Genomic DNA, 115,343 nt, shown 5'->3' with positions numbered 1-115,343 from the left:
ATGTTTGCCGAGGCGGGAGTCGGCACCGGCAAAACGATTGTCTATCTGCTTTATGCGATCTGTTATGCCCGCTATATGAGAAAGCCGGCAATCATTGCCTGTGCGGATGAATCCCTGATTGAACAGCTTGTCAAAAAAGACGGAGACATTGATAAGCTGTCAAATTTGCTCGGCCTCTCCATTGATGTCCGGCTTGCTAAATCGAGGGAGCAGTATCTTTGCCTTGAAAAGCTCGAAGCAGAACGGTCAAGAGAGGACTATCCGGACCACTATGATATGGTTTACGATCGGCTTCCTTCCTTTGTTCACACGAATCAAACGATGCAGGCCTTTACGCCTTATGGCGATCGCAAACAATATCCTGAACTGGATGATGAAGCGTGGAGCAGAATCAATTGGGACACTTTTCAAGATTGCTTTGTCTGCAAAAAACGTCATCGCTGTGGTCAGACGCTTTCGCGTGAGGATTACCGTCAGGCGACTGATCTGATTATTTGCTCCCATGATTTTTATATGGAGCATGTTTGGACGTATGAAGCGCGAAAACGGGAAGGACAGCTGCCTTTTCTACCTGAAGCGAGTTCGGTCGTCTTTGATGAAGGCCATTTATTGGAAGTTGCCGCGCAAAACGCGCTCACCTATAAATATCGGCATAACAGTTTAGAAGAGCTGTTAACAAGGCTCTTGCAAAATGATGTGCGTGAACCATTTGCCGTTTTAATTGAAGAATTGCTTTCACAAAGCTTGTATGTCTCACAGCTGATCGAGCAGCACGCCCGTCCTGTGCCCGGGACAGTGCGCCATGAGCTGAAAACGGCTGCAGTGCTAACTGAGCTGCAACGGCTTGTCAGCTATATCGGCCAGCTTGAAGAAGAAATGGTGTTCGAGAGTGAGCTGTTTACGATTGATGACTATCAGCTGCGGATTGTCGAGGAGCATCTGGAAACGATCAAGCATGCGCTGACGCTCTATTTGCAGCAGGAAAATGTGATTTCCTGGGTGGAGCGTGAGGATGGACTGGTAACGCTTGTGATCATGCCGGAAATGGTGGAAGAAGTGTTGAAGGAACAGGTTTTCTCAAAGAATATTCCTTTCATCTTTTCCTCTGCGACACTTTCTGTCGACGGTTCTTTTGACTATATTGCGAGCAGTCTCGGGATTGAAGAGTACGTATCGTTTTCTGTCGACTCGCCATTTGATTATGCTGCGCAAATGAAGCTGTTTACGCCGCGATTGTTTACCGAGGACGTGTGGGAAGCAAAGCTTGAGTATGCTGTCAACCTGCTTGAAAAGACAGATGGCAGCGCCTTGCTGCTGTTTACGAACCACGAGGAATTGCAACGGTTTAAGCTGGCGGTCAAAAGCGAGCCGCGTCTGCAAAAGTGGCCGTTCCTCTTTGAAGGGGAGCAGGAAATCAGCCGGCTGATTTCGCTCTTCCAAGCTGATGTTCAGACGGTTCTTTGTGCCGTCAGCCTATGGGAAGGACTCGATATTCCGGGACCTTCATTATCAAATGTTATCATTTGGTCCTTGCCTTTTCCCCCGGCTGATCCGGTATTTACAGCAAAACGACACCGTGCGCGGAACCCTTACGCGGAGGTTGATCTGCCTTATATGCTATTGCGTTTACGCCAAGGCATCGGCCGTTTGATTCGCACTCATCACGATCAGGGAGTGGTTACGATCCTTTCACCTGAGCTCTGCCAGCAGCAGGAGCTTCAGTCGGCAATCAGAGCGATTTTGCCGAACGGTGTGCAGATGAAGATGGAAGGATTGGATGCTGAAATGCCGGATTTGCCTACTGTCGAGGCGAAGAACATGATAGAATAAAAGAGTAAGGTAGAAGCAAAGCTAGAGACGGAGGCAATAGGCAATGATTAAAGCGATTTTCTTTGATTTGGATGACACCCTGCTTTGGGATCAAAAAAGCGTGCAGTCTGCATTTGACGCGACATGTCAAGTGGCGGCCGAGAAGTACGACATTGATCCGAAGGCACTTGAGAAAGCGGTGAGAGAAGAGGCGAGAAAGCTGTATGCTTCCTACGAAACCTATTCCTTTACGCAAATGATCGGAATCAACCCGTTTGAAGGATTATGGGGGAATTTTCTTGACGAGGATGAAAACTTCAAAAAGATGAAAGAGGTCGTACCCGGCTATCGTAAGGACGCTTGGACAAATGGCTTAAAAGCGCTTGGCATTGAGGATGAAGCACTCGGCTATGAACTGGCTGAACGGTTTCCGCAAGAGCGCCGCAAGCACCCTTATGTCTACGAAGAGTCGTTTCAAGTATTGGACAAGCTGAAGAAGGATTACCGACTGTTGTTGCTCACGAATGGTTCTCCTGACCTTCAGCAGACGAAGCTTGCGATCACCCCCGAGCTTGTCCCTTACTTTGATCATATTGTCATATCCGGTGCATTCGGCAAAGGCAAGCCAGATCCGTCCATTTTCACACACGCCCTGGAAAAAATGGGGATCGAAAAGGACGAAGCAATGATGGTCGGCGATAATTTAATGACCGATATCCTCGGTGCTTCACGGGCCGGGATGAAGTCTGTCTGGATTAACCGCCACGACAAGCCAAAAAGTGATGATGTCATTCCTGATTATGAAATCAAGCATTTGGAGGAGCTTTACCCGATTTTGGAGCAAGCGTGACAGGCTCAATAATAAAGTACAGGTTGTTCAAATGGTTAATGTACCGTTTGAACAACTTTTTTATACTTGTTTTCAGCAAAATCATAAATGACGGCGAACGGCTATATGCTAAGAAAGAGAGAAGGAATGAAAAGGCGCCTTTACGGGTATAGAACGGGAAAGGAGGTTGCGGGATGGAGGATATTGTTGAAGTCATCATAGCCGAAATGATGAAATACGATTTATTATTGAAAATCAGTCTTGCCGCATTAGGCGGTCTTATTATTGGGCTGGAACGAGAGCTGAAAGGAAAGCCGCTTGGCTTGAAGACTTGTTTAATTGTCTCCGTGACGGCCTGTCTGCTGACGATTGTCTCTTATGAGTCAGCTTTTTTGTTTTCGGAAGCCTATTCGCGCCCGATGGACCCTGGCCGAATTCCGTCCTATGTGATCAGCGGGATCGGTTTTCTTGGTGCGGGAGTGATCTTAAGAAGAAATAATGATGCGATTTCCGGCTTGACAACCGCTGCTCTTGTTCTTGCTTCAGCCGGTCTCGGGATTACGTTTGGTGTCGGTTTTTATACCGAGGGAATTCTTGGTCTTATTTTTATGTTTCTTGGTGTCCGAATTATTCCTGATCTGTTTGAATGGATTGGGCCAAAGAAGCTGCACGAAATTGAAATCCGCGCGAAATTATACGTTGAAAAAGAGACGGACTTGACTGAGCTGCTGAAAGATATGAAACATCTCGGTTTTGGGATCAGGCGGGTCAAAGTCAAAGAGGAAGTGAATGATATCGTCATCAATTGCTTAATTGTCACCGATAAAAAAACGTACACGACCGATGTCTTTTACGCTTTAAAATCGTTGAAAACCGTTCTTCAGGTTGAAGTTGAGAATTTACAGTAAAAACAGGCACGTATATTCTGATCCCTTTCTCAAGATACTAACAAAAAACAAATGAGTAAGGGATGATGATATGAAAGCCGTCACGTATCAAGGAAAATATGTCGTGCAAGTAAAAGAAGTGAAAACACCCGATATTCAAGACCCGGAAGATGTCATTGTCAAAATTACTTCGACGGCAATATGCGGCTCCGATCTTCACTTATACCAGGGAAACTTCCCGCTGCCGATCGGATATGTGATCGGCCATGAGCCAATGGGAATCGTTGAAGAGGTGGGCCCCGCGGTAACAAGTGTCAAAAAAGGGGACCGGGTCGTCATTCCGTTTACTGTTGCGTGCGGACGCTGTATCTATTGCGATCATAAGCTGGAGAGCCAATGTGATAATGCCAATCCTCATTATGATTCTGGCGGTTATTTTGGTTATTCCGAAAAATTCGGCAATCATCCAGGCGGGCAGGCTGAATATTTACGGGTGCCGTTTGGCAATTTTACGCCTTTCCGTGTACCAGATGATTGTGAGCTTGAAGATGAGCAGTTGTTGTTTTTATCCGATGTCCTGCCGACGGCCTACTGGAGCGTCGTCAATGCCGGCGTGAAAAAAGGAGACACGGTAATCGTATTAGGCTGCGGGCCGGTCGGGATGTTTGCCCAGCAGTTTGCCTGGCTTCAAGGAGCAAAGCGGGTAATTGCAGTCGATTATATTCCGTACCGGCTTGAGTTCGCCAGAAAAGTCAACAAGGTCGAGGTTTTTGATTTTACGAAGCATGAAGACATGGGGGAAGTGTTAAAGGAAACGACGAAAGGCGGCGCGGATGTTGTCATCGACTGTGTCGGAATGGATGGCAAGAAGTCACCGCTGGAATTCATTGAACAGAAGATGAAGCTGCAAGGGGGAACACTCGGTCCGATCCAAATATCGACAAAAGCAGTCCGCAAAGGCGGAACGGTCCAAATTACCGGCGTTTATGGCGGACTGTATAACATGTTCCCCTTAGGTCCATTTTTCACAAGAAACATTACGCTGAAAATGGGACAGGCACCGGCCCGTCATTTTATGCCGGACATTTACAACCTGATTACGAAAAACCAGCTCAACCCTTCCTCGATCATTACCCATTCCCTCCCGCTTGAACGGGCCGCGGAAGGCTATGAGAAATTTAATAACCGGACCGATGATTGTCTGAAGGTTGTGTTGAAGCCTTAGATCGCTTTGCCGGCCAGCCAGCCCGGAGAGAGGAGCGTAAATCGCTCCCCGGGCTTTTGTGGTATAATAGAGGGTACTTGAGCAAGGAGGGAAGCAATTGACGAATAAAAAAGTGATGCTCGTCGACGGAATGGCGTTACTGTTCCGTTCTTTTTATGCCACGGCGATGAGCGGCTATTATATGGTAAACAGCAAGGGGATACCGACGAATGCGATTCACGGCTTTGTCAAGCATTTGTTCTCGGCGACGAACAGATTTGAACCGACCCATGTGATTTGCTGCTGGGATATGGGCAGTCAAACCTTCCGCAATGACATTTACCCTGCTTATAAAGCGAACCGGGGCGAGCCGCCGGTTGAGCTTATTCCGCAGTTTGATTTAGCAAAAGAAGTAGTTGAAGAGCTTTCGATTCCGAACGTCGGCCTGCCGAATTATGAAGCAGATGATTGCATCGGCACATTGGCGCAAAAGTACGCGGAAGAGGCGGAAGTCATGATTTTAACCGGCGATCAGGATATTCTGCAATTAATCGCAGACAACATTTCGGTGATTTTGTTAAAAAAAGGGATTGGCCATTATCAGGTTTATAATCGAGAAAGTTTTTTCGCGGAAAAAGCGATCCACCCCCATCAGATGGTCGATTTAAAAGCATTTATGGGTGATAGCAGCGATAACTATCCCGGAGTAAAAGGAATTGGGGAAAAAACAGCACTGAAGCTGCTGCAAACCTATCAATCTATTGAAGGTGTGCTGGCCAACGTCGAGGCGTTAACGCCGGCTCAGCAACGTAAAATCCAGGAAGAGAAGGAGATGCTTCACCTTTGCCGCAAACTGGCCCAAATCCATTGTCAAGTTGAGGTGGACTGCTCCTTGGAGGATGCCCTTTATCAAATTGATCATGAACGAATGCGGGCAAAATTCGCTGAGTTGGAGCTGAAAAATCTCGAGCGGCTTATTACCGGCTAGCGAGATGGAAGAAGCTGCTGAAAAAGGACGATGTTCACTTTTTCAGCAGCCTCTTTTTATTCTTTTTCCGGCCGATAAAGAGGGATTTTGACCGAAAATTTACTGCCGATTCCGTCAGCCGTTTGAAAGCTGATCGAACCTCCCATCTCAGTCAGCAATTGTTGAACGAGTGTGAGTCCGATTCCGGAGCCTTCAACATGAGAAGCATGCGCCGGAGAACGGTAAAACGCCTTAAACATCTGCGCCTGATCTTCCTGTGAAAGTCCAAAACCAGTATCAGCAATCGTAATTGTGAGATGATCGGATTGAACTGAATAGCTGATGCTCACCTGTCCCTCTTCATAATTGTATTTAATCGCATTTGAAAGCAGGTTAAGAATGACCTGATTAAACCTTATTTTATCTGCTTTGATGGCGGGAACCTGTTTTGCCGTAGCGTAATGATGGATAAGGATATACTTGCTTTCGGCAAATGGTGCTAGTAACTTGATACAGCTTGTGACGGCTTCATGGGCGCTTATTTTTTCAAGCGTCATCGCCGGTTTTCCCGCTTCGATCCGGACAAGCTCTAAAATCTGGTTAATTAAAGTGAGTAAGTGTCGACTGGCATGAACAATCTTTGTAAGGCTCGTAACCTGGTGTTCTGTCAGCTCCTGTTTTTTGTCGAGTAACAAAATTTGTGAAAAGCCAAGAATGGAGTTCAATGGAGTGCGCAGTTCATGGCTCATCATCGAGAGAAAATCAGTCTTCGCTTTGTGCGCTTTCTCAGCTTCCTGCTTCGCTTGAAGCAACAGTTCGTTACTGCTGACAAGCTCATTGTTTTTTTCTTTCAGCTCGATTATGAAAAAAAGCCGTTCCATCATTGCTGCAACCTGTCTGCACACTTTATCAATCAGCAGCAGCTCACTTTCGGTAAATGTCGAGCGCCGCTTTGAGCCGAACGAAAGAGTGCCGAGCAGACGATTATTCGAAATGAGCGGATGACAGACATAGGCTTTTATGCCGAGCGAGCGAATCAGTTTTGTACTTGGATCGTCGTTTGTTATGATATGTTCGGCTATCCGCTTTTGCTTGTCCGCTGCCACTTTCCCACAGATCGCTTCTCCAAGCTGAAGGGAATGAAGTCGGGCGGCGATATCGGCGGAAATACCGGTATAATTCATTAAATGAAGCTCTTTTCCGCTCTCGCTGTATCGGTAATTAAAATAAACATCAAGGTCTAAATAACGGGAAAGGTGCGCAAATAACGTATCGAACAGCTGCTGTGGTTTTTCCTGCAAAATTAAATCATGACTCGTTTCCGTGAGCACGGTCAATTCCTTAATATGGGCGTCTAACGCTTCTTCTATTTCAATCTCACATGTTTTATCTTTTAACAGAATAATAGTATGATTTATACAGAAGGACATTTCAACATGAAGCAAGCTCTTTTCGTCCTCCAGCTTTTCAACAAAGTGGAACGGCTGCTTTCTTTGAGCAACGGTCCAAAGCTTTTTCTGCAATTGTTCTGAAAAAGCCGGGGGAAGGGTATCCCAGAAGCTGTCTCCGATCGTCGCTTTTTTGAGGGCAGTGCTGCTAAATCTGGTTTCCGATGGACTGAGATCCGTAATCTGCCAATTGTGATCGACGATCATGTATACGTGTTCAGAGTGGAGCGGGGAAAGTGTCGTAGGGGGCATCATCATTGAGTCCACCTCCATTGTGCCCCTATTCTACAATATAAATATTAAGGATCATAGTTGTTTTTTCTACCAGTAATGTTACATTATTGAGAGTAAAGGCTATAAGCACAGTAGTAAACTGGTTAACCTGTTTCATCATGGCAGTCTTCTGAGAAATATAATGAAAAGAAGGGGTAAGATGGAGAATTTAAAGGTAATTGTAGCTGATGATCATGCGGATTCACGCGAAATCCTTATTGAGTTTATCAATCATTTGCCTGATGTTACGGTTGTAGCAGAAGCAGTTGATGGAAAAGAAGTAGTGGAACAGGTTTTATCTCATAGAGATGTGGACGCCGTTTTGATCGATATTCGGATGCCGAAGCTTAATGGGATGGAAGCAATAAAGATTTGTCTTGAATACGTTCCGCAGCTGAGATTTATTTTTATTACAGGCTATGATGATTACGCGGTGGAAGCGTTTACGATTTCTGCGACGGATTATATTGTGAAGCCGGTCGAGGCCGGACGTCTGTATAAAGCACTGGCAAAAGTAAGAGAGAGGAAAGAGTTGGCCAATAACAATAGAAATGATTCACAGCGAATGATTATAAAAAATAAAAAGCTGACTTATTATGTTCCTATTAACGACATTTTATTTATTGAAAAAAATGGCAAAGAAGCACTTGTTCATACGAAAGACAAAACCTATGTCACATTGGAGACATTGGATTCACTGGAAAAAAAGCTTACTTCCTCCTTTTATCAATCTCATCGTTCCTATATTATCAATATAAATAAAATCTCGCATATCGAATCCTCAGGAAGAACGTACTTAGCCTATTTTCTCGATTATGATAAAGCGGCTCACATCTCAAAGCACCGGATTCATACGACTCATCAAAAATTACTTCGCTAACGTTGCAGGGAACGGGACAAAGGTTGTTTTTCACCTTTTGCCCAGCCCCTTGGTCATGGTCAGTCTTGTCTCACCCTTTGTTTCCTGAAAGGTTGTGAAAGGGTTCAATCACTTACTAACTACTTCCTTTGTTTTCGTATGGGGTACATAAAACGGACTACTTGGGTGCTGTATCTATTAGACAGGAAAGGGTCCGAAAAGGTAAAATTTTCAACATACGCATTTTAGTCAAAAAGGGAGTTAAGGACTGGGTGATAACGGAAGAAGCACTATATACGAAAACGATTTTAATCTATCAGGAGTACAACGGTTATAAGCTCCTGTTTGAAACCGTGTTGAGAGATTGGGGATTTACAAACCTGGATGTCGTTGAAAGTCATGAACAGGTCATAACGAAACTGAAAAGCAAACCGGTTGAACTGTTAATTTATGATTTTATTAATCATGAAAGCGTCCATACGTTTTCAAAGGTGCATAAGCAACTTTGTCTGCCTTTTACGATTTGCACCGCTTTTCAAAACTTGAATATCCGCGAACAATTACGTGATTTTCCACATGTTGATTTTGTCGACAAGCCTCTTGATATTCATCTGCTTCGAGAAGTCGTATACCACTGTCTAAAAGAGCGAATAACGCAAAAAAACGGATATTTTTCATGAAAGTGAGAAGAGATGAACGAGATTTTTTTTGTGCTTATTTTAGTTAGTTTCGCGTGGTTACTGGGCTATTTATATCAGGGGTTCAAAAAGTGGAACAGGGTGGATGTACTCGTCTATATCGTCATCATTGTTTTACTTGGCGCCTTTGCGTTCTCAGGTCTGGCACGATCGTTGTCCACATCACCGGCTCTGTACACGGGTTTTGTTTTTCAGTATGCGTTGCTCGCCGGCGTGATGCTTCTGCTTGGCTATTGGCTGAATGGGAAAGCGCCACAGACGGACCAGTCGCGGAAAAAGCGGGAGAACTCTGGTGAACAGGATGATTCATTTTGGATTTTTGTTTGTGATGAGAATGAAACGATTCTGATGGCCAATCGCGTCCTTCTTACTTTTTCAGCCGTTCCGATTAAGCGACTCACCAGTCATACATTAGCGGCTTTTGTTGCTCCTTCATCGCGTGAGAAAGCGAGCGCACTGATAGACGAAAGTCAGAAACATCAATGGGCGGAAGCGGTGCTCACTTTACAAAACAGGCAAGGGGATACATATGAGATCTTTTTTACGGTTTATTGCTTAAAAGGGAAAGGGGAAGGAAGCTTTTTGTTTATCGGCAAGAGCATCCAGCAGCACAAAGCGCTGACGTTGGCAAAGGCGAGGGCGGCTTTTGAGAAAGAGTTTGAATACGCGTCGCTCTTGTCCGTTCAATTGGCACATGAATTAAAAATCCCGCTAAACAGCATTCTCGGTTATGCTCAACTGATGCAGCTTGAAGCCGATCGTAACAATCGGAAGCAGCAGGAACGTCTCGAGAAAATTATCAAATCCGGAAAGCATATGCTTTTTCTACTCAATGCGATGAGCAGGAAAAGAGGGAAAACAGGACAGCTTCAAAAGAGGGAGAAGGTGAATGTTTTTCAGGTGATTGATGACAGTATCATGTTTGTCTATCCGTTCGCGTTGGAAAAAAATATTGAAATCATACGGCAAATGGACGAAGAGCATGAGCTGTTTTTACAGGTCGACCGGACGAAATTCATGCAGATCCTGCTGAACCTGCTGACAAATGGGATTAAGTTTAATAAGAAGAATGGAACATTAACGATTCAGACGGAACGAAAAGAGGATCAGTTTCGGCTGATGATCACAGATAGTGGTTTTGGCATTGCCGAGGAGAAACTGGAAGACATCTTTCATCTTACCGGCCGCGCTGATCATGATGAGAAAGAAGGGCAGGGGATGGGCCTTGCTTTGACGAAAGGGCTAGTAGAAGAAATGGGGGGAGAGATCACCGTGGAGAGCAGGCTCAACCAGGGAAGTACATTTTCTGTCAGTCTTCCTTTACACGGGAGTAAGCATAAAATGGACTGATGTGCATATGGTAATTCCAAAGGCGAGGAAGGTGGGATGACCTACATGCACAAGCATATTGTCAAACCGGGGGAAACGCTTTTTTCGATTGCGGAGGATTACCGTATTGCCTTCAATACCCTCCTGCAGGCAAATCAGCTTGCTGATCCAAATACGCTATATGTCGGTCAGACGCTCGTTATTCCGGGGTTGCCCGCCCCTGATCAATTGCCTTATTCTATTTCAGTCTCGTTGTTAAACAGAACACTGACCTTATTTCAGCATGGTGCTGAGGTTAAAACCTATCCGATTGCGGTTGGCAGAATGCTGAATGAAACGCCGACGGGAGATTATGTCATTATTAATAAAGCGCCGAATCCGGGAGGTCCCTTTGGAGCGATGTGGATGTCATTATCGAAAAAACATTACGGTATTCACGGCACTAACGATCCTTCTTCAATCGGGAAAGCCGTGTCAAAAGGCTGTATTCGGATGTTCAACGAGGATGTGATTGAACTGTCCCAAATGATTCCAATCGGAACAAAGGTTTTGATCAGGCCATAGCATAATGGGCGAAAAGTTGAAGGGCTGACTAGCATAAAGCAAGCAGGAAAGAATCTGTTTCCCTGCTTGCTTTATAGCTATGTGCAAAATTTCCTCTCCACAGGATTGCTCCAGTAGGATCGTCTTACTGCTCAGGAGAAGTATGCTCAGAAATATTCGACAGCGCTTCGCCGGCTTCATTTTGATAAATCGCTTCTGTTGCCAGGTCTCCCAGCGCGACCATACCGACTAATTGGCCGTTATCGACGACAGGAAGACGGCGAATTTGATGCTGAGCCATTAAAGCCGAGGCTTCATGCGCATCCATCGAAGGAGAGGCAACGGTTAAGTTTGTTGACATACATTCGCGCACCGGCACATTTGTTGCATTGCCTTCCGCTGTAGAACGCAACGTAATATCGCGGTCGGTGATCACTCCTTGCAGCTGACCATTTTCCACTACAGGAACAGAACCGATATTGTATTGTTTCATTAAGGCCGCTGCTTCCTGGATCGTTTGATCTCCGGTGACTGAAACAACATTTTTTGACATGAGCTGATCTAGATTTGGCATCCTGGTCACTCCATTCAAGTTAGATTTATGAACAAGTATTAGGATTTTCCAAAGGTCAAAAATTATGCATCATTCTGTCAGCTTGTTCATGAAAAATGTCAGCTTCCGCGGGAGCAGGGCGACTGCAGCCGGGGATGTCTGATAAATTTCACCGTCCATATCAATCTCCATTTTCTCCGCAGTCGTCAAGGAAAAGGAGGAGGTGCGAATCAGCTCGATTCCTTCCGCTTCTTTCGTCCAATCTGCGGTGAATGTTTTGTAATACATATTTTTCAGTAGTTTCAGTCCCGATTCCTGAATGATATAGAGCTCCATTAAGCTGTCATCGAGCTTGGAGTCAGGAAGGTGGAAATTGGCTGTGCCTAACGAATAGCCATTCATCGCCAGAATCATCACCGCTTCCCCGCTTCGTTCCACTTTTTCGGCTGTTTGCAAAGCAAAGGAAAAGGGTTCGGCTTTTTTTAACGATTGAAGCGCGCTAATAAAATAGCTCAGCTTACCGACTGAATTTTTCAACGTAGAATTTGTTTCTTCCGAGACGGTCGTAATTAAGCCGAGTCCGACAAAATTCGTGAAATACCGCTTGTTGCAGCTTCCGATGTCACATGTCAGCGTTTGACCGGCTTTGATCACTTCAGCTGCTTCGGCAATCGTTTGCGGAATCCCGAGAGTACGGGAGAAATCATTGCAAGTACCGGCAGGGAAAATTCCGACAACAGGCGGTTTTGTAACGTCCATTAAGCCGTTGATACATTCGTGCACCGTTCCGTCTCCTCCGACAATAAAGAGCTGGTCATAATCACTGGCGCGCTCTCTGCAAATCCGCTCACCGTCGCCTTTCTGAAAGGTTTGCACCATCGTCAGCTCCCGATATTCCGCAGCAAGTACGTCCGTAATATCTTTTAAAATGTCGTTGATTTTCGCTTGTCCCGCCTGCGCATTATAGACGAGCAACGCTTTTTTCCTGTCCATTCACAGCTTCCTTTCAAGGGGATATTTTTCATCCTATTCCCTGAGAGCGAGGTCTTTACTCAATTTTTTCCTTGCCATTTAAGTCGGACAGAAGGCGCTTTGCCTCGCGGAGGTCCTCCGGATAGTTGATATTCATAAAATCTGCCTGATTGCCCGCGAAGGCAACTCGTTTCAGCCTCGCTTCCCGTAACAAAGGCTTAAAGCTCCGATAACCTTTGGCAAGCAACTGTTTTATCATCGAGAGACAGTCGCGGTGATAGAGAGCGAGCAATGGCTGAAGGCGCGTTCCGCTCTCGGGGATGATGATTTGGTTTGCGGAATCAATTTCTTTTATCAAGTCGGCGACCAAAGAAGCGCGTACAAAGGGAATATCAGCTGCAAGCACAAAGAACCAATCCGTTCTGGGAAGCTGTTCCATCGCAAAGGCCAGGGCAGCGAGCGGCCCCTGGTGGGCTGTTTCCTCAACAAGAATCGCAGCATCGGCAGAAGAAAAAGAAGGAGCGAGCCCGCTGTTTGTCACGATGTAGACAGAACGGCAGCCGCCTTCTGATAATGCGGTGATGCTATGCTGATAAAATGCTTTTCCGTTGTATTGTTCAAACATTTTCGCCTTCCCATAGCGGGACGATTGCCCGCCTGCCAATACAAGTCCATCAATCATCATCCGATCAGCTCCCTTTTTCAAAAGAATTAGTAGTTTCAGTATACGAAAACGGGGCAAGAAAGAATAGACAAGGTTACGCAATCTGAGAGCTGTCGTAAAAAACAAACCGATTGAATTGAATGATAGAAAACGCTAAAATAAGAGGTAAACTTATCCAACTATCATAATCTCTCACAAGTAGGTGTGACAATATTGCAGCATAAATCATCGACATTCCTTTTACGTTGCAGCGGCGTTTTGCTCATGCTTTTTCTATTTCTGACCTATGGGGTTGTCACGGGCGCAACACTCGCTCTTGATGAAGCGTTGATCCAGCGGGTTTCAATGCTTGAGCATCCATTTTTAACAGCTATGCTGATCGCGCTCAGCTTTATCGGTTCAACGATCCCGGTTGTCGTTCTTTCAGCAGTCATGCTACTTATTCTGTACCTATTTACGAAGAAAAAGCGTGACGTCATTTTTTTCGTTGCTGTTTCTTTGTGCTCGGTCACGCTGAATGTGCTTTTAAAGTCGTATTTTGAACGGGAGCGGCCGTCGATCATTGAGATGATTGAAGAGACAGGATTCAGCTATCCGAGCGCCCATGCGATGGCGGCTTTTACGCTTTATGGAGCGGTAACGTTTTTACTTTGGCGTCATCTGAAAAAGCGGAAATCGCGCCGTTTTCTCGTAGGGGCGGCCGCCAGCATCATTCTGTTGATGGGGTTCAGCCGGATTTATTTAGGGGTCCATTATCCGAGTGACGTCATCGGCGGATATTTAGTAAGCGGAGCATTATTAACCATTTCCATCTTTATTTATCAATTCATTGAACATAATATTCCATAGTAAAGGGCGTGGAACGGATGAAAGCATTGGTTCATCAAGGGAAAAGAGGGTTGGCCGGGCTTGCCTATCAGGAGATCGAGGAAGTGAAGCCGGCAGCAGGGGAAGTAAAGGTGAAACTGCTTTATGCCGGTCTTAATCACCGGGATCTTTTCGTGCTGGAACGCCATCCGGAAGAGGCGCCGGGTCTGATCATCGGTTCGGATGGCGCCGGAATTATAGAAGAAGTTGGAGAAGGCGTGACGGATGTTGCGGCTGGCGACGAAGTCATTATTAACCCGAGCCTCGGCTGGGTCACAAAAAGTGCCGCGCCGCCGGACGGATTCGAAATCGTCGGCTTGCCTGATCACGGGACTTTCGCGGAATCTATTGTTATTTCCGCGTTCAATGTGGAAAAAAAGCCGGAGCACTTATCATGGGAGGAAGCAGGCGTGCTGTCTCTTGCGGCGCTTACTGCCTACAGGGCGCTGATTACGAGAGCGCATGCCAAGCCGAAGGATACGATTTTGCTGCCTGGGGTCGGCAGCGGCGCTGTTACTTTTCTTTTGTTATTCGCGAAAGCGATTGGAGCGCGTGTCATTGTGACGTCGCGCTCGCAGGCAAAGCGGGAAAAAGCGCTCGAACTTGGCGCGGACGTGGCGATTGCCAGTGAACATGACTGGAATGCTGAGCTGAATGGAGAGAAAGCAGATATCGTAATTGAAACAGTCGGGGCGGCCACTTTCAATAAATCACTCGGTCAATTACGCAAAGGCGGGACACTCGTAACGTTTGGCGCCTCGGCCGGCGATGAGGTCAAGCTTGACATTCGCAGCTTTTTTTACGGACAATTTACGATGCTCGGGACGACGATGGGAAGCCGAGATGAGTTTAAAGAAATGCTTCATTTTATTAAAAGATATCAAATAAAGCCGGTGATCGATCAGGTTTTTCCATTATCGCAAGGAATAGAAGCATTGAAAAGAATGGAAGACGCCGAGCAATTTGGAAAAATCGCGCTGAAAATAACGGAATAGGGATTGGCTAAAATCCCTCTGGTTGAAGCTGCTGAAAAAGGACGATTTTCACTTTTTCAGCAGCTTTTTTGCCATGAGCGTAGGCGTAAGCAAGGCGCGCAACTCGTTGCTTTCCGTCTTGAATAGCTCTCTCTATTTATCATCAAGCATCCCTCCTCTTTCTCACTAGAAAAAAAATGCCCCGATCCCGGTAGCGAGGTCGAAGAGCGTTTTTGCATCGTTTCTCATTCACAGATTGACAATCTATCACTCGTTCTCTATTATATAAATAGTAATGATTACGATTTATGAGGAGGATAAGATGAAAACAGTGATTCCCGTAACGGTATTAAGCGGCTATCTTGGCTCTGGGAAAACAACTTTACTAAATCATATTCTAAAAAACCGGCAAGGGTTGAAGGTAGCGGTCATCGTCAATGATATGAGTGAGGTAAACATCGATGCTGAATTAGTGAAGCAAGGTGGAGAGCTGTCGCGAACAGAAGAAAAATTAGTCGAAATGTCGAATGGATGCATTTGCTGTACGTTAAGAGAAGATTTATTAATTGAAGTGGAGAAGTTAGCAAAAGCAGGAAATATTGATTACATCGTCATTGAATCGACGGGGATTAGTGAACCGATCCCGGTGGCGCAAACATTCTCGTATATTGATGAAGAGCTTAACATTGATTTAACAAAATTTTGCCGGTTGGATACAATGGTTACGGTCGTCGATGCAAATCGTTTTTGGCATGATTTTCGCTCAGGGGACAGCTTGCTTGATCGTAAGGAAGCACTTGGAGAGGATGATGCACGAGAAATTGCCGATTTGCTGATCGATCAGATCGAATTTTGCGATGTGCTTATTTTGAATAAGTGTGATCTTGTATCGGAAGAGGAACTGGAGAAATTGGAAGTCGTGTTGAAAACATTGCAACCAAAAGCGAAAATCATTCGCTCTGTTAAGGCCGAAGTCGATCCGATGGAAATATTGGATACGAAGCTGTTTAATTTTGAAGAAGCAAGCAGTTCGGCAGGATGGATTCGCGAGTTGACAGCAGGACATGCCGAGCATACTCCGGAAACAGAAGAGTACGGAATCTCTTCTTTCGTCTATTACCGGCGGGAGCCTTTTCACACGATGCGTTTTTACAATTGGCTTCAATCCATGCCGGATAATGTGGTCAGAGCGAAAGGAATCGTCTGGTGCGCGAGCAGAAATAATTTGGCACTGCTTATGTCGCAGGCCGGGCCATCTGTCTCAGTCGAGCCCATCTCTTATTGGGTCGCCGGTTTACCACTTCATGAGCAACAGCAAATTTTAAAAGATAATCCTGATCTTCTGCAGGAGTGGAACGATCAATATGGTGATCGGCATACGAAGCTGGTGTTGATCGGCACAGAACTGGACAAAGAAACAGTAACTAAAGAATTGGACGATTGTTTATTAACAGATACGGAAATGATGCAGGATTGGCAAACGCTCGATGATCCATTTCAATGGAATGTCCAAAGGCCAAGCTGAAAGTAGGGACAAAGGTGATTTTAACCGGTAAATCAATTTTTGAAAAAATCAAGCAAAATGAAATAACGATTGCGCCAATCAATGATAAGCAAATTCAGCCTGCTTCGATTGATTTAAGGCTGAGCGATCATTTTCTGACAATTGACGGGCATAAAGAAAGCCTGATTACGTTGGACACACCGATTTCCTATCGCGAAATCACAGCGGATAATGGAACACTCATACTCCCGGCTCACTCGTTTATTTTAGCAACAACGATCGAAACAATAACACTTCCTCCTTATTTAACGGCCTTTGTCGAAGGAAGAAGTTCAATTGGCCGTCTCGGGCTGTTTATTCAAAATGCCGGCTGGGTTGATCCGGGATTTTCCGGGCAGATCACCCTGGAGCTTTTCAATGCGAGCGAACTCCCGATTAAGCTGTCTGTCGGCCGGAGAATTTGTCAAATCGTCATTGCCGAAGTAAACGGGCAAGCAGATCCGTACAAAGGAAAGTACCTTGGGCAAACAGGAGCGACGGGAAGTGCGATCTATCGCGATCAATAAATCAAGCAGGAAGCCGGCCCTGTTTTTAACAGGCATTTCCAGAGTTTATAGTTGTCAGTAGGCGGAGTAGCTGATATAATTCGTAATAATTACGTTTTAAGAGATGGGGTGAAGAAATACTTGGCAGAATTGAATGAGATAGAGTAAGAAATTTTTTTGAGTTGTAAATCGTAATGCTTTCGAAAAAAGAGAGGGGTTTTTAGGTTGAAAAAGTTTTTCATGGTAGCAGCAACGGCATTGCTTTTATTAAATGCGTGCTCAAACACAGAGACAGATACTGCGGATGAAGTGGAAGAAAGTCAAGAAACAGAGGAACAGCTGACGATCATGACCTCGATTTTTCCGTTGGAGGATTGGACGAAGAAAATTGGCGGGGATTTCGTTGAGGTGACAAATATCGTACCGGTCGGCGCCGACGCCCATACATACGAGCCTACCCCTAATGAAATGGTTGCCGTCGCCGAAGCAGATGCCTTTATTTACAATGGCGCAGGGATTGAGGCTTTTGCCGACCGGATTGTCGAGGCTGTCGCAAATGAAGGAGTAGCGGTTCTCGAAGCGAGTGCAGGTGTTGAGTTAATCGAAGATAACCATCATCATGATCATGATCACGGACACGGGGAAGAGGACGGACATGCGCATGAACATGAGGACGACCATGACCATGAGCACGGTGTAGAAGAGGAGCACGACCATGACCATGGTGCAGAAGAGGAGCACGCGCATGAGCATAATCACGACGATGGGGAAGTCGAGAGTGGCACTATGCGCATTGAAGGGGTAAAAGACCATTATCATACAGGCGATCATGTTCATTTAACCGCCCATGAAATTGAGGAAAGTGGTCACGATCATTGGCATTGGTATACACTGGCGCCAGGTGAAGATCCAGAGAGTGACGATGCGTGGGAAGTGGTACCTGACAATGGAACGAACACGTACGAAGGAGTAGCGGAAGATGGGCAGTTGATTCAAGTAAAGCTTTTCGGTGACGATCATGAGGTCGTGGCGCAAAGTGAGCCTATTGCAATTGCCATTCATGATCATCATGATGATCACGATCATGAGCATGGGGAAGAGCACGACCACGGTCATGAGCATGATGATCACGGACATGTTCATGGCGATCATGATCCGCATGTCTGGCTTGATCCGGTTCTTTCCATCGAGATGGCTGAGCAAATTAAACATTTACTCGTTGAGCTAATGCCTGAGCAGGAAGAGTACTTTGAAGCGAACTTTGAAGAGCTTCGCGGGCAATTTGAAGAGCTCGACCAACAATTTCAAGAAGTTGCTGCAAATGCGCAAATTGATACGTTTATCGTTTCTCATGCCGGATACGGCTATTGGGAAGCGCGTTATGGCATCAAGCAAATCGGGATTGCCGGGCTTTCTCCGACAAATGAGCCTACACAGCAGCAGCTGATTGAAACGATTGAGCAGGCAGAGGAGCTGGGGCTTGAATATGTTTTGTTTGAGCCGAATATTTCTCCGGCGGTGGCGCAAACCGTTCAGGATTATTTAGAAGCGGAGTCACTTTATCTTCACCCGCTTGAAGCATTAACAACGGAAAATGTAGAAGCCGGCGCGGATTATTTTTCGCTTATGGAAGAAAACATTGAAACATTGCGTACGGTGTTAAAGGCTGAGTAATCGCGCGATAAAAAATGAGGAATGAGCAAGGCTGTTCAAATCAGCACTGCTCATTCCTTTTATGGAGGTTTTACAAAATGATTCACCATCAGAAAATCATCATCGTTGGGGCCGGACCTGCCGGGATTGGCCTTGCCATTCTCCTGAAAAAGCTGGGATTTACCTCTTATCTCATGTTAGAAGGTGATGAAATCGGCTCTACGTTTAGAAGATGGCCGAGGGAAATGAGATTTATTACCCCTTCATTTACGGGACAAGGCTTTGGTGCCCTCGACCTGAACGCAGTCACTCCGGGTACATCGCCCGCTTATACCTTTCGGAAAGAGCATCTAAATGGGGATGAATATGCCGACTATCTTGAATTGCTTGCTGATCACTTCGACTTGAAGGTGAAAGAAAAGACGATGGTGACCGCTGTTTCAAAAAAAGGCCGCTTGTTTACTGTCGAAACTGATTCTGATACATGGACGTGTGAAGCGCTGTTCTGGGCGACCGGCGAATTTCAGTTTCCTCGGGCAACGGGAATAGAAGGAGCTCATCATGGGCTTCATGTAGGGCACGTTGATTCCTATGAAGCGCTGGCGAAAGCTCACTATGTTGTTGTTGGCGGCGGGGAAAGTGGCGCAGATGCCGCTTTTCATCTTGCCCGAAATGGTAGTCAAGTAACCGTTGTTACGGAAACGTCAATGAATGACAAGGTCGCTGATCCGAGCTTGACCCTTTCTCCGTACACATATGAAAGAATGGAGGTTGCGATTCAATCAGGACGGGTCTCTTTTAAGGAGAACAGAAAAGTAACCAAAATCGCGCAACATCATGCAGGCTACGATGTCGAGCTTGATAATGGCGAGGTGCTGCAAACAACGGGACAGCCTATTTTAGCGACAGGATTTGCTTCAGGAGCGACGCAAATTGCTTCGCTGTTTGAATGGCAGGAAAATGGCAAGCCGCTCGTAACGGAGGAGGCTGATGAATCTACGGTAACGGAAGGACTCTTTTTAATAGGTCCGAGTGTTCAGCACCGTTCCGCCGTATTTTGCTTCATTTACAAATTTCGGGCACGGTATGCGGCGGTCGTCAAGCAGCTGTTTACAAGATGGGGCTATGACATGAAGGAAGAGGTACTTGCAGAGTATGAAAATAACCAAATGCTGCTTGAGGATTTAGCGTGCTGCGAGGTTAATTGTGAATGCTAAGGAGTTGACTGTCGCTAAGGAACGGATTGTTTTGGTCGGCCTGGAATCCGTTGGCAAAACGAGCGTGTTTGCCTGCCTAACGAATCAGCGCGCGGGAAGGGAATTAAATGCAAAGGGGTCAACGATCTTTGTTAAAGAACGGCATAGTGGGTCGGCCGTATTTGTTGATACACCAGGATTGCGCAGGAAGGATAGTGAAGCGTTCTGTGCTGCGAGAATCGAGCTGGAGCGCGCAGCTCATTTGCTGTTTGTCGTTAGAGGCACCCATTTTAGTGAAGAAATCAGACAGTTAGCTTCGCTCATCCCAAAGAACGGCGTGGAAGCGACTGTCCTTGTTACGTTTGCCGATAAAATGGAGCCGGCTTTTTTGACAGCTCTTCAAGCTCATGCAAGGGCTGGCGACTGGCCACTAATTATGGTTGATGCAAGACGTCATGATGAGCGAAGCCGTTCGACCATCATCAATCAGTTGAAAAAAACAAAACGAATTACGCAAACGATGTGGGAGGAAATGGCTCAAGTCCGTCACAAAGAAGTTGATCCTAAACCATTATGGTTTGATCATCCCGTTTGCGGTATTCCGCTTGCGCTGATCATGATGTTTCTCTTATTTGCCCTACCGGTGATGCTTGCTTATCGCCTTTCAAGCGTGCTCGAACCATTGCTTTACCGGATAATCGAACCGCTTGAGCTGTGGACAGCGAATTTTCCCGATTTGTTTCAGGCCGTCTTAACAGGAAGTTACGGGCTTTTTACATTAGGAATTTATTCCTTCGTCTGGGCGTTTCCTGTTGTCCTGTTTATTTCCATTGCCAGCGCGGTTGCTGATGACTCTGGGTTAAAAGACCGGATCGTCGATACACTTGATCCGCTGATGAGCAAAATCGGTTTGAACGGTCAGGATCTCGTTCCGTTTATTTCCGGCTTTGGCTGTAATGTTGTCGCTGTTCAGCAAACGAGAAGCTGCATCCTGACTACGAGAACGTCATGTGTATCGCTGATCTCATTCGGTTCGGCCTGCAGCTATCAAATCGGAGCGACGTTGTCCGTTTTTCACGTCGCCGGACTGCCGTGGCTTTTCCTGCCGTACATGCTCACGTTGACTTTCGTTGCCGCCATTCATAACCGTCTGTGGTATCCGATCAAAGAAAAGAAATGGCTTCGTTATTTTCAGGCACGGAAAACATTTTTACAGTGGCCATCGACCGCACGCGTAGCCTTCCGCGTAAAAGGTGTCTTCCTTCAATTTCTCACTCAGGCTATGCCGATCTTTTTTTTCATATGCCTGATTGCTTCACTGTTCGAGTACGTGGGGATTCTGGCAATCTTAACGAGGGCCGCCGCGCCTCTCGTCCAGCTGATCGGGGCCCCTGCGGAAGCGGCTGCCGGGATCGTTTTTTCAATGATCAGAAAGGATGGGATCCTGTTATTTAATGAAGGAGGCGGTACGTTCATGTCAGCCCTTGCTCCTGGCACTGTTTTTCTGCTTGTGTATATCGCTTCAACGCTGTCGTCCTGCTTAGTGACGATCTGGACAATAGCGAAGGAATTGCGTTGGAAAGCAGCATCCGCTCTCTATATAAAGCAATTGATAACGTCAGTTGTTTCCGCCGTCGTCCTGCTTGCGATCATCCGTTTTTTCGAATAACGCGACAGCAGGCATGGCCAATTTACTTATTTTCACAAGCGCCCAAACGTTTTTTGTGCACCTGCATACGATGAATCGTGAGGATGATGCTTCATCCTACTTTCAAGAAGGAGTGATATAAATGGGTGCAGAAGCAGGATATGGATATGGCGGAGGATTTGCTTTAATTGTCGTGCTTTTTATTTTGTTAATTATCGTCGGCGCATGTTGGTGCGGCGGTGGTTTCGGCGGAGGCTTTGGATACTAAGCCGAAAGCTGACATTTCGCTGCACGTCATCCGCTCTTAGCAGATTGTCGGCGTTGCAGCAACTTAGTACATGCAAGAAAAAGATGTGCCAAGATTTCTCGACGGCACATCTTTTTCTTGATCAAGAGCGCCATCTGTTTTTCTTAGGTATTAACGAGCCCCTCACCTGAATACAATGGTACAAGCATCAGGCTAGTACATTGGTTTTTGGATGAGGAGGGGCAAATGAGTATTCTTCTTGGTTATGTGTTATTAGGGCTGTCATTGGCGGCTCCAATCGGCCCTGTCAATGCTGCCCAGCTGGACAGGGGCATTAAAAGCGGTTTTCTCCACGCCTGGCTAGTCGGCCTCGGAGCGACCGTCGCAGATGGCATTTATATGCTGCTCGTTTTTTTCGGCGTCGTTCATTTGATTGAACTGCCTTTTGTGCAAACCTTTTTATGGCTGTTCGGTTTTTTCGTTCTCGTCTACACAGGAATTGAAAGCTTAATGGGCGCGAAGAATGTCGGCCTGACAGCTTCACGATCAGCTAAACAGTCTTATTCCGCTTCCTTTTTTTCCGGCTTTTTCATGTCGCTGTTCAACCCGCTGACCATTCTGTTTTGGCTCGGCATTTTTGGTTCGATTTTAGCGAAAACGCTGACGCAAGCAGAGCCTGGGCAAGTGTGGCTGTACAGTGCGGCGATTTTTGCCGGAATTGTCGTCTGGGATGTGACGATGGCCGGACTGGCGAGCACATTGCGACGCTTCCTTACGACGAGGCTTCTCGTTGCGATTTCTGTCTTATCAGGTCTCTCTTTAATCGGGTTTGGGCTTTATTTCGGCATGCATGCGTTTAGCGTGTTGTTTTTGTAAAAAGGGTCAGTGATGGCTTGTTGCCGTCACCTTTTTTCTTCCACAGATGATTCATAATAAGCGTGACAATGGCAATTAAAAACAGAAAGAGCAAGCTGACAAAAAAGCCGGGCCGGCTTGTGGCGTGGAAAACGGTGCCGATCACTCCCAAAAGAATAAAGAGAAAGCCGATCAGCCGCTTAATCTGCTCTTTTTTCGTTAAGTTGAGCAGACGGCCGTACGAGCCGAGGATAAAGATCCAATTATAAAGCAGCATCAAGCCGGCGGCGGTCGTGACATATTCATACATTTGATCCGGCATGAAGATCGACAGCACGATCGATACAATAATGCCGAGCGTTGTCAGCAGGATGGCAGGCAGCTCCCATTTATGATGGATCTTTTTTGCGAATAATCGCGGCGCATCCTGGTCTTCGGCCAATGTCACGAGAATCCGAATGACAGCGAACATCGAGGCGACCATCGTTGAGAAGCCGGCGATAATAAAAACACCGTTGAACACATGGTTCACATAAGGGATCGCATAAGCGGTCAAAGCAGTCACAAACGGGCTTTCTTCATGCGAAAAATCCGCTTGCGCCACCATAATCAAGGCCAGGCCGATCGAGAATACATAAATTAGTCCGAGCGTGAGCAGCATCACTTTTCCTGATTTCGGCGCGTCCTTCATTTGTTTTAACCGCACAGCGAGAAGCCCCATAATTTCAATCCCGCCAAAGCCGTAAAATCCGTAGATGGAGGCCGGCAGCAGCCCTTTTAAGCCGTGTGGGAAAACGTCTTCTACCGTCCGCGGGATATGGGTGCCATCCGGGTCTGTTCCGATCAGGCCAAACAAGGCCAGGGACGCCAGAATGATAAACATGAAAATCGCCGAAATTTTCAACACCGCCAGCAAATTTTCCGTTCGGTCAAAGCTTTTACTGCCGGCGATAATGACGAGCAGGCCGAGAGCGGCATAGATGCTGGCTAACAGCCATAAAGGAAGATCAGGAAACCATAGCTGGGAGAAAATGGACAAAGCGGTCATCTGGCTGCCGATAATGAGCATTTCCGAGGCCCAGTAAACCCAGCCGCTGCTGAAGCCGGCCCAGCGCCCGTATGCTTTTTTTGCATACGAACGAAAAGAGCCTTTTTGCGGGTCGTAAATGGTCATCTTCGCCAAAGCCTCAAATACGAAATATGTTCCGAAAGCCGCGATGATATAGACGAGCAGCACCGAAGGCCCGGCCATCGTAATCGCGATGCTTGAACCGAGAAAAAAGCCGGTTCCGATCGTACAAGCGACTCCCAATAATGACAGCTGCCACCATTGCAGCGGCTTTTCGCTGTCTTGCTTTGAATGTGCCATAGACTTCATCCTCTCCGTAGTCCTTTCTATTGTTTCCTGGGCAAACAGTGGAGTATGTACATGAATTTCGCAAAGCAGCTGGACAATTTTACCGCTTATGCTTTCAAAAGGAGGATAGACACTAAAGGAAAAGGAGGGATGGAAAATGAATGAAAAGCAAAAGCAAGCCAATCAAGTAGCGACCAATCAGTATCAGTCAGGTGATGAACAAAGCGAACAGTCGGTCGACCGAGGCTTGGCGATGACGCATGAACAGGTGCTGGATGCGTACGTGGAAGGCACGATTGATGGTGAAATCGATGAGGTTCATGGTGAGGATCAAGAAGTAAGAAGAGAACCGTTTAAAGAATTTCAGGAATAAAACAGCTTCCTTTCCCTGAAGCTGCTGAAAAAGTACGATTTTCACTTTTTCAACAGCTTTTTCGTAATGAGCGTAGCCGTTGCCTGATTTTGAAAGCCTTGCTACGATTGATCTTCTCGCAGCAAGGCGCGCAACGTGTGGAGCCATTACTCTTCTTCGAGTTACGGAAAAAGAGGTTTTTCAGTGGCCTCCTTTCCCTGAGGCGGATTATGCTCCTCAGGTTTTTTTATTGGGAAAAGCAGGAACGTCATGATTGCACTGCCGGCGATGTATCAGTATACTTTAGCTACAATATACATAGAAGCAAGCAATGGAAAAGGGGGCTAATGATGAAGAGCTATTCGTCAAGGAAAGACGTGCCGGAACATGAAAAATGGAATCTTTCCGATATTTTTCCGACGGCGGCGGAATGGGAGGAAACCTATAAGGTGCTGGAGAGTAAGATTGAGAAGCTCGCCCAATATAATGGACGGCTGGCTGATGCTGACAGCTTGCATGCGTTTCTCGTCCTCTCGGAAGAAATCGATTACGACTTTAAAAAGGTATACGTCTATGCGATGCTGCAGGCTGATATTGATACGCGGGTAACCACCAGCCAATCTTTGCTTGACCGCGCCAAAAAGCTCGCGGTTTCCTTAGGAGCGGCAAAGTCGTTCTTTATGCCGTTTTTACTCGAGCTGAAGCCGGAAACGCTAAAGCAATATATCGCGGAGAAGAAAGAGTTAGCTTATTTTGAAGAAGATTTGTATGACAGCTATCGCTATAAAAAGCATATTTTGAGTGAAGAAAAAGAAGAAACGCTTTCCCAGCTTGGGGAAGCCCTGCAGGTGCCGAGTCACACATTTGGCATGATCAACAATGCTGACATCGTATTTGGAGAGGTAACCGACGAAAATGGCGAGAAAGTCCCGTTAACAAGAGGGATGTATGCAAAGCGGATGGAAGATGAGGATAGAGAAAAGCGTGCAGAAGCGTATCAGGCCTATTATAAGCCGTATAAACAGATGAAAAACACGATTGCCTCGACGCTGTCAGCGGCGATTAAAAACAATGTAACGATTTCAAGGATGCGTCACTATCCCTCCGCGCTTGAAAAAGGGTTATTTTCAGACGAAGTCCCGAAAGAAGTGTATGAGACGTTAATTGAAACGACGAAAGCGAATATTGAGCCGATGCATGAGTATATCCGGCTGCGGAAAAAGCTGCTTGAAGTCGAGCAGTTAAAACCATACGATCTTTCGGTTCCGCTCGTTCCCGGCGTGAAGGAAGAGATATCGTTTGATGAGGCCTTTGACACGATGATCGACAGCCTTGAGCCACTTGGCGCCGATTACCAGCAGACGTTGCGAAGCTTTAAGGAAAAGCGTTATTTTGATGTTCGCGAAACGCCGGGAAAACGCTCAGGAGCATACAACATCGGGATTTACGGTGTCCATCCGTATGTGTTGCTGAATCACCGCGATGATCTTGACAGCCTGTTTACGTTAACGCATGAATCGGGGCATGCGATGCACTCCTGGTATTCAAGCCGGCATCAGCCGCAAATTAGTGCGGGCTATTCGATTTTTGTCGCCGAAGTCGCTTCGACCGTCAATGAAATGTTACTGATTCGCTATTTACTGGCGGAAAGCAAAGAGGCTAACCGAAAAAAATATTTGCTGAACCATTTCATCGACAGCTTTAAAGGGACATTTTTCACGCAGGTGATGTTTGCTGAATTTGAAAAGCTGACGCATGAGAAGGCCGAGAAGGGAGAGCCGCTTCACGCTGATGCGTTCAATGAGATGTATGAAGAGCTTTATCGAACGTATAACGGCAGTGCGCTTGAATGTGATGAAGAAGTGAAATTCGGCTGGACGCGGATTCCCCATTTTTACCGTCCGTTTTATGTGTACAAATATGCTACGGGGTATGCGGCGGCCAATGCGATCGCCGAACGGCTGCTGCAGGGCGATGCGGCAACAAAGACCAGCTATCTGCAATTTTTAAAAAGCGGCAGCTCCAAGCCGCCGCTTGAATTACTGAAAGACACCGGCGTTGATTTAACGAAGCCGGATACGATTGAAGATGCTCTTGCAGTCTTTGGTGATTTGGTCAATCAATTCGCCGAGCTGTAAAAAGAAGTGGTCTAGAACCCACTCGTAGCAAATCAGGCAACGGCTACGCTCCATACGAAAACGAGCTTGAGACAAAACTAGCTTTGGACCTACTGGCAATGGCTTCACACGCCACAAGCCCGTTGTGAGAAACCCACTCACAACGGGCTTTAAAAGATCGTGGCGGTTCCGCTCATTGCTTAGAGCGGCTGGGAAAAAGGTAAAAAAACAGCCTTTTGCCCCAGCCTCTTCCTTCGAGCTATAGACAAAAGGAAAACTACCTAGTGTCTATAGCTCTTTCGGTTCTTCACGAATGACGGGCAGCGTGCAGCAGCGAAAGGAGCCGCCTGATTTAATGATTTCAGTAATATCAACTTCAATTACTTCATATCCGCGCTGCTGCAGCTGCTTGTTGACCTGTTGGTTGACGGGTAAGGAAAGAACCTTTTTATCGCCGATTGAAAGGACATTCGTACCGAGGGTAAACTGCTCGTCCTTTGTGACTTCAATCAGTTCATAGCGGGTTTCCAGATAATCCCTTTCCTTTTTGTTAAACGCATCTGGATAAAAGAGTGCTTCTTTAGGAGAAAGCACGTTAAAGACACAGTCGAGATGTAAAAACTTCTCATGAAATGGAACGGTGATAACCTCAAACTGGGACAATAATTGCTGCAAATGGTCGATTGCTTTTTGATTGGTGCGGTTGCTTAAACCGATGTAAATCGTATCGCGGTCGATAATAATATCGCCGCCTTCGATTTTATCGCCTATCAAATTGTAGTAGGAGATTTTTTCCTGCTTCAGCCATTCCTTTAAATAATTCTCCTCTCCTTGACGGATGTCATGTGCCATTTCTGCAACGAAAATCGTCTGGCCAAGTGTAAAGCCGATATCCCGTGTGAAAACCTGTTCCGGAAATTGCTCGTTCGCCGGCAGCAGAACGACATCAATATGATGAGCGCGCAATGTATTGACGAACTGCTCATGCTGCTCCATCGCTTTCAAAATATGAATGCCTTCATTTTTAAATTTCTTTTGCGTTTCATTGATGATATCGCGAATGGTCATGTACTGAGGCTGACACATAATCACTAGCTCGAGACGGTCGTATTCGCTTGTCGCGAAAGCGGTTTTCTTGCTTCGTGTAAACAGACCCATCGTATTCCTCCCTTTTCTATCCGTTTGTTTAGTATGCCCTTGGTCAAGACTTATTTGACGGAGGTGAGACTTGTCAGCTGCTCAAGAAGTAAGTCCAGCGGCTGATTGGCTTTTGCCTGCTGAAAAAAACGAAACGGATTTCCGTTTGCAAGCAGCCGTGCCCGAATCGTGGCGATTGTAAAAGATGCCGGATCAAGCCGAGCATTAACCTCGCTCCAGTCAAGCGGAGTCGCTATCCGTCCGTCGGTATTTCCTCTTGGCGAAAAAGGCGCGATGATTGTTTTTTCCTTATCGTGCTGCAAATAGTCGACATATAATTTGCGGCCGCGCTTCTTTTTCAGGCGCTCCGTCGTAAACCAATCCGGCTCCTGTTCACAAAGAAACGCACTTACGAATTCGGTAAACCGTCGAGTGTCCTCATAAGAATAGGTTTCCTCTGGCAGTGGAAGATAAACCTGTAATCCCTTTCCACCCGACGTTTTGACAAAGGATTGCAGCTGAAATTGATCGAATATCGCTTTCAGTCGCAAGGCCGCCTCGACAGCAAGAGGAAATTCTGACACCGACGGGGGATCAAGATCAAAAACAATTTCCGACGGATACGCGGAATGGAACGGTTCAAATGGAATATGGAATTCCAGCGCAAGCTGATTGCCAAGCCAAAGCAATGTTTCGACATCATTGCAGAGAATGTAGCGAATGTTATGGTGCAGGTCAGTCTGAACGAATTCCGGTGCATAGTCAGGACAGTTTTTTTGGAAAAAACGTTCATCATCGGCGCCGTGCGGGTAACGGATAACGGTTAAATGCCGGTCATGAAGAAACGGCAAAAGATAATCGCCGAGATGCAGCAGCTCCGTTAAATAGTCATCCTTATGAATGTTTAAAGCAGGCCAGATCGGCTTGTCGGGATGGGTAACGGCAACCGAGGCCGGCGGCGGGCGGAGCGCTTTTTCAGCTTCGTTGCTCGTGCACTGCTCAGGCTCCTGCGCAAGCAAAAAAGAATGAAAATGAGGTTCTCGCAGCTGCTTGCCATCAAAGTCAATACAGGCAATCGCGGCACAGATTGCCGGTGGCATCCTGTAGAGCGATCCGTTCCTAGTCCCGTTTTTTTGAAAGAGCGAGACTAACGTCTGCCATTCCGTCTCTGCTAAACCATGCTTGAAAATGACAATATCAAGGAGTTCTGATTCCTTAAAGACGCTGCCATAGAAATAGCCGTTGGCTTCGTCATATTTCGTAACGATCACGGGAACAAGGCGCCAGTTCTTGCTCTTTTGCCATTGACGTGTCCGTGCTGCCGGCTTCCAGGTACTCGTAGCCTGTTTGGCGACGATCCCTTCGCCGTTATGAAGATCGATCGCCGCTGAGAGCCGGGACAGATCCGCTGTTTCCTCGATCAGCTGGAGCTTTTGCGCCGAATAAGGATCGATTTGCCGTGACCAGCCGAGCTTATTAAAGAGCTGGTTCAGCTGCTTCTTGCGCTTGGCGAGCGGCAGATCGATCAGGCTGTCACCTTTGAGCTGCAACAGGTCAAAGCCGAGATAGTGACACGGAAAAGCCGCGGCATGAGCTGAAATACGATCTGCATTTTTCATCCGTCCTCTAAGCTGTACAGCGGAAAAATAGCTTTTAAAGGCGTTAAGCAAATGGACAAGCTCACCGTCGAGTAGCAGCGGAAGAAACGGCTCAATCTCCTGCTGGTGATCAGAGCAAAATTGGATGATCTCAGGGAATTGACCGTTCAGCTCTTTGCCGTTGCGGCTGACAAGAAGCGGTTTGTCGCTAGACCAGTAAAGTAGACAGCGGAAGCCGTCGTATTTAGGCTCATAAAGCCAGCCTTTGCCAACGGGCGGCTCAGAAGCCGCTGTTAGCAGCATTGGCTTATCCATCGTCCATCCTCCTTGAAAATGATTTCCTCGTTAGGATGTTAGTTTCGATTTCACTTCATACATAATTGCCGGCAAAAGCAAGCACATTATAAAGAAAAAAGAAGGTGTCTTTGATGCACACAGTTTGGAAGGGCAGTATCAGCTTCGGGCTTGTCAACATTCCGATTAAGCTGCACGCGGCAACGGAAAATAAGGATATTAAGCTGAGGCAGCTTCATAAGGAATGCCACACGCCGATTCAATATCAGAAAATATGTCCAGGCTGCCAGCAGGAAGTGAAAAATGAAGATATTGTCAAAGCATACGAATATGAAAAAAACAAATTCGTCATCCTTGATGAGGAAGATTTGGAAAAGCTGAAAAAAGAAAATGAAGCAAAAGCGGTCGAAATTATTGATTTCGTCCAGCTTGAAGAAATTGATCCGATTTATTTTGAGCGCAGTTATTTTATCGCACCGGGAGATGGCGGCGCAAAAGCATATGCGCTGCTTCGTGAAGCGTTGCTGAAATCCGGCAAGATCGGTGTTGCCAAAATCATTATCCGCTCAAAGGAGCAGCTCGCGGTCGTCCGTGTTTATAAAAACACGTTGCTGATGGAAACGATTCATTTTCCGGATGAAGTGCGCAAAGTGGAAGACGTGCCGAATACGCCGAGTGACCAGGAACTATCTAAAAAGGAAGTCGATACGGCGCTGCTTTTGATTGATCAGCTAACAACAAGCTTTGATCCGACAAAATACAAGGACGATTATCGCACAGCCTTGATGGAATTAATTGAAGAGAAGCGAACGGGCAAGCAAACGGTTCATCCGAAGGAGCAGGAGGCGCCGGCCTCGAATGTAACCGATTTAATGTCAGCCCTTCAGGCGTCGATCGACAAGACGAAAAAGAAAAAGCCGGCCGCGCGCAAAAAGCCGGCAACGAAAGCAAAAAAGAATGCCTGAGCCGTCTTTGGCAAAACTCCAGCAGCCCAACATGTAGTCGGGGCGCTGGAGTTTTTGCTTTTCTTGATCGGAAGCGGGGAAGGTCTCGTTCTTGACAGGCAGTAGCCTTCACTCTATCATTTTCAACGTAGACTGCAAGAGAAGAGAGGTACATGAATGAAACTAGTGTCCTGGAACGTCAATGGCTTGCGAGCCTGTGTAAAAAAAGGATTTCTTACTTATTTTCAAGCGGTGGATGCCGATATTTTCTGCATCCAAGAAACAAAATTGCAGGAAGGTCAGCTTGAATTAGAGCTGCCCGGCTATCAACAATTTTTTCATTCCGCTCAACGCAAAGGCTACTCGGGAACCGCTGTTTTCACGAAAAAGGAGCCATTAGCGGTTCATTACGGATTTGAAGGAGAAATCGCGGCAGATGAAGGACGGGTGCTCACGTTGGAATTCGACCGCTTTTACCTCGTCAATGTGTACACCGTGAACGCGAAAAGAGACTTATCCCGTTTACGGGAGCGCCTTGAATGGGAGGACGCGCTGTTTTCGTATGTGACAAGGCTTGATCAAGCAAAGCCGGTCATTCTAACCGGTGATATGAATGTTGCTCACACGGAAATTGATTTGAAGAACGCGCGGGCAAACCGTAACAATTCAGGCTTTACGATCGAGGAACGCGAAAAGCTGTCGCGCTTGCTTGACGCCGGATTTATTGATACCTATCGTTATTTTTATCCCGAGAAAGAAGGGGCTTACACGTGGTGGTCCTATATGAGCAAAGTACGGGAGCGCAACATCGGCTGGCGGATTGATTATTTTCTCGCTTCAGAGCGGCTCCGTTCGGCGTTAGTAGAAGCCGGAATTGATTCTGACGTGCTCGGCAGCGATCACTGCCCGATCCGGCTAACGGTTGATCTTGGAAGATAAAATAGAGTGGAAGAAGGGAAGTTCCGAAGGAGTGGCGCTGCTTCGTCAGCTATCCTGGAATTCCCTCTGAATGAAGGGGTTACTGTAGAGGTTCGCCTGGCGAAAGGGAAGAATAACCTTCTTGTCACTCCTTTCATTCATAGGCGACAAGAACGTGGGCGCGGATCGTCAGCTGCCCTGGCTGGATTGGAGTGGCGGCGCTGGCGCTCAACAGTCGAGGGGAAGGGAAATCCGGCGAAGTCGGCTGTTGCTCAACCTTGCTTGGATAGGGCGGCAGCAAGATGCCAAGCGTTGTCGCAATGGCCTGCGCGCTGCTGATCCCATTTTCAACAGCGAGCTGAAGGGCTTGCTGCCGGTAGATATCCGCCCGCTGCAAGGTGAATTGAATCGTTCTCACCGTATTTGCGCCTTTTTCCACCGCCGCATCGACAATTGTGCCGACCATATTGATTTCCTCGATCGTAATTTGAAACAGATGGGTGATCTCATATCCGGCAAACGTGCTGACCCCGTCTTCATAATGGTACCTGCTGTCAATTTGATAAAGCGCGGTTTCAATCTGGTCCTCCCCGATACCCAGTCTTCTTACTTCATCGAGAATAGCGGTCATTGCTGCCGAATTTTCACTCTGGCCTTGACGTAGCTCGAGCGTCTCTGTTGTTACGCCGAGCGTCACAACGGCTTGATCTGGCACCACAGTCAGTTCTGCTTCTCCAATGACACTGATTTGAGGCAATTCCTTCTCCCGGTTTGCTGGATCGATCATCGTCTTCTCTCCTACTGTTTGTCATTGTAATGAGCGCTTCCTTTTATAGATTATTTTCTTTGCGAAGCGAGTATGTCTTTTTAGCTATCTTTTCCGGCAATCGTCAAAAGAGGTTTACGAGCTGATCAGGCGGGTACAACATAAACAATTACAAAAAAGGAGGCGATGAAGTTGATCTTAAAAGCGAAAAATCTGAAGCGGTTTACAATGAGAGCAACAGACGGCGACATTGGTTCGATTGATGATTTTTATTTTGACGATGAATCCTTTGTGGTTCGTTACTTCATCGGGGATACGCGGACTTGGTTTTTTGGAGGGAAGGTACTGTTAAGTCCAGAGGCGTTTACAGATGTTCATATTGCGGATGAATCGATTTCGGTCAATGCGACGAAAGAGCAGATTAAGGACAGCCCGAAGCCGGATGAGAAGGAGCCGATTTCAAGACAGTATGAAAGAGAGCTCGGCCAATATTATGGCTGGGGCGCTGCTCCGCTGACGCAGCCTAGGCGATCGTTGTTCGGTGAGGAAGCCGTTGAGCCGCATGAAAGAGCGGCAGTTGATCTTGAGACGCGTGAGGAAAGCCATCTGCAAAGTGTCAACGATGTACGAAATTACAGAGTGCATGCGATAAATGGCGAGGTTGGCAGAGTGTCTGACTTCCTGCTGGAAAGCGACACATGGAACATTCGTTATCTTGAAGTCGATGTCGGCGGCTTTCTGTCAAAGGAATTGGTGCTCGTCTCCACCGACTGGATTTCGGAAATCAATTGGCGTGACCGGACGATTACGGTCAATGTCGACAAGGAACGAATTGAAGCGGCGCCGGATTATTTTGAAGAAACGCCGTTGACGAGAGAAGATGAGATGAGGTTGTACCGCCATTATGACCAGCCGCCATACTGGGAAGCTAGAAGACCATATTAAGAATGAATAAAAATGCGCGCCGATTGATTGGGCCGATCTGTCAAGAGGCTGGACAAAAGGTTGTCAATTCCCTTTGTCCAGCCTCTAAGCTCTTTTGAGAAATTACGCCTGTTTTGCGATTTCGTCACGGACTACTTCAGCAAGCTCCGGCTGGTCATAAAGGGAAAGGACCCCTAATACGGTGTCATCGGCGATTTCGCCGGCTTCTTCCTTCGGGACAGTCAAGGAGAGTGCCTGCTCCAGGGATGGCGGAATGCCCTGGCCCGGGAAAGCCCGCTGATAAAGGGCGCGCGGATCGAGCTCATGATTGATGCACCATTGAGCAAAGACGAGAATCATCATTTGCTCATCAAATAGAAAATGTTGTTTCATCCTTTATCCTCCTTGATTAACGCTGACAATTCCTCATAAAAGTCTTCGTTGTACTTCGTAATGATATGAACCCGGGCTTTATCCAACGGAATCGCTTGCCTGCATGAAGCCGTCTGGCACTCCACTTCTTCCTGCTTTGTACCGACAAGGTATTTGTGACGTTTTTTACACACCGGACAGGTCGCATGAATGAGGGAAGCTGCGGCATTGCTGGCAAATTTCCCGCCGGTCACATCTTTCGTTTCCTTTGACAGCTCCTGAAAAAGAACCGCATTTGTGGCGGCGCGACCGGTGCGCTTTAGCAGCGTTTCCAGCGTCATGATCCGTTTCGGGTTTTTCGTTGGCTTCTTTTTGACGGTGATATTGTCATAGTCATCAACCTCAAGCAGCCCATAGCGGGCCGGCAGCTCCTCGACAGTAAGCAGGTCCTCCGGTGTCATGATATACGTATAATCAGAAACAGCATGATAGCCGTACGAGGAATGGAGTACCTCATCGCGCAGGAAATCAGAGCGGGAGGACTTCACTTCAATAATTCTTGCTTCCTGCCGCTTCAGATTGATCCCTAGCGCATCGGCCTGGATTTTCTTGCGGCGCACGAATAATTTCACTTCATTGGCGCATAAATCAGTCATTTTTGCTTTTAGCCAGTACAACGACAGTTTTTTTAAATGCTTATGTAACGTACTTTCCATAGATGATGTCCTCTCTTGTTAAATGAAATGAAGCAAATATAAGCTGTATACCGCTGTCACGAGGACGACGGTCAGCACGGCGACATAGGCGACATTTTGCCTCATGATCGTTTTCGCCGGTTGATTCATCAGCTTAGCCGCCATCAGCATCTGTCCGGAAAAAGGGGAGAGCTGGGTAGCCATCGACCAGGCGACGAGCAAAAGCAGTGCTAAATAGTGGGCGCTGACGCCAAAGTTTTCTGGAGAGAGCGCGCTACCAATGCCGATTACGATAATCACCGGGTGAATGCCGATTTGTGCCAGGAAGATCGTCAACAGTACAAGTAAATAGCTAAGTATATAGACCGAGCCAAAGGAAGCTTGAAATAACCAGGATGAAATATAAGCGCCGATTTCTGTACTGGCCATTGCCTTTCCAAAAAAGCCCGCACTAATAAAGATAGCAATCTCGTTTTTTAATTGGAAGAATGAATGCTGAACTTGAACCGATAGATCCTGCGTAAATGTTTGCAACGTTTTTGTCGCCAGCGACCAAATTAGCGGCAGTACAATCGAGAGCAGGCAAACGATGATGATCATGTTGACATGCCACAAAAATTCAAGGAAAAACGATAAGCCGACCAATGTTCCACAAAAAAAGAAAAACGGCGTCAGCGAAGGCGTTGAAGCCGCTGTCCGCTTGACAGGCTGACGCTCGATCAGCGGATCATCCGGAAACGAAATACGAGAAAACATGAAGACGCAGACGAGTAAATAAAGCGCCGCCAGCAACAGACCGTAGCCACCGATTTCGATCCACGACAGATCAAACAAAACGAGAATAAGCCCGACATTGACGAAATACGGTGACCACAACATGCAAAAAGCAAAAGCGCGCATGATCGTCAAAGTCAGCTTTTGATCGCGATAGCTGGAGAAGCTTTCTTCGGCAATCCGTTTCACAATTGCCATGGAGCCGAAGTTTAAAATAATCCCGATCGTTGCCGTCAATAGAAAGCTGAGTCGGTAAGGGTGCTGGCCGCTGCGCTGCTCTCGTTCCTGAACGGCTTTTTTCAAGGCCGATAAATAACCGGCCGAAGACATAAAGGTACCAATAATCGGGATGAGCAGAAAGAGCGACAGAAGATTTATATTTTCCCCGAAGCCGCTAATGACTTCCCCGATTTCGATTTGTTCTACATAAAAGCAGATAGTTCCCGCGATGAGCAAAAGGGCAACGATCAGCCTGCTGACCATTGATAAGAAAAAGAAAGCGCAGACGAGCAGAAAGGCCCCAAGTATGCTGTACGTCAGGACAAAAAGGTGATGATGATAAAAATGCTCAACGAGATAAAGAATCGATGTGACGTAACAAAGCACACCTAATGCTTTCGTGAATGGATGAAGGTTCGTGTTAACCATCTCCTTTCCCTCCCCCTATTATAACGCTTTTGCAGCGTGGGGGCACGCACCGAAAGCAAAGGTGTGCCAATTCGTCGTTATTGATATAAGTCCGTCATCCACTCGACGATGCCTTGATTCCGTTCGTCGCGCAGCTTTTCAACATTGTGATGACCGACAATCGCGCCGTCTTTAATCGCGATGACTTCATCGAGCAGCATTTCGATTTCTTTAATTTCATGCGTCGTGATCAACAGGAGCTGTCTTTCAAGATCAATAAAAGAAATTAATCCTTTGACAATGGAATCCCTGACCATCGGATCCAGCCCGGAAAGCGGCTCATCCATCAGGACGACCGGAACTTCACGCGCCAGGGAAAGAACGATTTTCAGGCGGCCGCGGTTTCCTTTTGACAGATGCTTCAGCTTCGCGTCCCTCTCCAAATTCATAAACGTGCGAATTTCTTCGGCTTTTTCCAGGTTGAAGTCGGGGAACTGTGTCGCATGGAAATCGATCGTCTGACCGACGTTGTAAAAGCCATAATATTCATCAAGCTCCGACAAATAAGAAACCTCCTTTGCAATAGTCCGGCTTCCCTTTTTTCCGTTAATCATAATTTGTCCGCTTGATGGCTGGGTTAAGCCGGCGATCAGCTTTAACGTCGTTGATTTTCCACTTCCATTTTCCCCGACGAGCCCGATTATTTTTCCCCGTGTCAATGTAAGATCAATCCCGTCCAGCGCCGTCTTTGTCATGAATTTTTTCGTGACATTTTTAAAGATAATCATTGGTTCATTCCTCCATTTTCCCCGTGTAGAAACGTATGCAACCCATTCTCAATTTCCGTATAGGAATAGCCCATCTCCTGCATCCCTTTGACAAACTGGGAAATTTCCCGTTCCTTCAGTTCTTCTCTCATCTCTGTCAGAACGTTTTCGTCCTCTGTCACAAATGTTCCCTGTCCACGTCTTGTTTCCACAATGCTCATCCCTTCCAGTTCGCGATAGGTGCGGCTCACAGTATTTGGATTAACGTTTGCTTGTATGCCCATTTCCCGGACAGACGGCAGCTTATCTCCCGGCGCTAATTCGCCTCTGAGAATTTGTCGTTTGATCCGATCCGCCAATTGCGTATAAATCGGCTGTGAGGATTGAAACAAATCAGTCATCAGTTTACACCTCCACTTTGCGGTCAAGCAGCCAGCAGGAGGCGGCGAATAAAACAATCGCAACGAGCGCTTCACTGACGTACGTACCGAGATAAATACTGCCGGCTCCTTCGTTAGTCAGGAAGAATTGAATTCCTTCCGATGCATCAGCCGAGAAATGGAAACGTTGCGCGACTTGCAAGAGATTAATTTCTCCCCATTCGGACAAAAAGCGGAAAAACGGTGTTTCTGATAGCCAGGCCCAGCCGCTGACGAAACAAATAAAGAGAATAAACGTCAAAATAATACTGAAAAAGCTCCCGATATAACGGCTGATTAAAAGGAAAATCATCCAGAAAAACAAGAAATAAATCGCAAAATTAAGCGCAAGTAAAAACAGATGAACGCCGCCAATGATCCCAAGGTTGAGGACATCGCCTAAAACCAGGGCGGGGAACAGGTCGTCAAATGTTCCGGCAAAAAAATAGGTAAGAGCGGTAACCGCGCCGATGATAAGCAGGGAACCGACCATCGAAATCAGCCCTGCTGTCAGCTTAGCGCTCAGTAACCCATAGCCGGGCAGTGGATTATGAAGCCAGAGGTGCATCCGTTTTCGCTCAGCTTGCAGGCTGTAATAGAAGTAATAAACGAGATAAAACAAATGGAGCACAATCGCGACGACTGAAATGATCATGACCATCTCCCAGTTCATATTCTGACGTGAGCCGATATAAAACATAATACTTGCGAGAAGGGCGTACGCAATAAGCGGGAGCAGAAAGGCCGGTAATCCTAGACGCAGTTCCTTTTTCGTTAAATTCCACCAGGCAGTCATATTGTAAAACCTCCATTGTCATAATGTATTAGTGTATTAATTAGATAGTACACTAGTACGATTAGACTGTCAATACAATTGTTAAAAAATAGGCTGTCTTGCAGTTTAGCGCCTAAATCTAGCACGAATCGATAAAGCCGGAAGACTGGAAGAGCTGCAAAAGGGGAACTGAAGCCGATTCCTTTTCTTCAGCGGCTGTTTTGCTATAAAATAGAGGTGGAGGTGAAGAAATGGCAAAAATTTATTTTACCGTTGAGGAAGCGAACGAATGGCTGCCGACACTCGAACAGGAACTCCATGAACTCCAGAAGCTGCAAAAACAGGCACATGAGATGTCTACAACTTTACAGCGACTGAAAAGCGCCCGCTACAAAAAGCTTCAGACGGAGACGGAGAGCACCTTCTTATTGGAAAGCAAGCTTGAGTTTATTGATATGCAGTTTAGGCTTCATCTTCAAAATATTCAAGCATCGGGAGCGCAGCTAAAAGATGTTGATCGCGGCTTAGTTGATTTTCCGGCTTTTATAGGAGAGAAAGAAGTGCTTCTATGCTGGAAGCAAGGGGAAAAAGAAATTAGTCACTACCATGGACTCGATGAAGGATATGCCGGTCGAAAACCGCTCGAATCGTAGTTTCCTATAGAAAGAAAAGCGAATTGAACATAAAGCCCAAACCGGAGAAAGCAGCAGCGGTTTGGGCTTTTTTCTGTCTCGTTGTAATCGGGCATTGTCTCCTCGTTCAGAACAAAACGATAGCCTGGATGTAGGCTTGGGTGCATATGTAAAAAAGGAGCGCGAATTTCCATTGACTGAACAGGCTGTTTTTTAAAGGTGACCTGCCGTTTTCACCACTGAGCACGATCGCCGGTACGATCATTGGCGACAATAATACCGCGAATACACTGCCTGTCGTTAAAGCGAGAACGATCAATTCAGGCGGATAGGGAAGCGGAATATGCTGCAAAATACCGCCGACAAGCACCATCACGGTCGAAGGCATAAGCCCGCCCATCGCCAGCAGCGGCACAGTAAACGGGAGAAACCAGAGCAGGTTTAACCAGGCGACTTGCTTTGTAATGGAATAAACCCCTTCCACGACAACATAGCCCCAGCCTGAGCCGTTTAGCGAATAAATGAAAAAGCCGGCCGCAAGGAAAATACTAAACTCTCTCGCCCGCATGGGAAGGCCGTTTTCCGGCGAAAAGTATTGCCTGAATTCCTTATAAAGCTGAACCGTTTTTCGTTTGAGCAGAAAATAGAGCAGTGTCCAGCTGAAAATCACGATCGGCAATATCGTTAAAATATCAAAAGGCAAGAGTGAATTCATTAAAAAGATTGCCGCGAGCAAGGAGAGAAACAGCCCGCAAAATTCGAGCACAAGCGCTGTTTGCTGTTTGTCATTCTTATAATCGGAAAAAATCTGTTTAAGTTCCTCGGTTATGTTCAGTGAATAGGCCTTTTCGTCAAAATGAAAGAGCAGCACCGCCAGAACAACGCCAAGTAGGGCGATCAGCGTTCCTTGAATGACGATCAGAACGATATCGGCTTTCATAATTGTTACGACATAGGCAAGACTCGGCGTGCTGATCACCCACAATGTGCTGAGCGAGAAGCCTCTTAGCAGAGCCGAGGCTTTGAAGCTTTCCCAGTCGTCTTCCTTTTTCGCGCCTACTATGTTTTGCAAAAGCTGAAACATGACTGGAATCGAACCAAACAAAAGAAAGTAAGCACTTATTTGCGTAGTCGTTAGGATCCCGAAATAAAATCGTTTGCTCGTCTGCAGCTGCTTTTGAAAAAAGCCGGTTAAAGCCACGATATAGTTTTCTTGCTTCAACACCCAGCCGACCATCGGAATAAGCAGAAGCATGACGAGCAGGGCCCGCATTTGCCTTGCCCCTTCGGAGAAAAATAGAGCCGGTTGGACCTCGGCGCTCGTGATCATAATCAAAAGCGCCGCCGTCAGCATAAACAGCGGTGGCAGCATCGCCCGCCAAGGCAAAAGAATCAGGGTGAAAAGGAGCGAACAGATGCCGAAACAGGAAAGGGCAGCTGTAATGAAAACGGATGAATAAGTCAGTTCGATAAAATGAAAGAGGGCAAATAAGGACAAAGATACTATAAAACCAATGGAAGCTAGTTTGCGCATAATGTTCTCCTTACCTTTCTCTATATTATCTCTAGTTTACCGTATTTCTTTCAGAAAGTAAGGGCAATTCAAAAAATGAACATCCACGAAGAGGGTGCGTCTTGTTATTTTATGTCTGTGCGCAAATAAAAATGTTCCTCTCGTGATCCGCTGATGAGCGGTGCTTGAAAAGAAAGTGAGAATCTCTTACGTTTATTTTTAAATAGAACGGGAATGGCATGTACTGTTACCGAAATTCATCTGAAAATTGATAAGGAGTGATAGGTATGGTAGCAGATTTGTATCCTTCAAGAATCGGGGAGAAGGCAAGCATTTTGAGGAGACAAGATGATGTCATCCACAAGAACTCCAACTTAATGGGAGGGCCGTTAAGCAAAGAAGAGCTGGCGCGCTATGAAGAAAACGGTTATCTCCTTTTCCAGGATTTATTTAGCAAGGAGGACATAGACGTTTTACAGCAGGAACTAAAGCGGGTACTCAATGAAAATAAAGGGAAACAGAGCGATGACGTCATCTTGGAGCCGGACAGCGACGAAGTACGCTCCGTATTTGAAATTCATAAAAACAGTGAATTTTTTAAACGGCTGTCAAAAAATAAAAAGCTCGTTTCCATCGCCCAGCAGCTGCTTGGAAGCCAAGTATATATCACGCAGTCGCGTATTAATTTTAAGCCAGGCTTCAAAGGGAAGGAATTTTATTGGCATTCCGACTTCGAAACCTGGCATGTGGAAGATGGAATGCCGAATATGAGAGCGGTAAGCTGCTCGATTATTCTTACCGACAACCATGAGTTTAACGGACCGCTGATGCTGATTCCGGGCTCTCATAAATGGTACGTCTCTTGCCCTGGAGCGACCCCGGATGATAATTACAAGCAGTCGCTCAAGAAACAGGAGCTCGGCGTGCCGGATCACGAAAGCCTGAAGTGGCTCGTTGACAAGGCTGATGGTCAGATTGATCGGGCGACAGGTCCGGCCGGTTCCGTCCTTTTCTTTGAATGTAATATTATGCATGGCTCCAGCGGTAATATTTCGCCTTTCTCAAGAAGTAATGTCTTCTTCGTTTTCAACAGCATTGAAAATAAACTGGTAGAGCCATTCTCCGGCGGAAAACCGAGACCGGAATTTCTCGCAAACCGGATGAATATCGAACCGATTGAGCCAATCGATGAATCAATCGCGAATACGAAAGTTCTAATGGAAAGTAAATAAGCGGATAGACGGGGTGTGCCGAATACGGGCACACCCTGAATCTATGTTGACGGGCGGCACGAGAAGAAAATTCTGAATTGACAATCAATAATCCTTGGATTAAAATACCTTTTTAGCAAACACGGGGAGTGACAGGGATGAGAGATTATTCAATCAGAGAGTTTATCGAAAAGACAAAGCAAAATGAAGCGGCACGAGATTATTTCGAGCTTGAAACGGAGCGGATTCTTGAAGTCAATCTGGCCGGGGATGTATGGGCGAAAGCGGGTTCGATGATTTCATACAACGGCAAGATTAAATTTGAACGAGAAGGGATTCTTGAACACGGAGTCGGGAAAATGTTTAAAAAAGCTTTTTCCGGAGAGGGTACAGCGTTGATGAAGGCATCTGGACGCGGCGTACTCTACCTGGCGGATCAGGGAAAAAAGGTAACCGTGCTCGATTTGAACGGGGAGTCGATTACGGTCAATGGCAATGACTTATTGGCCTTTGAGCCTTCGGTTAGATGGGATATTCACCTGATGCGAAAAATGGCCGGCGTCGTTTCGGGCGGATTATTTAATGTCACGCTTGAAGGGCAGGGAAGAGTGGCGATTACGTCCCATTATGAGCCGCTCACTTTACTCGTTGAGCCGGGGAAACCGGTGGTGACCGACCCGAATGCGACCGTTGCCTGGTCAGGTCATCTGAAGCCGGAGTTTCGCACCGATATCAGCTATCGGACTTTTCTCGGACGGGGAAGCGGCGAATCGATTCAGATGGAGTTTTCCGGCGAAGGATTTGTGATTGTTCAGCCTTATGAGGAAAAGAGCGGCTCAGATCGGTCCGGTTAAAGAAAATTTTTCTGGAAGTTTGTCACCTTTCCGAGCGTGCTGTCGTTACACAGATAAATGCTTTAAAGAGGGAGAGATGAATGATGAAAAAAATGATGAAAGTAATCGCCGCATCTGCGCTCATTAGCGGTGCGACGGTGGCAAGTCTATCGACTGTCGCCGCTGAGGAGACTCCAGAGGTTATTGAAGGTGAGGAAGTCACCCAGGTAGAGCGCTATCAGCCGGTGATCGGTAAGGTTGTAGAGACGGAAACGACTGAAGAAGGCCTTACGATCACGGTGGAAAATGAGGAAAATTCGCTAATTACGATTTTTCCATTAACGGATGATGTAGTGATCGGCAGCAACACGGGCGAGCGTCTTGATACTGATAGCATCGAAGAAGGGACAGAGCTCTATGTCTTTTACGACCGGACGAAACCGATGCTGATGATTTATCCGGCTGTCATTTATCCTGAGGTCGTCATCATTCCTGACGAAGAGTCAGTCGATCAAGTAAAGGTTGGTCGCTTTGATGAGAATTACTTAAGCGAGGACAAGAAGCTGCAAGTCTTTATTAATGAAGAAACGGTATTGGAAAACAAAGCCGGCGAAGCGATTGAAGAAGCGGATTTAGCCGGACGGGAATGGGCTGTTTTCTATGATATCGAGACGAAAAGTCTGCCTGCACAAACGACCGCCACGAAAATCATCGCGTTAGATCCGATTGAAGAGGACGAGGAACTCGTTTGGTATCCGATCGAAGAGGACAGCTATGCTGAAAACGGCACGACGATGATCGCTTTACGGGCGGCCGCCGAAAGCTTCGGCTATGAAGTGAAGTGGGAGCGCGGTACCGTAAAAATCAGCGGTGCGGACAAAAGCGCAGCACTGACGATCGGAGAAGCCGCATATCAGCTCAACGGCGAAACAGTCGAGCTTGCGCAGGCACCGGTTTTAAAAGAAGGAAAAACATATGTGCCGCAAGCTTTACTTGAGGAGTTAATGAAGTAAATAAAAGATCACTTCTATAGAGGGACTGGGCAAAAGGGAAAAAACCTTTTGTCCAGTCCTTTTTCGCTAAGTCCCGTATCTTTCAGCGAATTTTCCATTACGCGCTGCTCTTTCATTTTCAAATAACGGAATGAATTTAATAAGGGTATCCATCATTCCAGGGGCTGGTCATCCTAATCGTATGTTTACGCTCTTCCCATTTCAGCGGTCTAAAGTGAGCATCGGGTAATACAATCAATTATAGAGGAAAGAAGAGAGGGGATTGTATTGAACCGCCTTCGCTTAGCAGCTGAATCGGATCAGGTTATGATCCGGCTCCATGAAGACAACGATTATGAGAACTGGTATTATCATTATCAAACGAGACACCCGTCCAAGCATAAGTTTGATGAAGGGCCGCTTGATCTGTCACGCTGCACGAGGGAGTGGTTTCAAGCGATCGTCCACCAGCATCAGCAGCTTGCTTTTCAGGATATTTCTTATGTGTTCGGCGTTTTTCGCCGGAGTGACGGGGCCCATCTTGGTGTCGTCGATCTTTCGACGCTAATGCGGGATCATTTTCAATGGGGAAGGCTTGGCTACACGATTCATAATCAATTTTGGCGGCGCGGGTATGCGAAGGAAAGTGCGCGGCTGCTGCTAAAGCTCGCTTTTCATCACCTGCATTTTCATCGGATCGAAGCCCATATCGATACGGAGAACCTGCCATCCGTCAAAGTCGCTCAAAGCCTCGGGATGACGCTTGAGTGCGTGCGCGAAGCGTTTTTGTTTGATTTCAATGAATGGCGAAACTGTTATATTTATTATCAAAATCAGGAAAGCTGCGATGAAAAGTAGGGCAGCGGAAAGCCGATACCGAAGCGGGACTCTTCGATATCGGCTTTTTCACGTCTGACACTTATGATAAAGCGGGATCTTTGTAATATTTCGCCAATTCGATGATCATCGCCCCCATCCGCTCCTTTTCCGGGGTGACAATCCGTGTGACACCTTCCTCTTTTAACGCTTCGGCTGTTACTTTACCAACGGCTACCGCAACAACCCGGCTTTTGAGCAGCGCCAATGTCTGGGCATAGTCGCCTGTCTGCTTTACATAATCGAATAACTCGCGTACTTGGATCGCGGTCGTGAAGCAAACCGCATCGAGCTCGCCGCTGTGCAGCGCCTGATAAAGCTGCTCAACAACCTTTGCTTCAGGGGCAATATGCTGATAAGGAAGAATCGTCGTCACCTTCGCACCCTGCTGTTCGAGATAGTCGGTCAGGCGGGGCAACGTGATGCCATGCAGCTGGACAACGATATGCTTTCCGTTGAAATCAATCTCCTTTTTCTTAAGCGCAGCGATAAGTCCAGCGGTCGTCCCGTCCTCGTCGACGACTTCCGGCGTGATGCCTTGCTTCTTTAACACAGCGAGCGTTTTGTAGCCGCGTAAAGCGATGGGGGTGCGCTGCAGCAGTCCAAGCAATTCTTCTTTCAGACCAATTTCATCGGCTGCCTGAATCAGCGCGTCCGTGCCAATTCCGGTTGTGAACACAAACCAATCCGGCGCACCGTTAATAATTGACCGCCATTCAGGGGCAATATCCTCGACCGCGAGGAAGACTGTCCCCTGTAATGGGTAAGATCGGCACACGCCGCCTTGCTTTTCAATTAACGTCTGCATTTCGTCAACCTTGCGCGACGCGGCAAGTGCTATTGTTTTACCTGCTAATCCTTTTCCCATCCGTTTTCCATCCTCTCCAATAGCTGTCTAATCTCTGTTCATTATAACATGAGCGGTGGGATGCGGTGAGCGAGAAGAGAAATTACAGCAAGATGTGTTGGATGATGCTAACGTTTAACCAATGGAAAAAAGCGGGAAGCAGGTCGGAGCGGTCAGGGAGGAAGGAGTGACAGTGATGTATTTGTACAAAAAAGACGAATTCTAGTAAGCTTAGAATTCGTCTTTTTTTAGCTGGAATTCCGACAGTGCATCTTCAGCTAAAAAGCATCATGCTCCTTACGTAATCGCGCCGTCGTGTTGGAATTTCTTTGCGCGGCCGTTTCGGCGTCGGTGAGGGAGCGCATCGTTTCTTCATGGGCCTGTTCATTTGTCATAGCCTGAGCGCGCTCGTCAAATTCGCGCTGGGCCTCAATCGTCCGTTTGGCGTAAGGGGTCGCGGCCAGCCGTTCAAAAGGAATCGGCTCTCCGGTATCGATGCAAATGCCGTAGCTTCCATCCTCGATTTGTTTGAGAGAGGCGCGCACTTCCTCCAGCCGTTGCTGATCGGCAAGCTGGAACGTTTGCTGCATGACCTCTTCTTCATATTCGCTCGCACGGTCGGCGGGATGATTGTCAATTCCGCTCGCCTGTTGATTGTCGGCACGCGCATGCTGTTGCTGCTTTTTTTCCAGGTCGGCTTTCATCTCAAGCAGTTCGCTTCGCAGCTGCTCGATTTGCTGTGATGAGAGTTTCACTTGTACCACCTCCATACAATGTTACTTCCCCTCCGGTTCACGTTTTAAACGAATCGGCTATCGTCTGGGCTTGTTGATCCTTTTTGTCAAAGGATAGATCAGAATGCTTTGCAGGCAAAGCGAAACAAGTATCGTCCCGAAGGTGAGGGAAATGATATGATGATGCTCTCCCCCGAGGTCGGCTTCGAGCGAGAGCAGGAGCGCGACAGACATCGCTCCTTTAATCCCGGCCATCGTCAGTACGGCTTTCTTTTGGCGGGTCATTTGATGGCGCCATGATCGTTTCATAAGAGACGTCCAGGCCACGACCAAATAGCGGATAAGCAAGGTGGCGACAAAGATAAGCACAATCAGTCCACTGTCCTCGAAGCTGAGATACTTCGTCGCGACAATTCCGATGACGAGAAAGAGCAGCGCTAAAATACTCGGTTCAACTGCATCCCAAAAGCCGTCGAGACTTTGGCGGAAATGCTCCTCTTTCTCGGATTTTTCGAACGTTCTTGAGAGCATGAGCCCGGCAGTGACGGAGGCGAGCACACCTGAAACGCCGAGATGCTCCGCGCAGTAAAAGCTGCCGTAAGCGAGAATAATGCTGAGCATAATCTGATATTGGCGATGATGGGTCAGATGAACCGCTTTGGTAACCATCCAGCCGAAGAGGGCGCCGATAAGCACTCCTGCGACCGAGACGATAAAAAATTCCGAGAAAAAAGAAAGGAGCCTGAAGCTCTCGCCGGTGGCCAGCACGCCCGCCACGACAGTAAACAAAACGATGCTTGTCCCATCGTTTACCATTGATTCCCCCTCGACGATATAGGCAAGATCGGCTTCCCCGCTTGATTGCTTTAAAATTGAAATGACCGTAACCGGGTCAGAGGGTGTCAAAATACTGGCCATGACGAGCGCTTGAAGAAAGGAAAGCGCAACAAACGGCTGGGCCAAGAGATAGATTGACGCGGCGAGCAATAAGGCCATCACAAGCAGACCGGCCGTACTTAAGGACAGGATCATCAAGATCCGCTTTTTAAATTGTGAAAAAGGAAAATGATAGGCGGAGATAAATAATAACGCCGGCAAAAACCAGTCAAAGATCATATCCTTCGTTAATTCAATCGACTGAAAAAAAGGGATAAACGACAGGCATACACCAAGCAGTACTAATACAACTGGAACAGGAAACGCTTCTTTCTTTTTATCAATCGTAAAGACAATATATCCGATAAAAAGTAGCAGGATGACATGAAAGGATTGCACCGGCTTCACCTCTTTTATTCACGTGAGATTCCTTTTTATCTTCCCACCTTTGCTGTTCTTCAATCCTTTTTAGCAAGATCGTAATCGCGCTATGCTCGGCGCCCGCATTCTAGTATAATAAGACAGGAGCGAAAATAGGAAAGATAGTTTCGAACTATTGTGCAACACCGATTCATCGTGAGGAGTGACGATCGATTTGTCTAATAAACAGTTAAAGCGCTTTGGGGTATCAATGGAGGAAGGACTGCTACAGAAATTTGATCAGCTGATCAAAAAAAAAGGGTACGAAAATCGGTCAGAAGCCGTTCGTGATCTTGTCCGGGATGCCCTTGTCAAGCAGACTTGGGAAGATGATGAGCAAATGGTCGCCGGAAGTGTATTGATTTTTTACGATCATCATCAGTCTGATTTACTGCAGGAATTAACCGTTATTCAGCATGAAATGCACGACCAGGTGCTGGCGACGACGCATTTTCATATTGATCACAGCAATTGCCTGGAGATTATTGTCGTCAAAGGAAAGGCGAAGGACATTCGAAGCTTCAGTGATCAGCTTATTAGTTTAAAAGGAGTTAAATACGGAAAGTTCACTGTTTCACCGCTTCAGTCTATGGACTAGGCATCTTTGAATGACAGTCTCCATCATAAGCAGCAGAGTGTTTTTTCGTGAACGGATTCAGTTAGAAATATATGATTAGGAGGCTGCGATGAAGAATAGGGCAGTGGCTTCGAGCTTGAGACAAAAGGTTGTCTTTTACCTTTGTCTCAAGCTCTTCTTTTTGCAAATGGAAAACACGAGCAAAGCTGAAGATTTTTATTTGACCGATTAACATATAGGTCGAGTGGTATATCTGTAGTACCATCCTTTGGCAAAGCCAGCAGATTTGAATTTATATCGATATTTAATAAGGTCGGAAATAATAATTTCGGAGCTTAGAAAAAAGGGGATATTTTACAAATAAAAGTGAAAGTGCAAATCTTCATTAGATCTTCAGAAAATGTAACCTCATTGCTTCATTTTTACATAATAGACTAATGATATGCATCAAGCCAGTTGAATCAGGCATTCATGCGAGTGACCTTCTGGATAATATACTGAATGACTAAATTTGAGAAGGAGGGTTAGAGTGGAGCGAATTTTACTTATTGAGGATGATGCGGCTATAGCTCGATATTTGGAGCTAGAGTTAAAGCATGAAGGATTTGAATTAATTATAGAAAATGATGGAGAAAACGGATTGAATAGGGCTTTGGGGGAAAGGTTTGATGTAATTCTTTTAGATGTGATGCTCCCGAAAATTAGTGGGATAGAAGTTCTTCGTAGACTTCGGAAGGCGAAAGAAACTCCTGTTATATTGCTGACTGCAAAGGGAGAGGTGTCAGATAAGGTTACAGGATTGGATAGTGGAGCAAATGATTATATTACAAAACCCTTTTTTATCGAAGAATTACTTGCTCGTATAAGAGTCGTATTAAGAGGAAAAGTGATAAATAATAGCCTTCAGTGGGGTGAACTGACCATTAACCCTGATACGTATCAGGTAATGGTCAGTGATCAAGAAATTGGTTTTACAAAAAAAGAATATGACTTGCTTTATTATTTATTAGTAAATCGAAATATTGCCTTATCACGTGAGAATATAATAGAGAATGTCTGGGGATATGAGTATTATGGCGATACCAATATTGTAGATGTGTTCATAAAAAATATAAGACGAAAGCTGGAAGCTATTATGCACGTGAGGATGATCCAGACGATTAGAGGAATTGGCTATGTCATTAAAGATAATTAATCTCTGGGAAGAGGTCAATAAGCGCTTTAAGTTTTCTATCGGACTGAAATCAATGTTAACAAATTTGGGACTTTTCACTATTTTGTTTGCTGTAATTGGATTTGTGTTAGTTTTTTCCATTTCCAGAATAATGCTTGCGGGGGCTTCATTGATCTTAGAAGACCATGAAAGAGTCATTCGAAGTATCGTTTCTAAAGGAGAAATAGATCAGATTCAATCCTATTCAGCAAATACGAATATCACAGTATTGCTAAAGGAAATGGATCCAGTAGAGACAACCGGAATAACAAATGAGATTAATGGGATGAAGATCATCAATCAATTTAACGCTGATCTGAATGGAAAGAACGTTGTTATTACTGTTTCAAAATCACTTGAACAAGAGTGGGAGAGTGTTAGGGCAATCATACTTGTTCTAATATTTGTATTCATTATTATTGGGATATTTGTCTTAATTATTAGTGGTTGGACCATTAAAAATATGTTGCGACCTATTCAAGAGATGGTTAAGACGATTAGAGTGGGAAAGTTGAATCTCAGATTAGACGTGAAAACATCTCATGATGAATTACGTGATTTAGCGGAAACTTTTAATGAATTAATGGATAAAGTATGGGACACCTATCGTCGACAAGATCGTTTTGTTTCAGATGCCTCCCATGAACTTCGAACGCCTTTATTAGTTATTCAGGGTTATTCTGATTTATTAGAGAGGTGGGGTGGAGAAGATTTTACTGTCCGGCAAGAAGCGATAGATTCTATAAAGAAAGAAGCAGCATATATGAATAAATTGGTTGAGAGACTTCTGCTTCTTGCTAAGTCAGAACAACAAATACTAGAGGTAAGAACGATTAATTTGCCTGAATTACTTGAAGAAGTGATAAGAGATTCCGTGGTAATGAATACAGGACATACATTTATGTTTGAAAAGAAACAGGAAATCCTTGTAGAAGGGGATCTTTCTCTTATTAAACAAGTTATCAGAATTATTTTAGATAATAGCATTAAATATTCACCCCCTCCTGGAAAAATAGCATTTACTAGTGAAGTAGAAGAAAACAATGCTGTTATAACGATTAAAGATGATGGGATTGGAATTTCAAAAGAAGACTTTCCGAATATTTTTGAACGGTTTTACAAGGCAGATAAATCTCGCAGCAGAGTTGCCGGGAGTACAGGATTAGGTTTATCCATTGCTCAGTATATTGTACAAAAGCATGCTGGAACGATAAGTGTTTATAGTGAGGGGTTAGGAAAAGGAACGAAAGTCATCATTAAATTGCCTATAAAAAGAATGGTGACTCAGTAATCTGATATCTGCTTCAAACAGTTAAAGTATATGCTGCTTGTTCAACCTGGATTAATAAATAGCAATTGGGGTGTAAAATAAAATGAAATCAAGATTAGTGTATCTGGATAATATTAAAGTAGCATTAATATTGTTAGTCGTAGCTCATCACGCAGGTCAATCATATGGACCTATAGATGATTGGCCACTTGCAAGCACTGAGAAATCAATGATTTTAGGGCCTTTCTTTGATGTTAACGGGGCGTTTTTTATGGGGTTGTTCTTTCTAATATCTGCTTATTTTATTCCTGCATCCATAGATAAAAGAGGAGTTTATTCCTTTTTAAAAAGTAGATTCATTCGCTTAGTTATTCCGTTTACTTTTGTAGTTATTGTAATATTTGGACCAATTACTTATTTTGTTGATGGGATTAGCGGATCATTTTGGAAATATATGATCTATGATTATATTGGGAAACTTGATTTTGAAGTCGGTCATCTTTGGTTTATTTCATTATTATTCTTTTTTTCCGTGTGTTATGTGTTAAAACGAGTAATAATTAGAACACCAAGTAAACATGAACTTTCAGTCGAAAAAACATTAGGCCATAAAGAATTATTTTTGTTTTCCATTCTATTAATATTTTCTAATTTTATTATTCGAATTTGGTTTCCTGTTGGGGAATGGGTTAGTATCTTTCCTTTTATGCCAGTGGAAGTTGGACGCTTGCCTCAGTATATCAGTTTTTTTGCCTTTGGGATTCTTGCATATCGTTATAATTGGTTGGGAAATATTTCAATCAGTACAGGTGTAATCTGGATGGTAATAGGGATTTTAGCAGCATTAATGCAATTTGTAAATGTATTAACGGGTATACAGTCTCTATTTATTTGGACAATCATTGAAGGATTTATTGGTGTAGGCTTAATAATAGGGATACTTGTAATTGGTAGAGAATATTGGAACAATCGTCGGAAACTACTTGCTTTTATGGCGGGAAATGTTTTTACAGTTTATATCATTCATATTTTTATAGTTTATGCTTTGCAAGGGGTTATGGAAGAAATCTCGTCTGGAGCTTTAACAAAATTTTTTATTGTGACCATTTTAAGTATTATATTAAGTTTCTTATTTAGTTATTTAATTAAGAAGATTGCATTTCTAGAGAAAATTTTGTGATGTTAGACGATGTGAAACAAGCTGAAAGTATAAATAGACAGTGGTTAGGATAAAATTAAACGAGTATTGCTTCCTTTTTTCATATCCCGGGTTTGTTCCAATACGAATCCGGGCTTTTTTTCTGGCCTATTTCAATCAAAAATGAGTGGTTGGTGAGAGGGAATCGGTTCTTTTTGGTTTTAAATCCGTGTAATAAACAGTTGAAAGAGGGGGAAAAGAGGAGTAAAGTAAAAAATGATGATCCGTAGAGAGGCGAAATAGTTCGTCCGTCACAAATGAAAAGGGGAAGGCCATGTTTCCATTTCTATTCCGTCATTTGTACATTTTTTATTCTGCTATTCTCATTTTGTATGTCGGTAATACATTTATTTCCAGCTCGCTAGTAGACTATGTCATCGGTGTCTTGGCGATCCCGATGCTGCTTTTATCCTTTAAAGGCGCAAGCAGGCTGTTTCGCACGCTTGGCTGTATTTTTTTAAGCATAGGAATGCTTTTTTATTTTTATTCAGGACTGCCGATCCTTGATCTCCCGCTTTATATGACGTCGACGATGCAGCTGCTCGCTTTTTTAACCGTATTGCCATGGATGAACAGTGTCGTTCACGCCGGGCGTTTTGACCGCCGCATGAATGAAGTAATGAAGGCAAATGTTTCAAGTCTCGGCAAGCTTTATGTTAGAAGCTCGTTCACTACATATATGCTATGTACCTTTGTCAATTTATCCTCGATTCCATTAACGCAGGAGGTACTGCTTGAAAATCTCGCGAAGGCGAAGAAAAAGTTGCGCGATACGTTTATCAGCCAGACGACATTACGCGGCTTCTCTCTCGCATTGGCGTGGAGCCCGATGGAGATCATCGTCGCGCTCACCGTCGATGCGACAGGGGTCAGCTACATGACTTACTTGCCGTGGCTGATTATTTGTTCGGTAACAGTGCTGCTCGCCGACTGGCTGTGGGGCCGTAAAAAATATCAGTCGATCAGCTATGAGCCGAGCGGTACAGGCGCTGCCCGCTCTCTGCAACCACGGCGGCTTGTTGGCCAAATTGTCAAATTATTTCTTGCTTTATCGGTTTTTTTAGTCGCTGTCGTGACGATTGGAAACGTCTTTCAGCTGAACTTTATTTTATCGGTTACCCTTGTCATCCTGCCCTTTTCCTTTATCTGGTCGATTTTGTTGAAAAGATGGAACAGCTTTATTACGATTGGCTGGCGGACGTGGAAGGTACGGACGAATCATATGCAAAATTTCGTCGTGCTTTTCCTCTCGCTGGCGTTCTTTTCCAGCGCGCTGAATGAGACGCCTTTTTTGCACTATATTCAACAGCCGTTTTTTGCCGCTTCCGAATATCCGCTCTTGATCCTGATTTTGATTCAGCTCACTTATTTGGTCTTGAGCATGATCGGCGTTCATCCGATTGCGACAATCGGCATCCTGGTCGAAGTGCTGCAGCCGCTCTATGACATTATGAATCCATTAAGCATCGGAATGGTATTGATTACGGGTGCCCTGCCTACTGCCGCGGTCGGCGTATACGGCGTTACAGTCACAATGACGTCGATGATCACGAAGCAAAACCCGTACCGCGTAACATGGGCGAATTTGCCTTTTGCCCTTGTATATGGGGGGATGGGCGTCTTGCTCGGGTATCTGCTCTTGTAAAAGCGACAGGGCCGGAGGGGAGCTGTCAGCTCCTTTCCGGGCGAATCGCCGAATGAAGAGAGATTGTGCATTGAGAAGCACTCATGTATGATAGAAAGAGGGCTTTTGTCGTTCGTTGGGAGAACGCGAGAACGCTTACTTTCGAAGATTCCCTGTTTCATAGCAGGGGGTGAGGCAAACGAAGGGAGGTCATAATGACTCTGATCACGAAGAAAGAAGTGCTAACTTTCTGACATTGTAAGGTGGCGATAGGTATGCAGGCTCACGTGAAAGCAGAATCTCAAGTAACACCAAGAGCACTGACGCTGAAGTCAGGGCTGCTGCTGAGCATGTGCTTTTTCTATCTTGTCCATTTCTTTGTGCCGATTCTTGTTTTACAGTATGGAATGACATTGCTGACAATGGCTGCTTTCTTTCTATGTCTGCCAAAGGCAAGCCCGTTTCCACGCTATTTTGCTTCGATGATGTTTGCCGTCGGTTTTTTTCTTGCCTTTATGCGGGGAGAGGATCTTCGTTCGATGTCCGATGGCGTGCTGATGAACTTGCCGCTTTTAACATTAGTGCTGCTCGTTCCCCTGCTCTCCATTCCGTTTAAGCTTGGAGGGTATTTTCAGGCGATTCACTATTATTTACAGAAGATGGTCGCTGATTCAAAGAAGCTGTTTGCCAGCATCTCGCTTTTTTTGTTTTGTTTTGGCCCGATTTTAAATCTCGGCTCGATCCGCGTTGTCCATGATATGGTCAACGATTTGAAATTACATCCCGTGTTACTCGGCAAAGCTTATTTAGTCGGGTTTTCAACGGTGATTCTCTGGTCTCCGTATTTTGCCTCAGTGGCTCTTGTGCTTTATTATTTGGAGCTAAATGTTACCGATTACATGTTGCTCGGGATAAGCTTTGCGCTGATTCAATTAGTCGTCGGCAATCTTCTATATGCTCTTTATTATAAAAAATGGCAGCGCTACACGCCAAAAGAAGAGCCCGAGTCGGAACAAGCAACAATTGCAAATAGCGGTTCAGCCGCCTACTATCTCCGGAAAATGCTCCGTCTTGTCGGGCTGCTCGTGCTGCTAATGACGATTATTTTCCTGCTTGAATATATGACGAGATGGCCGATGATGCTGCTCGTCAGTCTTGTGGCGATTTTGTTTCCGGTCGTCTGGAGCATCCTGAACCGGAAATGGAAGGCACTGAATCAACCGTTTGCCGAGTATCGCCGGAACATGGAGCGCTCGATGAATAATGAAGTCGTAATGTTTATCAGTGCAGGCGTCTTTGCCACGGCATTATCTGATACCGCATTTGCGGCATCCATTAATCAGTGGTTAAATCTGATCGCATCTGAATCCTTTCTGCTATTTTCGGTTACGGTTGTTCTGATGATTTTGTTGCTGACGTTTATCGGCATTCATACGATTGTTGTCGTGACCGTCCTGATCATCCAGATGGACCCAGCTGTTATCGGGACGTCACCAGCCGTTCTCGCGCTGCTTTTTATGATGAGCTGGTCGATGTCGGCGGCGCTCAGTCCCGTTAATCCATTTAATTTGCTTGTCAGCAGCTCGGTAGGAAAACCGGGTGTGATCGTTGGGCTGCGCTGGAATGGTATTTATATCGCTTCAATGTTTGTAATCGGAATAGTGTTTGTTTACTTGATTCATTAACAATATAAGGAAGAAAAGAGGAGAAGAACATGATTAAAAAAATTGAACACACGGCGATTATCGTCAAAAATTTAGAGGAATCCATTCACTATTATACGACGATTTTCGGGATGTCCCTACGAACGAAGGGAGATAATAAGCAGCGATCAATGGCATTTTTATATTTTGAAACGGACCCGGCTCATGAAATTGAGCTGATCGAGGATTTGCAGCCCGAGGCAGAGTATGCGGCAGCGGGGATCGTCAATCATTTAGCATTTACGGTTGAAAATATGGAGGAAGCGGTTCGTTTTTATGAAGGGAAAGGAATCGAGTTTCATACGGACAAACCGAATGTGGCGATTGACGGAGCGAAAACAAGCTTTTTCACCGGACCAAACGGTGAGCTCCTACAGCTGGTGGAGCCAGTGCGTTAACCATAACATGGAAGCCGGGACCAAAGGTGAATAGCCTAACAAATGATAGCGGATGTGCAAGTATCGCTTTTGAAAAAGTTTGCGCCGTGGGATGATTTTGTTTGATGTTTAGCTATGTCCCGGCCTCTTCAAGGTTATAGTTTGGTCGTTAATTTTTGAATGATTTCTTCATAGGTCTCTAAAGTTTTGTATTTGTATATCGTAAAACCTAACGTTGTTGTGATGCAATTTCCTCTTACGTCTACGATTAACAAGGTATTAATCAGTATTTTTTCTTTTGACTTCTTATCCGTTACCTCGATAAATGAATTCATATAACTCCTCCTCAAGTTGATTCGCAGTTTGTGTCTATTATGATTTTTTATCTCCTGTGTTGTACCGAGAAATCGTGAAGAAGTGGTAAGAAGGAGAGGCGAGACCGCTCCTTCTTAGTTCGTCATCCGCTGTTCTGCTTCCTGCTTGGAGCTGAAGTACCATTTTAAAAAAGGGGGCACAAAGAGGATAATCACAACAATGCGCGTCAGCTGAAAGGCGCTGACAACCGCCGGGTCTCCGCCGACGGCAGAAGCCGTCAGAGCCATCTCCACTAAACCGCCCGGTGCAATGCTCAATAGAGCGGTCGGCAAGGTGAGGGGAGTGAAATAGGCAAGGGTCGCGCCTAAGCCGAAGGAAACCAAAATGAGCAGGAGTGAGGTAATAAAATAAACGAAGCAGTATTTTCCGCCGATTTTTAAATCAGCAAATGAAATATTTTTGCCAATCCCGATTCCGACTGCCAGCTGGGCAGCCATCAGCAGCTGTGGAGGCATTGCCGCTAATTCAACCGGACTGATATTCAAGGTTGCGGTGACGACAAGGGCACCAATGACGATCCCGGCCGGAATTCTGTCGCGCAACCAAATTCCGGCGACGATCGGCAGCGCAAACCATAAATATGTCCATCCTTCAAAGGTGAAAGCCTGAAAGGGAGTCACCGTGTTGGCGGCGCCACGTTCGGTGAAATAAAATAAAATAGATGTCGGCACGACAAACAAAACGGTAACGAGACGTACCGTTTGAAAAATCGCAACGAGCGACGAGCGGGCATGGACAGACTCGCTCGCGATCACCATTTCACTTAATCCCCCAGGAATGGAGCCGAATACACTCGTCATTTTGTCGACATCAATCCAATGGGTCACTAACGTACTGATGAAAATACTGGCACTGATCAAAACAATCGTGACAACTAAATATGGTAAAAAATATGGCCCGACGCTCAAAAAAGTTTCCGCGGTGAAATAAAGCCCGAAATAAATTCCAAGTACAACCAAACCACTATCACGTAAGGTGGACGGCCAGTGAGCCTCCCGCTTTGTTACCCCTTGCCACACCATCACAAAAACGAGAGCTCCCATCATCCACGGAAGGGGAAGATGGAGCGATGAGAACACCAGGCCGCCTAAAAAACCAATAAGTAATGTTTCTGTTAATCGTATTCCTGTTGCGTTCATAGGCGAACTCCCTTATCACTAACTAATTTCTAATCTTCTTAATTGTATCACAACTTATATCATTTCGCCTTACGAAATAGTGAAATTATCATTTCACATACTAAGTTGTTTTAAAATAAAAGAGTTGACTAGATAAGCCGAAGCCTATAAAGTCAACCCTTTCTCGGTTCTATTTGCGGTTTTTTAACGCTTCTTTTCCAGCTTCAAGTGTTTCAATAATCCGGTCAACATCATAGACGCTGCCTTTCCACGTGCCGCCACTCGCCGCCTGGAGCGCAGCCCAGAGCCGGGTATCATCCGGAAGATCGGCATCAGGCGCCAGATCGGGGTGAGAGTCACGGGCTGCCAATACTTTTTCTGCTTCTTCATAAGAGAGAGGAGCATCTGGATCTTCGCCGATAAAGTTGAGACTTCCGTTTAATTCATTGCGGTCAACGATAATTTCGACAACATCACCGTCGCGCAGCTTGCCAATCGGTCCGTCAGCAAGCGCTTCCGGTCCGATATGGCCGATACACGCCCCGGTTGAAACGCCGGAAAAACGCGCGTCGGTAATTAATGAAACATATTTCCCGTAAGACAAATGCTTCAGGGCGGACGTCAGCTGATACGTTTCTTCCATTCCTGTTCCGGAAGGGCCGCGGCCGATGACAGCCATGATGTCGCCTTTTTCAATCCCGCCTGTTTTAATCGCGTTAATCGCTGATTTTTCCGTCGTAAACACTTTCACTTTTCCTGTATGGCGGTAAACACCGTCTTCATCGACGACAGAAGGGTCGATCGACGTTGATTTAATGACCGAGCCTTCCGGGGCGAGGTTGCCGACAGGGAAGGTGAACGTGGACGTTAATCCACGGGCCTTTGCCTGTTCAGGACTCATAATCACATCTTCCGGTTGAATGCCGTCGGCATCAATCAGGCGCTGCTTAATCGCTTTCCGTCTTTCGGATGTCTCCCACCAATCAAGAACAGCACCAAGCGTCTCCCCGGTAACGGTAAGCGCATTTTCTTTCAGCAATCCGAGCTTCCGAAGGTGAAGCATGACTTCCGGCACGCCACCCGCCAGGAAAGCACGTACGGTTGGATGATGCTCCGGACCGTTTGGCAGAACGCTGACGATCCGCGGCACCTTGCGATTAATTTGATTCCAGTCTTCCACTGTAGGGATGCGGCATTTTGCCGCATGGGCGATGGCCGGAATATGCAGCAGCAGATTCGTCGAGCCGCCAAACGCCGCATGAACGACCATCGCATTATAGATCGAATCATCGGTGATAATATCCTTCGTTGTCAGCTTCAACTTCTCCATCGTAATCGCCGCTCTTGCTGATTGGCGCGCCATCTCTTCCCAAATTGGCTGACCGGACGGGGCGAGCGCCGAGTGGGGGAGAGACATGCCCAATGCTTCAGCGACAACCTGTGATGTGGCCGCTGTTCCGAGGAACTGACAGCCTCCTCCAGGTGTGGCACAGGCACGGCAGCCAAGGTCGGCCGCTTCTTCAAGCGTTAATTCATCATTGGCATAACGGGCGCCGATTGTTTGCACTTTACCGGCATCCTCGCCGGAAGTCGGTGGAAGCGTCACGCCTCCAGGAACGATGATCGTCGGCAAATCATGCATCGCCGCCAAGGCGATCATCGTAGCCGGCAAGCCTTTGTCACAGGTCGCAATCCCGATCACCGCTTTTCTTGTCGGTAACGAGCGGATCAGTCTCCGGTAGACAAGAGCCGCATCGTTGCGGTAAGGGAAGGAATCAAACATACCGGTCGTTCCTTGAGAACGACCGTCACACGGGTCGCTGACATAGCCGGCAAACGGAACGCCGCCCTTCGCTTTAATTTCCTCTGCGGCCGCTTTCATAAGCAGTCCGACTTCCCAATGCCCGGTATGGTAGCCGAGCGCAATCGGCTTTCCGTCTTCACCGCGCATCCCGCCTTGTGTGCTTAGCAGGAGAAATTGCTTGCCGTTTAATTCGCTCGGATTCCAGCCCATCCCGACATTTTGCGAGAGACCGAACAAATCCCCGCTCGGTGAATGCAGGAGCATATCAGGAGTAAGAGGGAGAGACCCCTCCGGCCCCGCCGCATTTGTCTGCACCTCATAAAGATCTTCATTTGAACCGATAATGTACTCTAAATGTTTGCTCATTGTGTTAGACCCCTTTTGTTCGATAATATAAAACTTAGTTTTTAAGTGAAAGGTTGAAAGCGCTTTGAAATTACGAATCTAGTGTACCATAAAAATAGATTTCATTCACGTCATACTACGGCTTCTTTCAATATTTTTCCGGTTCTAAAAGGACAAATCGCCACTTGTCTTTTCATCTTGCTGTTAGTGGCTGATGCTTTCAGGGATGTTTCGCATCTTTCATTCCTGTTATAATAAAAGCATTATAGAGGAAAGGTTGGATCGATGTGAAGACCATTCAATTAGCTGAAAAAATGGCTCGTTTTCAAAAAAGCATTTTCACCGAATTAGCGGTTTACAAGCGGAAGAAAGTAGAAGCAGGTCAGCGGATGATTGACTTGAGTATCGGCAGCCCGGATCTGCCACCGCCTGATTACGTGATGGAAGAGCTGAGCCGCTCTGTTCAAGATCCTTCGTTGTACCGGTATTCGTTAGAAGGGACACCTGAGCTGCTTCAGGCGATTGCCGCTTATTATGAGCGGAGATATGGCGTCACGCTTTCCGCTCATAAGCAAGTGCTGATGACAATGGGCTCCCAGGATGGTCTCGTTCATTTGCCATTAGTTGTGACAAATCCCGGCGATGTAGTTTTAGTCCCTGATCCGGGCTATACAGCGTACGCTGCCGGTATTTCTCTTGCTGAGGCAACCCTTTATCCGATGGCTTTGCAGGAAGAAAATCATTTTCTGCCGGATCTGGAGCAAATTCCTGAAGAAATTTGCCAAAAGGCAAAGCTGCTGATTCTTAATTTTCCTGGCAACCCTGTTCCTGCCCTTGCTACACACGAGTTCTTTGCACAGGTGGTCGCTTTTGCACGGAAGCATCAAATTATTGTCCTGCATGATTTTGCCTATTCTGAACTATATTATGAGCAGAAGCCGATCAGCTTCTTATCTGTTGACGGCGCAGAGGAAGTAGGAATTGAATTTAATTCCTTATCAAAAAGCTTTAACCTGGCGGGTTGCCGGATTGGTTACGTCGTTGGCAATGAAACAGTGATAGAGGGCTTACAGCGGCTCAAAACGAATCTCGATTACGGTGTGTTTTTGCCGATTCAAAAAGCAGCGATTCGCGCCTTGACGGAGACATCCAGCTTTAGCGATGATTTGCGGGCGATCTATAAGGAACGGCGGGACTGCTTAGTCCAAGGATTTCGTTCGATCGGCTGGGATGTCAACGAGCCTCCCGCTTCGATGTTTTTATGGGCCCGTGTTCCCGAAGGCTTTCAGTCGACGGATTTCACCTATGCCATGATGGACGAAGCGGGAATCGTCGTCACCCCAGGCGTTGCTTTTGGCGCGGGCGGGGAAGGCTATGTCCGAATTTCGCTCGCCCAGGAAAAGAAGCTTTTAGAAAAAGCGGTTCTCAATCTGAAAGAAAGCGATTTGCTTGAAAGGGGGAAACAGTCTTTATGAGCTCTCAAGTGCTCGTCTATACTACAGATGACTGCATTGAATGCGAGTACGTCAAACGATTTCTTGAATCGGAAGGAATTGCGTTTCTGACGAAAAATATTAAAGACAACCCCGAATATGAGCAGGAAGTTCAGGCCTACGGCTATTTAGGCGTACCAGTGACCGTCTTCAAGGAGCAGGCGATTAAAGGTTTGACCCCCGATTTGCAAAAATTAGTGAAAGCTGTACGTGATCAAGGCTGATCAGGAGGAGAGAAAAGAGATGAAGACATTAGCTGTTTTTTGTGGTTCAAGTAACGGAGCATCTGAAGTGTACCGTCAAGGGGCGATCGCCCTTGGCCAGGAGCTCGCTAAACGAAATATTACGCTCGTCTACGGCGGGGCAAGCGTTGGCTTAATGGGAGCTGTCGCTGATGCGGTGCTAAAGGCCGGAGGAAAAGCGATCGGCGTACTGCCGCGCTTTATGGAGCCGCGTGAAGTTTCCCATCTTGGCTTGACAGAGCTTATTTATGTAGAGTCGATGCATGAGAGAAAAGCGAAGATGGAGCAATTAGCCGAAGGGTTTATTGTTTTGCCGGGGGGCGCCGGGACGATGGAGGAGTTTTTTGAAATTTTCACCTGGGCGCAGCTCGGTCTGCATCAAAAGCCATTTGGCCTGTTGAATATCGCTAATTATTATGATCCGCTTGTCGCGTTCTTTAATCATATGGCCGATCAGCAATTTTTGCAGGAGAAATTCCGTTCGATGACGATGGTCGATACGACAGCGGCAGGACTCATTGATCAGCTTCATACATATCAGCCTCCGTCAGTAAAAACATTTCTGACCGAGCAGCAAACGTAGGAAGGGCAGAGAAATGAGCGGGTACTATCTCCACCTGCGAGACTGAGACAAAAGGGAAAAAAGCTACCCTTTTGTCTTTTCATTTTTGCGCGCGAAAAACACCGTAGCCGAGATTGTCGAGGTGCGTTAGCGTAAGCTGATAATGCTTTTCGATGATCGCAGCCATTGCAGGAGACGCGGAAAAGTCGTGCGGGGAAGCAGTCATTTCCTCATCGGTGGCCTGCTGCAAATATTCAGCAATCGAGAGGGAGAGAAGTGTTTTTACTTCGCGAAATCCGGCCTGTTGGAAAACATCCAGCCATTGCGTTTCGTTTAGAAGCTGTTTGATGCCGTAAAAGCCGGTCACCTCTTCAAGCTCTGTTGGCGAGATTGGTTGCTTTTGCAGCATATCAATTGATAGGACGATGCCGCCCGGCTTAAGCACTCTTTTGTATTCTGTCAATGCTGCTTCATAATCGGCGAACGCGGTCACCGATTCGGCAATAACGAAATCAAACGTATTCTCCGGGAAAGGTAACGCTTCGATTGAGGCGTGGCAAAGGCTGACCTCAGCAGCCGCTTGACGGCAGGCTTCCTCTGTCAGCCGCAGCATCTCGTGGTTAAGGTCAAGAGCGGTCACCTCGGCCTCGTATGTGTTTGCCAGGTAGATTGATGTCGTTCCAAGTCCGCATCCGGCATCAAGAATCCGGGTAGTAGCTGGAATTGTTTCCTTGTCAAGCAGTTGCTTCGTTAAAGCCATCCCCCCGGGATGAGCTGCGGGAATGCGGTAAAAAGCCAGAGCATCATGATATGTCGGCACGTGTATCTCTCCTTCAAGCCAATTTATATGTTATCCTATGCCTTTCCAACGAAAATGTCCGATCCTTTCTTTCACATTTCCACATGCGCCTTGTGCTCTTGTCCATTCAAAAAAGGATTCATTACATATGCTGAAATGGAGTGAAACTCTTATTTTATGAATGGAGAGGATTGCATGAGTTCAGCAAATTACTATCGCATGTGCCAACAGGGGATCGGCAGAGCGGTCCACATTCAAACAAAGGACGGAGGAGTGCATCGCGGAATTATTGAACGGGTTACCCGCGACCATGTTTATCTTCGCCCATTAGGGGGAGGAAGTCGATTTGGCGGCTACAGCTATGGCTATGGCTGGGGTGGTTACGGCTGGGGCGGCGGATATGGCTGGGGCGGCTTTGCGACCGGACTCGCTCTTGGCGCGATTGCTTCACTATTTTTTATTCCGTTTTTCTGGTAAGTACCATTCCAATTTTCTTGCCTGAAACACAGAAGGCGGGCAGAAAAGCACGTTTTTTCCTGCCTGCTTTTATCTACTCATGTAAAGAGTTGCGACAAAACCCGAGGATGATTCCATAACTTGGGACAAGCTCATTTTGTGATATACTGGAGATAGCTGAAGGTGAAAAGTGAGGAATACATATATGGCAGAAAAGAAACCGCTTTGGAAAAAATGGTGGATCTGGCTGATTGTTGTTTCGTTTATTATCTTGAACATTCTGATCACAAACGGTCAGGAAAGCGGTGACAGCCATGAGGATGAACCGCCAAGGCTAACCGACAGCCCGATTTCAACACACTAATCAACTGGCAGAACTTACGAAAAAAATGGAGGGGATCAGAGATATGGCAAAGGACAGTTCATTTGATATTGTATCTCAGGTTGACACGGCGGAGATTACAAATGCCGTGACGATGGCGACGAAAGAAATTCAAAACCGTTATGATTTTAAAGGGAGCAAAAGCAGCCTGGCGCTTGAAAAGGAAGAAATTGTGCTCGTATCTGACGATGAATATAAGCTTGAACAGCTGAAGGACGTTCTTTTATCTAAGCTGATTAAGCGCGGTATCTCCGTCAAAAGCCTGGATTACGGCAAGATCTCGAAAACGCTTCCGGGGGAACGGTTCGTCAACGCGCCAAGCTCATTCAAGGCATTGACAAGGAAACAGCGAAGAAAATTACAGCCCTTATTAAAAATAGCGGTTTAAAAGTTAAGAGCCAGGTTCAGGATGATCAAATCCGGGTAACCGGCAAAAACCGCGATGATCTCCAGGCCGTGATTACAGCTGTGAAGGAAGCTGATCTGGCGATTGATGTCCAGTTTATCAATTATCGCTAATGGCAGGCCAAGCAGATCAGGAAGATCCTGGCTATTGAGGTAACGAGAAAGGAAAACGGGAGAGATGAGAAAATTATCGAAATATAAAAGCTGGCAGAAATGGGTCCTCTTTATTTTGGGGACGTTCCTGCTGGCGCTGGGCTGTGCCTGTATGATTCAGGCTGAGCTGGGGGTATCAACGTGGGATGTGCTTCACACGGGGTTAGCTGCTAAATTTCCAATTTCCATTGGGCTCGGTGTCATTATTATCGGTATGCTTTTAATTGGGATGAAGTATCAATTGGACAGAGAATGGCCGCAAATTGGAACCTTTTTAAATGCGATCCTGGTCGGAGTCTTTCTCAACCTGATTTTGGCCAGTGGCCTTCTCCCAGATGGCGGGCAGCTGTGGCTCCATATTTTGCTGCTTGTAGTCGGAATTTTATTGATGGGGTTTGGCTCAGGGATGTATGTCGGTTCAGGAATCGGCGCCGGCCCGCGGGACGGCTTTACATTGGCGCTCGCGGCCAGACTGAACTGGTCGATTCGTTTGACGAGAACGGTGATTGAAGCGACAGCGCTGGGCTGTGGCTGGCTTCTTGGGGGCGGCCCGGTCTTTGTAGGAACCTTCCTGGCAGTCGTGCTGATTGGACCTTTGATCCAATCCTCGCTATTTTTCTGGCGAGCGCAGGTCGCGAAGCTCGATGAGAAAGCAACCGCAGCTGCGGCAAAGACGCCGATGTCATCGTAAATGTGATAGTTTCTGCATGGAAAGCGGCGAGTTGAATTTTGGGCATGTGAAAATGCGCAGAGCTCGCTCGCCGCTTTTTGGGCCTGTCAGACAGCTCATAATCCTAAAATATCTGTATTTCTTAGTGTGTAACCGAGCAAACGGATCATTGTCACAACCTGTCCTTGTAATGGAATGAGTGACTAATGGATAAAGCTGCTGAAAAAGGTCGTTTTCCACTTTTTCAGCAGCTTTTTCGTAATAAGTGTAGCCGTTGCCTGATTTTGAAAGGTCCGTTCAATTGGCGTTTGTCAGTATTCAGCTCCTTCGCCAAAATCTCCTTGTTTTCATTACTCGCTTCTATTCCATTTTTTCCTTACTGGGTCACCTCATTGACGAGTTTCCGTTAAGCGATAAACGGCTATCCGGTTTCCGTTGCCGCTTTCTGAAAAAGCTCCCGGTAGAGTCCGTCCTGTTGCAGGAGGGCTTGATGGGTTCCTTGCTGAACGATCCGTCCATGTTGGAGAACGAGGATCCGGTCAGCTTTTTCAATCGTTTGCAGCCGGTGGGCAATGATAAAGCTCGTGCGTCCTTTCATTAGAGTAGCGAGCGCTTGCTGAATGTTGATTTCCGTCAACGTGTCGATGCTGCTTGTCGCTTCATCAAGCACTAAAATCGCCGGATTGGCCAGAATCACCCGCGCAATTGCCAGAAGCTGCTTTTGACCTTCACTGATTCCGCGGCCGCCTTCCTTGAGCAAGGTGTCATACTGGTCCGGCAGCTGCGAAATAAAGGAATGGGCATTGGCGAGACGCGCCGCTTCTTCAATGTCTTGATCCGTTGCATTGAGGCGCCCATAGCGAATATTTTCCCGGATCGTCGCCTCAAACAAAAAGGTGTCCTGAAGCACAAAGCCAATGTGCTGCCGAAGATTGGCGAGCTTGAGCCGCTGTGTGTCGTGGCGATCAATCGAAATCGTTCCATCATCAACCTCATAAAATCGGGCAAGCAGCTGGAGGATCGTTGTTTTGCCCGCCCCGGTCGGACCGACTAAGGCGATCGTCTCACCAGGGGAAACGGAAAAATGAATATCCGAAACCGTTTTGCCGGAATCTTCTTTTTGATAAGAAAAAGATACATTTTGAAAGCAAACTTCACCGCGGACTGTGGCAAGACTGACGGCTTTCTCGGAATCATCACATTCTCCCTCCTGATCCATCAGGTCAAAGACCCGTTCTGCGCCGGCGACGGCCGAAAGCATCGTATTAAACTGATTCGCCAAATCGTTTAAAGGGCGGGTGAACTGGCGGGCGTATTCCGCAAAAATGACAATCGTGCCGATTGTCACCAATTCCCGTAAAGCGAGAATGCCGCCGATGCCGGCGATAATCGCAAAGCTGATGCTGTTTAACAAATTCATCAGTTTCGGAATAAATCCGGAATACGTTTGCGCCCAAAAGCCGGCTTTTTTTAAGTGGGCATTTTTGCTTTGAAAAGCAGCAATCATCTCGTCCTCGCGCGAAAATGTCTGAATGACAGCGCGGCCGGAAATCGTTTCTTCAATAAAGCCATTTACTTCTCCCATTTGACGCTGCTGTTCCTTGAAATAAGGACCTGTCCTGTTTGTTATCCATTTCATCCCAACGATCATTGCCGGAACAACGGTTAACGTTAGTACTGTCAGCAATGGGCTGAGCCAGAGCATCACCGTCAAAATACCGATGAACGTCAGGATGCTGGATAGAATTTGAATGAAAGAGCTGTTCAATGTCGCACTAATATTTTCAATATCATTCGTCAACCGGCTCATCACGTCCCCATGCTTCTTCTTCTGGAAGTAAGAGAGTGGCAGGGCATGAACATGATGAAACAAATCCTTCCGCAGGGCAAATATGGTTTTCTGGGCAAGACGAATCATCAGGGTATTTTGCAGCCAAACGGAAGCCGAGCCAACTGTATAAAGACTAAATAACAGAACGAGGAAAAAAAGCAACCCCTCATACTGACCTAAAAGAACATAATGATCAAGCAGCCAGCCGATAAAAAGCGGACCGAGCAGGGCGCACAAGGAGCTGAGACAGACGAGACCGAGCACGACCAGAAGCTGCTTTCGGAAAACAGCCAAATAGGTCCAGAGCCGCTTCAATGTACCCGACCAGTTCCGTATCGGCTGTCGTTTGGAGGAGGATGGATCTCCCCGCTTCTGCCATGTTTTAGTAAAGGGATTGGACATGACCGAAAGCATCTCCTTTCGTTTGAGACTGGTAAAGTCGCTGATAATAAGAGGAAGCTTCATATAATTGATCATGCGTGCCTGTCTCGATAAGCTGGCCATCCTCCAAAATCCATATTTGATCCGCCTGTCGCGCTGTGCTCACTTTCTGAGTGACGAGCAAGGTTGTGCAGGAATACGAGGCCAGAGCATGCAGTAATGCAGCTTCCGTTTTCGTATCAAGCGCACTCGTGCTATCATCAAGTAACAAAATGGAGGGGCGGCGGATTAAGGCGCGGGCAATGGAAATTCGCTGCTTCTGCCCGCCGGACAAGCTCACACCGCGCTGGGCGACGACGGTCTCATAGCCGTCAGGCATTGCCGCGATCGTTTCGACAAGCTGAGCCGCCTCTGCTGCGGCATGAACCTCATCCATTGTCGCAGCTTGCTTCCCCCAGGTAATGTTTTCCTTAATCGTCCTCGAAAAAAGCGTAACATCCTGTGGTACATAGCCAATCGTCATCCGTAAGTCCTTCAGGTTCCACTCACGAATATGGCGTCCGCCGATGATGATCTCACCAGCAGTGGCATCATGGAGCCGCGGTATCAGCTGCAAAAAGCTTGTTTTGCCGGAGCCGGTCGCGCCAAGGATCGCGATCGTTTCACCAGCCTTAATGTCTGCCGTTATTTCCGTCAGGGCATTGCATGAGGCGGCGGGATAGCGGAAGCCAATTTCTTTGCATTGAATAGGCAGCGCTCTTGTCACGGGAGGAGAAGAGGAGGAATTGCGTTCAACATCAACCTCCACGTCAAGCAGTTCAACAAGCCTGCCCGCTGACGCCCGGGCACGGGAAAAGGCGAGAATAATCATCGAAAATACATGGAGCGCCGACGCAATCCTCGTCGCATAATTGACGATTGCTACGACCTCTCCGATTTGCGCCCCGCCGGTTTGAATGTGAACGGTGCCGAACCAGAGAATAAGCAGGATAGCGCTGTTCATCACTAATAAGAGGAGAGGCATCGTCATTTCCATGAGACGCAATGCCCGTATCGTGTCCGTCATGAGAGCTTCGTTGCGCGTTGAGAACCGTTTTTCTTCATGGGAGGAGCGGACAAAGGCTTTAATGAGCTTCATTCCGGCTAAATTTTCATAAATGCTGTGGTTGACCCGATCCAGTCTCATCTGCACTTGAGAGAACAGCCGAGCCCCCTTTTTTAACATCCAGACGAGAAAAAAGACGAGCAGCGGGATACAAATAAGAAGAATAAGAGCGACTCTGCTATTCACCAGTAATGCCATCACCACTCCGCCGATAATTAAAAGGGGAGCTCTTAGCATAATTCTAAGACTCATAAAAATCGTTGTTTGAATTTGCAGCACATCATTTGTCAGCAGCGTGATTAAAGAAGAGCTGGAAAACGCATGGGCTTGTTCGGCTGATAGAAATTGAGACTTACGATAGAGAAAATTGCGCAGATCATATCCAGTGTTTTGACTGACATGAGCAGCGTAAAAAGAATTCGCAATTCCGGCGATAAACGATAAACACGAAAGCCCCAGCATAAGACCGCCCCATTTGAGCACGACGCTGAGATCCTGAGCGACAATGCCTTCATCAATCATTTTCGCTAAAAACAACGGCAGAACAAGCTCGGCGACAAGCTCGAACATCATAAGCGCAAGAGCAAGGCCGACGCTTAGCCGATAACGCGTGACAAACGATAATAATTTGTTCATGACGTGCCTCCTGATATGGTTTCCCCGTCTATGAAAGCTCTTTTATCATAGCTTATTTTTGAGAAGATAAACTATTTTCAAAAAAAATAAAAGAGGTTGGATGTAAACGATGGCTATCTGATTCCCTACAAGCGCTGGGAAAGCCGGCTGTGGCGATTTTCTTATGTCTAAAAGAGGGATTTCCCTGCTAGATAAAGAATAGCTTTTCATTCCATTCATTAGGTGGTGAAATTGATGAAAAAAGTAGTACGACGTTTATTTGTTATTATCACGATGTTATTTCTCGCTTTTTTATCTTTGGCTTTTATTGATTCCCATTGAGTGAACACAGTAGTGGTGGGGATCGTAATAATTGTTATTTTAAATCAATTGGGACTAACAGGGAATAGTAACGATTCCGGCTCTCCCAGAGATGATACCGGCTATTGGGACGACGGAGACAACGGAGATGATGATTAAAGATTTCCTGCGAGTAAGGACAAAGCAACGGGAGTAAGGCTTTTATTTTTTTCCGAAATTCAGCATCAATCTTATCCCTCCACCTTACACTCTCAGTCACGGGATTTTTCGTGTTAGATAACCTTACACGGTTTTTGGTTTTGCAAAAGGGATTTGTTTTCTTTTGTCAAAATAAGTAGTTTGATAGAACTTTTTGGGGGGATGACCGTGATTGGAGAAAAACAGCTCAATGTATCCAAGCTGTGGAGTGAGCTTAAAGAGCTATATAGTCAAATGGAAGGGTCGATTAAAACGACGAACCGTATTTCGACGCATGCTAATTTGCTGGCCCTTAATTCAGGCATTGAAGCCGCAAGAGCAGGGGAAGCAGGACGCGGCTTTTCTGTCGTGGCAAACGAAATTAAAAAATTTGCCGATGACAATCTTAAAGCGAATACGATCAATAATCAGCTGATTCGCACGATTCAGGAAAAGACAAATGAAGTGATAGCAGTACGTACCGTCGATGTAGCTTTTGATACGATTGATAAAATTGATCGGAACTTATTTGAGCGCAATTGTGATGTACAGGCATGGACAACCTTTACAGCGGTTAAACATTGCTTGCTTTTGCCGGGGCCGGAGACGATTTCAGAAGCGGAGACGCTGCTCGGTCAGCTGCAAAAGATTTATACGGTCTATTATGATTTAACGATTGTCAATCTTGACGGAATTGTTGTCGCTTCGGGAAGCAATGCCCAGCTGACAGGGCTTGATTTTTCGAGGGAGACATGGTTTCAACAGGCGCTTGAATCAGGGAAGGTATACGCTTCGGATATGTATCACGCCCCTGCTGTCCAGGGCTTTACGATGAACTATGCCGCTCCGATATTCGATGATTCCAACAATGCAATCGGCGTTTTGACGACGTGGTTTAACTGGGAGTACATTTATGACATTATTGATGCAGTGAAAATTGATGAACAGTCGGAGCTGTATTTAATTAATAAAGACGGGATCGTGATTGCTTCCAAGCAGAGGGAAGACATTTTGAATAAAGATCTAGGCTCCTTAACTGCCGTACAGCTGCTTAAGCAGGGGAAGGCAACGATCGGCTATCAGCATGAGACAGTGGAAGGAAAACCGAAAATAATCGCTTACTGCAAAACAAAAGGTTACAATGATTACGAAGGGAAAGGATGGTCGGTCATTGTCAGTGAACAAACATAAACGATTTCGCAGCCCATGATGAAATTTTCAAAAAATAAACTTGAAAAGCTTTTGAGGATGTAGTATGATTTTGCCAACACTTAAAATACGACGAAGAGGAATAGTACGATTTTAGAAGCGCTCAGAGAGCTGTTGGTTGGTGCAAAACAGCCGTGGAAAAAATCAGAACTCGCCTTGAAGTAGCTCGCTGAAATGATAGTAGGTGGAGACGGTTCCTATCCGTTATAATAGGAGGATATAAGGGCAAACAGCCCCGTATCTGTTAAAGCTGCATACCGGTTTTCGGTATGAAATCAGAGTGGTACCGCGTAAGATGTCACAGTCTTTCGTCTCTATTGTCGATAGGGATGGAAGGCTTTTTTGTTTTACTAACGCAGATTAGAAAGGGTGGTTTAACGATGAAAAATGTAAACAAATATGCCAGAGGGTATTTCGTCCCGCCGGTAACGAGCATGAAATGGAGCGAGAAGGAGTATATTACAGAGGCGCCGGTCTGGTGCAGTGTTGATTTGCGTGATGGAAATCAGGCGCTTGTTGTGCCAATGAATCTGGAAGAGAAGCTGAAATATTTTCAATTATTGGTCGATATCGGCTTTAAGGAGATTGAGGTCGGCTTCCCGGCTGCTTCTGAAACGGAGTATACGTTTTTACGGACGCTGATTGAAGAAAATCTGATTCCGGATGATGTGACGATCCAGGTTTTGACCCAATCGCGCGACCATATTATTAAGAAAACATTTGAATCGTTACGCGGGGCAAAAAAGGCAGTTGTTCATTTATATAATTCCACCTCTGTCGCTCAGCGTGAACAGGTCTTCCGAAAGTCGAAAGAGGAAATTATCGAGATTGCCGTATCCGGCGCGAAGCTTCTTCAGAAATATGCGGCAGAAACGGAAGGAAATTTCATGTTCCAATATTCACCGGAAAGCTTTACCGGGACGGAAATGGAATTCGCGCTTGAAATCTGTAACCGCGTGCTTGATGTGTGGCAGCCGACCGCTGATCAGCCGGTGATCATCAATTTACCGGCGACCGTCTCGTTTTCCATGCCGCATGTGTACGCCAGCCAAATTGAGTATATGAGCGACAACTTACATTTCCGGGAGAATGTCATTGTCTCGGTTCATCCTCACAATGACCGCGGGACCGGGGTCGCTGATGCGGAGCTTGCGATGCTTGCCGGAGCGCAGCGGGTCGAAGGGACGTTATTCGGCAACGGTGAACGAACAGGGAACGTCGATATAGTCACCCTTGCGCTGAACATGTATTCTCATGGTGTCGATCCAAAGCTTGATTTCGGCAATATTCGTGAGATTATTGCTGCATATGAACCGTTAACGAGAATGAAGGTTCATGAGCGTCACCCTTACGGAGGCGACCTTGTGTTCACTGCTTTTTCGGGTTCGCATCAGGATGCGATCGCCAAAGGAATGAAATGGCGCGAAGAGCACGAAGACGCGACATGGAATGTCCCTTACTTGTTAATTGATCCGAAAGACATCGGTCGTGAATATGAAGGAGACATCATTCGAATTAACAGCCAGTCAGGGAAGGGCGGAATCGGCTATGTGATGGAGCAGCAATACGGCTTCGACCTGCCGGCAAAAATGCGTGAGAACTTCGGTTACCGGATTAAGCAAGTATCCGACCGTCAGCATAAAGAGCTGCTTCCAGCCGAGATTTATGACATTTACTTAAAAGAATACGTCAATCTTACGGCGCCAATCGAATTTATCACCTACAGCTTCACCCAGCACGATGACTTTGAAACGACCGTGCAAATGAAAAAGGATGGTCGCGTAGAAGAGATGCAGGGAGTTGGCAACGGAAGACTTGATGCAATCAGCAATGCCCTTCAGACGAAGCTCGGCATTCGCTATTCGAATTTGGTCTACAAGGAGCACGCCTTAGAAACCGGCTCAGAATCACGCGCAGCCTCTTATGTCGGAATCACGGCAGAAGACGGCACGGTCTACTGGGGATGCGGAATTGATGTTGATATTATGACGTCATCGGTCAGAGCGCTATTCAGCGCTGTGAATAAGCTTATTGAAGCTGGCACGGTGCAAAAGCAGGCCGCTGCGGCTGCTAAAATGTAACAGTTTACGGTTTTTGTTCATGGGGCTGGGACGAAAGGTTGTTTTTTCAGCTTTTGCTCGGCCTCATCCATTTCTTCAGCCTCGTTCTTGGCCGCCGCTGCTTGCAATCAGAAGTTGAGTTTTCGTCTGTAAAGTGATATATTACATATTAAATTGACGAAAGTGAGGGGAGACAGTATTGGCCACGTTTAAAATTGGGATTACGAGAGATTTTCTGAACCCGGACGGGGAATTGAAAGCGGATATCGGACTGGAATTACTTGATCAGCATCCTCAAATCGAATATGAATTTTTCAAAGAATATAAGAGTATCGTAACGCCGGATCAATTAATGGGATATGATGCGGTGATCAGCCTGTATCCAAGCTATACGAAGGATTCCTTCAACGGTGTGACGCGCCTGGCGGCGATTGCCCGTGCCGGGGTCGGCTATAACAATGTCGATTTAACGGCCTGTACCGAGTCTGATCTTATTTGCTTTACTGCTCCAAAAGCGGTCCGGCGACCGATGGCTGTTTCGATTTTGACGTTTTTGCTTACGTTAAGCTCAAGAGTGATGGAAAAAGACCGCATTGTCCGTCAAGGAACGTGGGAGGAAACGCCGAATTACATGGGAATCGGACTCGTCAACAAAGTCGTTGGCTCGATCGGGCTCGGGGGAATTGCACGGGAATTCTTTTCGATCGCCAAGCCGTTAAAATTCAAGGCGATCGCTTATGACCCTTTTGTTTCAAAGGAGGAGGCGCAGGCGCTCGGAGTGGAGCTGGTTGAATTGGATACTTTGTTACAGCAGGCTGATTTTGTCAGTGTCAGCTGTCCGTTGCTCGACTCTACTTATCATTTAATTGGGGGACGTGAGCTCTCGTTGATGAAACCAACGGCGTTTCTCATTAATACATCACGCGGCCCGGTCATCGATCAGCAGGCGCTCACCGTCTGTCTCCAGGAACGCCGTATTCAGGGGGCTGCACTTGATGTGTTTGAAACAGAACCGCTTGACCCGAATGACCCATTAACCCGGCTTGATAATGTCGTGCTCGCCCCGCATGCGATCGGTTTTACCGATGAATTATTCCGCGGACTTGGCGAAGAGGATATTCGCGGGCTCATTCGTCTATCCCAAGGTCTTATTCCAGACAGCGTCGTCAACCCGGAAGCAATTACGCGTCCAGGCTTTCAGCAAAAACTCGCCCACTATCAAGCTATGAATCAACAATAATTTGAAAGCGTTTACGCAGAAAAGGAGTCAGTATAATGAGAAAAAATCAGGTGAAAGAAGAACTTACAGCAGGGAAAACGACGATTGGCACGATGGTTTTTGAGTTTAACACCCCGGGGGTTGCCGCGATTTTGGAGCAAACCGGTTCGGATTTTATTATTTATGACATGGAGCATAGCGGCATCGGAATGGACTCGATGCGCCAATTGATGAGCTATAATCGTGGCGCTTCTATTCTTCCTTTTGTTCGGGTGCCGGATAGCCAGTATAGCCATTTGAGCCGGATTCTCGATATCGGTGCAATGGGGTTGATGATTCCCTTTGTTGAATCAAAAGAACAGGCTGAACAAATTATCGCCGCAACGAAATATGGACCCCTTGGCAAAAGAGGAACAGCCTTCAGCCTTGCTCACGATGATTATATTGGCGGTGACATTTCAGAGAAAATGAAAAGAAGCAATCAGGAAACGTTGATTATCGCTCAAATCGAGAACGAAACCGGGCTGAGTAATGTCGAGGAAATTACAGCTACGGAAGGTGTTGATGTCGTGTTTGTCGGAAACCTTGATCTTTCGCAATCGATGGGCATTAGCGGGCAATATGACCATCCACGTTTAATTCAGGCGATGGAGCAGGTCGTTGAAGTTTGTGAGAAGCACGGCAAAGCAGCAGGCTGTTTTGTCTCGGATGTGGAAGCTGCGATTCACTGGAAAGAAAAAGGCTACCGCTTTATCGCTTATTCAGGTGATGTCTGGCTGTACCAGCAGGCCGTCAAGCAAGGGATCGCCGCGATCCGCGGCGCTTCATCTTGAATGGTGTCACCTTCTACCTTTTTCGAATCGTAAAGTTCGCCTCTAATAGCGCCCAGTTTTGCGGATAAGGATAGCCCAACGCCCAGTAGCTGACTACCCGCAGCTGAAACTCTTTGATCAAGTCAAATTTCGCCTGGGCGCTGCGGGCATCCTCAAACCATACTTCATGAGCTTGCCCGTTTTCATCCGTATAACGGAAAAACGGAGACTGGGCGAGGGCATCATAGTGGATCGGTGCACGATACCGAATCGCTCGTTGCACAGCTTCCTGTGGACTGAATGTTTCTGCTTCCTGACCCTCGACATGAGGGATTAGCCAGTCACGCGCATAAATTTGAAACCCTAAAAAAACCTTCTCAGGCGGCATAACAGACAAAGCATATTCAACGACCTGTCTCATATTGGATAGCGGTGAAATCGCTTGGGGCGGTCCAAGCCGGTAGCCCCATTCATAGGTCATTAAGATGACGAAATCAACGATCCGGCCATGGGCCTCATAATCATGAGCCTCATACAGCAAGCCGGCCTGAGCGCCACTTGTTTTCGGAGCGACTGTGGTTGACACAAAATAACCATCCGGATGAAGGCGTGCAACAGCCCGTTCGAGAAATTGATTATACAATTCCCGATCATCGGGCAGAACATTTTCAAAATCAATATTTACGCCACTGTACCCTTTTTCTCTCATAATTGTCACAATGTTTGTGAGCAGCTGCTCCTGCAAGTCGGCGCTCGCCAAAATCGTATGAGCTAAATTGGAACCTGCTTCTGTTGCCGTGAAATTTGTAACGGCCATCATTGGGATCACCTGATTTTGCCAGGCTGCAGCGATCGTCAGCTCATCCTCAACCGGCTCGAGCTCTCCAGTTTCCGTTATCATATATGCGAATGGACTCATATAGGTAAGCAGCGGGCTAAGGGAAGCGATCGTTTGGGCCGCGTCCTGATCTTCCTGATAAGTGTACGCATTGACTTCAATAACTGGTCGCGGTCGGGGGATGATCAATGGATAACCTGGGTAAATCAAATTCCCATTGGAAAGCTGGTTTTCTGCTACAAGTGCTTCGACTGTAGTGCCAAAACGATTGGCGATATGCCAAAGGGTATCCTGAGGTTGGACGACATAGTGAATAGGGGGGATAATGATTGTCTCCCCGGGGTAAATCAGATTCGGATTGAGTAACGGATTAGCAGCGATGATCGCCTGGACCGATAAACCGAATTGGGTGGCAATTGTCCAAAGCGTATCACCAGCTTTAATGACATAGGAACTTCCTACGGCGGGAATGATCAGAGCCTGGCCGTTAACAAGCAGATTCGGCTCCTCGATCTGATTCAATTCGATGATCGTCTGGATGTTCACATTGTAGTAGCCGGCAATTGTCCAAAGCGTTTCTCCGCTCCGAACGACATGAATGATCATAGCAGCCCCTCCATCAACATTATTGTCTACTATATGCCGCCTTCTACAAAAAATGACAGTTGGCTGCTGGATTAACAATTAACCGGTCTGTCATTTTCACTCAAAAAAGTACTTGACATTTCTAATAGCACTCGCTATGATTATGATGATTAAAAGCCGGAAGGGTGGTTACCATGATTTACTAATCCTATTGATAGAAGAGCTTATAATATCTTCTAAAGAAAAAGACAGTCGCCTTTGTGCGTTTGTTGTTTTTTGAATAGGATTGGAGCAATCATGGTGTTTTTCATATAGTTAGTAGATCACAAGACATTTCCCTTGTCCGGGTTTGTCTGTTATATTGCTGCCTGTATATACGCATGGTTATCCTCCTGTTCAGAAATGACAGGAGTTTTTTTATTTTATTTACTAATTGGAGGAGCCAATGAACCCTACTATGAAGACGAAGCCGATCCTGATCACGTTTATGATCGGGGCATTCTTTGCTATTTTAAACGAAACATTGCTCAATATTGCTTTAACGGAATTAATGGATGTCTTTTCAATAGAGGCCCATACCGTCCAATGGATGGCGACCGGATTTATGCTCGTAATGGGCGTATTAATGCCTGTGTCCGCTTTGTTGATTCAATGGTTTACGACAAGACAAATGTTTATAGGTGTCATGTCGATTTTTTTACTAGGGACGACAATCGCCGCTTGTGCCTTTAATTTTCCGATGTTATTGGTGGGCCGAATGGTTCAGGCTGTCGGAACAGGGCTGTTGATCCCGGTTATCTTTAATGCTTTGCTGCTGATCTATCCAGTGGAAGTGCGCGGGAAAATTATGGGGACATTCGGACTTGTGATTATGTTCGCGCCGGCGCTCGGTCCGACTTTATCGGGAGTGATCGTTGATTTGCTTGGCTGGCGCTGGTTATTCATCTCTGTTATTCCGTTTGCCGTATTCTCAATTTTATTCGCGCTGAAATATTTACAAAATGTCGGCGAGGTCACCCGTCCAAAAGCCGATATTCCTTCAATAATACTTTCAAGCATCGGAATCGGTGGAATTGTGTATGCTTTTAGCAGCGCCGGAGAAAGCGGACAAGGCTTTATGTCAGCAACCGTGCTAACAATTATCGTGATCAGTCTGCTATCGCTAATTTTCTTCATCCTTCGCCAGCTAAAGCTGGAGGAGCCGCTTCTTGATGTTCGTGTGTTCAAGTATCGGAATTATGCCCAAGGCGTCAGTATTTTTGTCATTGTCGTAATGGCGATGTTCGCCTCTGAAATCGTCATGCCAATGTATTTACAAGGTCCTCTAGGCTTCTCGGCGAAGCTCGCCGGGTTACTACTTTTGCCTGGAGCGTTGTTAAGCGGATTACTTTCTCCGGTGATGGGCACGTTGTTTGACCGCTTTGGTCCAAGAAAACTAATTATACCGGGTTCGATTGTATTAGTCGCAGTGATGATTTTCTTCAGCACAATTGACCCGTCGCTTTCAGCGTGGACATTCATGGCGGTTTATCTAGTGCTGATGGTGGCGATTACCTCGATTATGATGCCGGCTGAAACGAACGCATTAAATGATTTACCTGTTCATTTATATCCACATGGAACTGCGATTGCGACGACGTTGCAGCCGATTGCTGGTGCGTTAGGTGTTTCGATCTTTGTCAGCATCGTTTCACAGGGCAGTAACCGTTTTATTGAATCGCAGACCGGTCCTGTTACCGAGCAAATGCTCGATGAAGCGATGACAATCGGCGTTCATCATGCATACTGGTTTGCAATTGCCTTAAGCGTGGTCGCGTTGTTGATTGCTTTTTTTATGAAAAAAGCAATCAGTCCGGATGGAGGAGCTCAGAGGGAAGGGGCCCTTCATTAACGGACATGATAGCATCAATGGACTTGACCATAACTGAAATTTGAAGATGTGTCCAAATCGTTGCAAAAATAAATGAATAACGCGGCGAATTCAAACTGCACCTCACATGTTAGTGACATGAACATTGAGGTGCAGTTATTTTTTGGCTCCGTTGGCGTTTTACAATAGTAACTCAATGTTTGCATGAATAACTAATTAATTTGCTAAGACTAAAAAGGTTATAAAAAAGATCGCATAAGATCCCATTAAACCAACTGATACTTTAGCTAACCTCGTTTTAATCGAAAAGGCTGGTAAAATTCCAACTTTGAACATATTCACTATTAAAACAACAATTGCTAAGAAAAAAGATAGCATAGCAACTATCAACGCAATTTGTTCCAACAAAATAACCTCCCTTAATGATATCAATTTCGAAATAATTAGGACATTAATTAAGCTAATAAAAGCCAATACTTGACTCATACGAAATCCATAGATCTCCCTTTCACGTAGTTCCATGTGCCAAGCATCAATTATGCCTAAAAGTAAGTCAACTATTGTTTTGAATGACCTATCTGTTTGTGTTAATACCTCAATCAACTCATTGCCATAGCGTCTTCTCCAACTTTTAGGATAGAGATATATAAACCACTTCATAATAAACCAAGCCTTTTCATACCAAGTGAGGCAACTTTCTGAATTTCTTTAATTTGCTCAGTTAAAAAGATTTGTCCTTCCTTTGTCAGCTTGTAAGGCTTTTTACGTTCTTGTGATTCAAGGACACTTATATACCCTGCTTTCTCTAAACGTGATATGGCTCCATATAATGTACCTGGACCTAGCTTAATGTCATAATTTTTTTCAATGTCTTCCATAATCGCATAGCCATGACGGTTTTTTTCAGCAAGACTTATTAATATCAACAATGAAGGTTCAGAAAATCTGTTTTTCTTAACCATATTTCCACTCCTTTCCAACAATTATTACGTTAAACGTTATATCGTATAACGTAATAATAAACTACATTGAAGATGACGTCAATAAAATAAATGATGTCGTGTTAAGTTTTTATTGTTAAACGTATTTTCCACACGATAATCCGAACACCGAAAAAATGTAACGATATAAATAAAAATTAACTGAGGGAGGCAATATGAAATGGTTGCTATGAAGGCGGTTGTTTATGAGTGTCATGGTGGACCTGATGTACTATAGCTATAATCCTTAAGAGATGTATCAAGTTGTTGAAGCCCACCGATATGTTGACGAAGGAAATAAACGTGGAGATATGATTCTACAAATTGAGGCTTAAGCTCAGCAATATAATTGTATTATTCAATAACGATACAATTTGTCGTTACTAGCGGCTTTTAATTTTAGCAAGATTTTGAGCAACAATTTTGCATGTGGCACGCTGCGGACAAATACGCCTTCAAGCAAACTTTGAAGCGTAATAGGGCGGGGCAAAAGGTTTTTTTACCTTTTGCCCCGCCCTATATTTTATAAAGAGATACCTAGCAAACCACGGGTAAATTGAAAATCGATATTCCCTTGTTTGAAAAGGCGTGGCGTATAATTGTGCTCGATTGTTTGCTTACAACGTTCTAAAATTTGTTCTGTCCAGATGGATGGATCACCGCTTAGGACAAGGTCCAAATCGTTGGCGAATCGTTGCTGCATTGTCAGGTTCGAAGAGATTTGCAGCATTGGCACAAACGGGTGGGTCTGCATTGGTTGTTCATTCGTCAAGGCAATAAAGAGCTCGACACCCGTTGCAGCTAATCCTGTGATCGTTTCAACCCAGTGCGTAGTGGGCGCCTCCATAATATGGAAACCGTTTTTGCGTGCATGTTCTCCGTAAGATAGCGACGGCTCGATATCAGCTGATGTGAATACTTGCTTATGATAAGCTTCTGTTTCAAGTAATTGGCTATTGTCAGGAAGCACCACCAAACCGCCAGCACTGACAATCATTTTTGTTAAAGCAGCTAACTGCTCTCCATCAACATCAGTGACGGAACCATCAGTGATAATGCCGACGCGCAACCCTTCAAGCCCGACCACTTCTTCTTTTCGCGGCGGAGTGACGGCCAATTGCTCGGTAAACCAAGCTTCGACCTTTTCCGTTACTTTTTTAATGCCGCCATCAAGCTGAATGCTGGCAAAGCCGAGCCGGCTCGGGTCGATGTCATTCTCTTTCATTTGATTTTTCATAAAGTCATTATGTGTTTTCTCACAGCCATGCTCCAGCAGAAGGCAATGTTTAACAAGAGGATGACGGAGATAGCCCATCATCGTGCGGGCATACATCTGTTCAGGCTGACCAGCCGAGTTCCCACAGCCTTCCGTATGAGCCAATGCCACAAAGCGGGACAGACCTTTTTCCTGACCGAGCTCTTTTTCATTCAGACGCTTGGCGATCATATTGGCGACCTGACCGGAACAGAGACTCGTCGGTAAAATTAAGCCGATGGCGTCACTGGCGAGATGATCGTCCTGACGCGTAAAGCTGAATGTGACAGATGGGTTGACTGCTCCGTCTGTGCGGATGGCAATCGGCTCACCAGTCGGCTCCGGCTTAGTGAGCAGCTCTTTAAGTTTGCTCGCATCGGTCTGCTGCCAGTTGCGCCAAATTTGTACTTGCGCATGGCCTGCTCTTTCCCCGACACTGCGTTGACCGGAGGCTGTTTTCAACATTAATTCAAATGTTTGCTTGCCGAGCTCATCCATCGGCATGCCATCCTGATACAGACCGGCATTAATATCCATATCCTTTGAAAGCAGCTCGAACCGGCGGGAAGTCGTCACGACCTTAAGCGTCGGCACAAACGGAAAGTTGGTCACAGAGCCATTTCCTGTTGTAAAGAAAATCAGATTACAGCCGGAGGCAACCTGGCCGGCGATACTTTCAAGATCGTTCCCCGGACTGTCCATGAAATGAAATCCTGAATCGTGCATTGGCGCACCGTAATCAATCGCATAATCAAGACGCATATCCGGATCTTTTTTGCGGGCGGCACCAATCGACTTCAAATAAATATTATAGAGTCCGCGGAATTTATTTCCGCCTGATGGATTCCCTTCGGCATTCGCCCCATGCCAGGCCGTCCGTGTCTTAAACTCATCGACTAACGTTAAAAACTTGCGTGCCGTCTCGACGTCGCGAACTTTCTGCAGAACATACGGTTCAGCTCCGATTAGTTCATCCGTTTCCGCAAGGTTGGCAGCGCCGCCATACTGGATTAACTCCTTTGAAATCCAGCCGAGCAACGGATTGGCGGAAATGCCGGAGAAGGAGTCGGAACCACCGCACTGCAAAGCGATTTTAAGATGGCTGATTGACTCGGGTGTCCGTTCGATTGCATTTACAGCCGGCAACCATTGTCGGACAATTTCTTCCCCTTTGGCCAAGCTTTCTTCAAATCCATCCTGGATAGAAAGGAAGCGGTGCAGAACATCGTCAACCGGGTAATCGTGGCTTCTTGCATATTCTTCAACCATTTTGTTGGTAACGCCTTCATTTCCGTAATCGACGAGCAGAACGGCACCGACGTTTGGGTTGACCATAAATCCGGAAAGGGTCCGTAATAACAATGGAAGGTTGTTCGGCTGTTTTGTGTCTCCTTCTGTATGAGCGACCGGGACAATTCCGTCAATTTGCGGATAATTCGGCAGTTCGCCTTTCAGGCGCGCAGCCAGCTGCTTTACATAACTGCCGGTACGTGAAGTTGTGCCTAATAAAACGACCATATTTCTTGTTCCGACCCCGCGTGCTTTGCTGCGACGATAGCCCATGAACGTCCGTGTTTCCTTATACGTGGGCAGGGCAGGGGCAGGCTGGAAGCTTTCCTCATCAAGAACAAATTCCGGTACATCGTCGGAAAAATTCGGCTCCGGCGGCAAGGCGAAGTCAAGCCCACGCACACTCAGCGCCTCAAGCACTCCCTCGTTAATCACGTAATTTCCAGGCTGGATTTCCTTCTGCGCGACGCCAAATGGCAGTGCCCACGAAAGCATATCATCGCCCGGCGCAATTGGTTTTACCGCAAAGCGGTGCCCTTCCATGACTGTATAATCCAAAGTCAGCTCCTGCCCCTGATAGTGAATCACCGTACCAGCATCGAGCTGACGCGTCGCCACTGCGACATTATCTTCCGGTAACGGAAGTCTAGCAACTTCATCAAATTTGTAAGATAAATTCATAGTTTTCAAACTCCTTACTGTAGATTTCTATCAACAATCTATCATCATGGCTAAAACGATGCTCAAAAAGCTTGAAAGCGTTTTATAAATTTTTTAATAAAAATCGAAGTCCCGTTTTTAGCATAGATGAGCTCATGTACATATTTTATCACAGAATGAAAAAAACGGCTGATATTTTCTTATAAACAGTTCTTTCCTATATTATGTTCAAAGAATGACCATCGTTCATGTAAGGTTGTGTCACCCGAAGAAAAGACTAATTGGGCGAAAGGTGAAAATTAACTTTTACGTCGTACTGCCTCCCATCTTCATCTCATCTTTATCTCTTTATGCTATGCTTTTCATAAGAAGCGCACATTGCATATTGTGAGGGGAAAAAATGGCGAAAACAGTGTTAATTGTAGAAGACGAAGACATTTTACGAGAAATCGTAAAAGACTATTTGCTGAATGAAGGATACAACGTAATAGAAGCGGCAGATGGGAACGAAGCTTTAGTGATGTTTGAAGAACACCCGGTCGATTTAATCATTTTGGATATTATGCTGCCGAAGTTGGATGGCTGGTCTGTTTGCAGACGGATCCGAAAAACGTCTTCCGATGTAGCTGTTATTATGCTGACAGCCCGCGCTGATGAAGACGATACGCTACTTGGCTTTGAGCTTGGGGCAGATGATTATGTAACAAAACCTTATAGTCCGCCGATTTTGTTGGCGAGGGTAAAACGCCTACTAGAAAGCCGTAATTCTGCCAAAGGTACGTTGGCGGAAGAAGAGAGATTAACAGGTAATGGAATTTGTCTCGACCTTGCTTCGCGGACCGTGTCAGCAGAGGGAGAAACTATCCATTTGACTCATACAGAGTTTGAAATTTTAGCCTACTTAATGCGTAATGCTGGAATGATTATCACGAGAGAACAGCTCATTACAAAAATTTGGGGGTATGAGTTTGCCGGTGATGACCGGACTATCAACAGTCATATCCGTAATTTACGTCATAAATTAGGAAATAGAGCAAAGGCTATAGTGACTGTTATTCGAGTTGGTTATAAGTTTGAGGGTGACGTATGAAGGTAGGAATTGTCCCAAAGTTATTTATCCTGACGACCTTATTATGCATGCTTATTTTACTCGTTATTTTTGTCGGACAGACGATCTTTTTTAAGCAATTTTATGCTAATCAAAAGGTAAATGAGATTCAAGCGAGTATGCAATCATTTGAGATCGACTTTATAAATGCTGAGGGCGATCCAGCAACGATTCAAAAGCTGCAGGAAGAGTTCTATCAGGCCAATCAAACCTGGATTACACCGTTAGATCATCTCGGAAATATAAAATTCGCAGACGATTTTTCTGTAACCCTTCAGGTGAACGCTACTCAAAATCAGCAGCTCTCCAACCAAGTCATCACGATCCCCTTATACAGCTTTATGGAGTTGGAGGAAGTTGAGCGGGAAAAGTTTTATTTAGCACCGGGAAAACATCTTCTGATCGATGGACTCATAGAAGGGCATGACATCATCCCGTCTATTTTAACGGTGAAAGATGCGAATAAAGTACTGGAGAATCGGCACTTGTCAGATAGGCTTTACGGTCCAAACGCCGAGGTAGAGACATCCCGGATGGACAGCTTATATGTGTCGGGAGAAATTAAAGAATTACAATTGCCAGTTGGCGCAGCAGGTTCAGCCCTTTACACGAATCGTGTTTTTATTGAAAGGATAAAGCAATTTCAAGCAAACCTAATCATAAATGATGATCAAAGCAGTTCTGCTGAAACGCTTGACTATGAGGAAAATGGTATTCAATATAAAATTTTCATCCGTCCTGTAACGAACGAGGCCGAAGAGACAGTTTATCTGTTTGCGATGACGTCATTACAGCCTGTCGATGAAGCGGTGCAAATGGTAAAAGATTATTACGCATACTTACTTATCTTTGTCCTTCTGCTTATTATTCTTGTTTCCCTCTACTATTCAAAAAAGATCGCAAAACCTTTGCTGCAAATAAATGAGACGGCAGGCCGGATGGCCAGGTTGGATTTTTCCGAAAAAATCCCGGTTGCCTCAAAGGATGAAATCGGAGCTTTATCTCATAACATTAATACACTTTCTACTACGCTCCATTCCTACATTCAGCAATTGCAAGAGGATATTGAGAAAGAAAAACAGCTGGAAAGGACACGAAAGGAATTTATTTCCGGGGTTTCTCATGAATTGAAGACGCCTTTGAGCGTTTTGAAAAGCTGTCTCTCCATTTTGGAGGATGGAATAGCCAATAATAAAAAGGACTATTATTTCCAGGCGATGATAAAAGAGGTCGATAAAATGGACCGGCTGATCGTGGAGATGCTTGAACTGGCAAAATTCGAGTCCGGGACGTATAAAATGAAAATGGATGTCTTTTCGATCGATCAGCTTATTGAGCATATATGCGAGAAATTGGCTTTAGAGATTGCCAACAAGCAGCTTGAGCTGGTCAAACAGCTTTCCGGCAGCCAGGTCGTTGCTAATCAGGATCGGATCGAACAAGTGGTGACGAACTTTATGACGAATGCCATTCGCTACACGCCGGTAGATCATAAAATCATCTTATCGACGATTGAAGAAGATACTCGCGTAAAAGTTTGTGTTGAAAACAAAGGAGCTCATATCGAGCAGGAGCATTTGCAAAAAATCTGGGACCGCTTCTATCGGGGCCATATAGATCAGCATCACTCAAAGGACGGTACCGGATTAGGTCTTGCTATTTCAAAAAATATACTGGAGCTGCATGGGGTGGAGTATGGCGCTGCAAATACCGAAGATGGCGTGTTGTTTTTCTTTACTTTAAATAAAAAAATCTAGAGAGCTGGAAGCCATTCGTTCTATGTGGAAATTGAACGAATGGCTTCTTTCGTTTGTCAGTAAATTTTTTAACTAATATCGATATGATCTGGATTTCATCTTTATCTCTTTCAATTATTCTTCCTTTGTACGGTTAATTAATTTGTATTAGGAGGAAGATGAAATGGGAAAACATGTTTTTTTGACGATGTTGATTGGGGTGCTTTTACTGCTTGTTACAGCTTGTGGAAACGATAAGGGTGAGTCCGGAACGATTTCTAATGGGGGAACGAGTGATGATGTTGCTTCGGCTTATCAACAAAGTGCTTTTTTAGGTGACTCTATGCTAGTGGGATTAACGGAGGTGTTAAATGACTCTCAGATTATTAGTAACGCGGGAGCGACCGCGATGTTCGCCCTGAAAGAAGTGGAGAGTCTGGCAATCATCGAGCCTGAAAGAGTTTTTACGCTGTTAGGATCTAGTGATTTACTAATGCCGGTTGATGATCCGATTGAAGATTCAGTGAGTCATTACGCTACCTTACTGGAACAGATAAACGAGAAGCTGCCAAACGCTGAGATATACGTCTTGTCCGTTCCAGAAGTGACGAGCGAAACGCTTGCAATTGAACCACGTTATCAGGATATTCCCGATTATAATGAAGCGCTTGAAAGCATGACTGAAGCCAAAGGAGTAGGCTTTATTGATTTATCACCGCTATTTGAAGGGAAAGAAGAGTTGCATGATGGGGATGGCGTTCACTTCAAGGATGAGTTTTATCCGCTTTTCCTGAATCATATTGCAAATGAAATTCAAGGGGGACGGGATGAAGGCTAGAGTGGACATGACCACCGATGCAAGCAAGAAATCCGGCTATATACCGGGGCTGAATGGGATCAGAGCGTTCGCTTTGTTTGCAGTGATCGCCTACCATCTCAATCTGGAAGCGGTCTCTGGTGGTTTTTTAGGTGTCGGCGTATTTTTTGTCTTATCCGGGTATCTCATTACAGACCTTCTCATGATGGAGTGGAAGTATACTAACCGGATTGATTTTCGCCAGTTTTGGATCCGGCGAATCAAGCGTCTGCTTCCTACCCAGCTTGTCGTCTTACTGGCTGTCGCGCTATGGACAGCGCTGTTTCATCCTCTGCAATTAGCGGAGCTGTGGGGGGACTGGTTCGCATCACTTTTTTATATGACGAACTGGTGGTTCATCTTTAACGATATCGGCTATTTTTCTAATTTCGGACAGCCATCTCCGCTCTTGCATTTCTGGTCGCTCGCTGTTGAGGAGCAGTTTTATCTCGTTTGGCCAGTGTTGCTTTTACTTGGTCTTCGGTTTGTTCGCAACCGCAAACTTCTCACTGGTTTCATCCTCTTCGGAGCTCTGGCTTCAATCGTTGGAATGGCAGCGCTCTATCAACCGGGGCTACTCGATACTAGCAGAGTCTATTTCGGGACAGATACCCGTGCCTTCTCTCTTCTGATCGGAGCAGCACTGGCGCTATGTGTACCGAGTCATATCGTCAAGGAGAAGCTGACAGACCGTAAAGGGGCGCGTCTTGCCCTCAATTTTATCGGGACTGTCAGTCTGGCCGGCTTGCTTTGGATGATGTGGAAGACGACCGAGTACGATGCTTTCCTGTACCGCGGTGGTATGGTGCTGCAGTCATTGGCGGCAGCTGGCTTGATCGTCGCTGCCGTTCACCCCTCTACTTGGATCAATCGTGTTTTCGAATGGAAGTGGCTACGGTGGTTCGGCATTCGTTCATACGGTATTTATTTATGGCATTATCCGATTATCGTTTTGTTCTTTCCGGCAGGAAATGGAGAAAATCGGCTCATTTGGATGTTGATCCAAATGGGGATTACGCTTGTGGTTGCCACGTTGTCTTGGCGGTTTATCGAGCAGCCAATCCGTTACGGTGCGAAAAGAAGGAAGTGGAGGGAGCTCACTCCTTCACAATAAAAAAGGAATGAAGCCGATTAAGGAGCTTGAGACAAAACTAGCTTTGGACCTACTGGCAATGGCTTCATACGCCACAAGCCCGTTGTGAGAAACCCACTCACAACGGGCTTTTAAAAAAAGATCGTGGCGGTTCCGCTCATTGCTTAGGGGCTGGGCAAAAGGTAAAAAAAACAACCTTTTGTCACAACCCCTTCATTATTTAAATGATATCGATACCGTCTTTACCTTGTCTTGATCTCTGTCTATTAATCTAGCAGTAGTAGCAAGGGCGGCTTCCAGGAAGTTCGTTCTAGATTAACAAAGAGAAAGAAGGCAGACACATGGTAAAGAGATTAGTATTCACGACATTGTTCTTATTTTCAATGATCGTTTTAACAGCCTGCACAAGCGAGCCGGGTTTTATGAGAAGCGCAGATTCCGATCATGGGATAAACAGTCAGCCGGCCTTAAAGGTTGTTCTTGATCCAGGGCATGGCGGTAAAGATGGCGGAGCAACAGGGGTGAGCGGTCAGTTTGAAAAGGACTTTACATTATGTGTGGCGAAAAAGGTGGAAAAGCTTCTGAAAGCGGAAGCTCACATCGACGTTTTTATGACAAGAACAGAAGACCGCTTCATCTCACAGGAGAGCCGCTACAGACCAAATTATGCGAATCAGCTCAACGCGGACTTATTTATTTCGATTCACGGAAATACGTTTTTCGATCCTGAGGTGACAGGCACGGAAACGTATTATTATCATGAGAATTCACGGCTTTTGGCCAAGACAATCCAGGAGCATGTAAGTCATGCTACCGGATTTCGGGATCGGGGAATTATGAAAAAAGATTTGTTTGTTGTAAAGGATACGCAGATGCCAGCGGCTTTGGTTGAAATCGGCTACTTAACAAACCCTGATGATGAAGCAAAAATGTGGACAGACGATTTTCAAAATCGGGTCGCTAATTCTATCGTTGAAGCAATTAAAGAATATAAGCAGAAAGCAGGAACATAGTGACTTGCAAATCAGCAAAAAAAGGGTCTTTGTAGAAGATCCTTTTTTGTCATCTTTACAAAACGTTCACACTATTTAACATCAGCTTTAAATGTTATTAATACTAAACTCGTATAGTGAAGACAAGCAAAAACAACAAAATACAAACAAAAACAAAATGAAAGCAAAGAGGAGGAAGTTGAATATGGCTTTTCTACGCAAACGAAATATGATTCGCGGTTTGGTTTTGGGAGCAGGGCTTTTAAGCTTGGCTGCGTGCGGTTCTAACGATGCAGGTAATGATGGGGGTGCCCTTGACCCGAGCACTCTTACGTTAGAAGAAATTGAGGAAAAGGCGCAGGAGGAAGGCGCTGTATACAGTGTCGGCATGCCTGATTCATGGGCGAACTGGAAGGATACATGGGATGATCTAACGGAGCTTTACGGACTTGAGCATTCTGATACGGATATGTCGAGTGCCGAGGAAATTGCCAAAATGGAATCGGAGGGCGAAAATGCGACAGCCGATATCGGGGATGTCGGGATTTCATTTGGCCCGATCGCCAAGGAAAAAGACATTACCCTTCCATATAAAACGTCCTACTGGGATGAAATTCCTGATTGGGCAAAGGATGACGAAGGTCATTGGGTTGTCGGCTACCAAGGAACAATTTCGTTTATTGCCGATAAAAACCAGGTAAATGAAGTTCCTCGTTCATGGCAGGATTTGCTGGAAGGAGATTATATGGTATCGGTTGGCGATGTTCAAACGGGAACACAAAGCCAAATGGCGGTGTTGGCCGCTGCCGTGGCGCACGGTGGTGATGAAACGAATCTTCAGCCGGGATTGGAGTTTTTTGCCGAACTGGCGAAGCAGGGCCGTCTAAGCACAGCTAATAATCTGAGCGTCTCAGGAATGGAAACAGGCGAAATGCAGGTTGGGATTATGTGGGATTTCAACTCGCTCGGCTATGCTGATGAAGTCGACCGTGACCGTTATGAAGTGACGATTCCGGAAGAAGGATCGATTGTCAGCGGCTATGCGACGATTATTAACAAATATGCCAAGCAGCCGCATGCGGCGATGCTGACGCGCGAGTACATTTTAAGTGACGCGGGGCAAATCAATCTTGCCAAAGGGTATGCTCGTCCAATCCGTGATTCCGTCGAGCTGCCGGCAGAGGTGGCAGAAATGATGATTCCACACGAACAATATCAAAACGCGGTTCCGGTCAATGACCATAATGCTTGGGAAGAGACGGCTAAGGAACTGCCTAGACTATGGCAGAGCGAGGTTCTCATTCATGTCAACTAAATTGATTGTCGTTGTGGTCGATGGCATGCGCTATGACTCTGCGATTGAAAATTTAGGCTATATGGAACATCTGGCGGCGAGCGGGCAGGCAGCCCGCTGCCGGGTAAAATCGGAGCTGCCAAGCTTATCGCGACCACTCTATGAAGTGCTGCTGACAGGTACACCAAGCTCATACAACGGAATCGCGAGCAATGGCGCTGTCCGTTTGTCGCAGCAAAAAAGCCTGTTTCATTTAACGAAAGAGCACGGACTCGTCAATGCGACGGCGTCATATTACTGGGTGAGTGAACTGTATAATCGCGCTCCTTTTCACTTTTTGGAGGATCGCGACCAGCATCATCAGGAGAAGCCGATTCAGCATGGTCGCTTCTACTGGGAGGATCATTATCCGGACAGCCACCTGTTTCTGGATGGGGAGTCATTACGGCGCGAGGTCCATCCTGACTTCCTCTATATTCATTCCATGAATGTCGATGATGACGGGCATAAATTCGGACCGAATTCAACGGAATATCGCCAGAAAATTTTGACGGTGGACAACCTTTTATCCGAGCTCATTCCGCTATGGAAAAAGGAAGGCTATCAGATCGTCGTTACGTCGGATCACGGTATGTCGGAATGGCGTCTGCATGGCGGAACGACAGACGAAGAGCGGCTTGTCCCGCTTTATGTAATAAGTGATCAGGTTGAAACAGGCATTCATGATATCACCTTGCCCCAGCTGGCGTTTGCGCCGCTTATGTGCAAGCTATTGAACATTTCAACATCAGAAAAGATGATTCCCCTCCCGCAACAGGCAGCCGCGCTTGTCAGCGGGCGGTGAGTGCAGGCAGGGAAGGAGGGAGCAGTCGGTGAAACACTCAAAGCTGCTTGCTTATGCAGGTCTTTTACCGCTCGGTTTATTCGTTTGCGGGTTTTTACTGGCGCCGCTTGTCAATATGGTTGTGCAAAGCGTGCAGACAAACGACGGAGCATTCGGCTTCGAACAATTTGCGATTATCTTTCAAGACCCGTTTTATGTACAGGCGATTAAAAACAGTTTAACGATCTCCTTTCTGTCCGCGTCAATTGCGATTGTGATTGCGGCGATTGGAGGATATTCGATTAGCCGGCTGGCCGGGCGCGGAAATCGATACATGGTCATGATCACCAATATGACGTCCTATTTTGAAGGGCTGCCTTTGGCGTTTTCCTTTATTGTTCTGCTCGGCAACAACGGGTTGTTTACCCTTTTGTTTTCCCAGCTCGGCTTCTCTGTCCTCGATGGCTTTAACCTGTATTCCTGGGTCGGTCTCGTAACGGTCTATGTCTATTTCCAGGTGCCATTTGCGATTATGCTGCTGCTTCCTACGTATCAAGGGCTGAACGATGAGTGGAGCTACGCTTCAAATCTACTGGGCGGGACGTCTTTTCACTATTGGGTCCGCATCGGGCTACCCGTGCTGATTCCGGGGATATTTGGCACGTTTACCATTTTACTGGCCAATTCTCTTGGTGCGTATGCGACTGCTTACGCGCTCGTCGGGTCGACGTACAATTTAATTCCGCTGCAAATCGGCTCGCTCATCGCCGGGGATGTGTTCTTGAATCCGAATTTGGCAAGCGCCTTTGGGGTCGTGTTGGCGGCGATTATGCTCGGAGCGTTATGGCTCAATGAACAGATTATGCGAAAAGTAAGGCGGGACTTGAAATGAAATGGAATAAACATGGCTTGATCGTTGTTGCGTTAGCATTTTATCTTTTATTGCCGCTCGCCGGAACGTTGCTTTATTCATTTGCAGAAAACTGGAGTACGACGATCCTGCCGCAAGCGTGGACGTTTTCGTGGTACATTCAGCTCTTTTCGGATGAGCGCTTTCTCGCCGCTTTAGCCAGATCGGCCCTCGTCATTACCGTTTCCGTCACGCTTTGTGTGATCATGATGCTTTTGGCGATGTTTGTGATGCTGCTTTACTTTCCGAAACAGGCCAATGTGCTGAAGGTGATCTCGATGCTGCCTTACGGGGTACCGGCTGTCGCCGCCGCCATCGGTCTGTTAAATCTCTATTCGTCTTCCTCGATTCAAATTGTCGGCACGCCGTGGATTTTATTTGGGGTTTATGCCGTGATCATTATGCCATTTGTCTATCAAAGCATCCGCAACAGCATTTACACAATTGATGCAATAGAGCTGATCCAGGCTGCTGAAATCCTTGGGGCGACAAAATGGCAGGCGATCACATCGGTCGTCTTGCCGAATATTTCAAAAGGGATTTTGTCAGCGACGCTGCTTTCGATTTCGATGCTGTTCGGCGAATTCGCCCTGGCCAACCTGCTTGTCGGCGGACGGTTTGAAACATTGCAAATTTATTTATATCAGCAAATGAGCAAAAACGGCCATTTAACAAGCGCGATCGTCATCACGTATTACACGATGATTATGATCATTACCGGTCTGCTGTTAAATTTCCAGGCCTCAAAAGGAGAGAAGCAGGCAAAGCGGGAACGCGGCCGATTGCGCAAAGGACTCGGTCATTCGGCGAAAAAAACTGTGGCTGAAGGAGAAATAACATGAGCTATGTAAGTGTGAATTCGTTAATGAAACGCTATGAAGAGAAAACAGTCCTGGATCAAATTACTTTTTCGATTGAAAAAGGCGAGTTTGTGACGCTGCTTGGGCAAAGCGGGTGCGGGAAAAGCACCTTGCTCCGCTCTTTGGCCGGAATCACGCAAATTGATGAAGGACAAATTGTCGTCAATGGCCGCGATATTACGAATCTTCCATCGAGACAAAGAGGAATCGGGATGGTTTTTCAATCATATGCGTTATTCCCGAACCTCACCGTTCACCAAAATATTTCCTATGGGCCGAAGCTGAAGAAACAGCGCAATATTGAAGCCGAAGTGAGAAAAATGATTGAAATGATGGGACTCGAAGGACTGGAAGCCCGCTACCCTCATGAACTGTCCGGCGGTCAACAGCAACGGGTCGCCTTTGCCCGTTCGCTAATTATGAAGCCGACGGTGCTATTGCTTGATGAACCTTTCAGCGCCCTTGATGCAAAAATACGGAAGTCATTGCAGGAGGAAGTGAAGCGCATCCAGAAGGAGCTGGAGATCACGACGATTTTTGTGACGCATGACCAGAAGGAAGCGATGATTTTGAGTGACACGATTTATGTAATGAATCAAGGAAAAGTTGAGCAGGCCGGGACGCCGGAAGAGATTTATACGAAGCCGCAAAACAAGTTCGTCGCAGGCTTCATCGGCGCCTATAATCTCTTTTCAAAATCAGAATGGGAGCAGTGCAGCGGTCACGAGCTCAAAGCCCCATTTCAGGATATGGCCGTCCGGCCGGAAAGCATTCTGCTTACTGGGAGCGATCAAGAAGGAAGCTCTTCCGATTATTATGTGATCAAAGGAAAAATCGAGATGAAAACATTAAATGGAAGCATGCTTAGCTACAAAGTTAAAACGAGCGTCAAACATCTCGTCGTTGAAGAGGTGAACAGAGGGGGCGGGAGCTACCAGGAAGGTGATCTTGTCGATCTCATGCTCCCAAAGGAGGCATGCATTCCATTATAGCGGAAGGAGGAGGAAAAATGGAGTGGTTCCCGGAAGAGCGGAAGCAGTATATTTTGGACCAGCTGAAATCGAACGGCAAAGTACAGGTGACAACCCTTTCAGAGCATTTTGCCGTCACAACGGAGACGATTCGGCGCGATCTTGATGTGCTCGAAAAAGAAGGTGTCGTCAAGCGGGTATACGGCGGGGCGGTGCTGACGAGATACCCACACGGAGAGCCTTCACTGCCAAACCGCAAGAGCATTATGGAAAAAGAAAAGAGGCGAATCGGCAAAAAAGCAGCCGATCTCATTCAGGATGGCACGACAATCGCGATTGATGTCGGCACGACCGTCCTCGAGCTGGCCAGCGCGATTAAAAACAAAGAAAATATTACGATCCTCACAAATTCATTGCCGGTCGCTACGATTCTTGTAGAAGCATTAAATCGTAAAGACTTTAGCGGCGACGTTATTTTGCTAGGCGGACAAATCAATCCGGCTCAATATTCGCTGACGGGGCGCTTGACTGAAATGGTACTCGGCAACTTTATTGTCGATCAGGCCTTTATCTCTGTCGGCGGTGTCTCGCTGAAAAATGGCATTACGGACTATGACATGAATGAGGCGATGATGTCGAAGGCGATGATTGAAGCGGCAAAAGAGATTATCGTCCTTTCCGATCATTCGAAATTAGGTGTGGATGCCTTTTGCAAAATATGCCCGATCGAAGACGTCAATGCAATCGTCTGCACGACGGATATGCCTGGCTCCTGGAAGGAAAGCAAGCTGTTTCAAAATATTAATTGGATTATAGCAGACTAAAGGAAGTGTTACTTTGAGCGTAGACTATCATGTTCACTTAGAAGAAGGGCCTTATTCGGTTAATTGGCTGGCACGGACGGCAAAAGCATTAGCTTTCTTTTCTGAAAAAGATGCGCAAGTACGCAATTCCCTCGCTCAAATCGAGCAGCTGACGAAGCGGCTCCATAACCGCGTTGAGGAAGGCTGTTACTCAGAAGCATGGCTGGACCTTTATCTGGAACGGGCCATCCAGCTCGGATTAAAAGAGGTCGGGCTTGTCGAACATTTATACCGCTTTCAAGAATGCCGCCGCTATTTTGAAGCGCATATGCATTTGGCAAATGATGAACTTGGAAAACTCCAAATGAGTTGGCTCGAGCGGGTGGCAACGATCCCCTCGATGAACCAATTTATTGATTTCATACAATCACAGCAGGAGAAGTGGAACAACCACGGTGTTACGTTGTCTCTCGGAATTGAAGCCGACTTTTTCCCGCACGGCGAGGCGGAGCTTGAAGCACTGCTTGCCAATAAGCCGTGGGATTATGTCATCGGTTCTGTTCATTTTGTCCGCGGCTGGGGCTTCGATAACAAATACACCGCAGGTCGCTTCGAGCAGGAGGATTTAGCTGAGCTGTACCACACGCATACCGACTATGTCTGCCAGGCGATCTCGTCACAGCTATTTGATTTAATCGCCCACCTCGATAACTTGAAAGTATTTTCATACCGGCCGGAGGAAGCGCTCCTGCTTGAAAACTACACACGGATTGCCGAGACGTTGCAGCGGCACGACGTCGCAACCGAGGTCAATACCGGCCTCGCTTATCGCTATCCCGTTAAGGAAGCGTGCCCAAGCCCGGCTTATTTGCAAATATTAGCTCGTCACGTCATTCCGTTCACGCTCTCATCAGATGCCCATTTCCCCGATGATGTAGGCACCAACATCGAACAGTCGATCGAGCTTCTACGCCGTAATCAGTACACAAGCATCGTCGGATTTTCGAAGCGAAAAAGATATGAAATCACGATGTAGCGAGGCTTCTTCATCAGATGTTCTTTTTTTAGGGTCCATCAACTCTGAAGGACACTTTTATGGTTTAACACAATTGGGACATCTATTATCGCTATCTTGCGAGGGGCTCGGTCAAAAGGTAAAAAACAACCTTTTGATCGAGCCCCTAAGCATTTTGACTCATGCTTTTTTCTTTTCGTTCAAAGGAAAACCCTTTCCGAGTCGTTGAAATAGCGATGTGCGCTTATTTTCTTTGTTCCTATTGAATCGTGTGATCTTCGCCGGCTTCATGATGCTGATCATGATTGCAAGTAGAACTTTGGAATAAACAGTCTTCGCAGTAACCGTGGATGCCGTCGAACTCGTACCAGTTTTTGCAGCATAAGCAACGCTTATGCAAAATGTTATTAATTAATAAGTCGTATCCATAATATGTTGGCACTCTTTTAATGTTCATCACATCGCCTCCAAAAGATTGCTCTTAGGCACTATATGAAGGAAAGGAGCAGGAAGTGTTTGTAATGATTACCAGGCTAAATGGACAGACTTGGGGAATTCTATGTCAGGTAGAAAGGTGGTGAACAAAATGGAAGGTAAATTAGGGATTCATGAAGGTCTGGAGTTGCATGAGCTTATGACATTTAAAAACCTTTGTGTGACTAAATCAACAGTGATGATGGGACTTGTTAATGATCAGGAATTACGTTCATTGTTACAGCAGGATATCCAGGCAGGTACTCGAAGCATTCAACAAATTCAATCACTGATCCAACAATAATAAGGAGGGAACAAAATGAATCAGATGGTGCAAAACATGACGGGTATGGGCGGAATGACGGAACAGGTCATCGCAACAGATTTGCTAATCTCCGCCAAAACCGCTGTCAAAAACTGTGCGGTCGCGATTACGGAAGCAGCGACGCCGGAAGTGAGAAACGCATTACAGCAGGAGCTGGAACAGGCTGTTCAATTTCACGGACAAATTACCGATTATATGATGAAGAAGGGGTATTACCATCCGTACAATATGAATGAACAGTACCAGGTCGACATGGCAGCTACTCAAGCCACATTGCAACAAGTGAACCAGACCGATATCCAGCAATAGTACGTGGGCTGGACAAATGGTTGTTTATTACGCCTGCAATGTTCGGAGCCTTTTAAAGTCCGGTGTGAGTGGGTTTCTCACAGCGGACTTTTAGCGTGTGTAGCCATTGACAATAGAGCAAAGAGCTAGTTTTGTCTCATGCTCAGTTTTTTATAGTCGTAATTTTTCACCAACGCATGCAAGCTCGACTTCCTCGCCCAACGCGCTGAACCATTTTTGCAGCTCTTTAATTTTTTCATTTGGACTATGTGAGAAAATGATTTTCCGTGGCCGCAGCTGTTGAACTTGTGCGCGCAATTCAGCGGCGCCCGGATGGACTTTGTAGCGCTTTTGAACGTAATCGGTTGTCTCGACTGCGTCGGTCAGCGAAAGAATGTCCTGTAAAAAAGGACCAGTGCATAAAATAAGCAGGTTTTCCTTTCTTTGTGCAGCGAACTGGTGTAACAGCTCCTGCTCGGTAACGAAGCCGATTGAATGTTCATCATCGTTCAGCCATGCCGGGAGCGGGGTCGTCCTGACTTGTTTTGACAGTGCTGCAAAATTGGAAAGTGTCGGTTCTTTCAGGTTGCACGGGTACTGCGCATATCTCTCAAAACTTGCTGCAATTTCCGGACTGATAACGGTCCGCTCCAAAAAATCGGTCCTGTATTGCTGAAAATAAATGAGCAAGTCTTGTAATTTTCCATATGTAGGTCCGTGAAGAAGGACTTTTTTCTTTTCACGAAGAGCTTGGTCAATGGTCCGATAGATTTCGTTTAAATAGGTGTGCTGCGCTTTGGTTTCTTTCCCATACGCCCCGTCGAGGATCGCGATGTCAACAGGCTGATCAATGATTGGCTCCTCGGCAATGAAGACGGGCGATTCCGTGGAATAATCACCGGAAAAGAAAATTTGCGCGCCGTTCAGCCGAAATAGGAACCAAATCGAGCCAAGCGTGTGCCCACTATAGCCATACTGGAATTCAAGCGACGTATCAGCGGAAAAAGGAAGCCACCTCCGTCTTGGAAAGGAGTCCAATGCTACAACTCTAGTGCAAACGGGGGTGAAGAGGCGGCTTGTCTCGTTGATCGTCGCCGCCGTCGCATAAATCTTCCCTTTAAAGCCAAGCTGGTACAAGTGGGGCAGGGCGGCTGTATGATCCTCATGGGAATGGGTGAGAAAGACAGCGTCCAAATTTTCAGCGAGTTCTTTTGTTAGTAGCGGATAACGCTTTGCAGCATGCGTCTCATTTTTCATAATACCGCAATCTACAAGAAGCGAAATCTGGTTCATTTGCAGGTGGAAGCAGGAGCGGCCATACTCATTTACTCCACCTAAAAAGGTTACGTTCAAACAACATCCTCCTAGCCGGTTACATTTTGTAATGTTGCGAGCGTGCTTTCATCTGTTCAATCATCATCAGCATCACTGTCGTCAGCCCTACGGACACGAGTGCCATCGCCATTCCAAGAGCAGGAGTGCCTTGTTCAAACTGGGCATAAATAAAGGTAGCTGACGTATGCATGTTCGGCGGTCTGAGAATGAGCGAGCCGACGAGTTCCCTCATTGAGATCGTAAAGGTCATCATCCAGCCGGCCAAAATCCCCGGGATCAGCAACGGAATCAAAACGGTCCTGATCATGTAAAAGGACGAAGCACCGCTCATTTTCGCTGCCTGAAAGAGAGAATTACCAAGCTGTCCGTAGACGGCTTTAATGTTTTGCACGGTAAAAGGCAAGTACAGGATGACGTATGTTAAGACGAGCATCATCCACGTATTATATATCGGCGCCGGATTCCAATAGGCATTCCAAAATAAAATCAGACCGACAACGACGACAATTCCTGGTACTGTATTCGGAGCAAGCGAGAGAAAATCCATCGTTTTTTCCTTGATTCCCTGCTTCTTTTTCATAATGAGAAGCGCGACCCAAATGCCGATGCTCGCGCTGATCGTTGCCGCGAGCGCCGCCAGCCAGACACTGTTCCACAGCGCTTGGCGTCCGCTTCCGGTAAAGAGGTCGACGAAATGGCGAATCGTCAAATTCGTAAAGCTGAGTCCATTTCCCTGAATGTCCAGCAGCGCTGTTGATGCTACGGCAAAATAAGGGACACCAATCGACAGAAGCAGGACAGCAGCTAAGTAAAGCCAGGCAAAAATGCGCTTTTTTCCTAAATAGGTGATTGCCTCGGTCTGTCCTTTTCCGGTGACAACCTGATCATGACGCCGGCTGACAAGCCATTGCTGAACGAACCAGATCAGCATGCTGACGGATAACAGCATCGTTGATAAAATCGCCGCTGTTCCGAAGTCAAGCGGCCAGATCGACGTATAGCGGTGAATTTCCGATGTCAGCACATAATAACCGATCCGGTTGCCGAGTGTTACAGGAGTGCCGAATTCACCAATCGTTTTAACAAAGACGAGCAGGGCTCCCATACTGTAGCCGGATAAAAAAAGCGGAACAATAATCCGTCGTATTCGATTAAAAAAAGAGCCGCCGTGTACGATTCCCGCTTCTTCCAGCCGTCCGCCAATATTTTCAAGATTGTTTCTCATAATTAAATAAATAAAAGGGAAGAGATGAAGACTCATCACGAGCACCATGCCAAAATACGAGAAAAAATAAGGAGTGACAGCTGCCAGGAATGGAAGCAGCTGCTCGGCATACCCATTTGGCTGCATCGATAATATCCAGCCCATTGCACCAATGTATGGCGGTGTCATAAACGGAATGATTAGCACGACATCAATCCAGCGCTGCTTCTTCATTTCAGTCCGCGCCATGAAGAAGGCAAGGGGCGCCGCCAATAGTGACGCCCCGATGACAACTCCAAGCCCGAGTAAAATGGAATTGAGAAAGATCGACCAGTACCGTTCCTCGGCTAAGAGGCGAAACGGCGCCAGTCCCTCGAACGTCCCATCAGGCATAACACCACGCATGAAGACAAACAAAAGCGGCATCATGACGAGGACGATTAACAGAAGCAATCCAATACTGCTGTTAAGTGACTGTAAGCTAGGTTTTCTGTTCATTCGTTATCGGATCAGCTCCATGAAGCGCTCTAAAATTTCCTGCGTATGCTCTTCAAGATAGGTCCAGTCATACTCAAGCGTCGGAATGTCTTCAATGCCGACGGCGATGTCAGCCGCTTCAATATCCGCTCGTCCTGGAATTAAATACGCTTCCGCGATAATTTCCTGACCGGCTTCCGATAAAATAAAGTCAATGTATTGCTTCGCAGCCTCCACATTTTGCGAGCTTTCTAAAATGAAAGCGGGACGCGGTGTAATCATCGTGCCACTTTTCGGGAAGACAATATCAACAGGCTCGCCATTTGCTTTATTGCTGTACACCATATAGTCAACTCCGGCCATGACAACAGAATTCGCTCCTGAAATGACCGTTTGGAGAGCCGGGTTATTGGCCCCTTCCATTTGCAGGCCGTTTTCCTTTAATTGCTCAAGCAGCTCCCAGCCGGCTTCCCCTTCCTGGTTAATAAAGGCGGCGATAAAGTCACGTGCTGTACCCGATTGTGTCGGATCTGGAATCGCGAGCTGACCGCTATATTCAGCCGCAGTCAGGTCGGACCAGTCTGTCGGCGGTTCAGTGACTACATTCGTGTTATAGCTTAATCCTAAAGCCGAAGCGCTGAAGCCGTAATAATGAAACTCATCATCGTACCAGCCGTCATGGAGGGAGGCGGCATGTGGTGATTCATAGGCGAGTGTCAACCCTCTTTCCTTATATTCAACTGCCGGCGGCAGGGAGGCCAACACAACGACATCAGTGATCGGGTTGCTTTCCTCGGCTTCAAGGCGGCCAAGGATATCACCGGTTGTTCCTTGAAACAGATCCACTTCAATTCCGGTTTCTTCTGAAAACACATCTGCCAATTGTTCAGCGAGTCCTGCCGGCCCGGCGGTGTAAATGGTCAACGTGCCATCACCGCCATTTGCTTCGGCTGCGGGACTGGCATCGTGATTGTCCTCCGGTGCGGATGCTTCATTTTCCTGCTCTGGTTGATTGGACTGTACTTCCTGTCCGGTTTGCGCACAAGCTGTTAGAACAAACATAACAATTGTTAAAATCAGAATTCCTTTAAGCTGTTTCATTGGTAATCCCTCCTAATGGTTGAATAAAATGAATCGAGTCAGCGAGAATCGTAAAATAAATTTGCTGCCCGGGTGTAAAGCGTTCGTAGGAATAGGCAAATAGGCGCTTTTCCTTCTGACCGACACGAAACGTAACTTCATAGCGTTCTCCTAAAAAGCTGACAGATTCGATCACGCCGGTCTGTGCGCCGTTAAACATTAGCTGTGACAGACGGACATGCTCCGGCCTGACGACAATCGTGCATGGCTCATTATGAATGATCTTCGCCGTGTTGTTCGTTAAGGGAAAGCACAAGTCCGCTTCGACCTTGAGATAGGTTTCGTCTCCCTGTGTCTGCAGATGCCCGTCCCAAATTGTCCCTTTCCCAATAAACGCGGCGACTTCCTTCGTCTGCGGATAACGGTAAATGTCCTCAGGCGTTCCTTCCTGCAGCAATGTGCCCGCATTCATCACAACGACATAGTCCGACATCGACATCGCTTCATTCTGATCATGGGTAACGTAAATCGCGGTCATGTTCAGCCGTTTGACAAGCGATTGCAATAAAATTCTCATCTCATCCCGCAACGTGGCATCTAAGGCGCTTAATGGCTCGTCCATTAAAATGACAGCCGGATCATTGGCGATCGCCCGGGCAATCGCCACGCGTTGCTGCTGCCCGCCGGACAGCTGGTGGGGATAGCGCTCCCGATAGTCGCCAAGCTGGACATTTTCCAGGGCTTGATCGACTTTTTCGCGCAGTCCTTTTTTCTTTCCGGTTGCTTTTAGACTGTAGGCGACATTTTCAAAGACGGTCATATGCGGCCATAAGGCAAAATCCTGAAAGACCATCCCGATTCCGCGCTTTTGCGGAGGGAGGTGAATATTCTTTTCGTTCGAATAGATGATCTGGTCGTTCATTTTGATCGTTCCGCTATCCGCTTCTTCCAGCCCGGCAATAATCCGAAGCAAGGTCGTTTTCCCACAGCCCGAAGGTCCTAACAGGCTGACAAATGTGCCAGAAGGGATCGTCAGGGAAAAGGGCTTTAACGCCTCCAGGGAACCGAACGATTTTTGAATGGCGCGCAATTCAATTTTCAATCACAGCTCTCCTCTCTTGTAAACTATCTTTCTTACTGACTACGATAACGGTCAAATATTAATAGAGTATTAATAAATTTTTAACGTATAATTAATAATTTCAATGAATTACTCATGATACGATAGAATTAATCTATAAGGGGGAGAGAGGGTTTACAATGAACTTGCAGCAGCTCGATATTTATTATCGGTTTTGCCAATCGAAAAATGTCACAAAAGTCGCGCGCGCGATGAAATTAAAGCAGCCAACCGTCTCTTTCCACTTGAAAAAGCTGCGGGAGTCTTTAGGGGTGATCTTATATGAACAAAAGGGGGAAGAAATCGTCTTAACCTCGGCTGGTTCGATGCTTTACCAGTATGCGGAGAAAATTCTTCTGCTCGTATCGGAAGCCGAGCGGGTGATGAAGGATTATCAATCGTATAAAAGAGGCGAGCTGCAAATCGGGGCGAGTACGATTCCGGCAAGCTATCTGTTACCGCCGATTTGCAGTCAGTTCCATGTGAAGCGGCCGAACGTCCAAATTACGCTCCATGTTCATTCAGCCCCTACGATCATCAAGATGGTCGAAGCAAAGCAGGTCGATTTCGGCATCGTCTCGATTCAACCTCTCCAGCATTCATTGCTGCTATGTAAAGCGATTGTCCCGGATCGTCTCGTCTTCGTTCATTCCCCCGAGCATCCTTTAGCGGAGAAAGAGCAGATAACGCTCGAAGATATCGAACAAGTCCCGATTTATATTCACCAGTCCGGTTCCACGCGCCAAATCATTGATAAATGGGCGGAGCGCGAGAAGCTTGACTTACATATTCAAATGGAATTAACGAGTATTGAGGCGATCAAGCAGATGGTCATTCTCGGTACGGGGGCGACGATTTTATCGGAGCGAGCAGTGGAGGAAGAAGTAAAACAAAACAAGCTTGCCGTCCGGCCGTTACCAAACTTCATTCACGACCGGTCGATCTCAGTGATCTACCGGCATGACCGTCCGATCAGTCCGTTGATGCAGGAGTTTATGACCGATGTGTTTCGGAGCGTGTGACGATAGAAAAGTAGATATATTATAGATTATGACTTGCTCCCACTTGCAGCTATGCTGCAAATGGGAGTTTTTGCTGCGTTTTGCGAGATGAACTTCCAAAAAATCATTTTTTATACTGCTTATAGCAAATTTTGTCGAATTATCATATACTAATCTAGTCATATCGAAGAATCCATCATGAAGTAGGAGGCGCACTAGTTGTTTACGTCTATTCGTTCTAAATTATTTACTATCTTTTTACTCGTTTCCCTCGTTCCTTTATTATGTGTAAGCATCTTTTTTTACACAGAAATGCAAAGCGGGTTCTCTCGTTTATTAACAGAGAACAAAAATGAAACAAAAGCGACCGTCTCGCTTCAGCTAAATCAGGCCGCGACGGATTTACTCACCCTCACTTCACTTTATGCTAATGATGTGGAATTGAAGGAAGCCTTTTTAAATCACGACCGGGAGCAGCTTCATCTCAGCATGCAACAGATGTATACTCGCTTACAAGCCGAGCACGGGATCGACGTATTTGAATTTGGCGATTCGGACGGAAACGTCTTCTACAGAGCCCATAACCCCGAAAAGTTCGGCGATGATAAAAGCGGGATGGCTGTGATTCAATCCGCTTTGAATGGGGAGGAACTAGCAGGCTTTGAATTTGGGAACAGCGGCCTGGCCGTTCGTGCTTTTGTGCCAATCAAAGTTGATAACGAAACAATCGGGACTCTTCAGACTGGTCTGAGCAGTACATTTCTCAATTCGATTACTGACTCATTACAGCGAGTTGATTTAAACATTTTTAATACGGACGGAGAGATCATGGTCTCTTCGCATGATGATGTGATTGACAGCAGACTCAATGAGCCGCTTATTGAAAAAGTCATGCGCGGAGAAGAGGTGACAGAGGATAGGGGCAATTTGAGAGAAACCTACATTCCTCTCTTTGACCCTACCCAGTCCGAGGTGATCGGGATTATTAATTTTAATCAGGATGAATCGATCATCGGACAATTTCAAAACAGAATCGTCCTTATCCTTTTTCTCGTGTTAGGGATAACGGTTTTGGCGATCTCGTTCATCGCCTGGGCAATCAGCAGAAGCTTTTCGAAGCCAATCCAGGACGTGACGGAAGTGATGGATGAAATTGCAAAAGGCAATCTCACCGCTGCATTGACGACAAAAAGCAGAAAAGATGAGATCGGAAAATTGTTCAAATCGGTAAATGAGACAAAAATGCATTTACGCGAGATCATTCAGACATTAGCTCACTTAACGGGGCGGGTCAATCAGCAATCGGCGATGCTGAGACAATCATCCGAGGAAATCATGAATGGCAGTCAGCAAATCTCAATGACGATGCAGGAATTGTCGAATGGAGCGGAATCACAAGCTTCCGCTACAGTTGATTTAACGGAAACGATGCAATCGTATTCTGCAAAAATAACATCAGCAAGCAAAACCGGAGATGATCTCGCCTCAACAGCCAGTAATGTGCTTAAGCTGACGGAAGCAGGAAAAGAAAGAATGGATACGTCGATTACGCAAATGGACACGATTCACCAGCGAGTTGATGAAGCAGTGACGAAGGTCGTTAGTCTGGAGCAGAAGTCGAGCGACATTACTAATCTTGTTAACATGATTCAAGCGGTGGCCGAGCAGACGAACCTGCTTGCGTTAAATGCGGCGATTGAAGCGGCGCGCGCCGGTGAGCACGGTCGCGGCTTTGCCGTTGTGGCAGATGAGGTTCGCAAGCTTGCTGAACAGGCCGCTCACTCCACGGAGGATATTAAAGCGATCGTCTCCGGAATTCAAACGGAATCCAGGCAGGCAACGGACGCCTTGCGCTCCAGTTACTCACAGGTCGAGCTTGGGACGAAGCAGATTGATGCTACCGGTCAAACATTGAATGAAATGACGGCTGCGATAGCCGAAATGATTACAAAAATTAATCAAAATACGTCAGACTTGAAAATGATTGAACAGGACTCGGAAGACATGCAGCAATTTATTGACCATATCGCCTCGATTTCCGAGGAATCAGCGGCGGGGATTGAGCAAACAACCGCTTCGACTCAGCAAACCGCAAGTTCAATTGAACAAATTGCGCAAAATACTGATACATTAGACCAGCTAGTTCAAGAACTGAATGAAAAAATGAAACGATTTAAAATTTGAGAAATGACGGAGCTGCTGAAAAGTGAAAATCATATTTTTTCAGCAGCTTTTAAGTAATGAGCGTAGCCGTTGCCTGATTTTGAAGCCTTGCTACAAATGAGTTTGTCGAAGCAAGGCGCGCAACGTGCGGAGCCATTACTCTTCTTCGAGTTACGAAAAAGGAAGTTTTTCAGTGGACTCGGAATGACCTGGTTCTTTAATGTTTTACAAGCATGAATTCAATAGAATATCAAAATAAACATTGACTCTTACCTTACGTAAGGGTCTATTGTTTTATGTACGGGGAGCCGCTTTACGTTGCAGCGAATTTGACGGGAGTGACGATGAAAACCTTTTTTGATGACACCAATGCGAGCAGATCGGACTCGTCTACGATATGCAGCGGCGGTCAGGTATGCAGATAACCGCCACAATGGGGAGGAATGGACATGAAACAACAGAATAATTGGAACGTGTTTTTATCTTATATTAAACAGGCGAAAATTCCGAAATGGATGATAGCCGTTGCCCTACTATTGAGCTTGATCGAGACAGCAGGAATTCTGATCGTTCCCGTATTTACAGGTGATATTGTTGACCAGTTTGCGCTCGGCCAGCTGAATGTTCTACTTATTGCCGTTTTAATCGGAGCTTTCGTATTACAGGCGGTAGCGGGGGCAGTTTCGTATTATTTAATGAGTTATATGGGGGAATGGGTCGTAGCCGATGTGCGGAAGCAGCTTTGGCGGCGAATTTTGCACTTGCCGATCTCTTATTTCGATGCTTCTCCGTCTGGGGAAACGATGAGCCGGATGACCCATGATACAGATACATTGAAACGACTGATTACCGATCAGCTTGTATCATTCGTCTCCGGGATTATTACGGTGCTCGGGGCAGCTATTATTTTGCTAATCATTGATTGGAAAATGATGCTTTTGATGCTGCTTGTCGTACCGCTGGCAATCGTTGTTCTCCACCCCGCCGGACAAAAAATGTATCAGGTCTCGCTGAAAACACAGGATGAAATGGCCTCCTTCTCGGCAGGAATGGCGCGAGTGCTCGGTGATATCCGGTTAGTCAAAGCGTATAATGCCGAAGCGGAGGAAGGAAGCCGTGGAACGAGCGCCGTCGACCGTTTATTTCGCTTCGGAATCAGACAGGCAAAAATTTTAGCGATCATCAGCCCTCTGATGACAATGGTGATGATGATTGTGCTCGTCCTACTGATCGGCTACGGCGGATCCCAGGTTGCCTCTGGTGCTTTAACTGCCGGAACGATGGTGATGATGATGCTCTATTTGTTCCAGCTGATCTTCCCTTTCACGCAGCTGACATCATTTTTTACTGAGTTTCAAAAGGCGATGGGAGCCACTGAGCGGATTCAGAAGCTGTTTTCAGATGCAGATGAGCTGCAAGCCGAGGAACAGATAAAAACATATACGCCAATTCCGGCAGAAGAACAGGATATCCACTTCCAGCATGTGTCGTTCTATTACCCCTCAGCACAACAGGAAGAAGAGCGGGTGCTTACCGATATTAACTGTACGATTCCAGCCGGAAAAGTAACAGCTGTCGTCGGGCCGAGCGGCAGCGGGAAGACAACGATGTTTGGTTTACTGGAACGATTTTATCAGCCGGTTGAAGGAGATATCCTTTATGGCAGTGCGAGCCTCCAGGATGTAAAGCTTTCAGATTGGAGAAATCAAATTGGCTACGTCTCACAGGAAAGCCCTTTAATGGATGGGACAATTCGCGAAAATATTTGCTATGGGTTGGAAAATGTGCCAGATGAGCAGGTAAGGCAGGCTGCCGAATTGGCGTATGCCGCTGATTTCATCGATGGTTTCCCGAATGGCTTTGAAACGAAGGTCGGGGAGCGCGGGATGAAATTATCAGGCGGTCAAAGACAACGGATCGCCATTGCCAGAGCACTGATCCGCGATCCAAAAATCCTGATGCTTGACGAAGCGACCTCCAGCTTGGACAGTGAATCCGAACGCGTTATTCAGAAAGCTTTGCAAACGTTAATGAAGGGACGCACGACAATTGCGATTGCCCATCGACTGTCGACCGTTATCAATGCCGATCAGATTATTATGCTGGAAAAAGGCTCCATTACCGGAATTGGCAAGCATGAAGAACTGCTTGCAGAGCATCCTCTCTATCGAAAACTGGCAGAGCAGCAATTTAATCAATAATAAATTGAAACGTTTTGTCATTCTCAACTCTCTAATAGAGGACGAAAGGAGGTTCAAGGCATTTGAAAAAGCTAACGCAAATCAAACGAGCAAAAAGAGGAGATAAGCAAGCCTTTCAGGAGCTGATGGAGGAGGAGAAGAGCAAGCTTTATAAGCTGGCATACATTTATGTCCGCAATGAAGACGAAGCGCTGGAGATTTTTCAGGAGACGGTATATAAGGCGCTTATAGCGATCGCCGACTTGAAACAGGAGCAGTATTTTTCAACGTGGCTCACTCGAATACTTATCAACACTTCGCTTGATTATTTAAGAAAAAAGCAGCGCGTTGTGCCAATGAACGAAGAAATATTCGACAGCCTGGCGAGCGCCCGCAATGAAGTTCAGCCTGAGGATCAGCTCGACTTACTCGATGCGCTCGGAAAGCTCGATGAAAAGTATAAAACCGTCCTGTTCCTGCGTTTTTATGAAGACTACACGGTGAAGCAGATTGCTTCCTTGCTCAACCATCCGGAAGGCACGGTCAAAACAAACATTCATAGAGCGTTACAGCTTTTGCGCGGAAAATTAAAGGAGAGTGATGGAGATGACAAGCGAGCCACGTTCATTTAAAGAAACGCTCGATCAAATTCAGGTTCCAGTTGATAAACTGGATGCGATTATAGAGAAAACGGTAGACGAAGCCGAACCGATTCGAAAAAAATCGAGAAAGCACCTATGGCTCTACAGTGCAGGTGCGGCAGTTTTTGCGGGTGTGCTGCTGATCGGCTCAGCTTCCGTTTCACCGGCGATGGCCAATGTCGTCTCGCAAATTCCGCTGATCGGCTCGATTTTCACCGAGATTGGCGATGACGGGTTGAAGAAAGTCAGCGAGCAAGGTCTTTCTCAGGTGGTTGGCCAGTCTGATCACAGCGATGGAACTACCGTGGTAATCGACGAAGCTTTCTATGATGGTACACGGTTTAGCATCGGGTATCGAGCGGAATCGGACGCTCCGATTGAAAACTATGTGCTTGGGCTTGACTCGATTAAGATAGACGGAAAAACGCCCAAGGCAGTTGCAAGTGGTATCACACAACACGAAATAATAGATGATAGGCAGGAAAGCGGTGTGCTCGAAATCGAGCTCGATTATCCTGAAAATACTCTGCCTACAGAATCATTTACACTCGATTTAACACTTGAAGGTAGCAATGGAGAGAAGTGGAACTTTTCCTTCCCAGTTACGCCACAAAAGAACAATGTCGTCATTGACGTAGACGAGCGACAAGAAGCTGGAGATTTAGAGCTCGTTGTCAAAACAATTGAAACCGGTCTAGGTGGAACCGCTATTCATTTTGACTTGATTTCACCATCAGAAGCTGCTCTATTTGCCTCTGTAGATTTTACTGTCGTTGATGATGCAGGAAGAGAATTGACTTCTGTCATTTCAGGAGCCGGTTCAGGAGAGGTAAATAACGAAGAGACGATATTTTCAGGGAAAACTGTCTTTACGCCAATTGATGATACAGTGAAGCAATTAACCATCACCCCATTTATTAGGGAAGAGACGACCGGTACAACCTCCGGCAGCAGCGACAGCTCAGAAACGACAACGACTTACCACCACCAGCAGGCTGTGATGTTTGAAAGCTTTATTGTGACATTGCCGTAAGACTCAATGAAGTGATCGAAGAAAGGTATGTTTTAACCATTAAAATGACTGGACTTTACTAGTTCAGTCATTTTTATTTTTACGCGTTGGTACATAAACAGCATTTATTTCACTATTAAGCCGGTGTACTAGATTCATTTAGACTGCTATAATGATCCCATATTTGCAAATTTCAAAGGAAGAGTGACTTGTTCATGAATAAAACAAAAATTCTCATCATCGAGGACGACGAACCTATCGCTGATTTACTGTCTTATGGACTGAATGCAGAAGGCTTTCAGACTTGCATCGCGACAAGCGGAGCCGCAGGAATGAGGCATTTGGATCAATTCAAACCCAATCTTCTTCTTCTTGACTGGATGCTACCAGATTGTAGCGGTTTAGATTTATGTAAAATGGTGACGGAAAAATATAATATACCTATCCTTATGATCACAGCAAAATCAGATATTACAGACAAAGTACTAGGTTTGGAATTCGGCGCTGATGATTATATAACAAAACCATTTGATGTCCGGGAGATTGTAGCCAGAATTCGGACGATCCTTCGACGGCTTGATCATCTAGCAAAACCAAGCGAGCAAGTAGCAGAAGATGATAAGCAGGTCATACAAGTTAACCATCTCACGATAGTACGAGATGAAAGGCTCGTCAAGAAAGAAGGAAAAACAGTCGAATTAACACCTAAAGAGTTTGATTTGCTTATAACATTAATTGATTCCAGGGGGAAAATTTATAGACGTTCAGAATTATTAGATTTAGTTTGGGGGTATGACTTTGCAGGAGATACACGAACGGTCGATACCCACATTCAACGACTCCGTAAAAAACTGAACGCAGGAGATTTGATTAAAACTGTATTTGGTGTTGGCTACAAGTTCGAGAAACAGGAGGAATAAAGAAATGCTGAGAACGATCAAAGCAAAATTTTTACTCGGCTTTTTTCTAATTTTTATCCTTTCTTTTCTCGTGCTTAATCATACTGTAAAGGAAACGATTTGGTCCAATAATCAGAAGATCGTTACCTCAGACCTGGTAGATTTAAAGAAAAATAGTAACGTGTATGTTCGTCAGGCATTTTTAATTAATCAGTATTCAATTAGTGAATTTTATTTCATGGATATGGCTGATGAAATGGTTAATGATTTAACTCATGCCACAGGCAGTGAGGTTAGTGTCTATACAGTGGATGGTGTTTTGTTGTCTTCTTCAGAGGAGACTTTGTTTTCTGGAAAAAGAGATGACGATCTTAAACAGGCTATTGCAGGTGAATCTGCTTATCATATTACCTATATGCAGGATCAGGCTGAGATCCGTTTCTCTTATCCGGTAATCATTGATGGTACAAAAGTAGGCATATTACGGTTTGCGAAAGATTTCAACCTCCTCTATCAACAAAGTAGCGGGATTTTGAATTTTATTTTTTACATCGCCCTTTTGATCTTTGGTGTAGCGTTCCTCTTTTCCTACATTCTCTCTGGACATATTACGAAACCAATCATTAAACTGACTGAAGCCTCCTCCGAAATAAAAAAAGGCAATTTAGATGTTGATATCCATTTTAACAGACAGGATGAGATTGGGCGCCTAGCAGAAAATTTCAATGATATGATCAACAAAATAAGGGATCAGATATCAACGATTGAAAGAGACAGGGATCAGCTAAAGGAGCTTAATGAACAGGAAAAACGTTTTTTTGATAATATCACTCACGAGCTTAAAACACCGCTGACGTCTATTATCGGATATGGCAAAATGATTAAAGAAAAAGGGGATGCTGATCATACATTTTTCAACAAAGGAATGAACCATATTGTAGAAGAAAGTCAGCGGCTTCACGATTTGGTCATTAAGCTTCTTGAAGTATCCAGAAGAACCTCCTTCAGCCATTCATTTGAACGAGTTGACGCTGGTGAAACTTTAAAGGATGTATGCGAATCAATGGCTTTCCGGGCTGAGAGATATAAGAAGAATATAGATTGTGCAATTGAAAACAACTTGTACATGTCTGGTCAGCCGGACAGATTAAGGCAACTTTTTATAAATCTCATAGACAATGCGATTAAATACAGTTCGTCCTTTTCAAGTATATTGGTTAAAGCCGGTATCGCCGAAGACAGTATCCATTTTCGGTTCGAAAATCCAAGTACGCCACTTGAAACGGATCAGTATTCAAAGCTTTTTCAGCCTTTTTACGCGGGAACTCATAAAATCACTGAGGAAGGAAGCGTGGGCCTCGGTCTGAGTATTGTAAAAACAATCGTTGATGAACATGGAGGAACAATTACAATCTCCAACACGGATGAACATATTGTCGTCAATGTCGAGTTCGCTTATAAGGAGGAGAATTCATCATGAAACAGAGACATCTTATAGTACTCTTCTTTCTCGTCATAATGGCTTCCGGGTGTTATGGAGGAAGATCAGAAACGATAATTATTCCAGATTTAGAAGAAAAAGATGCAGAAGAGTCACATAGCCAACTTTTTCAAGTGAAAACAATTTATTCGTTACCAAGCTTAACTCAGCTGTTTGGCTGGTCCTTTTCCGATTCCGTCGTTGGTGTTTTTAGAGAAGACGAGTCTTCAGAGTCATTACAAAATGACCTCTACTCTCTCTCCGCTCCCTATGAAAAACCTGAGCTTCTAAAAGAGATTGACGAAAACACGTTCAATCTAGCAATGTCGCCCGATGGAAAGAAGATGGTTGGATTAACCGTGGATTCGGTGAGAGCCTCCTTAAATTTGTTTTCACTGACTAACGGAAATAAAACAGAAATAAGGGATTTTGAACTTAACAACCGTGGTTATTTCCAAGACGTTGCATGGTCTAATAATAGTCGGTATGTGAGCTATCTGATGATAGGTGGTAAAGACCGTAATCACGCTACCATTGGGATATATGACACAGCCTCTGGTACTCATCGCAAATATTCTTTAGATGGGGTGGAGTATGAATCCCTTACAGGAGTTACCATCTCTGATAATGGAAAAGGTTTGTTGATCACCAGCTGGCCGCACGCTCGTCAGGAATTTACTATTTTCATGGGAAAGATTACTGAAAGCGGCATTACTATTCAATATAAGAACCAAATAGGCGGCGGGAAGCCTGTATGGCTAACAAATGACCAGTTCATGTTTATTGGCCAAGGGGAAACATTATACGAATATGATCACCGTAATGGAGAGCTTTCCTCTTTGCTCGAAAAAGTAGCCACTTTCAAATTATCGAACGACCGAAAAAAAATAGCTTATTCCTTGTATGATAATGACACAATTTATGCCGGAAGATTACAAGGGAAAAACATCATCTATCAGGAGCCCGTCTACCAGGGAATCATTCCAATCGACATGTATTGGAGTCCAACTAGCAACAACCTTCTTATCTATGGTCGAAAGCAAACCTCCTCCATTCAAGGTCCAAGCTCAGCAGCACCAATTATCCACAGCAGTGACCAGGCTTATATTGTCGAATTTTAGCCAGTCTTCAGTGTGTCAAAAGGAGTTTTCTATTGGCACACTCCCTTATCAAATCAATCACCATTCTAAGTATCCTTCCTTCACTTTCGCTTTTTTACTACCTCCAAAAGATGCCGTTATTCTGCTCACTATTATCTTGTGACATTTTGTTTACAAGTAGGTCAAACTTCTATGATAACTTTACTTTATAGTAAAGGATATTCGAATTTAGCAGATTTTGTCTGATTTTGGTTTGCCTGAATTGCTAACCGGTCAAAGAAGTTTAGGAGTGAGAGAATGTTAAGAACGTACAAGTTAAACAAGAAAGGAAAACTAGCCGCATCAATTTTAGCTTTACTGATGCTGTATATATGTTTTTCATTAGGGGCAATGGTAATTGGCCAGAAGCAGGAAGCAACAGACAAGAATCACATCGTGCATGAAGCGGCATCCTATGAAGAAAAAACCCCATTTTTGAAAAGTAGTCAAATAATCGAAAACAATTCAAGGGAAGAAGAAAGCGCCGATACTAGCATTTCACAGGAGTCGGAAAAAGTTGTCTATTTAACATTTGATGATGGACCCCATCCAACCATTTCAGAGGAAATTGTAAACTTGCTCAATCGTTACGATGCAAAAGCAACCTTTTTTATGCTAAAACCTAACATCGAAAATAACTCAACGATCGTAAGAAAGATGGTCGAAAGCGGTCACGCCGTCGGTGCTCACGGGATCACTCATGATGTAGCGCAAGTCTATAAATCTCCTGAAGACTTCGCGAGAGAAATGAATGAGACGCTTGATTCAATTAGAGAAATAACGGACCAAGAAACACGTTTAATAAGAGCTCCTTTTGGTTCATTTCCTTACATTACAGACCCTTTCAAGGCAGTAATTGAGCGTGAACAACATATTCTGTGGGATTGGAATATTGATTCAGAGGATTGGAAGCTGACTAATGGTGAATTCGTTGAACATGTAATCAACCAAGTAAACAACATTTCCAAAAAGCCGTTGGTCGTGTTGATGCATGAGAAATCAACTACTATGGCCCATTTAGAAAAACTGCTCTCGTATTTTCAGGATAATGGGTATGAGATGAAGGCAATCGATGAAGCAGTGAAACCTGTACAATTCTTTTAACATTAAGAACAATACGATTTCGAAAAATAGTAGCAGTTTTATACTAGAATTAAAGGTGGTAGTATACGTGAGTACTTCCGTATCAAAAGGTAAAAAATGGAGAAAGAATGTAATATGGGGAATTTTACTACTGGCTGTTGCAGGCGTTATATATATTTCTTATTTTCTAATTACGATATATGGAGCAACAAAAGAAGCCTATGTAGAGTTAGAGCGTCCAGAGGGAAATTCTGAGCTTAGAGAAGAAGCAGTGACAGTCGGCAGTGAGGACCCAATATCTATTTTATTAATGGGAGTGGATGATTACGATCCGAGTGGTCATAATGGTCGTGCAGATTCACTAATAGTTGTAACGTTAAACCCGAATACCAAACAAATAACAATGACAACGATCCCAAGAGATACTAGGGTGGAATTTTCAACAGAAGAGGCCGGCCCCTATGCAGGCTTTCATAAAATAAATGCCGCGTACATGTATGGTTCTATGTTTGACCATGGGGGTCATAAACTTACCGTTGAAAAAGTAGAAAAATTGCTTGATATACCGATTGACGAATATGTCGCTGTTAATTTTGATGGATTTAAAGATATTGTCAATGTATTGGGCGGCGTAACCGTCGATATTAAGGAACCGTTCTGGGAAAAGAATTTCTATTCAGTTGATGAAGAACGAATTTATTTCACAAAAGGGAAGAAGAAATTAGATGGTGAGGAAGCTTTGGCCTTCGTTCGAATGAGGAAACGTGAAGTGAATAATGTCTATTCGCGTGAAGAAAGGCAACGGCAATTTATTAAGGCGAGCATTGACGAAGTAATTTCAACAAATACGCTCTTTAAAATTGGCGAAATTGCAAATATTTTAGGAGAGAACATTAAGACGAGCCTGAGCCCGATGGAAATTTTCCGTTTACAGCAGACATATGCCTCAATCAATACTTCCACTATAAAAACGTTTAAGATTGATGGTGAAGATCAACGAGTAAATAATATTTACTATTTCATACCGACAGAGGAAGGGTTATCCAATACGTCTCAACGGCTAAAAGAGGAACTGGAATTAGGCGAGCAGGAAAAAATCAATAACGAAATAGAATGGGATTAATTGAATAGGTGTTATTTTAAAAACATGATCCCGATTTTATCCGTTTTTCCTGAGATAAATCGGGATTTTTAGCTGCTGTCCTCAATCCTATATTGAACGCCGCAATATAAAATAAATATTTAGCGGAATCTTTTATTATAATGTTAGGTGTTATGAAAGAAAGGGGATGTCACACACATGAATGATTATTATGCACATGACTTTATTAAGGAATTAGAAAAGCAGCGAAATGAGCAGAATGTGGAAAAAATGAAACGATTTTTCAAAAGCTCTGATCCTGATACATTATGTTTGGGGCTTAACATGCGCACGGTTTTTCAGTTAGCAAAACAGTTCATCGGTATGCCTTTGTCTGAGATCGAGAAGGTCTTGGAAAGTCCTTATTATGAAGTAAGGATGGGGGCTGTCAGTATTATGGATTACCAAGCTAAACAAAAAAAGCTTTCAAATGATGAACGAAAGGCATTATTTGATTTGTATATTCGCAGACATGAACGAATTAATAATTGGGATTTTGTAGATCGCTCTGCTCCTTCAGTGGTCGGAATCTATCTTCTCGATAAACCAAGAGATATTTTATATGAATTGGCGCACTCTAAGAACTTATGGGAACGTAGAACAGCTATTGTCAGTACATATGCATTTATTAAAAAGGGAGAGATAGAAGATACGTTTAAAATAGCTGAGCTCCTTATCAATGATCAAGAAGAGTTGATCCAGAAAGCTGTAGGAAGCTGGATTCGTGAAGCTGGTAAAAAGAATAATCATGCATTAAAACATTTTTTGGACAAACATGCGGCGACTATGCCCAGAGTAACATTAAGGTATGCGATTGAAAAGTTTGACAAGGAGACGCGAGATTTTTATTTAGCTTTAGGTAAGTAAACAAGCTAAGCAATACTGGCCCAGTCATCCCGGTATGGAGCCAGAATCAACCCGGATTTTCCTGACCTCGGTTATAGCGCGTGCTCGTTTCATTGAAGCCCTCGTCACGGCACAAGCCGATCAAGGCAGCAGCCAGTATGATTGGCTAAACAGGAGCGATGAAGGAAATTAGACCCAATTTCAAGAAGGGTTTTTTTGATAGAGAAGCGAATTAATTTAAGGAACGTTTATCTTATTGTGAGGAGTGGGGACAGTACGATGATTATGACAACTACTACCATCGTCGAAGGAAGACCGGTTAGTTCGTATTTGGGGATCGTCACGAGTGAAATTATTTTAGGGGCTAACGTCGTTAGGGATTTCTTTGCGTCAATCACGGATATTGTTGGAGGAAGAAGCGGGGCGTACGAAAGCAAGCTGCAAGAAGGGAGAGAGGAAGCTTTAAGAGAGTTGGAGAATAAGGCAAGACGTATGGGTGCCGAAGCGGTAATCGGGATTGACCTAGACTTCGAGACATTACGAGATGGCATGATGATGATTGTCGCTACAGGTACTGCTGTCAAATTATCATAGGCGCGCTCCATTACTAACATAGTGGCAAAAACAGAATAGTGAGAGCCAGAAAAGTTTTGTTGGCCCTGATTCGATGAAGAAGAAAAAACCGGATTTTATATTATAAAATCTCTTTGAACATATGATCATTCAGTCTGTTCCTACAAAGGGTTCACTATTCCTTCCTATGTGCTGAACAAATTGTTGAAATTCCATACACATTTTATGAAAGATGATGACATTTGTGTCTCTCCGCTATACAAACAGAATCATTGTAAATCCCCTTCAATTGAATTGGACCGTCTTCTCAGAATGGAAAGGCAGAATCAGAATCTAAAAACAAAAGAATCAATATTTAACATTTAAAAGGCAACCGTAACCCTGTTGGACGGCTCTCTCCGCTCAACAGGGTTAATGGTATGAAATACAAAAAGGTCATAAACAAATAATTTGAAAGTGACAGCAAAAAGTGGAATATGAGCGGGAAGAGAACAAAATAGCCAAATGCTCTTTCCTAGCACGGGTCGGTTTTTAGCAGGTCCTGAAGTTCATTGTCTTTTCGAATCAGTTAGGGTATGGTAGATTTTAATTTTTTTACAACAAGCCGTTAGCAAGCGCGTCCGAGTTTTCATAAAATATCGAGATTCCAAAAATTTTGGAAGAAATCAACTTTCGGGCTCTCCACAGAAAGCCGTGCTTGACATTGAAAAAAGCAGAATCTCCCTTTAGAGTTAGAGGTACCAACACCAAAACTAGAAAGGAGAGATTCTGCTTGTCTCTTAAGTTTACTAGAGAACTGATCGGACTTTCAAGCTTTGATGTAAAATCCATTGAATCAATCGAAGGAGGATGGGTGGCGACCCTTACACCGGCTTTGCAAAGCTACATTTGTCCTCTCTGTTGTAAACCGAGCACCACGCATGCCCGTGTAAAAGACCGTCGGCTCAAACATCTATGGATTCCGGAACGTGGGATCCTCTTTGTTCAAGTTCCCGTCATTCGTCAAAGATGTAATGACTGTTGTCATACATGGAGTCTGTCTTGGCCTCAGATCCCTCAAAGAGGCAAGGTGACAAGCACCTTCAGACAGTTAGTGGTGAACCTTTGTGATCAAAAAACGTTTGCTCTCGTCTCAAAAGAAACAGGCGTCGCGGAAAGTACCCTGTCTACTTGGTTTTATGACTGGGCTCCAACGCAGCTCCCCCACCCCGAAGACCACCAAGCCCCGGACTACGTTTGTCTCGATGAATTTGCGTTGCGCAAAGGACATCAGTACGGCGTCTGCCTCCAAGATCATGAAACAGGGCACGTGTGGAAGACGGGGATGGGGAAAAAACGGGAAGAACTCCAAGCTCTCCTGCGTAGTTACCCGTTCTCTCCCCCAACCGCGATCGTGACGGACATGGCTCCGGGCATGGCAAAAACGGTCAAAGAAGTCTGGTCAGAAACAGCTGTCGTCATTGATAAGTTTCATGTGATTCAATTGCTTACGCAGGCATTAGACCGGGCACGCAAACACTCCATGACGTATGCGACCCAGCACCTTGCCATTCGGCAGCACAAGCGTCTTCTCATGGCTCCTCCCGCTACGCTCAAGGAGGAAGAACGTGAGAAACTAGCTCACTGGTTCACCCATGACTGGCGCTTAGAGGAACTTTACCAAGCCACTCAAGCGCTCAGACGCGTGTATCATCTGCCAACCTATCAACAAGCCAAACAAGCCTTTCAAGCATGGGTGAACCGTTATCAATTCTCTCCGAACAGCGCAGTTTCCAAGGTTGTCAAAACACTAATCCAGTGGGAGGAAGAGCTTCTAAACTATTTTCACTACAAGATCACAAACGCGAAATTGGAAGGGACAAATAACTTGATCAAGACCTTAAAAAGAAGAAGTTACGGTACTCCATGCCTTGAGAAAATGACGGTACGCATTCGACTTGAATGTCAACAGCCGAGCAAATAGCCATTATCATACGAGAAAGGGAGATTCAAGCACGTTTTTTGGGGGAGATCCAACTTTCGAGTAAAGGAGCATTCCTGTAATGAAGAAATTTGAGGATTGAACAAAAAAGAGCCCTCTTGGTATTATACGAGGTGTCCAAAGCTTCGAAGCAAAAATGGACCCTTAAATTAGTAACCAAGGAGGACTCGTA

The 115,343-nt window shown here is 45.7% G+C and carries 106 protein-coding genes, 1 pseudogene and 1 other annotated feature (1 of these 108 running past the window's edge); of the genes and pseudogenes, 75 read left to right on the top strand and 32 right to left on the bottom strand.

Annotated features, from left to right (window positions below; translation table 11 throughout):
* The 5 genes from M3202_RS07560 to M3202_RS07540 all read left to right on the top strand — a co-directional run.
* On the top strand, nucleotides 1–1,830 hold the 3' portion of the coding sequence (locus tag M3202_RS07560; RefSeq protein WP_432805967.1) for an ATP-dependent DNA helicase. 213 nt of this gene lie to the left of the window's left edge; 1,830 of the gene's 2,043 nt are visible here — the last part of the coding sequence; its start codon lies off the left edge, out of view; its stop codon occupies nucleotides 1,828–1,830.
* A 43-nt stretch (nucleotides 1,831–1,873) separates the two neighbouring features.
* The gene (locus M3202_RS07555) at nucleotides 1,874–2,659 is read left to right on the top strand and encodes an HAD family hydrolase (protein WP_251222738.1); all 786 of its coding nucleotides are present in this window, start codon (nucleotides 1,874–1,876) and stop codon (nucleotides 2,657–2,659) included.
* A gap of 173 nt (nucleotides 2,660–2,832) precedes the next feature.
* Nucleotides 2,833–3,546, top strand: coding sequence for an MgtC/SapB family protein (locus M3202_RS07550; protein ID WP_251222737.1), 714 nt, complete (start codon nucleotides 2,833–2,835; stop codon nucleotides 3,544–3,546).
* Nucleotides 3,547–3,616: 70 nt separating this feature from the next.
* The gene (locus tag M3202_RS07545) at nucleotides 3,617–4,750 is read left to right on the top strand and encodes a zinc-dependent alcohol dehydrogenase (protein WP_251222736.1); all 1,134 of its coding nucleotides are present in this window, start codon (nucleotides 3,617–3,619) and stop codon (nucleotides 4,748–4,750) included.
* 115 nt (nucleotides 4,751–4,865) lie between these two features.
* Nucleotides 4,866–5,717: a 5'-3' exonuclease gene (locus M3202_RS07540; protein ID WP_251222805.1), complete on the top strand. Its 852-nt coding sequence runs from the start codon at nucleotides 4,866–4,868 to the stop codon at nucleotides 5,715–5,717.
* A 56-nt stretch (nucleotides 5,718–5,773) separates the two neighbouring features.
* On the opposite strand, the gene M3202_RS07535 is transcribed toward M3202_RS07540, so the two are convergent.
* Nucleotides 5,774–7,402, bottom strand: a complete 1,629-nt coding sequence (locus M3202_RS07535; protein ID WP_251222735.1) for a GAF domain-containing sensor histidine kinase — start codon at nucleotides 7,400–7,402, stop codon at nucleotides 5,774–5,776.
* 175 nt (nucleotides 7,403–7,577) lie between these two features.
* Here M3202_RS07535 and M3202_RS07530 point away from each other — a divergent pair, with 175 nt between their 5' ends.
* From M3202_RS07530 to M3202_RS07515, 4 genes are all read left to right on the top strand, one after another.
* Complete coding sequence (locus M3202_RS07530) at nucleotides 7,578–8,297, top strand: LytR/AlgR family response regulator transcription factor (RefSeq protein WP_251222734.1); 720 nt, start codon at nucleotides 7,578–7,580, stop codon at nucleotides 8,295–8,297.
* A gap of 251 nt (nucleotides 8,298–8,548) precedes the next feature.
* The gene (locus tag M3202_RS07525) at nucleotides 8,549–8,956 is read left to right on the top strand and encodes a response regulator (protein WP_251222733.1); all 408 of its coding nucleotides are present in this window, start codon (nucleotides 8,549–8,551) and stop codon (nucleotides 8,954–8,956) included.
* Between the two features lie 12 nt (nucleotides 8,957–8,968).
* Entirely contained in the window at nucleotides 8,969–10,324 is a 1,356-nt protein-coding gene (locus tag M3202_RS07520) for a sensor histidine kinase (protein ID WP_251222732.1), read from the top strand.
* A 45-nt stretch (nucleotides 10,325–10,369) separates the two neighbouring features.
* On the top strand, nucleotides 10,370–10,867 hold the full coding sequence (locus M3202_RS07515) for a L,D-transpeptidase family protein (protein WP_251222804.1): 498 nt from the start codon (nucleotides 10,370–10,372) through the stop codon (nucleotides 10,865–10,867).
* A gap of 124 nt (nucleotides 10,868–10,991) precedes the next feature.
* On the opposite strand, the gene M3202_RS07510 is transcribed toward M3202_RS07515, so the two are convergent.
* From M3202_RS07510 to mobA, 3 genes are all read right to left on the bottom strand, one after another.
* A complete protein-coding gene (locus M3202_RS07510) occupies nucleotides 10,992–11,420 on the bottom strand; it encodes a CBS domain-containing protein (protein ID WP_251222731.1) in 429 nt (142 codons plus the stop codon).
* Nucleotides 11,421–11,489: 69 nt separating this feature from the next.
* Complete coding sequence (locus tag M3202_RS07505) at nucleotides 11,490–12,392, bottom strand: diacylglycerol/lipid kinase family protein (protein ID WP_251222730.1); 903 nt, start codon at nucleotides 12,390–12,392, stop codon at nucleotides 11,490–11,492.
* 55 nt (nucleotides 12,393–12,447) lie between these two features.
* Nucleotides 12,448–13,056, bottom strand: coding sequence for a molybdenum cofactor guanylyltransferase (gene mobA, locus M3202_RS07500; protein WP_251222729.1), 609 nt, complete (start codon nucleotides 13,054–13,056; stop codon nucleotides 12,448–12,450).
* Nucleotides 13,057–13,248: 192 nt separating this feature from the next.
* On the opposite strand from mobA, the gene M3202_RS07495 reads away from it, so the two are divergent.
* The 9 genes from M3202_RS07495 to M3202_RS07455 all read left to right on the top strand — a co-directional run bounded on the left by M3202_RS07495 (nucleotide 13,249) and on the right by M3202_RS07455 (nucleotide 22,545).
* Nucleotides 13,249–13,884, top strand: coding sequence for a phosphatase PAP2 family protein (locus M3202_RS07495; protein WP_251222728.1), 636 nt, complete (start codon nucleotides 13,249–13,251; stop codon nucleotides 13,882–13,884).
* Nucleotides 13,885–13,901: 17 nt separating this feature from the next.
* Complete coding sequence (locus M3202_RS07490; RefSeq protein WP_251222727.1) at nucleotides 13,902–14,897, top strand: zinc-binding dehydrogenase; 996 nt, start codon at nucleotides 13,902–13,904, stop codon at nucleotides 14,895–14,897.
* A gap of 301 nt (nucleotides 14,898–15,198) precedes the next feature.
* The gene (locus tag M3202_RS07485) at nucleotides 15,199–16,401 is read left to right on the top strand and encodes a GTP-binding protein (RefSeq protein ID WP_251222726.1); all 1,203 of its coding nucleotides are present in this window, start codon (nucleotides 15,199–15,201) and stop codon (nucleotides 16,399–16,401) included.
* Nucleotides 16,402–16,415: 14 nt separating this feature from the next.
* Complete coding sequence (gene dcd, locus M3202_RS07480) at nucleotides 16,416–16,946, top strand: dCTP deaminase (RefSeq protein WP_251222803.1); 531 nt, start codon at nucleotides 16,416–16,418, stop codon at nucleotides 16,944–16,946.
* A 204-nt stretch (nucleotides 16,947–17,150) separates the two neighbouring features.
* The gene (locus tag M3202_RS07475; RefSeq protein ID WP_251222725.1) at nucleotides 17,151–18,599 is read left to right on the top strand and encodes a metal ABC transporter solute-binding protein, Zn/Mn family; all 1,449 of its coding nucleotides are present in this window, start codon (nucleotides 17,151–17,153) and stop codon (nucleotides 18,597–18,599) included.
* Between the two features lie 77 nt (nucleotides 18,600–18,676).
* Nucleotides 18,677–19,795, top strand: coding sequence for an NAD(P)/FAD-dependent oxidoreductase (locus M3202_RS07470; RefSeq protein WP_251222724.1), 1,119 nt, complete (start codon nucleotides 18,677–18,679; stop codon nucleotides 19,793–19,795).
* Nucleotides 19,785–21,443 carry a nucleoside recognition domain-containing protein gene (locus tag M3202_RS07465; protein ID WP_251222723.1) on the top strand — a complete coding sequence of 553 codons (1,659 nt, stop codon included), beginning with the start codon at nucleotides 19,785–19,787 and terminating at the stop codon, nucleotides 21,441–21,443. The genes M3202_RS07470 and M3202_RS07465 overlap by 11 nt, the downstream gene beginning before the upstream one ends.
* Before the next feature lie 121 nt (nucleotides 21,444–21,564).
* Nucleotides 21,565–21,690 carry a YjcZ family sporulation protein gene (locus M3202_RS07460; RefSeq protein WP_251222722.1) on the top strand — a complete coding sequence of 42 codons (126 nt, stop codon included), beginning with the start codon at nucleotides 21,565–21,567 and terminating at the stop codon, nucleotides 21,688–21,690.
* Nucleotides 21,691–21,915: 225 nt separating this feature from the next.
* On the top strand, nucleotides 21,916–22,545 hold the full coding sequence (locus M3202_RS07455; protein WP_251222721.1) for a LysE family transporter: 630 nt from the start codon (nucleotides 21,916–21,918) through the stop codon (nucleotides 22,543–22,545).
* Here the strand turns inward: M3202_RS07455 and M3202_RS07450 are convergent.
* Nucleotides 22,526–23,902, bottom strand: coding sequence for an amino acid permease (locus tag M3202_RS07450; protein ID WP_390188794.1), 1,377 nt, complete (start codon nucleotides 23,900–23,902; stop codon nucleotides 22,526–22,528). The genes M3202_RS07455 and M3202_RS07450 overlap by 20 nt on opposite strands.
* Before the next feature lie 136 nt (nucleotides 23,903–24,038).
* Here M3202_RS07450 and M3202_RS07445 point away from each other — a divergent pair, with 136 nt between their 5' ends.
* Nucleotides 24,039–24,254, top strand: coding sequence for a YozQ family protein (locus M3202_RS07445; RefSeq protein ID WP_251222719.1), 216 nt, complete (start codon nucleotides 24,039–24,041; stop codon nucleotides 24,252–24,254).
* A gap of 329 nt (nucleotides 24,255–24,583) precedes the next feature.
* Nucleotides 24,584–26,371: an oligoendopeptidase F gene (gene pepF, locus M3202_RS07440; protein ID WP_251222718.1), complete on the top strand. Its 1,788-nt coding sequence runs from the start codon at nucleotides 24,584–24,586 to the stop codon at nucleotides 26,369–26,371.
* A 267-nt stretch (nucleotides 26,372–26,638) separates the two neighbouring features.
* Here the strand turns inward: pepF and M3202_RS07435 are convergent, their stop codons facing one another.
* Nucleotides 26,639–27,508: a dimethylarginine dimethylaminohydrolase family protein gene (locus M3202_RS07435; RefSeq protein WP_251222717.1), complete on the bottom strand. Its 870-nt coding sequence runs from the start codon at nucleotides 27,506–27,508 to the stop codon at nucleotides 26,639–26,641.
* 50 nt (nucleotides 27,509–27,558) lie between these two features.
* Complete coding sequence (locus tag M3202_RS07430; RefSeq protein ID WP_251222716.1) at nucleotides 27,559–29,400, bottom strand: DNA ligase D; 1,842 nt, start codon at nucleotides 29,398–29,400, stop codon at nucleotides 27,559–27,561.
* Between the two features lie 113 nt (nucleotides 29,401–29,513).
* Between M3202_RS07430 and ku the strand changes: the two genes are divergently transcribed.
* On the top strand, nucleotides 29,514–30,344 hold the full coding sequence (gene ku, locus M3202_RS07425; protein WP_251222715.1) for a non-homologous end joining protein Ku: 831 nt from the start codon (nucleotides 29,514–29,516) through the stop codon (nucleotides 30,342–30,344).
* Nucleotides 30,345–30,500: 156 nt separating this feature from the next.
* Nucleotides 30,501–31,262 (top strand): exodeoxyribonuclease III, encoded by a 762-nt coding sequence (locus M3202_RS07420; protein WP_251222714.1) that lies wholly within the window; start codon nucleotides 30,501–30,503, stop codon nucleotides 31,260–31,262.
* 133 nt (nucleotides 31,263–31,395) lie between these two features.
* Here M3202_RS07420 and M3202_RS07415 read toward each other — a convergent pair whose 3' ends face one another.
* Nucleotides 31,396–32,028 carry an SIMPL domain-containing protein gene (locus M3202_RS07415; protein ID WP_251222713.1) on the bottom strand — a complete coding sequence of 211 codons (633 nt, stop codon included), beginning with the start codon at nucleotides 32,026–32,028 and terminating at the stop codon, nucleotides 31,396–31,398.
* Nucleotides 32,029–32,193: 165 nt separating this feature from the next.
* Here M3202_RS07415 and M3202_RS07410 point away from each other — a divergent pair, with 165 nt between their 5' ends.
* Nucleotides 32,194–32,952, top strand: a complete 759-nt coding sequence (locus tag M3202_RS07410; RefSeq protein WP_251222712.1) for a PRC-barrel domain-containing protein — start codon at nucleotides 32,194–32,196, stop codon at nucleotides 32,950–32,952.
* A 102-nt stretch (nucleotides 32,953–33,054) separates the two neighbouring features.
* On the opposite strand, the gene yxiS is transcribed toward M3202_RS07410, so the two are convergent.
* From yxiS to M3202_RS07380, 6 genes are all read right to left on the bottom strand, one after another.
* The gene (gene yxiS / locus M3202_RS07405; RefSeq protein WP_251222711.1) at nucleotides 33,055–33,324 is read right to left on the bottom strand and encodes a protein YxiS; all 270 of its coding nucleotides are present in this window, start codon (nucleotides 33,322–33,324) and stop codon (nucleotides 33,055–33,057) included.
* Entirely contained in the window at nucleotides 33,321–34,019 is a 699-nt protein-coding gene (locus M3202_RS07400; RefSeq protein WP_251222710.1) for an MmcB family DNA repair protein, read from the bottom strand. Before M3202_RS07400 ends, yxiS begins: the two co-directional genes overlap by 4 nt.
* An 18-nt stretch (nucleotides 34,020–34,037) precedes the next feature.
* A complete protein-coding gene (locus M3202_RS07395; protein ID WP_251222709.1) occupies nucleotides 34,038–35,420 on the bottom strand; it encodes a hypothetical protein in 1,383 nt (460 codons plus the stop codon).
* Nucleotides 35,421–35,497: 77 nt separating this feature from the next.
* Entirely contained in the window at nucleotides 35,498–36,187 is a 690-nt protein-coding gene (locus tag M3202_RS07390) for an ATP-binding cassette domain-containing protein (RefSeq protein ID WP_251222708.1), read from the bottom strand.
* Complete coding sequence (locus tag M3202_RS07385) at nucleotides 36,184–36,567, bottom strand: GntR family transcriptional regulator (protein WP_251222707.1); 384 nt, start codon at nucleotides 36,565–36,567, stop codon at nucleotides 36,184–36,186. The genes M3202_RS07390 and M3202_RS07385 overlap by 4 nt, the downstream gene beginning before the upstream one ends.
* Before the next feature lie 4 nt (nucleotides 36,568–36,571).
* Nucleotides 36,572–37,381 (bottom strand): hypothetical protein, encoded by an 810-nt coding sequence (locus tag M3202_RS07380; RefSeq protein ID WP_251222706.1) that lies wholly within the window; start codon nucleotides 37,379–37,381, stop codon nucleotides 36,572–36,574.
* A 230-nt stretch (nucleotides 37,382–37,611) separates the two neighbouring features.
* Between M3202_RS07380 and M3202_RS07375 the strand changes: the two genes are divergently transcribed.
* Nucleotides 37,612–38,013: a DUF2203 domain-containing protein gene (locus tag M3202_RS07375; protein WP_251222705.1), complete on the top strand. Its 402-nt coding sequence runs from the start codon at nucleotides 37,612–37,614 to the stop codon at nucleotides 38,011–38,013.
* A 106-nt stretch (nucleotides 38,014–38,119) separates the two neighbouring features.
* On the opposite strand, the gene M3202_RS07370 is transcribed toward M3202_RS07375, so the two are convergent.
* Nucleotides 38,120–39,526, bottom strand: a complete 1,407-nt coding sequence (locus M3202_RS07370) for a hypothetical protein (RefSeq protein WP_251222704.1) — start codon at nucleotides 39,524–39,526, stop codon at nucleotides 38,120–38,122.
* A gap of 266 nt (nucleotides 39,527–39,792) precedes the next feature.
* On the opposite strand from M3202_RS07370, the gene thpD reads away from it, so the two are divergent.
* The 4 genes from thpD (at nucleotide 39,793) to M3202_RS07350 (ending at nucleotide 43,399) form a co-directional block, all read left to right on the top strand.
* Nucleotides 39,793–40,737, top strand: a complete 945-nt coding sequence (gene thpD / locus M3202_RS07365; RefSeq protein WP_251222703.1) for an ectoine hydroxylase — start codon at nucleotides 39,793–39,795, stop codon at nucleotides 40,735–40,737.
* A gap of 137 nt (nucleotides 40,738–40,874) precedes the next feature.
* Nucleotides 40,875–41,570: an AIM24 family protein gene (locus tag M3202_RS07360; protein ID WP_251222702.1), complete on the top strand. Its 696-nt coding sequence runs from the start codon at nucleotides 40,875–40,877 to the stop codon at nucleotides 41,568–41,570.
* Nucleotides 41,571–41,653: 83 nt separating this feature from the next.
* Nucleotides 41,654–42,562: a copper amine oxidase N-terminal domain-containing protein gene (locus tag M3202_RS07355; RefSeq protein ID WP_251222701.1), complete on the top strand. Its 909-nt coding sequence runs from the start codon at nucleotides 41,654–41,656 to the stop codon at nucleotides 42,560–42,562.
* Between the two features lie 267 nt (nucleotides 42,563–42,829).
* Complete coding sequence (locus tag M3202_RS07350; RefSeq protein WP_251222700.1) at nucleotides 42,830–43,399, top strand: GNAT family N-acetyltransferase; 570 nt, start codon at nucleotides 42,830–42,832, stop codon at nucleotides 43,397–43,399.
* A 61-nt stretch (nucleotides 43,400–43,460) separates the two neighbouring features.
* On the opposite strand, the gene M3202_RS07345 is transcribed toward M3202_RS07350, so the two are convergent.
* From M3202_RS07345 to M3202_RS07335, 3 genes are all read right to left on the bottom strand, one after another.
* Nucleotides 43,461–44,285 carry a uroporphyrinogen-III synthase gene (locus M3202_RS07345; RefSeq protein ID WP_251222699.1) on the bottom strand — a complete coding sequence of 275 codons (825 nt, stop codon included), beginning with the start codon at nucleotides 44,283–44,285 and terminating at the stop codon, nucleotides 43,461–43,463.
* A 257-nt stretch (nucleotides 44,286–44,542) separates the two neighbouring features.
* The gene (locus M3202_RS07340) at nucleotides 44,543–45,019 is read right to left on the bottom strand and encodes a TraR/DksA C4-type zinc finger protein (protein WP_251222698.1); all 477 of its coding nucleotides are present in this window, start codon (nucleotides 45,017–45,019) and stop codon (nucleotides 44,543–44,545) included.
* A 57-nt stretch (nucleotides 45,020–45,076) separates the two neighbouring features.
* On the bottom strand, nucleotides 45,077–46,273 hold the full coding sequence (locus M3202_RS07335; protein ID WP_251222697.1) for a cation:proton antiporter: 1,197 nt from the start codon (nucleotides 46,271–46,273) through the stop codon (nucleotides 45,077–45,079).
* Nucleotides 46,274–46,469: 196 nt separating this feature from the next.
* Between M3202_RS07335 and nikR the strand changes: the two genes are divergently transcribed.
* The 8 genes from nikR to M3202_RS07300 all read left to right on the top strand — a co-directional run bounded on the left by nikR (nucleotide 46,470) and on the right by M3202_RS07300 (nucleotide 54,277).
* Nucleotides 46,470–46,892, top strand: coding sequence for a nickel-responsive transcriptional regulator NikR (nikR, locus tag M3202_RS07330; protein WP_251222696.1), 423 nt, complete (start codon nucleotides 46,470–46,472; stop codon nucleotides 46,890–46,892).
* Between the two features lie 88 nt (nucleotides 46,893–46,980).
* On the top strand, nucleotides 46,981–47,103 hold the full coding sequence (locus M3202_RS22310; RefSeq protein ID WP_285890295.1) for a hypothetical protein: 123 nt from the start codon (nucleotides 46,981–46,983) through the stop codon (nucleotides 47,101–47,103).
* Nucleotides 47,104–47,400: 297 nt separating this feature from the next.
* Complete coding sequence (locus tag M3202_RS07325) at nucleotides 47,401–48,066, top strand: response regulator transcription factor (protein WP_251222695.1); 666 nt, start codon at nucleotides 47,401–47,403, stop codon at nucleotides 48,064–48,066.
* A complete protein-coding gene (locus M3202_RS07320; protein WP_251222694.1) occupies nucleotides 48,047–49,375 on the top strand; it encodes a HAMP domain-containing sensor histidine kinase in 1,329 nt (442 codons plus the stop codon). The genes M3202_RS07325 and M3202_RS07320 overlap by 20 nt, the downstream gene beginning before the upstream one ends.
* Nucleotides 49,376–49,457: 82 nt before the next feature.
* Nucleotides 49,458–50,534, top strand: a complete 1,077-nt coding sequence (locus M3202_RS07315; protein ID WP_251222693.1) for an acyltransferase family protein — start codon at nucleotides 49,458–49,460, stop codon at nucleotides 50,532–50,534.
* A gap of 292 nt (nucleotides 50,535–50,826) precedes the next feature.
* A complete protein-coding gene (locus M3202_RS07310; RefSeq protein ID WP_251222692.1) occupies nucleotides 50,827–52,197 on the top strand; it encodes a hypothetical protein in 1,371 nt (456 codons plus the stop codon).
* A 254-nt stretch (nucleotides 52,198–52,451) separates the two neighbouring features.
* A complete protein-coding gene (locus M3202_RS07305; protein WP_251222691.1) occupies nucleotides 52,452–53,861 on the top strand; it encodes a hypothetical protein in 1,410 nt (469 codons plus the stop codon).
* A 29-nt stretch (nucleotides 53,862–53,890) separates the two neighbouring features.
* On the top strand, nucleotides 53,891–54,277 hold the full coding sequence (locus M3202_RS07300) for a VOC family protein (protein ID WP_251222690.1): 387 nt from the start codon (nucleotides 53,891–53,893) through the stop codon (nucleotides 54,275–54,277).
* 134 nt (nucleotides 54,278–54,411) lie between these two features.
* On the opposite strand, the gene M3202_RS07295 is transcribed toward M3202_RS07300, so the two are convergent.
* The 3 genes from M3202_RS07295 to M3202_RS07285 form a co-directional block, all read right to left on the bottom strand.
* The gene (locus M3202_RS07295) at nucleotides 54,412–54,591 is read right to left on the bottom strand and encodes a hypothetical protein (protein ID WP_251222689.1); all 180 of its coding nucleotides are present in this window, start codon (nucleotides 54,589–54,591) and stop codon (nucleotides 54,412–54,414) included.
* Nucleotides 54,592–54,705: 114 nt separating this feature from the next.
* Nucleotides 54,706–55,770 (bottom strand): AbrB family transcriptional regulator, encoded by a 1,065-nt coding sequence (locus M3202_RS07290; protein ID WP_251222688.1) that lies wholly within the window; start codon nucleotides 55,768–55,770, stop codon nucleotides 54,706–54,708.
* A gap of 169 nt (nucleotides 55,771–55,939) precedes the next feature.
* Nucleotides 55,940–57,919 carry a YjhG/YagF family D-xylonate dehydratase gene (locus M3202_RS07285; protein ID WP_251222687.1) on the bottom strand — a complete coding sequence of 660 codons (1,980 nt, stop codon included), beginning with the start codon at nucleotides 57,917–57,919 and terminating at the stop codon, nucleotides 55,940–55,942.
* Nucleotides 57,920–58,185: 266 nt separating this feature from the next.
* Between M3202_RS07285 and M3202_RS07280 the strand changes: the two genes are divergently transcribed.
* The 3 genes from M3202_RS07280 to M3202_RS07270 are packed head-to-tail and all read left to right on the top strand — an operon-like array spanning nucleotide 58,186 to nucleotide 60,216.
* Complete coding sequence (locus M3202_RS07280) at nucleotides 58,186–59,373, top strand: LL-diaminopimelate aminotransferase (RefSeq protein ID WP_349775606.1); 1,188 nt, start codon at nucleotides 58,186–58,188, stop codon at nucleotides 59,371–59,373.
* Nucleotides 59,370–59,615 carry a glutaredoxin family protein gene (locus M3202_RS07275; RefSeq protein ID WP_251222686.1) on the top strand — a complete coding sequence of 82 codons (246 nt, stop codon included), beginning with the start codon at nucleotides 59,370–59,372 and terminating at the stop codon, nucleotides 59,613–59,615. The genes M3202_RS07280 and M3202_RS07275 overlap by 4 nt, the downstream gene beginning before the upstream one ends.
* Before the next feature lie 19 nt (nucleotides 59,616–59,634).
* Nucleotides 59,635–60,216, top strand: coding sequence for an LOG family protein (locus M3202_RS07270; RefSeq protein ID WP_251222685.1), 582 nt, complete (start codon nucleotides 59,635–59,637; stop codon nucleotides 60,214–60,216).
* Between the two features lie 79 nt (nucleotides 60,217–60,295).
* Here the strand turns inward: M3202_RS07270 and M3202_RS07265 are convergent, their stop codons facing one another.
* Nucleotides 60,296–61,015 carry a class I SAM-dependent methyltransferase gene (locus tag M3202_RS07265; protein WP_251222684.1) on the bottom strand — a complete coding sequence of 240 codons (720 nt, stop codon included), beginning with the start codon at nucleotides 61,013–61,015 and terminating at the stop codon, nucleotides 60,296–60,298.
* Nucleotides 61,016–61,189: 174 nt separating this feature from the next.
* Between M3202_RS07265 and M3202_RS07260 the strand changes: the two genes are divergently transcribed.
* From M3202_RS07260 to M3202_RS07240, 4 genes and pseudogenes are all read left to right on the top strand, one after another.
* The gene (locus M3202_RS07260; RefSeq protein WP_251222683.1) at nucleotides 61,190–61,471 is read left to right on the top strand and encodes a DUF2642 domain-containing protein; all 282 of its coding nucleotides are present in this window, start codon (nucleotides 61,190–61,192) and stop codon (nucleotides 61,469–61,471) included.
* 184 nt (nucleotides 61,472–61,655) lie between these two features.
* Nucleotides 61,656–61,814, top strand: a complete 159-nt coding sequence (locus M3202_RS07255) for a hypothetical protein (protein ID WP_251222682.1) — start codon at nucleotides 61,656–61,658, stop codon at nucleotides 61,812–61,814.
* Nucleotides 61,815–61,857: 43 nt separating this feature from the next.
* Nucleotides 61,858–62,351: pseudogene (locus M3202_RS07250) on the top strand (YajQ family cyclic di-GMP-binding protein).
* Nucleotides 62,352–62,415: 64 nt separating this feature from the next.
* Nucleotides 62,416–63,081 carry a YczE/YyaS/YitT family protein gene (locus M3202_RS07240; protein ID WP_251222680.1) on the top strand — a complete coding sequence of 222 codons (666 nt, stop codon included), beginning with the start codon at nucleotides 62,416–62,418 and terminating at the stop codon, nucleotides 63,079–63,081.
* 400 nt (nucleotides 63,082–63,481) lie between these two features.
* Here M3202_RS07240 and M3202_RS07235 read toward each other — a convergent pair whose 3' ends face one another.
* Both M3202_RS07235 and M3202_RS07230 read right to left on the bottom strand, forming a co-directional pair.
* Complete coding sequence (locus M3202_RS07235; protein ID WP_251222679.1) at nucleotides 63,482–65,293, bottom strand: ABC transporter ATP-binding protein; 1,812 nt, start codon at nucleotides 65,291–65,293, stop codon at nucleotides 63,482–63,484.
* The gene (locus M3202_RS07230; RefSeq protein ID WP_251222678.1) at nucleotides 65,274–67,013 is read right to left on the bottom strand and encodes an ABC transporter ATP-binding protein; all 1,740 of its coding nucleotides are present in this window, start codon (nucleotides 67,011–67,013) and stop codon (nucleotides 65,274–65,276) included. The genes M3202_RS07235 and M3202_RS07230 overlap by 20 nt, the downstream gene beginning before the upstream one ends.
* Before the next feature lie 666 nt (nucleotides 67,014–67,679).
* On the opposite strand from M3202_RS07230, the gene M3202_RS07220 reads away from it, so the two are divergent.
* The 4 genes from M3202_RS07220 to M3202_RS07205 all read left to right on the top strand — a co-directional run bounded on the left by M3202_RS07220 (nucleotide 67,680) and on the right by M3202_RS07205 (nucleotide 72,811).
* The gene (locus tag M3202_RS07220) at nucleotides 67,680–68,681 is read left to right on the top strand and encodes a methyl-accepting chemotaxis protein (protein ID WP_349775605.1); all 1,002 of its coding nucleotides are present in this window, start codon (nucleotides 67,680–67,682) and stop codon (nucleotides 68,679–68,681) included.
* Between the two features lie 81 nt (nucleotides 68,682–68,762).
* Nucleotides 68,763–69,018 (top strand) — a binding site (T-box leader).
* 61 nt (nucleotides 69,019–69,079) lie between these two features.
* Entirely contained in the window at nucleotides 69,080–70,780 is a 1,701-nt protein-coding gene (gene leuA, locus M3202_RS07215) for a 2-isopropylmalate synthase (protein WP_251222677.1), read from the top strand.
* A 178-nt stretch (nucleotides 70,781–70,958) separates the two neighbouring features.
* Nucleotides 70,959–71,999 carry an NAD(P)-dependent oxidoreductase gene (locus tag M3202_RS07210; RefSeq protein ID WP_251222676.1) on the top strand — a complete coding sequence of 347 codons (1,041 nt, stop codon included), beginning with the start codon at nucleotides 70,959–70,961 and terminating at the stop codon, nucleotides 71,997–71,999.
* A 35-nt stretch (nucleotides 72,000–72,034) separates the two neighbouring features.
* Entirely contained in the window at nucleotides 72,035–72,811 is a 777-nt protein-coding gene (locus M3202_RS07205) for an HpcH/HpaI aldolase family protein (RefSeq protein WP_251222675.1), read from the top strand.
* Between the two features lie 13 nt (nucleotides 72,812–72,824).
* Here the strand turns inward: M3202_RS07205 and M3202_RS07200 are convergent, their stop codons facing one another.
* Complete coding sequence (locus M3202_RS07200) at nucleotides 72,825–74,234, bottom strand: glycoside hydrolase family 18 protein (RefSeq protein WP_251222674.1); 1,410 nt, start codon at nucleotides 74,232–74,234, stop codon at nucleotides 72,825–72,827.
* A gap of 424 nt (nucleotides 74,235–74,658) precedes the next feature.
* Between M3202_RS07200 and M3202_RS07195 the strand changes: the two genes are divergently transcribed.
* A complete protein-coding gene (locus M3202_RS07195) occupies nucleotides 74,659–76,104 on the top strand; it encodes a DHA2 family efflux MFS transporter permease subunit (RefSeq protein WP_251222673.1) in 1,446 nt (481 codons plus the stop codon).
* Between the two features lie 195 nt (nucleotides 76,105–76,299).
* On the opposite strand, the gene M3202_RS07190 is transcribed toward M3202_RS07195, so the two are convergent.
* The 3 genes from M3202_RS07190 to M3202_RS07180 all read right to left on the bottom strand — a co-directional run bounded on the left by M3202_RS07190 (nucleotide 76,300) and on the right by M3202_RS07180 (nucleotide 80,289).
* Nucleotides 76,300–76,488: a hypothetical protein gene (locus M3202_RS07190; protein ID WP_251222672.1), complete on the bottom strand. Its 189-nt coding sequence runs from the start codon at nucleotides 76,486–76,488 to the stop codon at nucleotides 76,300–76,302.
* Between the two features lie 251 nt (nucleotides 76,489–76,739).
* Nucleotides 76,740–77,045 (bottom strand): PadR family transcriptional regulator, encoded by a 306-nt coding sequence (locus M3202_RS07185; protein WP_251222671.1) that lies wholly within the window; start codon nucleotides 77,043–77,045, stop codon nucleotides 76,740–76,742.
* A gap of 541 nt (nucleotides 77,046–77,586) precedes the next feature.
* Nucleotides 77,587–80,289: a UxaA family hydrolase gene (locus tag M3202_RS07180; RefSeq protein WP_251222670.1), complete on the bottom strand. Its 2,703-nt coding sequence runs from the start codon at nucleotides 80,287–80,289 to the stop codon at nucleotides 77,587–77,589.
* 379 nt (nucleotides 80,290–80,668) lie between these two features.
* Between M3202_RS07180 and M3202_RS07175 the strand changes: the two genes are divergently transcribed.
* The 14 genes from M3202_RS07175 to M3202_RS07110 all read left to right on the top strand — a co-directional run bounded on the left by M3202_RS07175 (nucleotide 80,669) and on the right by M3202_RS07110 (nucleotide 93,837).
* Entirely contained in the window at nucleotides 80,669–81,358 is a 690-nt protein-coding gene (locus M3202_RS07175; RefSeq protein WP_251222669.1) for a response regulator transcription factor, read from the top strand.
* Entirely contained in the window at nucleotides 81,355–83,133 is a 1,779-nt protein-coding gene (locus M3202_RS07170) for a sensor histidine kinase (protein WP_251222668.1), read from the top strand. Before M3202_RS07175 ends, M3202_RS07170 begins: the two co-directional genes overlap by 4 nt.
* Before the next feature lie 163 nt (nucleotides 83,134–83,296).
* A complete protein-coding gene (locus M3202_RS07165; protein WP_251222667.1) occupies nucleotides 83,297–83,950 on the top strand; it encodes a GDSL-type esterase/lipase family protein in 654 nt (217 codons plus the stop codon).
* Nucleotides 83,940–85,082 (top strand): acyltransferase family protein, encoded by a 1,143-nt coding sequence (locus tag M3202_RS07160; RefSeq protein WP_251222666.1) that lies wholly within the window; start codon nucleotides 83,940–83,942, stop codon nucleotides 85,080–85,082. The genes M3202_RS07165 and M3202_RS07160 overlap by 11 nt, the downstream gene beginning before the upstream one ends.
* 320 nt (nucleotides 85,083–85,402) lie before the next feature.
* On the top strand, nucleotides 85,403–86,074 hold the full coding sequence (locus tag M3202_RS07155) for an N-acetylmuramoyl-L-alanine amidase family protein (RefSeq protein WP_251222665.1): 672 nt from the start codon (nucleotides 85,403–85,405) through the stop codon (nucleotides 86,072–86,074).
* Between the two features lie 184 nt (nucleotides 86,075–86,258).
* Nucleotides 86,259–87,368, top strand: a complete 1,110-nt coding sequence (locus M3202_RS07150; RefSeq protein WP_251222664.1) for an ABC transporter substrate-binding protein — start codon at nucleotides 86,259–86,261, stop codon at nucleotides 87,366–87,368.
* Nucleotides 87,358–88,191, top strand: coding sequence for an alkaline phosphatase family protein (locus M3202_RS07145; RefSeq protein WP_251222663.1), 834 nt, complete (start codon nucleotides 87,358–87,360; stop codon nucleotides 88,189–88,191). Before M3202_RS07150 ends, M3202_RS07145 begins: the two co-directional genes overlap by 11 nt.
* A 28-nt stretch (nucleotides 88,192–88,219) precedes the next feature.
* Nucleotides 88,220–89,062, top strand: a complete 843-nt coding sequence (locus M3202_RS07140; RefSeq protein WP_251222662.1) for an ABC transporter permease — start codon at nucleotides 88,220–88,222, stop codon at nucleotides 89,060–89,062.
* Nucleotides 89,059–89,922 (top strand): ABC transporter permease, encoded by an 864-nt coding sequence (locus M3202_RS07135; protein WP_251222661.1) that lies wholly within the window; start codon nucleotides 89,059–89,061, stop codon nucleotides 89,920–89,922. Before M3202_RS07140 ends, M3202_RS07135 begins: the two co-directional genes overlap by 4 nt.
* Nucleotides 89,919–90,932, top strand: coding sequence for an ABC transporter ATP-binding protein (locus M3202_RS07130; RefSeq protein ID WP_251222660.1), 1,014 nt, complete (start codon nucleotides 89,919–89,921; stop codon nucleotides 90,930–90,932). The genes M3202_RS07135 and M3202_RS07130 overlap by 4 nt, the downstream gene beginning before the upstream one ends.
* A 17-nt stretch (nucleotides 90,933–90,949) precedes the next feature.
* A complete protein-coding gene (locus M3202_RS07125) occupies nucleotides 90,950–91,735 on the top strand; it encodes a DeoR/GlpR family DNA-binding transcription regulator (protein ID WP_251222659.1) in 786 nt (261 codons plus the stop codon).
* Between the two features lie 13 nt (nucleotides 91,736–91,748).
* Entirely contained in the window at nucleotides 91,749–92,750 is a 1,002-nt protein-coding gene (locus tag M3202_RS07120; RefSeq protein ID WP_251222658.1) for a histidinol phosphate phosphatase domain-containing protein, read from the top strand.
* Between the two features lie 565 nt (nucleotides 92,751–93,315).
* The gene (locus M3202_RS07115; protein ID WP_251222657.1) at nucleotides 93,316–93,507 is read left to right on the top strand and encodes a hypothetical protein; all 192 of its coding nucleotides are present in this window, start codon (nucleotides 93,316–93,318) and stop codon (nucleotides 93,505–93,507) included.
* Nucleotides 93,508–93,522: 15 nt separating this feature from the next.
* Nucleotides 93,523–93,837, top strand: a complete 315-nt coding sequence (locus M3202_RS07110; RefSeq protein ID WP_251222656.1) for a spore coat protein — start codon at nucleotides 93,523–93,525, stop codon at nucleotides 93,835–93,837.
* 150 nt (nucleotides 93,838–93,987) lie between these two features.
* Here M3202_RS07110 and M3202_RS07105 read toward each other — a convergent pair whose 3' ends face one another.
* Genes M3202_RS07105 through M3202_RS07090 form a run of 4 tightly spaced genes read right to left on the bottom strand, consistent with a single transcriptional unit; the run spans nucleotide 93,988 to nucleotide 99,014 of the window.
* Nucleotides 93,988–95,169, bottom strand: coding sequence for an MBL fold metallo-hydrolase (locus tag M3202_RS07105; protein WP_251222655.1), 1,182 nt, complete (start codon nucleotides 95,167–95,169; stop codon nucleotides 93,988–93,990).
* Nucleotides 95,170–95,188: 19 nt separating this feature from the next.
* The gene (locus tag M3202_RS07100) at nucleotides 95,189–96,853 is read right to left on the bottom strand and encodes an ABC transporter permease (RefSeq protein ID WP_251222654.1); all 1,665 of its coding nucleotides are present in this window, start codon (nucleotides 96,851–96,853) and stop codon (nucleotides 95,189–95,191) included.
* A 3-nt stretch (nucleotides 96,854–96,856) separates the two neighbouring features.
* A complete protein-coding gene (locus M3202_RS07095; RefSeq protein ID WP_251222653.1) occupies nucleotides 96,857–97,933 on the bottom strand; it encodes an ABC transporter substrate-binding protein in 1,077 nt (358 codons plus the stop codon).
* Nucleotides 97,920–99,014, bottom strand: a complete 1,095-nt coding sequence (locus M3202_RS07090; RefSeq protein ID WP_251222652.1) for an ABC transporter ATP-binding protein — start codon at nucleotides 99,012–99,014, stop codon at nucleotides 97,920–97,922. Before M3202_RS07090 ends, M3202_RS07095 begins: the two co-directional genes overlap by 14 nt.
* A gap of 158 nt (nucleotides 99,015–99,172) precedes the next feature.
* Between M3202_RS07090 and M3202_RS07085 the strand changes: the two genes are divergently transcribed.
* The 13 genes from M3202_RS07085 to M3202_RS07025 all read left to right on the top strand — a co-directional run bounded on the left by M3202_RS07085 (nucleotide 99,173) and on the right by M3202_RS07025 (nucleotide 115,153).
* Complete coding sequence (locus M3202_RS07085) at nucleotides 99,173–100,054, top strand: LysR family transcriptional regulator (RefSeq protein ID WP_251222651.1); 882 nt, start codon at nucleotides 99,173–99,175, stop codon at nucleotides 100,052–100,054.
* Nucleotides 100,055–100,252: 198 nt separating this feature from the next.
* Entirely contained in the window at nucleotides 100,253–102,217 is a 1,965-nt protein-coding gene (locus tag M3202_RS07080) for a methyl-accepting chemotaxis protein (RefSeq protein WP_251222650.1), read from the top strand.
* Nucleotides 102,218–102,639: 422 nt separating this feature from the next.
* A complete protein-coding gene (locus M3202_RS07075) occupies nucleotides 102,640–104,397 on the top strand; it encodes an ABC transporter ATP-binding protein (protein ID WP_432805966.1) in 1,758 nt (585 codons plus the stop codon).
* Between the two features lie 62 nt (nucleotides 104,398–104,459).
* On the top strand, nucleotides 104,460–105,008 hold the full coding sequence (locus M3202_RS07070; protein WP_251222648.1) for a sigma-70 family RNA polymerase sigma factor: 549 nt from the start codon (nucleotides 104,460–104,462) through the stop codon (nucleotides 105,006–105,008).
* Nucleotides 104,983–106,050: a DUF4179 domain-containing protein gene (locus M3202_RS07065; RefSeq protein WP_251222647.1), complete on the top strand. Its 1,068-nt coding sequence runs from the start codon at nucleotides 104,983–104,985 to the stop codon at nucleotides 106,048–106,050. The genes M3202_RS07070 and M3202_RS07065 overlap by 26 nt, the downstream gene beginning before the upstream one ends.
* A gap of 194 nt (nucleotides 106,051–106,244) precedes the next feature.
* Nucleotides 106,245–106,949, top strand: a complete 705-nt coding sequence (locus M3202_RS07060; RefSeq protein WP_251222646.1) for a response regulator transcription factor — start codon at nucleotides 106,245–106,247, stop codon at nucleotides 106,947–106,949.
* A 4-nt stretch (nucleotides 106,950–106,953) separates the two neighbouring features.
* Complete coding sequence (locus M3202_RS07055) at nucleotides 106,954–108,408, top strand: HAMP domain-containing sensor histidine kinase (RefSeq protein ID WP_251222645.1); 1,455 nt, start codon at nucleotides 106,954–106,956, stop codon at nucleotides 108,406–108,408.
* Nucleotides 108,405–109,529, top strand: coding sequence for a WD40 repeat domain-containing protein (locus M3202_RS07050; protein WP_251222644.1), 1,125 nt, complete (start codon nucleotides 108,405–108,407; stop codon nucleotides 109,527–109,529). The genes M3202_RS07055 and M3202_RS07050 overlap by 4 nt, the downstream gene beginning before the upstream one ends.
* A 276-nt stretch (nucleotides 109,530–109,805) precedes the next feature.
* Nucleotides 109,806–110,651, top strand: coding sequence for a polysaccharide deacetylase family protein (locus tag M3202_RS07045; protein ID WP_251222643.1), 846 nt, complete (start codon nucleotides 109,806–109,808; stop codon nucleotides 110,649–110,651).
* 67 nt (nucleotides 110,652–110,718) lie between these two features.
* The gene (locus M3202_RS07040) at nucleotides 110,719–111,753 is read left to right on the top strand and encodes an LCP family protein (RefSeq protein WP_251222642.1); all 1,035 of its coding nucleotides are present in this window, start codon (nucleotides 110,719–110,721) and stop codon (nucleotides 111,751–111,753) included.
* Nucleotides 111,754–111,930: 177 nt separating this feature from the next.
* Nucleotides 111,931–112,638 (top strand): DNA alkylation repair protein, encoded by a 708-nt coding sequence (locus M3202_RS07035; RefSeq protein ID WP_251222641.1) that lies wholly within the window; start codon nucleotides 111,931–111,933, stop codon nucleotides 112,636–112,638.
* 258 nt (nucleotides 112,639–112,896) lie between these two features.
* The gene (locus M3202_RS07030; RefSeq protein WP_251222640.1) at nucleotides 112,897–113,211 is read left to right on the top strand and encodes a YbjQ family protein; all 315 of its coding nucleotides are present in this window, start codon (nucleotides 112,897–112,899) and stop codon (nucleotides 113,209–113,211) included.
* Between the two features lie 751 nt (nucleotides 113,212–113,962).
* Nucleotides 113,963–115,153: an ISL3 family transposase gene (locus M3202_RS07025; protein WP_251222639.1), complete on the top strand. Its 1,191-nt coding sequence runs from the start codon at nucleotides 113,963–113,965 to the stop codon at nucleotides 115,151–115,153.
* Nucleotides 115,154–115,343: the final 190 nt, after the last annotated feature.

This window comes from Halalkalibacter oceani (genome assembly GCF_023715605.1).
In the GTDB taxonomy this organism is placed as follows: Bacteria; Bacillota; Bacilli; order Bacillales; family Bacillaceae_D; genus Halalkalibacter; species Halalkalibacter oceani.
The sequence above is the reverse complement of the archived record's forward strand: the minus strand, read 5'-3'. Positions and strand labels throughout refer to the sequence as shown.

What these genes read in the sequence shown, in the direction of transcription:
- M3202_RS07555 (WP_251222738.1), top strand. Translation starts at nt 1,874, where the DNA reads ATGATTAAAGCGATTTTCTTTGATTTGGATGACACCCTGCTTTGGGAT.
- M3202_RS07550 (WP_251222737.1), top strand. Translation starts at nt 2,833, where the DNA reads ATGGAGGATATTGTTGAAGTCATCATAGCCGAAATGATGAAATACGAT.
- M3202_RS07545 (WP_251222736.1), top strand. Translation starts at nt 3,617, where the DNA reads ATGAAAGCCGTCACGTATCAAGGAAAATATGTCGTGCAAGTAAAAGAA.
- M3202_RS07540 (WP_251222805.1), top strand. Translation starts at nt 4,866, where the DNA reads ATGCTCGTCGACGGAATGGCGTTACTGTTCCGTTCTTTTTATGCCACG.
- M3202_RS07535 (WP_251222735.1), bottom strand. Translation starts at nt 7,402, where the DNA reads ATGATGATGCCCCCTACGACACTTTCCCCGCTCCACTCTGAACACGTA.
- M3202_RS07530 (WP_251222734.1), top strand. Translation starts at nt 7,578, where the DNA reads ATGGAGAATTTAAAGGTAATTGTAGCTGATGATCATGCGGATTCACGC.
- M3202_RS07520 (WP_251222732.1), top strand. Translation starts at nt 8,969, where the DNA reads ATGAACGAGATTTTTTTTGTGCTTATTTTAGTTAGTTTCGCGTGGTTA.
- M3202_RS07515 (WP_251222804.1), top strand. Translation starts at nt 10,370, where the DNA reads ATGCACAAGCATATTGTCAAACCGGGGGAAACGCTTTTTTCGATTGCG.
- M3202_RS07510 (WP_251222731.1), bottom strand. Translation starts at nt 11,420, where the DNA reads ATGCCAAATCTAGATCAGCTCATGTCAAAAAATGTTGTTTCAGTCACC.
- M3202_RS07505 (WP_251222730.1), bottom strand. Translation starts at nt 12,392, where the DNA reads ATGGACAGGAAAAAAGCGTTGCTCGTCTATAATGCGCAGGCGGGACAA.
- mobA (WP_251222729.1), bottom strand. Translation starts at nt 13,056, where the DNA reads ATGATGATTGATGGACTTGTATTGGCAGGCGGGCAATCGTCCCGCTAT.
- M3202_RS07490 (WP_251222727.1), top strand. Translation starts at nt 13,902, where the DNA reads ATGAAAGCATTGGTTCATCAAGGGAAAAGAGGGTTGGCCGGGCTTGCC.
- M3202_RS07485 (WP_251222726.1), top strand. Translation starts at nt 15,199, where the DNA reads ATGAAAACAGTGATTCCCGTAACGGTATTAAGCGGCTATCTTGGCTCT.
- M3202_RS07470 (WP_251222724.1), top strand. Translation starts at nt 18,677, where the DNA reads ATGATTCACCATCAGAAAATCATCATCGTTGGGGCCGGACCTGCCGGG.
- M3202_RS07460 (WP_251222722.1), top strand. Translation starts at nt 21,565, where the DNA reads ATGGGTGCAGAAGCAGGATATGGATATGGCGGAGGATTTGCTTTAATT.
- M3202_RS07455 (WP_251222721.1), top strand. Translation starts at nt 21,916, where the DNA reads ATGAGTATTCTTCTTGGTTATGTGTTATTAGGGCTGTCATTGGCGGCT.
- M3202_RS07450 (WP_390188794.1), bottom strand. Translation starts at nt 23,902, where the DNA reads ATGAAGTCTATGGCACATTCAAAGCAAGACAGCGAAAAGCCGCTGCAA.
- M3202_RS07445 (WP_251222719.1), top strand. Translation starts at nt 24,039, where the DNA reads ATGAATGAAAAGCAAAAGCAAGCCAATCAAGTAGCGACCAATCAGTAT.
- pepF (WP_251222718.1), top strand. Translation starts at nt 24,584, where the DNA reads ATGAAGAGCTATTCGTCAAGGAAAGACGTGCCGGAACATGAAAAATGG.
- M3202_RS07435 (WP_251222717.1), bottom strand. Translation starts at nt 27,508, where the DNA reads ATGGGTCTGTTTACACGAAGCAAGAAAACCGCTTTCGCGACAAGCGAA.
- M3202_RS07430 (WP_251222716.1), bottom strand. Translation starts at nt 29,400, where the DNA reads ATGGATAAGCCAATGCTGCTAACAGCGGCTTCTGAGCCGCCCGTTGGC.
- ku (WP_251222715.1), top strand. Translation starts at nt 29,514, where the DNA reads ATGCACACAGTTTGGAAGGGCAGTATCAGCTTCGGGCTTGTCAACATT.
- M3202_RS07420 (WP_251222714.1), top strand. Translation starts at nt 30,501, where the DNA reads ATGAAACTAGTGTCCTGGAACGTCAATGGCTTGCGAGCCTGTGTAAAA.
- M3202_RS07415 (WP_251222713.1), bottom strand. Translation starts at nt 32,028, where the DNA reads ATGATCGATCCAGCAAACCGGGAGAAGGAATTGCCTCAAATCAGTGTC.
- M3202_RS07410 (WP_251222712.1), top strand. Translation starts at nt 32,194, where the DNA reads ATGAAGTTGATCTTAAAAGCGAAAAATCTGAAGCGGTTTACAATGAGA.
- yxiS (WP_251222711.1), bottom strand. Translation starts at nt 33,324, where the DNA reads ATGAAACAACATTTTCTATTTGATGAGCAAATGATGATTCTCGTCTTT.
- M3202_RS07400 (WP_251222710.1), bottom strand. Translation starts at nt 34,019, where the DNA reads ATGGAAAGTACGTTACATAAGCATTTAAAAAAACTGTCGTTGTACTGG.
- M3202_RS07395 (WP_251222709.1), bottom strand. Translation starts at nt 35,420, where the DNA reads ATGGTTAACACGAACCTTCATCCATTCACGAAAGCATTAGGTGTGCTT.
- M3202_RS07390 (WP_251222708.1), bottom strand. Translation starts at nt 36,187, where the DNA reads ATGATTATCTTTAAAAATGTCACGAAAAAATTCATGACAAAGACGGCG.
- M3202_RS07385 (WP_251222707.1), bottom strand. Translation starts at nt 36,567, where the DNA reads ATGACTGATTTGTTTCAATCCTCACAGCCGATTTATACGCAATTGGCG.
- M3202_RS07380 (WP_251222706.1), bottom strand. Translation starts at nt 37,381, where the DNA reads ATGACTGCCTGGTGGAATTTAACGAAAAAGGAACTGCGTCTAGGATTA.
- M3202_RS07375 (WP_251222705.1), top strand. Translation starts at nt 37,612, where the DNA reads ATGGCAAAAATTTATTTTACCGTTGAGGAAGCGAACGAATGGCTGCCG.
- M3202_RS07370 (WP_251222704.1), bottom strand. Translation starts at nt 39,526, where the DNA reads ATGCGCAAACTAGCTTCCATTGGTTTTATAGTATCTTTGTCCTTATTT.
- thpD (WP_251222703.1), top strand. Translation starts at nt 39,793, where the DNA reads ATGGTAGCAGATTTGTATCCTTCAAGAATCGGGGAGAAGGCAAGCATT.
- M3202_RS07360 (WP_251222702.1), top strand. Translation starts at nt 40,875, where the DNA reads ATGAGAGATTATTCAATCAGAGAGTTTATCGAAAAGACAAAGCAAAAT.
- M3202_RS07355 (WP_251222701.1), top strand. Translation starts at nt 41,654, where the DNA reads ATGAAAAAAATGATGAAAGTAATCGCCGCATCTGCGCTCATTAGCGGT.
- M3202_RS07345 (WP_251222699.1), bottom strand. Translation starts at nt 44,285, where the DNA reads ATGGGAAAAGGATTAGCAGGTAAAACAATAGCACTTGCCGCGTCGCGC.
- M3202_RS22310 (WP_285890295.1), top strand. Translation starts at nt 46,981, where the DNA reads ATGAAGAATAGGGCAGTGGCTTCGAGCTTGAGACAAAAGGTTGTCTTT.
- M3202_RS07320 (WP_251222694.1), top strand. Translation starts at nt 48,047, where the DNA reads ATGTCATTAAAGATAATTAATCTCTGGGAAGAGGTCAATAAGCGCTTT.
- M3202_RS07315 (WP_251222693.1), top strand. Translation starts at nt 49,458, where the DNA reads ATGAAATCAAGATTAGTGTATCTGGATAATATTAAAGTAGCATTAATA.
- M3202_RS07310 (WP_251222692.1), top strand. Translation starts at nt 50,827, where the DNA reads ATGTTTCCATTTCTATTCCGTCATTTGTACATTTTTTATTCTGCTATT.
- M3202_RS07305 (WP_251222691.1), top strand. Translation starts at nt 52,452, where the DNA reads ATGCAGGCTCACGTGAAAGCAGAATCTCAAGTAACACCAAGAGCACTG.
- M3202_RS07300 (WP_251222690.1), top strand. Translation starts at nt 53,891, where the DNA reads ATGATTAAAAAAATTGAACACACGGCGATTATCGTCAAAAATTTAGAG.
- M3202_RS07295 (WP_251222689.1), bottom strand. Translation starts at nt 54,591, where the DNA reads ATGAATTCATTTATCGAGGTAACGGATAAGAAGTCAAAAGAAAAAATA.
- M3202_RS07290 (WP_251222688.1), bottom strand. Translation starts at nt 55,770, where the DNA reads ATGAACGCAACAGGAATACGATTAACAGAAACATTACTTATTGGTTTT.
- M3202_RS07285 (WP_251222687.1), bottom strand. Translation starts at nt 57,919, where the DNA reads ATGAGCAAACATTTAGAGTACATTATCGGTTCAAATGAAGATCTTTAT.
- M3202_RS07275 (WP_251222686.1), top strand. Translation starts at nt 59,370, where the DNA reads ATGAGCTCTCAAGTGCTCGTCTATACTACAGATGACTGCATTGAATGC.
- M3202_RS07270 (WP_251222685.1), top strand. Translation starts at nt 59,635, where the DNA reads ATGAAGACATTAGCTGTTTTTTGTGGTTCAAGTAACGGAGCATCTGAA.
- M3202_RS07260 (WP_251222683.1), top strand. Translation starts at nt 61,190, where the DNA reads ATGAGTTCAGCAAATTACTATCGCATGTGCCAACAGGGGATCGGCAGA.
- M3202_RS07255 (WP_251222682.1), top strand. Translation starts at nt 61,656, where the DNA reads ATGGCAGAAAAGAAACCGCTTTGGAAAAAATGGTGGATCTGGCTGATT.
- M3202_RS07240 (WP_251222680.1), top strand. Translation starts at nt 62,416, where the DNA reads ATGAGAAAATTATCGAAATATAAAAGCTGGCAGAAATGGGTCCTCTTT.
- M3202_RS07235 (WP_251222679.1), bottom strand. Translation starts at nt 65,293, where the DNA reads ATGTCCAATCCCTTTACTAAAACATGGCAGAAGCGGGGAGATCCATCC.
- M3202_RS07230 (WP_251222678.1), bottom strand. Translation starts at nt 67,013, where the DNA reads ATGAACAAATTATTATCGTTTGTCACGCGTTATCGGCTAAGCGTCGGC.
- leuA (WP_251222677.1), top strand. Translation starts at nt 69,080, where the DNA reads ATGAAAAATGTAAACAAATATGCCAGAGGGTATTTCGTCCCGCCGGTA.
- M3202_RS07205 (WP_251222675.1), top strand. Translation starts at nt 72,035, where the DNA reads ATGAGAAAAAATCAGGTGAAAGAAGAACTTACAGCAGGGAAAACGACG.
- M3202_RS07200 (WP_251222674.1), bottom strand. Translation starts at nt 74,234, where the DNA reads ATGATCATTCATGTCGTTCGGAGCGGAGAAACGCTTTGGACAATTGCC.
- M3202_RS07195 (WP_251222673.1), top strand. Translation starts at nt 74,659, where the DNA reads ATGAACCCTACTATGAAGACGAAGCCGATCCTGATCACGTTTATGATC.
- M3202_RS07185 (WP_251222671.1), bottom strand. Translation starts at nt 77,045, where the DNA reads ATGGTTAAGAAAAACAGATTTTCTGAACCTTCATTGTTGATATTAATA.
- M3202_RS07180 (WP_251222670.1), bottom strand. Translation starts at nt 80,289, where the DNA reads ATGAATTTATCTTACAAATTTGATGAAGTTGCTAGACTTCCGTTACCG.
- M3202_RS07175 (WP_251222669.1), top strand. Translation starts at nt 80,669, where the DNA reads ATGGCGAAAACAGTGTTAATTGTAGAAGACGAAGACATTTTACGAGAA.
- M3202_RS07170 (WP_251222668.1), top strand. Translation starts at nt 81,355, where the DNA reads ATGAAGGTAGGAATTGTCCCAAAGTTATTTATCCTGACGACCTTATTA.
- M3202_RS07165 (WP_251222667.1), top strand. Translation starts at nt 83,297, where the DNA reads ATGGGAAAACATGTTTTTTTGACGATGTTGATTGGGGTGCTTTTACTG.
- M3202_RS07160 (WP_251222666.1), top strand. Translation starts at nt 83,940, where the DNA reads ATGAAGGCTAGAGTGGACATGACCACCGATGCAAGCAAGAAATCCGGC.
- M3202_RS07155 (WP_251222665.1), top strand. Translation starts at nt 85,403, where the DNA reads ATGGTAAAGAGATTAGTATTCACGACATTGTTCTTATTTTCAATGATC.
- M3202_RS07150 (WP_251222664.1), top strand. Translation starts at nt 86,259, where the DNA reads ATGGCTTTTCTACGCAAACGAAATATGATTCGCGGTTTGGTTTTGGGA.
- M3202_RS07145 (WP_251222663.1), top strand. Translation starts at nt 87,358, where the DNA reads ATGTCAACTAAATTGATTGTCGTTGTGGTCGATGGCATGCGCTATGAC.
- M3202_RS07135 (WP_251222661.1), top strand. Translation starts at nt 89,059, where the DNA reads ATGAAATGGAATAAACATGGCTTGATCGTTGTTGCGTTAGCATTTTAT.
- M3202_RS07130 (WP_251222660.1), top strand. Translation starts at nt 89,919, where the DNA reads ATGAGCTATGTAAGTGTGAATTCGTTAATGAAACGCTATGAAGAGAAA.
- M3202_RS07125 (WP_251222659.1), top strand. Translation starts at nt 90,950, where the DNA reads ATGGAGTGGTTCCCGGAAGAGCGGAAGCAGTATATTTTGGACCAGCTG.
- M3202_RS07115 (WP_251222657.1), top strand. Translation starts at nt 93,316, where the DNA reads ATGGAAGGTAAATTAGGGATTCATGAAGGTCTGGAGTTGCATGAGCTT.
- M3202_RS07110 (WP_251222656.1), top strand. Translation starts at nt 93,523, where the DNA reads ATGAATCAGATGGTGCAAAACATGACGGGTATGGGCGGAATGACGGAA.
- M3202_RS07100 (WP_251222654.1), bottom strand. Translation starts at nt 96,853, where the DNA reads ATGAACAGAAAACCTAGCTTACAGTCACTTAACAGCAGTATTGGATTG.
- M3202_RS07095 (WP_251222653.1), bottom strand. Translation starts at nt 97,933, where the DNA reads ATGAAACAGCTTAAAGGAATTCTGATTTTAACAATTGTTATGTTTGTT.
- M3202_RS07085 (WP_251222651.1), top strand. Translation starts at nt 99,173, where the DNA reads ATGAACTTGCAGCAGCTCGATATTTATTATCGGTTTTGCCAATCGAAA.
- M3202_RS07075 (WP_432805966.1), top strand. Translation starts at nt 102,640, where the DNA reads ATGGACATGAAACAACAGAATAATTGGAACGTGTTTTTATCTTATATT.
- M3202_RS07065 (WP_251222647.1), top strand. Translation starts at nt 104,983, where the DNA reads ATGACAAGCGAGCCACGTTCATTTAAAGAAACGCTCGATCAAATTCAG.
- M3202_RS07060 (WP_251222646.1), top strand. Translation starts at nt 106,245, where the DNA reads ATGAATAAAACAAAAATTCTCATCATCGAGGACGACGAACCTATCGCT.
- M3202_RS07055 (WP_251222645.1), top strand. Translation starts at nt 106,954, where the DNA reads ATGCTGAGAACGATCAAAGCAAAATTTTTACTCGGCTTTTTTCTAATT.
- M3202_RS07050 (WP_251222644.1), top strand. Translation starts at nt 108,405, where the DNA reads ATGAAACAGAGACATCTTATAGTACTCTTCTTTCTCGTCATAATGGCT.
- M3202_RS07045 (WP_251222643.1), top strand. Translation starts at nt 109,806, where the DNA reads ATGTTAAGAACGTACAAGTTAAACAAGAAAGGAAAACTAGCCGCATCA.
- M3202_RS07035 (WP_251222641.1), top strand. Translation starts at nt 111,931, where the DNA reads ATGAATGATTATTATGCACATGACTTTATTAAGGAATTAGAAAAGCAG.
- M3202_RS07030 (WP_251222640.1), top strand. Translation starts at nt 112,897, where the DNA reads ATGATTATGACAACTACTACCATCGTCGAAGGAAGACCGGTTAGTTCG.